A 115,343-nucleotide genomic window follows, 5' to 3' on the forward strand; every position below is an offset into this window, starting at 1 on the left:
CTCAGGATCTTCTTATCGAGGTAGACGGGCAGGAAGCTGGCGATGTCGTCGCGGCTATAGCCGAAGGTCATCTGCGTGAGGTCATTCGTCCCGAAGCTGAAGTACTCGGCGTGGCGAGCGATCTGGTCTGCCGTGAGCGCTGCACGAGGGATCTCGATCATCGTACCGACGCGGAAGTGGAGTTCGACTCCTTCTTCGGCGAAGAGCTGAAGAGCCGTATCGCGGATGACCTTCTCCTGCTCATCGAATTCATTGACGATCCCGATCAGAGGGATCATAATCTCGGGCTGTGGGTCATAGCCTTCCTTCTTGAGCTGAATAGCGGCCGAGAGGATGGCACGAGTCTGCATCACCGTGATCTCAGGGTAGGTGTTGCCGAGACGACAGCCACGATGGCCGAGCATAGGGTTGTGTTCGCTCAGCGAATTGACGCGGCGCTGGATCTCTTGTACCGAGATGCCCATCTCATCGGCCATGATCTGCTGACCAGCCAAATCGTGGGGGACGAACTCGTGAAGTGGTGGGTCGAGGAGACGCACGTTCACAGGGCAACCGTCCATTGACTTGAGGATGCCGTAGAAGTCTTGCTTCTGGTAGGGGAGGAGCTTAGCCAAGGCCTTTTCACGGCCTTCCTTCGTGTCAGCCAGGATCATTTCGCGCATGGCCTTGATCTTCTCATTCTCGAAGAACATGTGCTCTGTGCGGCAAAGGCCAATACCCACGGCACCGAAGCTACGGGCAATAGCGGCATCGTGTGGAGTATCTGCGTTCGTGCGGACGACGAGCTTTGTGTACTTTTCACAGAGGGTCATCAGCTCAGCAAAGTCACCTGTGAGCTCTGCGGGCTGTGTCTTGACCAGACCCTGATAGACTTCACCGGTGCTACCATTGAGCGAGAGGTAGTCGCCTTCCTTGAGTACGACGCCGTCGATCTCTACCGTGCGGTGCTTGTAGTCAATGTTGATAGCGCCTGCACCAGATACACAGCACTTACCCATACCACGGGCTACGACGGCAGCATGCGAGGTCATCCCGCCACGTGCGGTGAGAATCCCTTCTGCAGCTGACATCCCTGCGAGGTCTTCGGGGGAAGTCTCGATGCGAACCATGATCACACGGCGGCCATCGTCATGCCAGCGAGTAGCATCATCAGCGAAGAATACGATCTGACCCGAAGCTGCACCGGGCGAAGCGGGAAGTCCGTGCGTGAGGACCTTAGCTTGGCTCTTGGCGATGGGATCAAATACGGGGTGGAGGAGCTCATCGAGCTTGTGGGGCTCACAGCGCAGGAGGGCGGTCTTCTCATCAATGACTCCGTCGCGAAGGAGGTCCATAGCGATCTTGACCATCGCAGTACCGGTGCGCTTCCCATTACGAGTCTGCAGGAACCACAGCTTGCCGTCCTGTACGGTGAACTCCATATCCTGCATGTCCTTGTAGTGGGCTTCGAGGCGCTGCTGAAGCATATCGAGCTCGGCATAGATCTCGGGCATGGCTTCTTCCATCGAGGGATAGAGGCTGACACGTACCTCTTCGCTGATGCCCTGCTGGTGTGCCCAGTCGAGAGAGCCAGCCTTCGTGATCTGCTGAGGAGTACGGATACCGGCTACTACGTCTTCGCCCTGAGCGTTGACGAGGTATTCGCCGTTGAAGACATTTTCACCCGTACCAGCATTTCGACTAAAGCAAACACCCGTAGCAGAGGTGTCGCCCATGTTGCCGAATACCATAGCTTGGACGTTGACAGCTGTCCCCCATTCTGCAGGGATACCTTCCATCTTGCGATAGAGGATAGCGCGCTCGTTCATCCAGCTATCGAAGACGGCGCAGATAGCACCCCAGAGCTGCTCCATAGGATCAGTGGGGAAGTCCTTGCCTGTGCGGCGCTTGATCTCTTGCTTGAAGAGTACGACCAGGCTCTTGAGTTCGTCGACATTCAGCTCGTTATCCAGGCGGACGCCACGCTGAGCTTTGACGCGATCAATGATTTCTTCGAAGGGTGCGATATCTTCCTTTGTCTCGGGCTTCATACCGAGGACGACGTCACCATACATCTGCACGAAGCGGCGGTAGCTATCGTAGGCGAAGCGGGGATTGCCTGTCTTCTTCGCAAGGCCTTCGACGACGGTGTCATTGAGCCCAAGGTTGAGGATGGTGTCCATCATACCAGGCATAGAGGCGCGAGCACCAGAGCGGACAGATACAAGGAGTGGGTTGGTGGGATCGCCAAAGGTAGCTCCCATGAGGCCTTCGATATGATGCACTGCGCGCATCACTTCGTCTGAGAGAAGGGAGATAAGTGTGTCCTTTCCACGGGCGAAATACTCATTACAGGTCTCGGTCGTGATCGTGAAGCCAGGAGGTACTGGTACCCCGATACGATTCATTTCGGCGAGGTTGGCGCCTTTGCCTCCGAGGAGGTTTCTCATGTCTGCAGCACCTTCGGCGAGGCCGTTCCCGAAGGTATAGACTCTTTTGTTGTCTCTCATTGTTAGCAAGTGTTATGCGTTGGTTATGCTAATCCATAGGCAAATGTATCGATTATTATGGATAATCCCAGCGGTATAACCGAATTTCTTAAATGTAGGTGCCGCGTTGATTGCTCTTTTATTAAATGCGGGCTTGTGGTAGATGCTGTGATTGCTGGGTTTTGGTCGGATATATGCTGTCTTTCATAAATAATATGATGTGATGTAAAAGGAAGCGCCCTCATCTTCTACCCAAAGAGGATAGAGGATGAGGGTGCTTATGGGATATCTTATAGCTCGCGCGGGGGAGCTATTGAGTGCTTATAGAGCGTATTCGTTCATCTTGCAGAGGTACTTCCCGACGATGTCGAACTCTAAGTTCACCACCGTGCCGACTTGTATGTGCTTGAAGTTCGTGTGCTCGTGGGTGTAGGGGATGATAGCGACGCCGAAGGAGGTCTTCTCTGAGTTGCACACGGTGAGGCTCACGCCATTGACCGTTATTGAACCCTTCTCGACCGTGATATAGCCCTTGCGAGCAAGCTCTGCATCCGTCTGGTGCTCGAAGCGATAGAGCCAGCTGCCATCAGCTTCTTCGACTGAGGTGCAGATGGCGGTCATATCGACGTGGCCCTGGACGATGTGCCCATCTAGGCGACCTCCGAGGAGCATACTTCGCTCAAGGTTCACAAGGTCTCCGACAGAGAGCTTACCGAGGTTAGAGCGGTCCAGTGTCTCTTGGATGGCGGTCACGGTGTAGGTGTGCTCGTCATGAGCCACGACTGTGAGGCATACCCCGTTGTGAGCGACGCTTTGGTCGATCTTAAGTTCGCTGGCGAAAGGGCAGGAGAGTGTGAGATGAAGGTTTTCGCCTTCGCGTCGGAGGGCGACGACCTCGCCGCAAGCTTCTACGATACCTGAAAACATAGTCTGTATATGATGAGTGTTAGCTGTCGTGAGAATTGACGCTACAAAGATAAGACAACTCCCTTAGCCAGCCTCTCTATTGAGGTGATGATCTCTATATGTATATGTATAGGGGAGTGGTGTGAACCTATATTGGTCGTTAGGTGAACCTATAGTGGTCGCCATGACGACCTATATTGGTCACGACGCTGACCAATATAGATTCACCTCGCGACCAATACTGCTTTTACGGGGCATCCTACGAAAGCACTTGAATCCTTACCGTCAAGAGGCTGAGGAAGCCAATAGAGAGGAAACAATAAAGGCAGTAGTCACTACTGACCACTGCCTTTATCTTGATCTTCTTGGTCGGGATGAGAAGACTCGAACTTCCGACCTCCACGTCCCGAACGTGGCGCGCTACCAACTGTGCTACATCCCGAATGCACTCAGCGACTTCTCGCTGAGGCGCTGCAAAGTTAGATAAATAATCAGTACGATGAATCGTGGAAAGACTCTATACAAGCGCTCCCTCCTCGATACGACCAGAGAGCTTCTGGTGCATTGCCGTAGCTGCTCGACGACCGTCTCCCATCGCGAGGATGACAGTGGCGGCACCGCGGACGATATCACCACCTGCATAGACATCGGGCATAGAGGTCTTCTTACTCTCGTCTACGACGATATTGCCCCACTTGTTGACTTCCAGCTCAGGCATGGACTTCGTGACTAAAGTACTTGCGGAGTAGCCGATAGAGATGATGACCTCATCGACGGGGACTGTGATGATCTCCCCAGTGGCGACAGGGCGACGTCGGCCACTCTCGTCCGGTGCTCCCAGTTCCATGCGCTCCAGGCGCATCGCAGTGACGTGACCTGACTCATCTCCAAGATACTCTACGGGATTATGCAGGTTGAAGAACTCTGTACCTTCCTCACGTGCATGCTTGATCTCTTCTGCACGGGCGGGCATCTCTTCTTCGCTACGACGATAGACGATGGTAGCCTGCTTGGCATCGAGACGAATGGCAGTACGTACGGCATCAATAGCGGTATTCCCACCGCCGATGACAGCCACACGCTTCCCACGTAGGGAGGGGAGTGCTTCGGCAAGCTCCTCGGGGGACATGAGATTGTACTTAGCCAGATACTCGCTGGCGGTATAGACCCCCTTGAGGTCTTCACCTGGGATACCCATGTAGTTGGCGACACCGACGCCAGTTGCGATGAAGATACCATCCATGCCTTGGGCCTTGAGGTCCTCATAGGTAATAGTCTTCCCTACGATCGTATCCGTCTGGAAGGTGACACCGAGGTCGCGCATCTTGTCCAGCTCATCCTCGATGATGCTATTGGGCAAGCAGAACTCTGGGATCCCGTAGCGTAGGACGCCCCCGAGCTGGCTCTCGGCCTCGTAGACGGTCACATCATAGCCCCACTTAGCCATGTCGGTAGCGAAAGATAGACCAGCTGGGCCGCTACCAACGACAGCGATACGTCCCAGCTTGAGCTTATCTGAGTGCTTGGGCTTGATAGAGTGATCTCGATGGATGCGCTCGTAGTCGGCGACATAGCGCTCCAGGTTGCCGATGGAGACAGCTTCTTTCTTGAGGCTGAGGGTGTAGATACACTGGCTCTCGCACTGCTTCTCCTGCGGACAGACGCGACCACAGACAGCAGGGAGTGAGCTGGTCTCACGGATGATACCAACGGCCTCAAGCATCTCACCTTTCTCGATGAGCTTGATGAAGGAGGGGATATGAATACCGACAGGGCAACCCTCGACACAGCCAGGATTGGGGCAGTCTAAGCAACGGCGAGCCTCAGCCATCGCTTCTTCGCGTGTGTAGCCGAGGCTTACTTCTTCATGGAATGAGGTGATACGCTCCGCTATAGGGAGCTCGGACATCTTCGTACGTTCGTAGGCGATACGCTCTTTATTGGGATGGGCTTTGCGTAGCTCTGTGCGCCAGTCCTGACTACGCCGCTCCTTGATTAGCTCTTGCTTGGTCATTGTATCGGGTGATCTTGTACAGTGTTACCTCGCTATAAGTGATAAAATGTTGGAGCAAAGATAAGCAAAGATGAAGAGGAGGGAAAGAGCCTATCTATACAGAACAAGTGAGGCCAAGATCTCAGTCAGAGCATAGCTCCTCGAGATCTTGGCCTCATGATGTATGCGATCGGGTGGGGTAAAGCACCCGATGAAGGGTGTACTCTACTTATTGAGGATATCGTAGGTATCGCGAGCGATCATGTACTCTTCGTCGGTAGCGACGACGACGACCTTGACACGGCTGTCTGCAGCACTGATGACCTGGCTCTTGCCACCATAGGTGACTTCGTTGATAGACTCATCAAGCTTGATGCCGAGGAATTCCAGTCCTTGGCAGACCTCGGTACGCATAGCAGCGCGGTTCTCACCGACACCAGCGGTGAAGACGAGGAGGTCGATGCCACCCAGAGCAGCAGCATAAGCCCCTACATACTTCTTGATGCGATAGGCATGCATAGAGAGAGCCAGGCGGTCACGCTCAGAGCCTTCTTCTGCAGCCTTGGCGACGTCACGCATGTCTGAGCCCTGCGTGCTGATACCAGCGACACCGCTCTTCTTCGTCAGCAGGAAGGTCAGGTCTTCCAGATCAAGGTGGGTCTTACCTGGGGTAGCCTTCTTGAGGAAGGGTGCGAGGAACTCAGGATCGTAGTCCTTCTTATTCATCAAGTACTCGATGACACCGCTGTCGATGTCACCAGCACGAGTACCCATCATAAGGCCTTCGCTGGGGGTCAAGCCCATCGAGGTATCTATACTCTTCCCGTTGAGTACAGCTGCCATAGAAGCCCCACTGCCGATGTGAGCCGTGACGATCTTGCATGAAGCACGATCCAGCCCTGCGATCTCAGCACCCTTGGCGCTGACATAGTCGTGGCTCGTACCATGGAAGCCATAGCGACGGATGCGGTACTTGTCATAGAACTCGTAGGGGAGCCCATACATATAGGCATGCTCGGGCATCGTCTGGTGGAAGGCTGTGTCAAATACCCCTACCTGAGGCGTATTGGGGAGTACCTTCGTCACAGCTTCGATACCGAGGATGTTGGCTGGGTTGTGAAGCGGAGCAAGCTGTGCGCACTCATGGAGCATATCTACTACCTCTGGGGTGATACGTACGCTCTGAGCAAAGCGCTCTGCACCGTGTACGAGGCGGTGACCGATGGCGTCGATCTCATCGAAGGACTCTACGAAGTGCTCTTCTTTGAGAATGTCGAGGATAATCTCTACGCCGCGTGTGTGGTTAGGAATGTCAAGGTGGCGCTCAATCTTCTTTCCTTCGGGGTTACGGAAGGTGATGAAGGAGTCGTTGATCCCTACGCGCTCTTCGTTCCCCGAGGTCAAGACCTTGTAGTTGGGGAGCTCAATGAGGGCGAACTTCAGGGAGGAGCTGCCACAGTTGAGGACCAGGATTTTCATAAGGTGTTGTATTATATGGTAAGGTGTGAGCTTATCCTTTCTTCGCCTTGAGGGCGATTGACTGGTTGGCTGTGATAGCTGCCATCTTATAGATATCATCTACCGAAGCTCCACGACTGAGGTCGTTGACTGGGGCAGCCATCCCCTGAAGGACAGGACCGACAGCTTCGGCACCAGCGAGGCGCTGGACGAGTTTGTAGCCAATGTTCCCAGCTTCGAGGGTGGGGAAGATGAGTACGTTAGCCTTACCTGCAACGGGGCTGTCTGGAGCCTTGAGCGAAGCCACCTTCGAGACGAGAGCAGCGTCAAGCTGGAGCTCACCATCAAGCTGGAGCTCAGGGGCCATCTCCTTGGCGATGCGCGTAGCTTCGACGACCTTGTCTACCAGCTCGTGCTTAGCGCTCCCCTTCGTCGAGAAGCTGAGCATAGCGATGCGAGGCTCTACGTTAGCGATAGCGCGAGCAGACTCAGCTGAGGATACAGCGATCTGAGCCAGCTCCTCAGCCGTAGGATTGGGCATGACGGCGCAGTCAGCAAAGAGCAGAAGGCCGTTTTCGCCATAGGTGTTGTTGGGGAGGAACATCATGAAGATACCGCTGACACAGCTGATGCCTGGGGTCGTCTTGACGATCTGCAGTGCTGGACGAAGCACGTCGCCAGTCGCATTGATAGCCCCTGCGAGTTCACCATCAGCATCCCCAGCCTTGATCATCAGACAGCCGAGGTAGAGAGGATCTTCGACGAGGACGGCAGCCTGCTCTTCGGTAAGGCCCTTCTTGCGGCGGAGGTCCAGCAGAAGGTCGATGTAGGCCTGCTTCTTTTCGTGGTTCTTAGGATCGAGGAGGTTTGCCTTATCGATGTTGTGCAGACCCAATTCCTGGGCGTGCGAACGGATGGCGCTGGGATCCCCGATGAGGGTTAGGCGGACAACACCTTCTGCGAGGAGGCGGTCAGCAGCCTTGAGTGTTCTTTCTTCAGTTCCTTCAGGGAAGACAATGTGTTGAGGATTAGCCTTAGCCCTGCTGATAATGTCTTGGATCAAGTCCATAGTGGTGGTAGATTTGATATTTGAGTATTCTGTATATCCCCAAAGTTACGGATTATCTCGCTTTATTGTGCAAGGCGCTCGGAGTCACGGCTCCACGCTTTGCTTTACCAACTCTCAAGACACTCTTTTCCGCAGGATAGGTTGCTCTATCCTGAATGCTAATACCGTCACCGCAATGTGTTGTGTCTTAGTTTGAAAAGTAGGTTTTAGAGCCTCTCGCTGGGGAGCCTGCTTTTGTGACCAGTACTGGTCCACATTCCGAGCAGTACTGGTACACGCCTTCTGCTTGTACTGGTTCGCGTTCTGACCAGTACTGCTTCGCTTGGTGACCAGTACTGGTTCTTTTTATGCTTCTCAAAGCTTTCGTACGACTACCATCTAAAGAAAAAGAACTCCCCCGATAGATCGCTGGACCTATCGGGGGAGTTCCTTGTGGTAATGAGAGTGGGGCCGGATTTTACTCGCGCTCCTTGATCAGGCCATGACGATAGGCGTGGAGGAGCTTCTTGAGCTCTTCGATCTGATCTTCAAGGATGAGCCCCTGGTCAGTGTCTCGGACAAGGATGCGGTCTGTGGAGTAGGCCTTGACGACAGAGGTGCTGGAGATATCCTCCATGTGCTCAATGGCTTCGCGGGTTGAGCTGAAGGGCTCGTGCTTGACCAGATGAAGGCCCTGTGAATTGAAGATCAAGGTATAGCCTGCGATACCCGTGCTGGACTGGTAAGCTCGGCTGAAGCCGCCATCGATGAGCATAATCTTGCCACCAGCCTGTACAGGATGCTCGCCCTTGACCTCACGGACGGGGACATGACCATTGATGATGTGAGACTCGGTACTCTTTAGGTCGAACTCTTCGAGGATCATATCACAGACCTGCTCCTCAGTGCGGTAGACATAGTAGTAGCCCTTCTCTTCGTGGTGTGTAGCCTTGTCGGCGATGAAGTAGCGCTCAAAAGTCGTCATCGCAGACTTGTCAAAGAGAGGTGAGTCGGGACCGCACCATAGGTACCACATATAGTCGACTGCCTCCTTGTGCTCGGGGTGATCGGCCGATGACCAGTGTGACTGGCGTACGAACTCATCAATGCGGTCGAGGAGGGCACGACCAGAGAAGGCCCGACCACGAATCTTGACCTTACGGAAGGTACGGTCCTCATTGAGGGGGACGGAGGCATGGAAGAGGAGGTTATGGTTGCACGTGAGGTACATGCTCCCCTTCTTGAAGAGGAAGTTGATGTGGCGGAGAAGCTTCTCGCTGTGACGGAAGGAGTGCAGGAGCTTGGCTACGACATCAGCCTCAGCCTCGGTGAGCTTGTAGGGGTCGTTGGGGTCAATGGTGGGGAAGAAGGTATCCTTGAGGGGATAGGTCTCTCCATTGGGGAGGGTAATCGTTCCTTCTGCCTGGTTGATGCGGTGCAGAAGGTCACGATCCTCCATCCCATACTCGGGGTGACGCGCAATGATCTGATGCTCGAGCTTGAACTGTATGATGGCGATCGCCTTGTGCATCTGACCCATGAGGAGGATGCTCTTCTCATCATAGGTCTCATCAGCATCGCCAAGCTTAGGAGTGAAGGGCGTACAGGGATCCTTGCCATAGACCTCCATAGCGAAGCGCGCCAGAGGGAGCATGTTGATCCCGTAGCCATTTTCCAGAGTGGAGAGGTTGGCATAGCGCAGGGCGATACGTATAGCGTTGGCCATGCTGGCGGTGTTCCCGACAGCAGCACCCATCCAGAGCATATCGTGGTTACCCCACTGGATGTCTACATTGTGGTAGGTCAGGAGCTTGTCCATGATGAACTGGGCGCCTGGGCCTCGGTCGAAGACGTCACCGACGATGTGTAGGCGGTCGATGGCCAGACGCTGGATCGTCTCGCAGATCGCGATGATGAAGTCGTCAGCCTGCCCCGTGTCGATGATCGTGTCAAGGATAGCTCCCACATAAGCCGACTTCTTGGGATTCATACTATCCTCGTGGGTGAGCTCCTGAGTGATGTAGCTGTACTGTGCGGGAAGAGCCTTACGGACCTTGGAGCGCGTGTACTTCTCGCTGACGCACTGCAGGACCTTGATGAGCTGATTGAGCGTGACCTTGTACCAATCCTTGCGGAGATAATGCTGCTGGCTGAGTCGCTCAAGACTTTCCTTGGGGTAGTAGATGAGCGTACAGAGCTGACGGAGCTCCTGTTCGCGGATTTGTCCGAGGAAGAGGTTCTCTACCTTGATGCGAATCGTACCCGAAGCGTTCTTCAGTACGTGGATGAAGGCTTCATATTCGCCGTGGATGTCGGCGAGGAAGTGCTCGGTACCCTTAGGTAGGTTGAGGATAGCACTTAGGTTGATGATCTCAGCGGCGGCAGAGGCTGCACTGGGGTATTGCTTGGAGAGCAACCCGAGGTACTTGAGTTCACGTTCTGTGATATTCATAGTGATGATAAGTGTTGGGGGTGATTATTATAGGCGGAAGGCGAGCTCGGCATGCTTGACACCGGAGGCACTGCGTACCTTCTTAATGAGTCCGGTCAGGGCTTCGCGACGCTCGACATAGAGTACAAAGGAGCCGTGGAAGAGGCCGTCCTTCGACTGGATCGAGTAGCTGCGGAGCTTGACTCCCGATTCTTTACGAATGAGAGATGTGATGTTGGTGGCGATGGAGAGCTCGTCTCGCCCGACGACTTCGATGGAGGCGACCTGCGAGCTACCGCTTTCACCATTCCACTTAGCGCAGATGATCTTGTGTGGAGAGTGGGCGAACATATCTGGTGCATTGGGGCAGTTCATGCGGTGTACCTTGATGCCGCGGGTCGTCACAAGCCCGAAGATCTCGTCTCCATAGAGGGGACGGCAGCACTGGGCTAGACTATAAGCAACACCTGTGAGCCCTCTGTCGAGGATCAGCACCTCGGAGGTATTGATCTGATTGGATTCGCTCTCGCTCTCCTGATAGGTGAAGTCCTCGGCAGAGCGAGCGGAGCCAATGGAGGGCTGCGCCTCAATGAGCGAAACAGCAGCCAGCTCCTGCTCATAGAGGTTGAGGAACTCCTGCACATCGACCTTGCTGTGCGTCAGGTCGCGGTAGAAGTCGGAGAGCGTCTTGTAGCCCTTGCGTAGGGTGATGCGTATGAAGGCGGCTTCGTCGAAGGGGAGCTTGCGGTTCTTGATGCGACGCTGGATCATCTCCTTGGCGACACCGATACCAGCCTCTTCCTCTGCGCGGAGCAGCTGACGAATCTTAGCTTTTGCCTTGGGGCTTACGACGATGGAGAGCCACCCGGGCTTTGGGGACTGCTGCGGAGAGGTGAGGATCTCTACATTATCTCCATTCTTGAGCTGATAGCGCAGGGGGACGTTCTTCCCGTTGACCTTTCCCGATATCGCACGAGCTCCTACTCGGCTATGGATGGTGAAGGCGAAGTCAAGTAGGGTAGCACCTTGGGGGAGCTTCATGATCTCACCCTTGGGGGTGAAGACATAGATCTCCTGTGCTTTGAGTGTAAGGAGGGAAGACTCCAGAGTTTGGCGCTTCTCCTCTTCACCCGTAGCATCGTCACGTACGGTCTCCAGTGCTTCGCGTACGGAGGCGAGGAAGTCATCCAGACCACCTTCACTGCGGATGCCCTTGTAGCGCCAGTGGGCAGCGACGCCTTGCTCGGCGATGGCATCCATGCGCTTGGAGCGTATCTGTACCTCTACCCAGCGGTTCTCCGGTCCGAGTACGGTCGTATGCAGGCTCTCGTACCCATTGCTCTTGGGGATGGAGATCCAGTCCTTGAGTCGCTCGGGGTTCGGGCGATACATGTCGGTGACGATCGAGTAGATCTGCCAGCATACCTGACGCTCGCGCTCGGGTGGGACGTCCACGATGATGCGGATAGCAAAGACATCATAGATATCCTCGAAGGGGAGCTTCTTCAGCTTGTTGCTGATTGAGCTGACACTCTTCACGCGTCCCTTCATCTCAAATGAGACATCCTGGAGGTCTCTTAGCAAGGTCTCCCGTACGATGCGGATGAATTCGGCGATATAGGCATCACGTGCATCCTTCGTCTCACGTAGCTTGCGGGTGATGAAGCCGTAGATCTTCGGCTGCAGGTACATGAGGCAGAGGTCCTCCATCTCGCCCTTGATCTTATACAGCCCGAGGCGGTGGGCGATAGGGGCATAGAGGAAGGACACTTCGGATGCCAGCTCCTTACGATCCTCAGCGCGACGGATCATCGAGGCATGACGTAGGAGGTAGAGGCGGTAGGCGATGATGATGAGCACCACGCGCATATCCTCTGCCATCGAGATCAGCAGGTTGTGGAAGTTCTCCGAGCTGATGGTCTCCTTGCGCATATAGAGCTCGGAGGTGCGGACGAGTAGCTGCAATAAGCGCAGTACCTCTTCGCCGCAGACGCTCTTGATCTCATTGGGTGAGATGCGCCCAGCGGAGAAGGGTATATATAGGAGTACAGCGAGGATCGAATGGACATTGAGCCCGAGCTCTCTGTGGATGAGGCAGGCGACCTCCAGCTGTACGATGAAGTTGGGGATGGTGTGTATCTCCTCAGCCTCTGAGACAAAGGCTCCCTGCTCGAGGGCCTCGGCCAGCCACGTCCGTACCTGCAGGCGGCATGCTCTGTCCAGACGAGGCTGGAGGAGGCCGAGAAGGTAGCGGCTGGTACGGTAAATCTGTTGCTCTTGGGCGGGACTAAACATACGTTACTCTGCTGCGGAGTGTGATAAAACTTCGTTTGGCGAAAGGTACGAAATAAACCTATACGAGTGGAGGCTACCCTGCTATGGCAAGATAGCCTCCATCAATGGTGAGACCCTTAGACGTGGATATGAGGCTACATGCGCTCGGGCATCTCGATACCCAGGAGAGAGAAGCCAGCAGCGATCGTACGAGCGACGACCTCGGAGAGTGCGAGGCGGAAGGCACGCAGCTCTTCATTCTCCTCCTTGAGGATGGAGAATTCGTGGTAGAACTGATTGTACTCCTTCACAAGGTCATAGACATAGTTCGCGATGACAGCAGGGCTATACGTGCGAGCTGCTTCCTCTACGACATCTGCATATTCGGCGACCTTAGCGATGAGCTCCTGCTCCTTGGTGGAGATGGTAAACCCAGCGAAGGTAGCGGGGAGAGTGATACCCAGCTCCTCTGCTTTACGAAGGAGGCTGCGAATACGAGCGTAGGTGTACTGGATAAAGGAGCCTGTGTTCCCGTTGAAGTCAATACTCTCCTTGGGGTTGAAGGTCATGTTCTTGCGAGGGTCAACCTTGAGGATGAAGTACTTCAGTGAGCCTAGGCCTACGCGGCGAGCGACTTCGGCAGCTTCTTCAGCGGGCATATCCTTGCCCTTACCTTGCTCTTCTGCGATGGCACGGGCCGTAGCGACCATCTCGTCCATGAGGTCATCGGCATCGACGACCGTACCTTCACGGCTCTTCATCTTGCCGTCGGGGAGCTCGACCATACCATAGCTGAAGTGCACGAGCCCCTTACCGAAGGCATAGCCCAGGCGATCTAGTAGGAGAGAGAGCACCTTGAAGTGATACTCCTGTTCATTGCCTACGACATAGACCATCTTATCAATGGGGTGCTTGTCGAAGCGCATCTTCGCCGTACCGATATCCTGCGTGATGTATACCGAAGTACCGTCAGAGCGGAGGAGGATCTTGCGGTCAAGGCCTTCGTCTGTGAAGTCAGCCCAAACGGAGCCGTCAGGGTCCTGGACGAACTTGCCTTCCTTCAGCCCACGCAAGACTTCTTCCTTACCGAGGAGGTAAGTCTCCGACTCGTAGTAGATCTCGTCGAAGCTAACGCCCATGCGCTTGTAGGTCTCGTCGAAGCCAGCATAGACCCAGGAGTTCATCGTGCTCCATAGGCTGCGGATCTCTTCATCGCCATCCTCCCAGCGGCGGAGCATAGCGCGAGCGTCAGCCATCAGAGGAGAAGCTGCTTCAGCTTCTTCTTTGGTCTTGCCTTCGTTCATGAGAGCCGTAAGCTCGGCCTTGTAGTGCTTGTCAAAGAGGACGTAGAAGTCGCCGATCAGGTGGTCGCCCTTCTTCCCCGTGCTCTCGGGCGTCGCACCATTACCCCAGCGCTGCCAAGCGAGCATCGACTTACAGATGTGGATCCCGCGGTCGTTGACGATATTGGTCTTGAAGACGCGGTTGCCTGAAGCTTCGAGGATACGTGCGATGCTATACCCGAGGAGGTTGTTGCGCACGTGCCCGAGGTGTAGAGGCTTATTCGTGTTGGGCGAGGAATACTCGACCATGACGAAGGGGGCATCTGCCGTAGCTTGCTTATGCCCAAAGGTCTTATCACTGCGGATCGCATTGAAGTCCTCGACCCAGGCTGTAGGTGCGATGCTTAGATTGAGGAAGCCCTTGACGATCTGAATGCCCTCAACGAGGCTGCAATGCTCCTGGAGATAGGCACCGATCTCTTGTGCCGTAGCTTCGGGGTTCTTGCGGGAAATCTTGAGGAGAGGGAAGGCTACTAAAGTCCACTGACCCTCAAATTCACTGCGGGTCTTTTGGAATTGGAGTTGCTCGGGCGTAGGCATCTGCCCGTATAGAGCCTGCACAGCTCCAGCCGTCGCCTGCTGCAGGGACTGTATGATCGACATAAGCGGTAGATATATTTGTAATAAGTGGTGGGGATAGTCGCGAGAGGTGCGCCGGTAGATCCCCGCTTTATAGAGGTACAAAGGTAGTATTAATTAAGTGTTTGCTGATGAATAAAGCTTCTCCTTATTCAAAATCGAAGTAGCAGCTAAGGCTGGTGTGTATAGAGGAAGATATCTCCATTGCACTCCCCTCAGTGGGATCTTATCCTCGATTGATGGGGGTGGGGAGGTCATAGACATCCAGTCTACATTCTCTCTTTGTGCGTGCTAAAAGAATGCTAACGGAGGCTCAGGTAGGCTTGATAAACGAAGATCTTAGAGGGATGGGGTAATCGTGTGAAAAACGAATGCTTTATAATGAAGTGTGTTCAGAAGCCTTGCCATCTTTCTTAAGAGGATAGTATGAGCCTATATAGGTCCGCTCTGTGACCTATATGGGTGCGTGGGTAGAGCTATATAGTATGGTGAGGAAAGCTATATAGCTTTGTGAAGTGACCTATATTGGGTTGTTGCTCTGCGTAGGGATAAAAGTTGCGGACGAGTGGCAGATAAGTTTGGACTACGTACGTGGCTCTAATATCTACGTACGTGGATATTTGGACTGACGTACCTGGTCTTTAAGACTACGTACGTAGATAGAGAAAAACCACTACGTGAAGGCGCTTTTTTCTTCACGGAAACAGCACTTTTCCCTCCGCTGGATAAGAAGAATACGCGCGATAAAGCGAAGGGCTTGTGTATCTCTTCGGAGAGGTATATCGGGGAGCTGGGCGTGCGATACCTTATTGGTTTGTGCACGGAATAACTACTACTCTGATGGCAAACGAATACGACTGTATATCTGACCTCTATAGCATCACTCCGCGACTATTAGAGAAGGAGGTTATGTGCTGTGGTTTTTCTTTACCTTTGGATATGTGATGAACCCTCTATCATTTTGATTTTATGAGGGCTGACTTATCCTTAAAGCATCCTCTATGAACCGAACTTATATCGCGCTGCTCTTTATAATCTTCTTCTCGGTCACGGCACTCTGCGCTCAGTCCCATCGCTTGACGCTCGATGTCGTGGGTATGAAGGAGAAGAAAGGTAACCTCCTTATCTCCGTATATGACTCTGCGGAGGACTACCTCAAGAAGCCTGTCAAGACGCTGACCACTCCTGCCGATGCCTTGACGAAGCGTGTTGTCCTTGAGCTGGAGTCTGGTACCTATGCTGTCGTCATCTATCAGGATCTGAATAGCAATGGGAAGGTGGATCGCAACTTCTTCCGCCTGCCCACCGAGCCCTGTGGCTTCAGTCGTGATGCTCGTCCCAAGATGGGACCTCCCCGCTACAAGCCTGCTTCCTTCAGCCTCAATGAGGATACCGAGATACGGATCAAGATCAAGTAACACCAGCGGGCAGAAGCTCGTAACACCTTCGCAGACATGCCTCGTTCCCTTATTCTAAGTATCTTGTTCCTCCTCTTGGGGAGTACCTCGGCCCTACAAGCTCAGGATGCACGTGAGCTCCGAGGGCGAATAACCAACAGCTCCGATGATCCACTCTCGAAGGTGCAGATCCTCGACCAAGCTACAAGACGACAGCTTACTGAGACGGGGAAGGGTGGGGAATTTCATCTCAGCTTCCCCGATAGTGTAGAGCGTGTCTCGCTGCTCTTCCTCGCCGAAGGCTATCAGTCGAAGGTGATGCTCCTTCGCCCTTCATCCCAGATCTATCGGATCATCCTCTTTGAGGCGCAGCGGTCGATCGAGGGAGTTACCGTCTCTCGCCGAAGGCTTCTGCCGATCTCGGGCTATGCTCCACTTACCTCCCGCTTCACGACCTTGGATATACTCATGACGCCACGAGCCCTCGGTGATATCCTCGGTGGGCTGATGGAGGATCCCGATGCTCAGAGCTCCGATACTGATGGGCGACTCAGTCTGCAGGGCGGTGCTCCCCATGAGAGCCAGGTCTATATCGATGGCTTGCGTCTACCTAACCCCTATAGCCTTAGCTCCAAGAATTCATCGGTGCGAAGCCTCCTCTCACCAAGCGAATGCAAGGAGATAAACCTACTCTCGGGTGGCTACTCTGCTTCGATGGGACAGGCGCTCTCAGGGGTGATCCAGATCCTCTCTCGAGATACGAAGGATGTCAAGCCTGGGAGCCTCATAAGTCTTAGTAATATAGGACCCAGCTTCACATGGGCTCTGGGAGCACCTTCCTCCTCTACGAAGGTGGAGCTCTCAGCCAGCTATACCGACCTCTCCCTCTATGATCGGATCATGCCGAGCGCCTATCCTTATACTCGGAGCTTCTATAGTCCTTCCCTCACCGCTTCCCTCTGGCATGATCTTCCTCAAGCGATGCTCAAGGCCCAGCTGAGCTATACAGGGATGGGCATCGACTATAGGCCTAATGCCTCTATGCCTACATTCAATAGCCGCCTTCGCGAAGATCGCTACTATGGGCGTCTGACCTATGTGCGAAGCCTAAGCACAGCGTGCCAGCTGGAGGTAGGTGCCCATACTCAGTACTCCGACTTCTCGGGCTCATCCCTGGTATCGCCACAGGACCAAGTCCTTGATCATGATCTCTATGCCGAAGCCCGCCTTGCTCTGAAGTACAGCGGTGAACCCTTCTCCATCCTCGGCGGACTTGACTACAGCTGGAGAGATTTCCGTGAGACCTACGAACTCACAGGAGATCGCCACCAGCTGAACTTCACCAATCATCTACCCGTGTCCTTCCTTGAGGTTAGCTACCTCCACCGTGGCCTAAGCGTCAGCGCAGGGCTTCGCGGTGAGTATGCGAGCGTCCTCAATGTATGGAGTCTCTCCCCTCGCCTCTATGCAGGCTACAGACTTGGCAAACACGTCTTCTCCGCTTCGTGGGGGCGCTACACCCAGCTTCCCGAGAAGGAGATCCTCCGCTTTATGCCAGCGCTCAAGAGTAGCCGATCGGAGGTCTCCCAGCTCTCTTATAGCTATGGTGATAAGACGCCCCTTCTACAGTTCTCCCTCTTCTATAAGAGCTACCAACACCTCACCCGCACTCTGTCAGTGGGCTATCCCAAGCACTTCGATGACCAAGGGGGAGGGGAGAGCTATGGGCTTACCCTCTTTCATAAGGGGAGCCTTGGAGCTATCGCTTATTCGACCTCCTACTCCTATACCCAGGCTCGGATTAGCTATGATCGCTACCTCCATCCACTGGCCCCCAGCTACGTAAGTCCTCATACCTTCCGCCTCACGACTAAGTACTGGTCGGGGGCGCTGAGGAGTCTCTTTGGTTGTAGCTACTATATAGATGCGGGGACGAAGGGATATAGCTATGATCTCACACCTATTCAGCTCCCGAGGCGCTCTCGACTCGACCTCTCTTGGAGCTACCTCCCCTCCCAGAAAGTGCTTCTTCACATGGGCTGTACTAATGTCCTTGGGACGACAAACTACTGGGGTATCGAGCCTGATCCACTTACCCCTACAGAGGGGACACGTATCTCGACACCCTCCTCACGCTTCTTCTACATCGGTTGCTTCATCACCCTCTCGGGGAAGCAGAAGAAAACCCCTTAATGATCACCCTATCCACCTCACTTTAATTCTCTTATGATCATGCGACACCTTAGACACCTCCTGCCCCTCCTAACTCTTGCTCTGGGGCTCCTCTCTCCTTCGCTCAAGGCTCAAGACACAGCAGAGAAGAAGACTCCACCTACTCACCCTCTGACACTCACTGTCGACGGGATCACCGAGCCCAAGGGAGAGCTCCTCATCGCTATCTATAGTTCTGCGGAGAGCTATCCCCAGAATCCCTACAAGACGGCTATGGCAAAGGTCGACTCTCTCACTAAGACGGTCCTCATTGACCTCCCCGAGGGCTCCTATGGTATCAGTCTTTTCCAAGACGTCAATGGGAATAAGACCCTTGACTTCAATGGCTATATCCCCTCTGAGAAGTATGGCTTCAGCAATAATGCACCTGCTGACTATGGTCTCCCGAGCTTCAAGGATATTCTCTTCACCTTCAAGGTTGGAGATATCCAGTATATAACTCTGAGATAGCTTGAGCCTACACAAAAGAGCCCCCTTTGCCCGTGTGGTGAAGGGGGCTCTTTTCGTTTCAGCATACCAAGAGGGGTGTGCTTTATCGTGAATCCTTTGAGCTTGTAGAATAGATGCTCCATATTTGTCTGGATATAAGGCCTATATAGGGAGGGAAAACGAACCAGTACTGGTCACCAAAGCGAGCAGTACTGGTTGGCGCGCTGACCAGTACTCATTACATTGTGCGACCAGTACTGGTCCGATCGGTGACCAGTACTGGTTGATTTGAGGTGTCGCTATAAGTCCCAGCTATCCTCTATGGTAACTTCCTTGTGTGTAGTGCGATAAGTGATGAGCATCTCCTGCTGCGCTATCCGTGATATTTGCGAGAGAGCGATGGATGGATGCTTATGTATGGTGAAGGTGCTGGCTGGGCGGTCGGGAAACGCCTCGGAATACGTATATTTGTTCCTCAAAGGACTGGCCGCTCAGAGGCTGGTCACAGTATCTTGCTTCGCTTAGTACTACCATATCATATATGCAGTATCCTCTTCCTCGCTTCGAGCATCTTGCAGCCCTGCGTCATGCTTGGCAGCTCCTCAAGCAGCATAAGGCTCTCTATCGCTATCCCCTTATCATCACCATTCTCACGCTGGGATCGCTGGGATATATGTTCTTCTCGGGTCGCGCTTCATCCTCTTCTCTGGCGTCCTATCTTCCGCTGGTCGTTGGGACACTGAATGGGATCTTGACTTACCTCTTCCTTATGCAGGTGGTGAAGTTCTTCGCTGGCGAAGCTTATCCTGCGCGTACTCGTGTAGCCCGTCTCAAGCACTTTGCAGGCTTTGTCCTTCTGGCAGTACTCTTTGGCTTGGGGGCTGGTATGGGCTTAGTGCTCTTCTTCGTGCCAGGCTTTTACTTCCTGAACCGCTGCTTCTTAGCACCTATGCTTTACCTCGATGGTAAGGCGGGCGTCTTTGCTTCCTTCCGAGAGTCATGGACGCGCACGAAGGGACACTTCTACACACTCCTCGGTGCACTTGGTATCGTGCTTCTGTTCGCGATAGTGAATGCCCTGACACTGCAGCTGGCCTCGGTCATCATCCTGCCCATCGCGACTCTCTACCTCTTCATCCTCTACCGCTACCTGCAGGAGATCCCTCAGGATCAGATACCTGCTCTCTAAGCTGAGATGAAGTCTCCTATCACGCTTCGTGGGGTCGTCCGACGCCTACAATACTCCAAGCGTCTACTCATCAACCGCCGTGGGGATGGCGTTCATTCCCCTTTTGCCTTCCACTTCATCACTCGGGTCGTACGAAATCGTCGTCCGTACTACTGCTTCGAAGAGCTTCATGGCGAGGTGAAGCGCCGGAGAAAGGATGCGAAGACTTGCCCTCCTATCCATCGCGTGCGTACACTGGAGCTACTCTTCCGTACGGCTCACGAGCTGGAGGTAAAGAACATCCTCGTCGTGACTTCTCAGCCTACGACGAGCCTATTACCCGATTATCTCCGCCATACGGGCTATACCGAAGCCGTACACGTACTCTCTGTGGGCGAACTGCAAGGCGTGAGCCTTCCCTACTGTGATCTTCTGATCTGCGAATACCTTCCCGAGCGGGAAGTATTGGAGCAGCTTCTCAGCCAATGTATCTCCACTTCCCCGACACTTGCAGTTGCTCTCTATACGCCCAGCCCTCGCTGGCGTCGCTTTGTCAGTGGCCTCGATAAGCAAGTCGCTCCACGCCTCGCGCTCGACCTGATGGATCTCTGCCTATACTTCTATGACAAGCGCCTGACGCCATCTCGATACAAGGGGGTGTACTAAGCGCCTCTCTACTCACTCAACTATTACCTATCCTATTCATTTCGATGAAACGACTGACTTACTTCCTTTGCTTCGCTCTGGGGACGCTCTCCAGCTGTGGCGCTTCTGTAGCTCGTATGATCCCCGAGCCCGAGAAGGCTCAATCCTCCGATACTCCACGTACTCCCACTGTACGCGCCAGCGATGAGGCTGTGCAGAAGTACTTCGCCTCGACGCTCTCTGGTCGGGAGGAAGCTTTGCCCGCATCTTCCCTCTCACTTGAGGATATCAAGAAGGCGCGTACTCAGGTATGGCGCCTCTGGGCTGAAGCGAATAAGTCTCTATCTGAGGATAAGCTACCAGCACTCACGCCCCTCTCTAAGCAGAGTGTAGCTCATAGCTGGTTACTAACTCCAGAGATGTATAATGGGGAAAGCTTTAAGGCCGTGATGCCTTTCTACTACGGCTCGAAGGGAGATAAGCCCGAAGCTGGCTATCCGCTCTATCTCTATCTACACGGATCGGGGGAGAAGAAGGGGGAATGGTCTACGGGTTTGGCGTTGGCTCTTTCTTTTCAGGACAGCCCCTCCGCCTACTTCATCCCACAGATACCTAATGGCGAAGGCGTAGCAGATGGTCAACTCTATCGCTGGTGGCAGAAGTCGAAGCTCGAAGCATGGGAGAAACTCCTGCGTCAAGCCTTCCTTTCTGATCAGATTGATCCGAAGCGCGTCTACTTCTTTGGGATATCTGAGGGGGGATATGGCTCACAGCGCTTAGCTTCATATTATCCCGATTACCTCGCTGCTGCTGGACCTATGGCCGGTGGTGAACCTCTTATCAATGCGCCGGTAGAGAACCTCCAGCACGTAGCTTTCTCACTTCGCACGGGATACAATGATACTCAGTTCCACCGCAGCGAATTGACGGGCTACACGCGTGATGCACTTCAAAGCTTAGCTGCACAATATCCTGGCTACTACAAGCACTTCATCGACATCATCCCGAAGTATGGTCACGCTATACCTTATCAGTATACGACGCCCTACCTCTCGCAGCACGTGCGCACTCCTCAGCCAAAGCAAGTGAACTGGGAAGACTATCCCATCGACGGGCTCTACCGTAAGGGATGCTATAATCTTGCACCACTCAAGCGCCCTAAAGATAAGGAGCGCATTTACTATCAGGAGACTATCATGGGGAATACCGTAGATCTGAAGATCAACACGGTGAAGTACGTAGAGAAGAAGGTCAGTGACTGGTATACAAGCTTCCATCTCGTCCTGCTTTATGATAAGGTCTATGAGCCAGCTAAGGGAGGGAAGCTTCGCATCTACCTCAGCCCCGAGCTTCTTGATCTTAGCAAGCCTGTCCGAGTCTTAGTCAATGGGCAGCAGGTCTATTCGGGGATGGTGAAGGCAGACTGGTCACATCTCGTGGAGAGCTGCTCACGCTTCTTCGATCCCGAGCGTCTCTTCCCTGCAGCTATCGACATAGCTTACTAAGGCGCACGCCGTAGCGCGCTACGTATATATACAGTGATCCCCCTTGGCTTATCTGCGGATGGCCAAGGGGGATCAGTTTATTTCTCCAGCTCGATATAGGCGGAGAAGTGGGCTTCACTACTTGTCAGTAGGAGCGGTATAATGCTTTGGCTCGGCTGCTGGCGTGGTCCTCGCTCGAGACGGAAGACACCTTTGCGACCATCTGGTACGTATTGCTCGTAGGCGAAGTGCGCGAGTACGCCCATAGTTGTTCGGAGGTTGATCTCCACACAAGGATGAAGGCGCAGGCTCTCCCCATCGCGGTAGAAGAAGAGGTCAATACCGATATAGCCTGTGTACTGAGAGTCGGAGAGCTCTTCCTCGAGCCACGTGCACTGGGCATTGATGAGGGCGAGCAGAGCTTCTTCACTCATGAGCGAAGTTAGTCGCTCCCAGAGGTCTTCTGGCGATGTGAGTATGTTGCCAAGATAGGCACGTCCCGAGGGAAGTGTATCGAAGTGGGATAGGGCGAAGAAGCTTACCTCGCCGCTTTCACTTCGTATGTACTCAAGCGCCCAATTATCTATGACCTCAAGGTAGGGCTCGATGCTGACACTTCCACTTCGCGTACAGCTCCCGACAAGCGCTTCAAGGTGCTTCTCCTGCAGAGGAAGAGGGAGCGGAAATACTCCACGACCCGAGGAACTGTAAGGACGCTTGATGAGGACTCGAGTAGGATCGCCCAAGGGACGGGATTTGACGCCCTCGATAGCGGCACGCAGTCGCAGCTCAGTATCTGATTTGTCTACTCCCGCTTCGATCCAACGGGGTAGGAGGTCACTGGGATAGCCGAGCTGATCCGTCAGATATGCCAGCAGATCATAGCTGGCACGTCGGTGACTTAGCCGTAGATAGCTCGGTGTGATGGGCGGAAAGAGTAGGGTAGTAGAGAGGAAGAGTGGGCATTCTCTCAGCTCTCTCACGATATGATCATCCAGTCCCCAGAGGACGACACTCAGCTCGGCGGGGAGATCGCATCCAGCTGGTAGGTCATCGCCCTCAGCATTCAGCAGGCGTGCTGGTATTCCTTCGGGCGAAGCAGGTGCATAGATGAGGTCTTCTCCAGAAGCTAAGAGGCGCAAGAGCGGTGAGAGCTCGTGGCGCATCCATCGGATTTCCTTGGAGAGTGTGTAGCGCTTCTCCCGAGAGAAGCTTAGGGCTTCTTCGTGACCAGGGTTAAAGACCCACAGATGTGGGGTAGATGCGGTAGGATAAGCGTTCATATCAGGAGCAAAGATATGCAAAGTGCTCCGTCTTCCTGCACTTACATCCCTCAGAGGTTATAGGTGAGCGAGGAGAAGAATGTGCGACCTGGTGAGAGACTCCCGGTGATATTGACCTGCGTCGGGTGGTAGTCGAAGAGATTATCTGCTCCGACAGTGATCGTGAGTCGATGCTTATAGCGTGCCGAGACACTCATGCGGGAGAGGAGATAGCCTTCGTGCTCGAAGTAGGAATACTTACCCGTCGTCTCGTCCAGCTCGCTGAGCGTCACACTTCCTGCTCCACGCAGGGCGTAGGTCGCAGTGAGATCACAGTCGCTCCCCGTCTTGGTCTCGTAGGAAAGGGCTGCAGTGTAGTTGTGCGGACGAAGAGGAGCGAAGGGCTGACCATTGGCGCGGCTCTCAGCTCTGGAGAAGTCGTAGATGTAGCTGTAGTCACCATTGAACGTCAGTCCAAGAGGAAGGCGCAGGCGAAGGCTTGTCTGCAGGTTCAGCAGTCGGCTACGTTCACTCACATTCGTATAATGATAGGTGTTCGTACTCTTGGTCATCAGCGTGCCTATCTGGTTGGAGATGACATTGTACGAAGCGATACCCGTCAGACTCAAGTGCGAGGTCTGCCACTCGGGGGAGAAACTCAGCATCCGACTTACCTCGGGACGCAGGTGATCAGAGCCCTTGATGAAGAACATACCGAAGTGATCCCAGTCCATGAACTGCTCCTTGATCGACGGTGCACGGAAGCCTTCTGCATAGGAAGTGCGGAGCCTTACGCGACCAAGCTGATAGAGTACCGATGCACGTGGCGAGAAGTGTGCGCCGAAGCTGGAGTGTCTATCGAGGCGAAATCCCGTGACAAACGAGAGCTTCGGCACCAGATGCCATTCGGCCTGCCCGTAGAGTGTGCCGGCTGTAGCTTGGTGCCGTGTGGCGGCTGTAGTGAATCGCTCGCTTCTCAGACGCTCGTGGTAGAGCTCGATACCTGCATTGACGAGGACGGGAGTCTTCTCTTCGGCGCCGAAGTTGTACTGCAGGCGCACGGTATTGCCCGTGAAGTGGAAGATAGGTGTTCGCTCCTTGCTTACGGAGAGGAAATTATCACGATTGTAGAGCTCGTGATTGTAGTCGAGGCGCAAGTTGTGCAGCTCGCCAAATGCCTGATAAGCCTGCCCGCCCAGCGAATTACTGAGGTACTTATTACGTCTAAGTCCGTCGCCATCTTGGTCACGATAGCCGTAGCGAATATAGCCCGTCAGCTCGCGTCGTAAGTCTGATGTGCGGTAGCGTAGACGCTGAGAGAGATTGAGGCTCTTGCTGCCCATGACGGGAGTGGTCTCAGGTTGTGTGCCTTGTGTGGCTACGCTGTAGGCCGCTTGGTCGATGTAGCTAATGGAGGTCATCGAGCTGAAGGCGCCACGTACGATTTGTCCCGATGCGCTGTATCTCGTGACGCCCTCGCTACTGTGGTCGAAGGTCGCCGAGAGCTCCTCCTTGTGGCGAGCACGACGCGTGATGAAGTTGATGACGCCACCTATAGCATTCGACCCATACAGAGCCGAAGCCGCGCCACTAATCAGCTCAATACGCTCGACATTAGCCATGTCGATGCGGTTAAGATCCACCACTCCGTTGCCCTCCGAGGTCAGTCGCTCGCCGTCGACAAGGAAGAGGACGTGATCTCCTGAGAAGCCTTGGACCGAGACACGATACTGAGCGCCGTGTGCCGTGACGTTGATCCCAGGCAAACTCATTTGCAGGGCGTCGGCAGCAGAGCGTGGTGCGAGACGATCCAGCTCAGTACGTGAGATGATACGGGTGATGATGGGGAGCTTCTTCAGTGTGCGGGGCGTCTGAGTACCTGTGACGACGACGTCTTCGACCCGATGATCTTGGGTAAGGCTATCGCTCACGCTTTGGGCAAAGCCTTGAGTGAAGCTACCCGCTAACAGCGAAGGGAGGAGGAAGATATAGGTGTGCTTACAGCGCATACGTGGATCTATAACTGAATGGGCTACAAAGATAGACCGATTGCGAAGGCCTATCCATCCCCCTAAGTAGTGATATTTCCCGCCATCTATACCCGAAAGTGATTAGGAAATAAGGGGCTTCGGGAGGGCTTCTCTTTCCCTTTCGTAGTGCGGTATCTGGAGGGGCTGGCAAATGTTATATAACATTCGGTCAAATGTTATATTACTTTCAGTCAAATGTTATATTACTTTCGGTCAGAAGTTATATTACTTCCTAAAGCAGGGTATATTCCTCACGGCAGAAAGGTATATACCCTTCGCTCAAATAGTATATACCCTTCGGTCGAATAGTATATACCCTTCTACCCGGAGTAAAGGTAGGAGCGCACGCAAAAGCCTTGCAGTGGGTGCGCCTAAACCTTCACTCTCGGGCCGTTGTTTTAGAGATACATCCATCGCCCCAAGTAAGACCTGCGCGAGGCAGGCTCATGGGGCCTTCCCAACACAAAGCAAATGAAACAGAAATCAGATATCGGCCTCATCGGCCTTGCAGTCATGGGCGAGAACCTCGCTCTCAACATGGAGCGCAATGGCTCTCAAGTCTCCGTCTACAACCGTGCAGAAGGCGCCGAAGCCACCGTCGTGGAGCGCTTCCTTCAAGGTCGAGGCGCGGGGAAGAACTTCCTTGGCTTCACCGAGATCAAGCCCTTCGTCGAGAGCATTGAGCGTCCACGTAAGATCATGATGATGATCAGAGCTGGCAAGCCCGTCGACTACGTCATCGAGTCACTCCTGCCACATCTCGAGCCAGGTGATATCGTCATCGACGGAGGAAACTCAAATTGGGAGGACTCTGAGCGTCGAGAAGCTGAGCTACGTAATCACGGGATCTACTTCGTCGGCTGTGGTATCTCGGGCGGTGAAGAGGGTGCTCTGAACGGTCCTGCTATCATGCCTGGCGGCGCAGAAGAAGCTTGGTCCAGCATCGAGCCGATCTTCTCCCGCATTGCAGCTAAGGCCGAGGACGGTACTCCTTGCTGCGCCTGGGTAGGTAAAGGTGGTGCCGGTCACTTCGTCAAGATGGTGCACAACGGTATCGAGTATGGCGACATGCAGCTCATAGCTGATGCCTACGCTTATCTCCGCCACATCGGAAGCAAGACCAACGATGAGATGAGCGAAATCTTCGCTCGCTGGAACGAAGGGAAGCTCCGTAGCTACCTCGTAGAGATCACAGCCGAGATCCTTCGTCATCGTGATGCCTCGGGCGAATATCTTATCGACAAGATCCTCGATGCTGCAGGGCAGAAGGGGACTGGCAAGTGGTCGGTCATCAACTCCCTCGAGTACGGCCAGCCTCTCGGGCTTATCGCGACGGCAGTCTATGAGAGAAGCCTCTCCTCCACAGTAGACCTGCGTCACGAAGCTGCTGCACTCTACGCCCCCTCGCAAGCAACGAGCCGCCCCGCCTTCGGTGAGAGCGATGTCGATGCTCTTGAGCAAAGCCTCTACGCATCCAAGATCGTCTCCTACGCACAAGGCTTCTCCCTCCTCTCCGAAGCATCAAAGGCACGCGGATGGGAGCTGAATCTGGCATCCATCGCACGTATTTGGCGCAACGGCTGTATCATCCGTTCGGCCTTCCTCAATGATATTGCCTCGGCATACCAAGCTGATCCCAGCCTGAAGAACCTGCTCTTAGCTCCGTACTTCCAGCAGGAGATTACGGCCGCTCGCCCTTCTTGGCGCGAGACCATCGCTAAGGCGCTACTCTCGGACTGCCCAGTTCCTGCCTTCTCTTCAGCTCTTAGCTACTTCACATCACTGACGACACGTCGCCTTCCTGCTTCGCTTGTGCAGGCACAGCGAGACTATTTCGGCGCACATACCTTTGAGCGCACCGACCGTCCACGTGGAGAATTCTTCCACGAAAATTGGACGGGCCACGGAAGTGATACCTCTTCGACCACGTATAATGTATAGTCCCCCCGAGAATATGCCACAGACCATGCAGCATCATCTGCCCGAGAGCCTCGTCCTTGTGATATTCGGCGGGTCAGGTGACTTGACAAAGCGTAAGCTCATCCCCTCGCTCTATCAGCTTTTCAAGCAAGATAAGCTCCCCATTCGCTTCAGTGTCCTCGGACTTGGGCGCACGGAGTACTCGGATGTAGCTTATCGCGAGCACCTCGATGAAGCTCTTCAGCGCTACCTCAGCGATGGAGAGTACGACGCTTCTCTTGCCGAGCAGTTCCTCTCTGGAGTGTATTACCTCCCGATGGACCCTGCTTCTGCCGAGGACTATCCTAAGCTCCGTGAGCAACTGAAGACACTTGACGAGCGAATCAATAATCCTGGGCACTACATCTATTATCTCTCTACGCCACCTTCTCTCTATGGCGTGGTCCCACAGCACTTGGCTTCTGTCGGGCTCAACGAAGAGGGCGAAGAGGATGCTAATGGTGAGCCTTCGGCGATCCGACGTATCGTCATCGAGAAGCCCTTCGGCTATGACCTCCAGTCAGCGAGAGAGCTGAACGAGATCTACCGCAAGTCCTTCCACGAACATCAGCTCTATCGTATCGATCACTTCCTCGGAAAGGAGACGGTACAGGATATCATGGCGCTGCGTTTTGCGAATGGTATCTTCGAGCCTCTCTGGAATCGCAACTACATCGAGCGCGTGGAGATCACGGCAGTAGAGAATATGGGCATCGAGAGTCGAGGTGGATTCTACGACCAGACTGGTGCTCTGCGCGACATGGTGCAGAATCATCTGGCACAGCTCGTAGCTCTTACCGCTATGGAACCGCCTGTGCAGTTCAACGCTGATCTATTTCGCAACGAGGTCGTGAAGGTATATCAGTCCTTCCGCCCAATGACTCCTGAGGAGATTCGTCGCCGTGTCGTCCGCGGACAATATACAGAGAGCGAGTGGAAAGGAGAGCATCAGCGTGCCTATCGTGAGGAAGATAAGATCGCTTCTGATAGCCGAACGGAGACCTTCGTCGCCATGAAGCTCTACATCGACAATTGGCGCTGGCAGGGAGTACCTTTTTATATCCGCACAGGTAAGATGATGCCGACCAAGGTCACCGAGATCGTCATACACTTTAAGCCTACACCTCACCGCGTATTTGCTACGGCTGATGGTAGCACCGTCCCCAATCAGCTGGTGATTCGCATTCAGCCGAACGAAGGGATCTCCTTGAAGTTTGCTGCAAAAGTCCCAGGCTCTGGCTTCGAAGTCAAGAAGGTCTCCATGGACTTTACCTATGACCAGCAGATGGGTGGCTTAGCTTCGGGCGATGCTTACTCACGTTTGCTCGAGGACTGTATGCTGGGTGACCCGACTCTCTTCACACGTAGTGACGCTGTTGAGATGAGTTGGCGCTTCTTTGATCCGATCCTCGACCTCTGGAAGGAGGAAGACTTTCCGCTTTATGGTTATCCTGCTGGCACGTGGGGACCAAAGCAGAGCGACTTAATCATCGAGCGTGAGCACAGCTGGACGAATCCCTGCCGCAATCTTACTCACTCGGAGCTCTACTGCGAACTATGATCTACCATCATTATCCTTCCCCCGAGGCTGTCGCACGAGCTGTCGCTGAGACGGCCTTCGTGAAGCCTTCGCAGGCTGGCTGGGTACATATCGCGCTCTCTGGAGGCTCTACGCCCCGATTACTCTTTGAGTTGCTCGCCGAAGAGCCTTTACGTAGCGCCGTAGATTGGTCACGTGTCCATCTCTACTGGGTAGATGAGCGCTGCGTACCACCTACAGATCCCGATAGCAACTATGGTATGACCGAGGCGACACTCCTACGCCATGTACCCATTCCACAGGATCAGGTACATCGCATCGCAGGAGAGAAGCTCCCAGAACGCGAAGCAAAGGATTACTGCTGGCTTGTGGGCTCGGAGCTTCCATTTGATGGTGCTTTCCCCGTCTTTGATATTGTGCTCTTAGGCTTGGGAGAAGACGGTCATACGTCCTCTATCTTCCCGCACCAGATGGAGCTCCTCACGGAGGAAGCACCTTATGCTGTCGGGATAAGCCCAAAGGGACAGCCACGCATCGCAATGACTGGACCGACGATTCTTGCTGCAAAGCGCATCCTCTTCCATACGACTGGCGAGAAGAAAGCTCCTATCTTGCAGCATATCGTAGAGCAAGCTCCCGAGGCAGAAGCTTATCCTGCCGCCTACATCTTCCGTCAGCGAGCCGACGTCGAGCTCTATACCGACGTAGCTCTTCCTATTAAGTAGTAGCGATCCAGCCTTACTAAGGCTGACAAGACAAAGTAAATCGCCCCGTCTGTAGCATCATACTTGCTACGGACGGGGCGATTACTTTGAGGCATCCTCAAGGAGCTAATCCATGCGCATACTCTCTGCGGGATGGATTCGACTGACCAAGCTTGCAGGAACTAATACCATCAGGAGAATCACGATGAGTGTCCCGACATTGATAGCGACCCAGAGTGGGAGGTCAAAGTGGATGGGTACGGAGTCGGTGAAGTAGTTCGCTGGGTTAAGCTTGATGATCTTGAAGTGACGCTGTGCGAGACTCAGCACGAGAGCAATTGCATTCCCCCAGAAGATCCCACGTAGGATGAGACGAGCTGCTATCTGAAGGAAAGTCTGTCTGAGCTGTCTATTCGTCGCTCCAAGGGCCTTTAGGATACCGATCTGTTTACTCTTATCGAGCACGATGATGATGAGCCCCGTAATCATGGCAAAGCCTCCGACGAGGACCATCAGCGAGAGGAGCGCATAGACATTCGTGTCGAGGAAGGCAAGCCAATTGAAGAGCTCAGGCTGTAGCTCTTGACCGAGGTTGAGACCATAGTTCTCTTCGCCGATAAGATCTGGACGTGCCTGAAGAGTGGAGATGAGATGATCTAGCGTCGGATAGGCATCATCGGGATCCTGCAGCATGATGATCAGGCGACTGTAGGTATTCTCATCCCAGTGATTGAGACGCTGCAGCGAGGAAATTGGGCAAAGGGCGGGGGAAAGCTCTAAGCCCGTCGACTCATATATTGCCTGAAGCTCAAAGACGCGTACTCGCATCTTTTCTCCGAAGAAGTAGATACGCACGGCATCACCTACCTTATAGTTCATGCGTCGTGCCACATGTGAGGGTAGGACGATGGGTGGGCGGCTGTATTCGCTCTCAGAGAAAGAGGGGAGTGTCCCGGACTTTACTTGCTCAGTGAAGTAGCGACTACGGAAGGTAGAGTCAATCCCATAAAGAAGAATGCCCGAGAAGTCTCCCTCTGTCTTGAGAAGCCCTGCCTGCTGGATGAGAGGCGAGACGGAAGATACCCCCTTCTCTTCCCTTAGGAAGGAGAGTAGCTCTGGAGATACATAGACAGGAGTCGTGGAGGTCTTCCAGTTGCTCCCATAGCCATTGAGGCTGATATGCCCTGTCTGACTAAAGGCGAACTCATGGATCTGTCGATGGAAGCCTAAGATGATGGTGACTGATAGGAGCATCACTGAGAGGCTTAGTGCCACTCCAATCGTCGTCAAACGGAGTAGGGCAGAGACACGTCGTGTCCCTGCCTTATCACCTCGAGAGAGTCCACGAGAGAGGAAGGTAGTAGCTGAAGAGAAGAGAGCCATCTACTTGTCTGACGTAGTTGATTCGCTTTCTATCGCTCCACGCTTTTTGCGGCGGCTTTGTTTAGCCTTACGCTTTTCTTCCTGGAGGCGCATTTGCTCGATGTACTCCTCATCTTGGAGGACGTAGCGCATGTACAGCGAGTAGATGAACATAGTAATGGGCAGCGCAATGAGCATCCCGAAGAACCCCAGGAGGTAGCCCCAGATAGACAGGACCAAGAGAATGAGTGAGGGGCGCATACCCATCGTCTGCCCCATGATGCGTGGGACGATGATCATATCCTGGATGATCTGTACGACCATCAGGACTCCATAGGCAAGGAGCATACAGACGAAGGCATTCTCACCCGTCTGTGCAGCCATCAGCAGGCTAGCCAATCCGAGTGGGATGATACCCAGTGCCTGCATATAGGGGATGAAGTTGAGGATCCCAATGAAGATCCCCATAGCTGTGGCTAAAGGAAGGCCAATGATGTTGAACCCTATCGAGAGGAGAATACCTACACTCATGGCGACGAGAGCCTGACCACGGAAGTAGTTATTCATGTAGCGATCCAGATCCATGCTGATCGTACGAATCGTAGGGCGGAGTGTCTTTGGGAAGAGGCTGATGAAGCCACGACCAAGATTCTCGAAGTCCAGTAGGATGAATACGAAGTAGACAAAGCCGATGAGGAAGACAAGCCCCCAAGAGAATATGGAGAGGGTGCTATTGATGATCCCACCGACCTGATCGAGGAGAAGCTTAACGTTCTCCAAGATCTTCTCGAGAGACAGCTGCTGTGGGAAGTTCCCCCAGCGGAGTCCCCCATTGAGGTAGTTGCGGATATTGCGTGGTAGGATCATCGTCAGGATATCCTGTCCACTGCTATAGCCAGAGATCACTTGGAGGGTCTTCTCTATCTCCGCATTGATTGACGGTATGATAAAGATTATGGCAAGGTAAACGACTGCGCCCAAGAGGAGCAATGTCAGGATGACTGACAGCCCTCTTGAGCGCAGGCGCAGTGTATACTGGAAGAATCGTACCAGCGGCATCATCACATAGGCGAAGATACCAGCCAGTAGGAAGGGCAGGATAACACTCCAGATCGCTTGCACCGCCACATAAATCAAGAGTATAAGGATAGAGAGCACGAGCATTCGTGCTATACGGTCGAATGTGAACTCTCTACGGAAGAAATGTGACATAGGTAGTGGGAGCGATATACTGGAGAGATATACTGAAAAGGGATAAGATGACTAATGCTTGATGGGGATCTTGGCTACACGTGCTTCGTGGCGACCGCCCTCAAAGGGCGTATCAAGGAAAGCTGCGAGGATAGCCTTGACCTGCTCTTCGGTGACGAAGCGCGCGGGGATGGAGAGGACGTTCGCATCGTTATGCTCACGTGCGAGCTTTGCCAGCTCGACATCCCAGCAGAGGGCAGCACGTACCTTAGAGTACTTGTTCATGACCATTGAGATGCCATTGCCTGATCCGCAAACGGATATGCCACGGGGAAGCTCTCCTGACTCAATAGCCTGCCCCATGGGGTGGGCATAGTCAGGATAGTCGCAGCGCTCGGGTGAAGGACATCCAAAGTCCTTCACCTCGAGGCCACGTGCGATGAGCAATGACTTGACCAGCTCCTTGACCTCATAGCCTGCGTGGTCGGAGCAGATACCGATCTTATTCATTGTCGTTGTACTGTAGTCGTTGGATAGTGATTACTTGCTAAGTAGTGTCTTGACCTCCTTGTAGACATGGTCTGGAGTAAAGCCGAGCTTTTCGTCCAGCACCTTGTAGGGAGCCGAGAATCCGAATGAGTTGAGCCCCCAGATGGCACCATTGTCTCCGACGAGCCCCTGAAGGGTTACGGGGAGACCTGCAGTGAGACCGAAGCGACGAATACCGCGAGGAAGGACTTCATCCTGATACTCTTGGCTCTGGCGACGGAAGAGACCTTCGCTGGGTACAGCTACGATCTGCAGACGAATACCATCCTTGCGAAGGAGGGCGGCACCCTCGACGAGCGTAGATACTTCACTACCGTTCGCGATGAGTACGACTTCAGGGTTCTCGTCACGAAGTACGATGTAGCCGCCGCGTGTAGCTGCTTCGGCAGCCTCCTTACGGCTTTTCCCTTCGGGAGCGGGCAGGTCATTGATGTTCTGGCGAGAGAGGATGAGTGCTGTGGGAGTGTGCGTGTTCTCCATAGCCATACGCCATGCGATGGTCGTTTCCTCGACGTCGCTGGGGCGGAGTACACGTACGCTATCGGCACCGCTGTGGTTCTGGAGCTTCTCCATCAGGCGGATCTGTGCTTCTTGTTCTACGGGTTCGTGCGTAGGACCGTCTTCGCCGACGCGGAAGGCATCATGCGACCAGACGAATTTCACGGGGAGCTCCATAAGGGCTGCCATACGGATAGCGGGCTTCATATAGTCGGAGAAGACAAAGAAGGTACCGCAGGCAGCGATGACACCACCATGAAGAGCCATACCGATACAGAGGCAAGCCATCGTCAGCTCGGCTACACCTGGCTGAAGGAAGGCACCTCCGAAATCACCACGGGTCAGTGCTCGGGTCTTCTTGAGGAAGCCATCAGTCTTGTCGGAGTTCGACAGGTCTGCTGAAGCTACGATCATATTCTCTACCTGCTCAGCCAGTGCACTGAGGACGGTGGCAGAGGCAGCACGTGTGGCCTGATTAGGCTTCTGCTCGATGCTCTTCCAGTCTACTTCAGGGGCTTCGCCTGCAAACCAGCGGTCAAGCTTGCTCGCACGAACGGGGTTCTCTTCCCGCCAAGTCTTCTCTTCCTGCTTGCGAGCCTTGGCCAGCTCACGAAGCTCCTGAAGACGTGCTGCGTAGAGCTCCTGTACGTCGGGGAAGATCTGGAAGGGAGCTTCGGGATCGCCACCGAGATTCTTGATCGTGGCTTCGATAGAGGCACCTGCAGCCGAGAGGGGCTGACCGTGCGTATTCACACGATTTTCATAGTTCTCCCCATTAGGGCCTACAGCACCACGACCCATGATGGTCTTGCCGATGATGAGGGTAGGCTGGCCTACCGTAGCCTTGGCTTCGCGAAGAGCCTTACGGATCGATTCGGGACAGCAACCATCGATCTCGATGACGTGCCAGCCCCAAGCCTTGTACTTAGCAGCTACATCTTCGCTGTCGACCTCCTCGACGGTGGTAGAGAGCTGGATATTATTGGCGTCATAGTACATGATGAGGTTGTCAAGCCCGAGGTGTCCAGCGATACGACCAGCCCCCTGAGAGATCTCTTCCTGTATCCCCCCGTCGGAGATATAGGCGTAGATCGTCTGACTCATGACCCAGCCAAGACGGTGGGCGAGGAACTTAGCTGCAATGGCTGCCCCTACGGCGAAGGTATGACCTTGGCCGAGAGGACCCGAGGTATTCTCTACACCACGAAGGACATCGACCTCAGGGTGCCCAGGCGTAGGGCTACCCCACTGGCGGAACTGCTGCAGCTCCTCCATCGAATAGCGACCGAGGAGGGCCAGCTGGGCGTAGAGCATGGGAGACATGTGCCCAGGGTCCATGAAGAAACGGTCACGGCCAGACCACGTAGGTGCATCGGGATCGAAGATGAGGAACTCCGAGAAGAGGACGTTGACGAAGTCTGCGCCGCCCATGGCTCCACCTGGGTGACCGCTCTTAGCTCGCTCGACCATGCTGGCTGCCAAGATGCGGATGTTGTCAGCAGCACGGGTCATTAGTTGGTTGTTGTTCATTGGGGATGATGTGATTTGTAGCTTACAGCTTAGTTGTATGTTGTGTAGATGTATCTGCTTTTAGACAGCTCAAAGATACAACAAATTAAGGGGGAGATAGCAGTGTCATGCACCTAATTTTAGACTTGTATGCTCTACTCATCGGAGCAGTCCCTCAAGTAGGAGTATAGACGCATTGTTAGTACTCTGATAGTGTGGACTAAAGAGGGTATAGTGGATGGCCTTGCGGACCTTACTAAAGAGAGCAGTGCTGGTCACGAGCCGAAGTCGTTATAGGTGTATGGGTGCGTAGGTAGAGCTATATAGGATGGCGAAGAAAGCTACATAGCTTTGTGAAGCGACCTATATTAGGATGTTACTCCGTGTAGGGATAAAAGTTGCGGACGAGTGGCAGATAAGTTTGGGCTACGTACGTGGCTCTAATATCTACGTACGTGGATATTAGGATTTACGTGCCTGGTCTTTAAGACTATGTACATAGATACGGAAAAACCACTACGTGAAGGTGCTTTTCCCTTCACGAGAAGGACACTTTTCCCTCCGCTGGATAAGAGGAATACTCGCGATAAGGCGAAGGGTTTGCTTGGCCACTTTGGAGAGGCATATCGGGGAGCTGGGCGCGCGATGCCTTATACTCTAACTAATAGAGGGCAGGACTCGCGGCAATAGTCTCCTATTAGAGATAATGACACGAAAGCTTCCTCCCTTTCATATAAGTATAAATAAGTATAAAGCCCCACTTAGTACGAGACTGAGTGGGGCTACTATGTGGAAGGTGAGGCTTCACTTTAGTTGAAGAAGTTGGCAACCATTGGCTCCGTGAGGCGCGTGATGATGGGTTTGCCAGAGGGCGTGAAGTAGGGGTCACTACTCTGGAAGAGGTCACGGATCAGCTGCTCGAGCCCTTCGTCATCCTGTGGTAGGGGACGTTGGAGAGCTTCAGATTCGGCCGCAGCTTCGGCTAAGAACGTCTGCACGTAGTCAGCCCCTTCACGATGCGTATCTAAGCTATCAGCTACGATCAGGCGGACGAAGCCTGTGGCATCGCGTGAGATGAAGGAGGGGGCTTCTACTATGGAGAAGTGTCCATCGCCTAAGTCCCCGAAGTCAAAGCCCGCATGACGTAGCTCCTCCATCAGAGTAAGTGCCGTCGGGAGCTCCTGGGGAGCGAACTCCAGCACCTCGGGGAAGAGGGGCTGCTCGACATGGTAGCTGTGCGCACGGAGGTCTGCTCGATACTGCTCGAACGTGACACGAAGTAGAGCACGTGTCAGGTCAATGAAAGCGAGTGCATCGCCCAGCGTCGTGATGACATAGCGACTTTGATAGAGCAGCAGTGAAGAGGGTAGCGTGGGGCGCGTACGCAGTGATCCAGCCTGTGAGAGTCGTATGCCATGGCTCTGTGGCTCCTCGGGCTCTTCCTCAAAGAGAGGTGTCTGCATCGTCGAGGGTGTCATACTGTCGAAGTGCTCTCCGAGGTCATCCCAACTAATCTCGGGTTCCTTGGGGAGTGCACTTGTACGAGTGGCACCGAGTCGTATCCCTCCAAGTCGTGTCCCGCCCGAGGGTAGGGAGGCTCCACCTTCGGCTTGAAGGACGGCATCTGCTCCCAGTGCCGTATCGAGGTCGGGGAGAATATCCTTGCGGCCAGAGTAGGCGGGGATCTCGATAGGCGAGGCGTTCTCAAAGTCAATGATGGGCGTCAGAGCGTGGGAGCTGAAGGCATCACGGATGAGACTCTGCAAGACTTGGAAGATCGTTGATTCATCGAGGAAGCGAACATCCGTCTTCTGTGGATGGATGTTAACGTCGATATTCTCGGCTGGGATGGTGAAGTAGAGGAAGTACTGTGGCTGATTGCCTGCAGGGATGAAGTTCTCGTAAGCCAGACTAATCGCCTTATGGAAGTAAGGGTGGCGGATGAAGCGGTCATTGACGAAGAGATACTGCTGCGCTCCCTGCTTGAGTGAGGTCGTGGGGGTACCGATGAAGCCACGTATCGTGCAGAAAGCGCTCTCGTAGCTCACAGGAATGAGGGCACGGGAAAGCTTCGCTCCACCGATGTCGATGATGCGCTCCTTGAGAGAGCTTGCTGGGAGTATCTTGTCGTACTTCCCTGCGCCTCGCAGCGTGAATGAGATCTGCGGGTTGGCTAAAGCAACCTTAGCGAACTCGCGCCAGATCTCCATGAGCTCAGTGGACTCCTTACGAGCCTCGAGGTGCTTGCGACGCCCAGGGGTGTTGTAGAAGATATTCATTGCCTTGATGCTCGTGCCTGGAGAACAAGCCACCGGCATCTGCGAGCGCACCTTTGCCCCTTCGATGATGAGCTCAGTACCGACCTCTTGGTCAGCCGTACGTGTGCGAAGCTCTACCTGACAGACTGCGGCAATAGCAGCGAGAGCCTCGCCACGAAATCCCATCGTAGAGAGGCGCTGTAGGTCATCAATCGTCTGAAGCTTAGAGGTGGCATGACGCTCAAAAGCCATACGCGCATCGGTGGGAGACATCCCCTTGCCATCATCTGTAACGGAGATGGACTGGCGCCCTGCACCGACGACCTCAATCTGTATCTGCTTGGCTCCAGCGTCGATCGAGTTCTCGACGAGTTCCTTGACGAGATAGGCAGGTGCAGGTACGACCTCACCAGCAGCTATCTGATTCGCAATGGACTCGGGGAGTAGGCGAATGATATCGCTCATCGCAGGAAGAAGAACCAGAAGACTAACCCCAAGACCATGAGTGCCAGCATGAGCTTGATGATACGCTGGTCTCTATCAGAAGACGTGATACCACGCTTGTGCTGTCGGCTCAGATGGCGAGCCGAGTGAATGAAGGCACCACGGATCTGCTCGCTATTGTCATAGCTCGAACTACTACCAGCCCCCTCTTCCTTTGTCAAGGCTTCGGGAAGCTCTGCATCGGGATCGAGTTCACCGGCCTCGATCATCTCCTGACGGATACGTGCGACGCGCTTAGCTAGTTCTTCCTTTCGGGGATCCCAGTAGATGAGCTTGTGCTCGAATTGTCGAGGTCTTCTTTGCTTGAAAAAGGTTTGTATACCCATGAGTAGTCTAAATACGATTGAGGTGTGGAGGTAGCCCCGCTATCACTGGAGGGGCGAAGGACGCACTGGTATACCTGGCGGTACTCCTCGGGGCGAAGAGCACGATACTGGGTCAGCAGTGAGTCGGTGCGAAGTGCTTCTTCGCGAGCTACTCGCTCGAATGGCTCATAAGCAGCCAGTGCAGCCTTGGCTCCGCTGAAGCGCTTGAGGTCTGAGAGGGGACGTGAGCGCTGCTCGCTGGGGGGGAGGGAGTCTCCGACAGTCGTGATATCCTCCTTGCGCATGGGGCGACGATCCGCAGCCCACTGGAAGAGGGGGAGTCGATTGACTTCGGGACCCGAAGCCATCTCCAGAGGGTAAGCCTTTCCCTCAACGGGGCCTCGCCAAATAGACTTCTTGACCTTACCAGAGTCCAGGAGGACGTGCATCGTGGAGCTCGTCATGCGGTTCAGCCCATTGTAGTCATTGGTGCCCTCCTCCTTCATGTAGTAGATCGATTCGACCTTGCCGCTGACCAAGATCTCGCGCACCGTACTATCCTGGACGTAGGCACGTAAGCTGTCGCCACTCATCTGGTTGTAGTAGTCAACGCTGTCAATATGCTCGACGACCAGAGCCTTACCGAGGACGTCTACGTAGTCAAGCTTCTTGCTTCGGAAGTAGAAGTGAGTAGTATCACCTGAGAGCTGGCGCTCCTCACTCCAAAGGATCGGTTTCCCATAGAGCGATAGGGTAGAGTCCATGGAGACGTAGCTGAGCGAGTCGGCTACAGCTTGAGCATCTCGGCGGAAGACTCGTACGTTTCGATAACCACGTAGGTAACGCTGCATCGTATCGGGCTTAGCCTTACCTTCTTGAGCTGCCACGGCACGAAGGCTATCAAGGCGGAGGCGATCAGGGATAGGGAGGCTGATGAGCTCCAGTGTATCAGCCGACACATAGAGCGTATCCTTCTGCGAGTACTCTTCGGCGTGAGCACGCGAAGTCGCGAAGGCATAGTTGCGCTTGTCATCGAAGTACCCGTAGTCCCCGTAGAGAATAGCCTTCTGTGCGGTGTCGGAGAGTTCCATGCGCCCGAAGGCTTCACCGAACTTACTCATGCCATCGTAATAGATGGAGTCTCCGATGAGAGTCTTGGCGCCCGAGGTTACTTCGGAGCGATCAAGGAGAATCCCCACATCTCGACCGACATCATAGATGCCGCGCTGCGAGACGATCTGCCCAGAGTCAGACTGGATAAGAGTCTGCCCCTCGTAGCTACTGATACGTGTATGCGTATTGTAGAAGAGATGCTCCGTCGTCATCGTCGTCTTGTCGTTGACGAGCTTGACATTGTAGCGGAACTCCGCATCATTCGTAGCTGGGATGAACTGCCCGTAGTCTGAGGTCAGTGTATTCTGCGCATCGGTGATCGTACCTCCCTCGAAATAGTAGGCTATATCCGCGATACGGTCATAGTCTAAGCTATCGGTATAGAGGTCTGTCGTCTTATTTGCCAGGTGTACATTATGGCGGAGACGCGCGAGCTTCGAGACGCCATCATAGTACAGATAGCGCGAATACATGTGTACGGTGTCTCCCTGTACCATGTGCACCTCACCAAAGGCCTCGAAGATCTGGTCATCCTCATTGAGATAGGCGCTATCACAAGTCATGGTCGCATTGCCATGACGCAGGATGACACCTCCCTTGAGGCGCTGTACCCCTGGCTGTAGAGCCGCATCGTACGTCAGCAGATCAGCATGCTCAAGGATAATCCTCGTACCGGCCTTTGCTGGACGAGGTGACTGCATCGTCGGTGACACTCCTCGGTAGGAGGCACGAGAAGTTAGGTAGCTCCCACCCATCACAATGAGGGCAAGAGCTACACATAGACTTAGACGTTGATTCTTCTCCTGAGGCATTTACTTCTTGTCCTCGTGGATCCAGTCTGGGTATTGGAAGTGGCAGTTGCGATAGCGCTCGTTGATCTCGATGTGGGTCTGCTTCTGACGAGCACGGATCCACTCATCGATGACTCGGGCACGCTTCTTCCCCAGTGCCATCTCCTTGATACGACGGAAGTCGCTGTTCATATTGGCGATATGCTCTGGATGAATCTCCTTGATGCGTATGATCGCTACCTGCTCCAGTCCCTTATCGGTGTGCATGACGAAGGGCTTAGAGATTTCCCCAGGCTTGAGCTCATAGGCGATCTTCGCAATATCCTGTGGGAGATCCTCATAGCGGAAGTTTGGAGATCCAGAGAACTCGCTCTCGTTAGAGGTATTGGTCATCAGACCACCATTGTTGAGCGTATTCTTATCATCCGAATAGAGCTGAGCGGCTACATCGAAGGTGATCTTCTCATCGCGGATAGCTGTAGCGATTGAGTCGATACGAGCAGTGGCTGCCTTGATAGCACTCTCCTCGACCGTTGGACGGAGGAGGATGTGGCGGAAGTTCACGAGTTCACCGCGCTTCTCGATCAGCTGAGCGATATGATACCCTTCGTCCGTCTTGATGATAGGGGATACACGGGTCTTATCCATTAGATTGAATACCGCCGTAGCGAAGGCTGGATCGAGATAAGCACGTCCCACGAAGCCATATTCACCACCTCGTGAAGCCGTACGCTTGTCCTCAGAGTACAGACGCGCGATCGTAGAGAACTCGCGCTTACCTGAGTTCACGTCTTCGGCATATCCACGCAGGATACCCTTGACACGGTCCAGCTCAGAGAGGGGAACTTGAGGCTCCAGAGCGATGATCTGCAGCTCTACAGTCTTGGGGATGAAGGGAAGGCTATCCTTAGGAAGTTGCTTGTAGAAGGTGCTGATCTCGGAAGGGGTGACCTGCACGCCCTGAGAGATCTTAGACTTCATCATCTCTACGATAGCTTCATTGCGAGCCTGAACAGTGCGCTCCTCGCGGATCTGAGAGAGCTTCTTATTGAAGTATTCCTCAAGCTTCTCCTTAGAGCCCAGTTCTGAGATCACATTCTGTACCCACATGTCCACCATACGAGTGACCTGCGTGTCGTTGGCCTGGATGCTATCGATCTTCGCTTGGTTGAGGAAGAGCTTCTGTACAGCTATCTGCTCGGGTATGATGCAGTCAGGATCTCCCTCGAAGGTGAGTCCCTGACTCCGTGCAAAGAGCTTTTGATACTCAATATCAGAGAGGAGGATCGGTTCATCACCAACCATCCATACGACCTCATCCACGATGGTCTTCTTCTGAGGTTCGTCTCGCTTGGTCTGTGCAAGACTCAGAGAGCCAAGGGCAAGGAGGCTCAGGAGTACTATGGTTGTCTTTCTTTTCATCAAGGGAAAGGATCTGTTTAATACGTAGGGGAAGGCTTAGTTAGCAAGCTCCGAGAGGAACTTGATGCGTACTAAGCGGACTTCATCTTCGGAGTAATCGCTACCGAGCTCGGTGAGCGCTTCATTGATATCATCAGTTGTCGACTCCTTGAAGTATTCGTAGATATCTTCAATACGATCTTCGTCGATGACCTCTTCGATGAAGTAGTTGATATTAATACGGGTACCCGAGTAGACAATAGCTTCGACCTCACTGATGAGTACATCGAAGTCAAGACCAAGAGCAATCGCGATATCGTCCAGAGCCACCTTGCGGTCGATCTGCTGGATGATATTGATCTTGAGCTTGGACTTGTCGGGGCGAGTACGTACACGGATGTCAGCGGGGCGCTCAATGTCATTCTCCTCAACATGGCGGCGAATGACCTCTAGGAATTTCTGACCATAGCGCGCAGCCTTGCCGGCACCGACACCAGGGATGTTCTGAAGCTCATCCATAGTGATGGGGTAGAAGGTTGCCATCGCTTCGAGTGAGGTGTCCTGGAAGATGACGTAGGGAGGGACATTATTCTGCTGCCCCATCTTCTTCCGAAGATCCTTCATTATAGCGAAGAGAACGGGGTCCGTTGACTCTCCAGAACCACCAGTCCCTCCACTAGCTGGCTGATCCTCAGTCTCCTCATCGGAGTCAGTGATCTTGAAGCTCGTTGGCTTCTTGAGGAACTTTTTCCCTGCGGGAGTGAGCTTCAGGAGTCCGTAGTTCTCTACATCCTTCTTCAGGTAGCCTGCGATGAGTGCCTGACGAATGACTGTCGTCCACGTGGATTCCTCATGATCTTGACCTGATCCGAAGCACTCGAGTTCCTCATGATGGAAGGACTCAATGTCGGAGTTGGTATCTCCACGGAGTACTGCGATGACGTAGTCAGCATTGAACTTCTCCTTGAGGCTGCTGACGACCTCAAGAAGGTTTACAAGCAATTCTTTAGCTTCCACTTTAGTTTTAGGTACTAAACAATTATCACAGCTACCGCAGTTCTCTGCCTCATAGCGCTCGCCGAAGTAGTTGAGGAGGAAGGACCGACGACAGATGCTGGTCTCAGCATAGTCGGCAGTCTCGCGGAGAAGAGCTCGGGCGATCTCCTGATCAGCGACGGACTTGCCTTTGGTGAAGCGCTCAAGCTTCTCCAAATCATCGTGATCATAATAGGCGATACATACACCCTCACCTCCATCACGTCCGGCGCGCCCTGTCTCTTGGTAGTATCCCTCAAGACTCTTGGGCATGTCGAAGTGTATGACGTAGCGTACGTCTGGCTTATCTATCCCCATACCAAAAGCGATCGTGGCTACTATGACCTCTGCTCGCTCTTCGATAAAGGCATCTTGATTCTCTGCTCGCTCCTTGGCATCCAATCCTGCATGATAGGGAAGTGCCTTGATCCCATTGGCCTGAAGGACCTCAGTGAGATTCATCACCTGGGTACGGCGCATGCAATAAACGATCCCGCTTTTCTTCGGATTGGACAATATGTAGCGTACGATATCCCGCTCTGATTCCGCCGTCTTCGGGTGGATACGATAGAGTAGGTTAGGGCGATTGAAGGAGCTTTGGAAGACCGCTGCTGACTCCATCCCCAAGTTCTTCATGATGTCATGCTGTACCTTGGGGGTAGCTGTGGCTGTGAGGGCCATAATGGGGCGGTCAGCGATCTCGGTGACGATGGCGCGTATCCGACGATATTCGGGTCGGAAGTCATGTCCCCACTCAGATATACAGTGGGCTTCGTCTACGGCGTAGAACGAGATCGGGATCTCCTGCAGAAGCTTGATGTTCTCCTTCTTATGTAGAGACTCGGGAGCTACATAGAGTAGCTTGGTCCGGCCCTGACGTACATCCTCCTTCACCTCCTCCAGTCGAGTACGAGAGAGAGAAGAGTTGAGGAAGTGAGCGACGGTATCCTCTTCACAGAAGCCTCGCACGGCATCGACCTGATTCTTCATCAAGGCGATCAGTGGGGAGATAATCACTGCTGTCCCAGGCATGAGAAGGGCTGGGAGTTGATAACAGAGGCTCTTCCCGCCACCTGTAGGCATCAGGACAAAGGTATCTTGACCAGCAAGAATACTCTCGATGATCTCCTGCTGATTCCCTTTAAACTGGTCGAAGCCAAAGTGCTTCTTTAGTCCTTCCTTGAGGTTGATCCCGTCCATGGCCATACGCTTCGTGATTACTTGGAGTCTACTTGAGGGTAGAGATTAAGCTGCGACTGCGATATTCTATAACACGGAATGATATATCTTCTTAGTGTGCTCTCACGCTTTGGGGTCAGTATACCTCCTTAGTGGGAGAGCCATCCTTGGCGAGCTGTTGCTCGACGAAGGTAGCATCGACGACGAACTCTGTCACACCCTGTGAGGGGAGCTCATACATCGGCTCGACCATTACCTGCTCCATGATGGCACGAAGCCCACGGGCGCCGAGCTTCTGCTCCATGGTCTTTGATACCACCAGGTCAAGAGCTTCGTCGGTGAAGGTAAGGCGAATCCCATCAAGCTCGAAGATCTTGGTGTACTGGCGTACCAGTGCATTCTTCGGCTCGGTGAGGATCATACGTAGTGTGTCACGATGCAGAGGGTGCAGATAGGTGATGATCGGCAGTCGTCCGATGATCTCTGGGATGAGACCGAAGCTCTTGAGGTCACGAGCGTCTACATAGCGCAGAAGCTCCTCTTCTTCACGCTTAGAGAGCTTAGCACCAGGGCTGTTATACCCGACGACGCGTGTATTGAGACGATGAGCGATCTTACGCTCAATACCGTCAAAGGCTCCGGCACAGATGAAGAGAATCTGCTTGGTATCTACCTGAATCATCTTCTGGTCTGGATGCTTACGACCACCTTGAGGGGGGACGTTCACGATAGATCCCTCGAGAAGCTTCAGAAGCCCCTGCTGGACTCCTTCGCCACTGACATCACGAGTGATGGAGGGATTGTCTCCCTTACGAGCGATCTTATCGATCTCATCGATGAAGACGATCCCACGCTCTGCGGCTGTGACATCATAGTCGGCGACCTGGAGGAGGCGAGTGAGAAGGCTCTCAATATCCTCACCTACGTAACCAGCCTGTGTCAATACCGTAGCATCAACGATAGTGAAAGGTACGTGAAGGAGGCGAGCTATGGTCTTTGCCAAAAGTGTCTTACCCGTCCCTGTGGGGCCGAGCATGAGGATGTTGCTCTTCTCGATCTCTACGCCATCCGTCTCGGCACTTGGCTGAGCGAGGCGCTTGTAGTGGTTGTATACGGCGACCGAGAGATAGCGCTTGGCCTCATCTTGGCCGACGACATAGCCGTCAAGGAACTCTTTTATCTCACGTGGTTTGGGGAGATCCTTGAGCTCCTTCTGAGCAGCTTCTTCATATGCCTTTGCTTCGGCACCAGAGAGCTCTTCGAGGAGCTGGTGTCCTCGGTAGATGCACTCTGGACAGATATGAGAGTTGATCCCCTCAAGGAGGCCTCCAGTCTCTTCTTCTGTCCTACCGCAGAAGCTGCATTGTTTCTGTTGCTTCTTTGCCATCTACTTCTCTGTACGGGTGAGAACACGGTCGACCATCCCATAAGCCTGAGCTTCAGTGGCGGTCATCCAATAGTCGCGGTCGCTATCGCGCTGTATCGTTTCGAAGGGCTGTCCCGAGTGCTCAGAGAGGATCGTGTAGAGTTCCTCCTTGACCTTGAGGATCTCACGAGCTGCGATCTCAAGGTCGCTGGCCTGCCCTTGCATGCCTCCGAGGGGCTGATGGATCATCACGCGAGAGTGGGGAAGGGCAAAGCGCTTCCCCTTGGTCCCTGCGACGAGTAGCACAGAGGCCATTGAGGCAGCCATACCAGTGCAAATCGTAGAGACGTCACAGCCGATGTACTGCATCGTGTCGTATATCCCGTAGCCCGCATATACTGAGCCACCAGGGGAGTTGATATAGATGGATATATCCTTGCCTGGCTCGCTGCTATCGAGGAAGAGGAGCTGGGCTTGTATGACATTAGCCGTATAGTCGTTGATCTGCGTCCCGAGGAAGATGATGCGGTCCATCATCAGTCGAGAGAAGACGTCCATCTGTGCGACGTTCATAGGGCGTTCCTCAATGATCGTCGGAGAGATGTAGCTACTCTGCACTTGCATATAGCTATCAAGTGCAAGGGAATTCATCCCCAAGTGACCTACGGCAAACTTCTTGAATTCGTTCATTTCTATTCTAGTAGTAATAGGGCCTTCTATCCATATTACGGCTCTATATAACAAAGGTATAAATAATTCTGAAATAGCCTAAGGAAATATAAAGCTCTACTTAGCGATAGAATAGGCTGATCTTGCAGCTGAAAGTACACTCTACTGATAGCTCCAAGAAAGTCGATACCTAATAGGAGAGTGCCATCGCTATATAGCGGATATCCTGATAGAAGAGGGAGCGATGTGCAGACTCACTTTCATCAAGACCTATTTCAATAGTGGTTGGTGCTATGAACCACTATTGGTCCTTATGCTGACCTCTATTGGTTGCTACTCCTCTCCTCTATAAGAGACCATATATAGGTACATGAGTGCGTGGGGTAGAGCTATATAGGATGGCGAAGAAAGCTATATAGCTTTGTGAAGTGACCTATATTAGGCTATTGCTCCGCGTAGGGATAAAAAGCTGTGGACGAGTGGCAGATAAGTTTGGACTACGTACGTAGCTCTAATATCTACGTACGTGGATATTTGGATTGACCTGCCTGGTCTTTAAGACTACGTACATAGACAGAGGAAACCCACTACATGAAGGCGCTTTTTTCTTCACGAGAAGGGTACTTTTTCCTCCACTGGACAAGAGGAATACTCGCGATGGGGCGAAGGGCTTGCGTACCACTTCGGAGAGGCATGTCGGGGAGCTGGGCGTGCGATGCCTTAGCTCAATGAATAGAGACTCCTATAAGTCTACTTATGACTCGACGTAAGTACTATTATTTCAGTGATTTATTATACAGGGAGAATGGACACGTTTGTTGCGGCCTGTACACTAATAGTCCCTCTCAAAACGACACCGTCCCGAGAGCAATGACTCTCGGGACGGTGATATAGGTAGCTGAAGAAGCGGGTTCTTCTAAGTGCTATCGCTTCCAGAAGTGTGGGGTAAGGATGCCTATTACGGTAAAGACTTCAAGACGACCCGCCAGCATAAGGAAGCATAATACCCCTTTAGAAAAAGCCCCTGCGCCTGCGACACTATTAGCATATTCACCAATCCCTGGACCAGAGTTACTCACAGCTGAGCAGGCAATACTGATGCTCGAGACGAAGCCATTATTATCAAGCATCAGAAGCATGGATCCGACAAAGATTAAGCCTACATAGAGGACACAGAAGGCGAGAATCTGGTGTACCACGCTTACGCTAAGCTGACGACCATTCATCAAGACAGGGGTGAGCAGGTGGGGGTGTATTTGCTTCTTGAACTCATTATAGAGGTTCTTGATCAATACCAAGAAGCGTGAGGCCTTCAACCCACCCGAAGTAGATCCTGCACAGCCGTTGACGAACATCAAGAGTAGGGCAATCATCCAGAAGAAGGGCCCCCACAGTGTAATCTCCGCTGTGGAATATCCTGTACTTGATCCCAAGGTAAGTACCTCAAAGAGCGCATGACGGATATTTCCCTCCATGGTAGGATACTCTCCTTGTAGACTAATCCAAATGGTGGTAATGACTGTAGCGCCAAGAATGAAAATCGTGAAGAAGCGCATCTCCTCATCCTTGAATAAGCGCATTGGTTTGCCTGTCACAGCGAAGTAGACCAGAGTAAGATTGAGGCTACCTATGTACATGAAGAGGGAGAGGACATACTCCGTATAGGAGGAGTCAAAGGCTGCGACACTTTCATCGCGGGTCGAATAGCCCCCTGTCGAAATGCAAGTGAGCGCATGACAAACAGCATCAAAGAGATTCATCGGACCCACCCAAAGTAGGAGGATTAGCACAACGGTCTCTGCCAGATAGATAGCCCAAAGACGCTTAGCGACATCCGAGATACGTGGTAGGAAGCGGTCGTGTGTGATCCCTGTAGTCTCGGCATTGTAAATCTGACTTGCCCCACCGCCGAAGATGGGTAAGAGTGCGACTGTGAAGACCACAATACCGACACCTCCCTGCCACTGTGTGAGGCTACGCCAGAGGTGGACTGAGTGCGGTAATCCTTCCACCTTCGCAAAGACCGTGGCTCCCGTAGTTGTAAAGCCCGAGATCGTTTCAAAGAAGGCGTCCAAAGGAGAGGCCAATGCTCCCGTCAGCAAGAAGGGAAGCATCCCAATAGCAGAGAGGAGAAGCCACACCGATGTCACGGCAAGCATACCTTCACGGCGTGAGGCTCGCTTCTTATGTAACTTACGGCCTTGGTGCAGAAGGAGTGCACCGACGAAGAAGAATACTCCGATAGCGATGATCCATGGGGTGGGAGACTCTTGATAGAGCAGTGCTGCCATGAGGACAATGAGCATCACTGCCCCTTCGACGAAGCACATCATCCCGAGGATACGGCTAATGAATCGGAAGTTTATCGAGTGCATGGGATGGTCGGCTGGGGGCTACTAAAAGAGCTCCTTGAGCGTATTGATCGTGAGGTCGTGATAGAAGATCACGACATGGTCATAGGGCTCGAAGACGGTATTCCCATCGATCATACAGGGACGGCCATTGCGCATCATCCCCCCGAAGGTCATGTTTGTGGGGAGCTTCAGGTCGCTAATGCGGCGCCCCACGATATGGGAGTCACGACGAGCGACGAGCTCAATAACTTCTGCATTATTGACCAAGGAGAGACAGGTCACTTGTCCCGTATCCTGCCCAAGGAGTGTACGGTAGATATAGCCTGCAGCAAGGAGCTTCTTGTTGATCAGTGTACCGACATCGAGACGATAGGCAAGCGGGATATAATCAATATTCTCCTCCTTTGCCACCGTCTTATAGACGTTGTAGCGCTTGGCTGCGAGACAAGCCAAGACGTTCGTCTCGGAGTTTTCTGTCAGAGCAATGAAGACTTGGGATTCTTCCAGATTTACTTCATCGACAATCTCTGGGTCACGACCATCGCCGTGGTAGATCTCGACGTTGTGAGGAAGCTCCTGCGAGAGACGTAGGCACTTATCCTTATCAATATCGATGAGTGCCACCTGAATGTCTTCCGAAATTTTCGAGATGGTACGTAGTGCTACGGGGCTGGCTCCCATGATGACAACACGCTCGATCTTCGGCGCTTTCTTACCCGAGAGCTTGCGAACGAGATCAATATGATCTACGTCACAGGTGAAGAAGACGAGGTCATTGTGCTCAATGCGGGTATTCCCGCGTGGGATAAGCGTATCAAAATCGCGCTTTATAGCTACGACGTGGAAGTACTTCCCATCGTCACCCGGGAGAAGCGTCTTTAAGTCTTTCAGATAGTGCCCTACGATGGGGGCACCATTGCGAACCTTCACACCGACGAGCGCCAGTGCACCATTGAAGAGCGTGACGTACTGACGTGCCCAGGGGTACTCGATGATCGAACCAATCTCGCGAGCAGCGAGCTCCTCGGGATAGATCATAGAGTCTACACCAAGCTCCTCCATGAGGATGTTGTATTCACTCTCGAGGTACTCTGGGTTGTTGATGCGAGCAATGGTATGACGAGCTCCTACTCGCTTAGCAAGCATACATGCCATGACGTTGGTCGCTTCGTCGGGAGTAACCCCGACGAAGAGGTCTGCTCCAGCTACATGAGCACGCTCGAGATCAGAGAGTAGGGTAGGACTCCCCTCGATAGGTAGGACCTCTAGATGGTGACTGGCTCGCTCAAGCTTCTTGCCATCTTGATCCATCAAGACGATGTTTTGCTCCTCGTTGGAGAGCATCTTGGCCAAGTGCGTGCCGACTTCTCCGGCTCCTGCGATGACTATTCTCATGGTGTCGTTATCCTTCTACCTTAGTGCCAAGGAGTGCCTTTGCGGCATCATAAATAGAGTCTTCATCTAAGCCACAATAGCGCTTCTGCTCGGCTGGTGTACCATGAGAGATGAACTCATCGGGCAAACCAAGCGTCTTGATACGCCCCTTGTAGCCCGCTTCCATAGCCAGCTGCAGTATAGCTGAGCCGACGCCACCACTGAGGCAGCCTTCTTCTATGACAAGGAGGTCAGGTACGGAGGCAAAGAGCTTACGCAGACACTCTTCGTCGAGAGGCTTGGCAAAGACCAAGTCAACATGTGCTACACTGTGACCCTCTGCTTGTAGGCGCTCTACAACTCTCGCTACTGAGACACCTATGGGCCCCAGTGATAGGACGGCCAATGATGAGCCTTCTCGTAGTATGCGAGCCTTTGCAAAAGGATAGTGCTCCATAGGCTGCTTCCAGTCTACGACAGAGCCGGCACCACGAGGATAACGGATAGCAATAGGCCCCGACCAGTCGAAGCAAGCCGAGTACATCAGGTGACGGAGCTGTATCTCATCATATGGGGAGCAGACAGCCATTCCTGGGATTGTACGTAGGTATGCTATGTCGAATGCTCCCTGATGCGTAGCGCCATCTTCTCCCACCAAGCCAGCACGATCCAAGCAGAAGACCACATGGCTCTCCGTCAAAGCAACGTCATGAATGAGCTGGTCATAAGCTCGCTGCATGAAGGTCGAGTAGATGTTACACACGGGGATGAAGCCCTCAGCAGCCATACCCGAGGAGAAGGTCACGGCGTGCTCCTCGGCAATCCCTACGTCAAAGGAGCGCTTGGGATACTTCTCCATCATGTAGGTCATGGAGCAGCCCGTAGGCATAGCAGGCGTTACTGATACGATACGCTCATCCATATCTGCCAGCTCAACTAAGGTCTCACCAAAGACATCTTGGAACTTTGGTGGCTGAGGCGTCGCTGAAGTCGAGCTGATGCGTTCGCCCGTCTTCGGGTCAAACTTCCCAGGAGCGTGCCAGATCGTGGGTTCTTTCTCTGCTGGAGCATAGCCCTTGCCTTTCATCGTGCTGATATGCAGTAGGCGAGGCCCCTTCATATCACGGATATCCTGGAGGATCTGTACAAGATGGACGACATCGTGCCCATCCGTTGGCCCCAGATAGCGAATACTGAAGCTATCAAAGAAGTTCGTCTGCCCTGAGAGTAGCGCCTTGATGCGGTTGTTAAAGCGCTGCAGGTCCTTATACTGATCCTCATGAACGATATTGAGCTTGCGCAGCATGCGGTACATATCATAGCGCATGCTATTGTACGTGGGATTGGTCAGCAAGTTGACCATATGACGATTGAGCCCACCGACATTCTTGTCGATAGACATGTTGTTATCGTTCAGTATGATCAGCAGGTTGTTTGGGAAGGAAGAGGCATTGTTCAGCCCTTCGAATGCCATGCCACCGCTCATAGCGCCGTCTCCAATGAAGGCGACGACACGTCGACTCTCATCCTTGAGAGCTGCTGCTACAGCCATACCCAGAGCTGCTGATATGGAGTTGGACGCATGCCCTGCAGCAAAGGTGTCGTACTCGCTCTCCGAGGGGATGGGGAAGCCAGCTAGACCTCCCCAAGTACGGAGCGTGTGGAAGTCACGACGACGTCCTGTGAGGATCTTGTGTACGTAGGCTTGGTGCCCGACGTCCCAGACGATGCGGTCTTCGGGAGTATCAAAGACGTAATGCATCGCCACGGTGATCTCTACGGCACCGAGGTTGGCGCCGAGATGCCCTGGTATCACGGAGAGAGTAGAGAGCATGAAGCGACGGATCTCCGCACAGAGCTCTGGGAGCTGATCGGGTCGGAGCCGTCTTAGATCATGCGGAGTCTCTATCCCATCCAGAAGGGGGTAGATCTGCTCTTGCGTAGTGCTATCTGGCATGATGATCGATGGGTTAGTGCTGAGCTGAGAGGTGGCTGATCAGCGCATTGAGCGTAAGCTTCTCTTGCTGTCCGCTCTGCATATCCTTGAGGGTAAAGGTACTCGTAGTACGTTCTTCCTCACCCACCAGTACGACGAAGGGGATCTTGAGGCTATCAGCATAGCTCATCTGCTTCTTCATCTTCACGGGCTCTGGATAGATCTCAGAGCGGATCCCTTCTCGGCGTAGGCGTGCTACGATAGGCATCAGGTAGGCAGCATCCTCTTCGCTGAAGTTCGCAAAGAGGACTTGGGTACCGACCTCTGCTTCGCTTGGGAAGAGTCCCAGTTCCAAGAGGACATCATAGATACGGTCGGCGCCGAAGGAGATACCGACACCACTAAGGCCGTCAAGCCCGAAGATACCGGTAAGGTTGTCGTAGCGACCACCTCCCGAGATACTGCCCATGGCAGCATCGAGTGCCTTTACTTCAAGGATGGCTCCTGTATAGTAGGACAGGCCGCGGGCTAAGCTCAAGTCCACCACAAGCTCAGCCTTGAGGTCAAGACGATCGATATGGTCAAGGATGTACTCCAGCTCTTCGATACCCTTCTGCCCCTCTTCGGAGGTGGCTAAGAGTTCCTTAAGCTGTGTGAGCTTCTCACGATTGCTCCCTGAGAGAGCCAGGAAGGGGCGAAGCTTGGATAGCTCATCCTCCGTGAAGCCCTTACTACACAGCTCATCAAAGACCTTTTTTTCGCCGATCTTCTCAAGCTTATCGATAGCCGTCGTGATGTCAATTAGGCGATCACCTCGGCCCGTAGCCTCTGCGATCCCTGCGAGGATCTTACGATTATTAAGTAGGATGCGTACACGCAAGCCGAAGCGACGGAAGACCTCGTCGATGATCTCCAGGAGCTCGACTTCGTTAATCAGTGAGGTTGATCCGATGACGTCAGCATCACACTGATAGAACTCTCTATAGCGACCCTTCTGCGGGCGATCAGCACGCCATACCGGCTGTATCTGGTAGCGACGGAAGGGGAGTGTAAGCTCGGAGCGGTGCATGACGACATAGCGTGCGAAGGGTACGGTAAGATCATAGCGAAGGCCCTTCTCACAAGCCTTATTGGCAAAGTGAATAGCATTGCGCTCCAAGAGTTCCTCATCAGAGAGATCACGGAGAGCATCACCCGAATTGAGCACCTTGAAGAGGAGACGGTCACCCTCTTCTCCATACTTACCGAGGAGGGTAGAGAGCTGCTCCATCGTAGGAGTCTCTATTTGGCGGTAGCCGTAGAGCGCATACACCTGGCGGATGGTGTCAAAGATATAATTGCGACGAGCCATCTCTACGGGGCCAAAGTCTCGCATGCCCTTCGGTATCGTTGGTTTCTGCATCTTCTTATGTAGATATTCTGTGATATTTCTTTACTGTGGCCTCACCCTCTGCGCTGTAGGAGGTGAAGCGTTGTGTCATATTCATTCTTCTCATCCCGTGGGAAAGTCTCGCTTGCTGTCTCGCTCCATTCTGAAGGATCAAGCTCGGGGAAGAAGACCTCGGCATCGGGGAAGGTAGCTTGGACACGAGTCAGGTAGATCCGATCGGTATGAGGTAGGAGCTGGCGGTAGATCTCTCCGCCTCCGATGATGAAGACCTCTTCATCTGATTCACAAGCCTTCAATGCCTCCTTTATCGTAGGATAAACCTCTACCCCCTCGCGAGCGGTTAGACTACGACTGACGACGATGTTACGTCGGTTGGGTAGGGGACCACGAGGCAGTGAGTCGAAGGTCTTACGCCCCATGAGAATAGTGTGCCCAGTCGTGAGCTCTTTGAAGCGCTTGAGGTCGGCAGGTAGATGCCAAAGGAGGTCATTCCCACGGCCGATAGCTCCGTCTAATGCAATGGCGACGACGATAGAGAGTATCATACTACGATGAATTATACCGAGACCTTACCTGCGATGTGGGGATGAGGATCGTAGTCAAGGAGCTCGAAGTCCTCGTAGCGGAAGTCCTCCAGTCGTGTGATCTCAGGATTGAGACGAAGTCGGGGAAGAGGGCGTGGCTCACGAGTGAGCTGAAGCTCCACCTGCTCCATGTGATCTCGGTAGATATGGACGTCACCGAAGCTATGGACGAAATCACCCACCTCAAGCCCTGTAACCTGAGCGATCATGTGGAGGAGGAGAGCATACGAAGCAATGTTGAATGGGACCCCGAGGAAGACGTCAGCACTACGCTGATAGAGCTGGAGGCTCAGGCGTCCATCAGCCACATAGAACTGCATCAAGCAGTGGCAAGGCGCCAACGCCATCTCATCAATCTGCGCCACATTCCACGCAGAGACGATCATGCGACGGCTTGTCGGATCACGGCGGAGCTGGTCGATGATCTGCTGGATCTGGTCAATATGCCCTCCTTGATAGTCTGGCCAGGAGCGCCACTGATAGCCGTAGATCGGCCCAAGAGAGCCATCTTCACGTGCCCACTCATTCCATATACGCACGCCATGCTCCTGCAGGTACTGAACATTAGTATCCCCACGTAGGAACCATAAGAGCTCGTATATGATGCTCTTCAGGTGTAGCTTTTTCGTCGTCAAAAGCGGGAAGCCCTGACTTAGATCAAAGCGCATCTGATAGCCGAAGGTGCTGAGCGTCCCCGTACCTGTACGGTCGCCCTTGAGATGTCCCTCGGAGAGGATATGACGGAGCAGATCCTGATATTGCTTCATATTCTATAATGATATAGGTGCACAAAGATACACAATAGACCTCAGTTAGCCTGCTTTCGAGCTGAGGGTTATAGAGCTTCCTTATCAAAATCACCTCCTATTTACGACCATTGCGCGAGGCCATCTCTTCACAGCTTACACTTTCCTCCTTCGAACTTCTCAGCCTACGACTCCGATTGTCGAGGAAAGAAGGTACGAGCAACGAAGAGGTGGCTTGCGCAATGGTCTCTATAGGTATATGAGTGCGTGGGTAGAGCTATATAGCTTTGTGAAGTGACCGCTATTAGGTTGTTACTCCGCGTAGGGATAAAAGTTATGGACGAGTGATAGGAAAGTTTGGGCTACGTATGTAGCTCTAATATCCACATACGTGGATATTTGGATTTACGTGCTTGGTCTTTAAGACTACGTGCATAGACTGAGGAAAACCACTACGTGAAGGCGCTTTTTTCTTCCCGAGAAGGACACTTTTCCCTCCGCTGGATAAGAGGAATACGCGCGATAAGGCGAAGGGCTTGCCTGACCACTTCGGAGAGGCATATCGGGGAGCTGGGCGTGCGATGCCTTAACGCTTTAAATAGAGGACTGGACTCGCGGCAACAGTCTCTATTTGCAAGTCGTATTGAAGTAGAGTCGACCAGCAAACGGCTATTGCTCTGTCGTTGAACAGCTATTGCTTTTCGGGTAAGCGACCATTGTTGCAGCTTTGTACTCACGACTGTTTCGCATACACGCACGCTCTGGTGGCAATGCTGTACTCAGTAGGGGAGAGTGCGATCAAGATACGTACACTTTGATGCGGTTGCCCTGGAAGAGTTTCCTCATCGATCAGTACTGGTAGCTTTTAGGAGCAATAGCTGGGAGATAAAAATCAGCATACAAGTGCGTAACGAGCTCTCCGCCAAATATTATACGTTTTTCAGGTAATACTTTTTGCCTACCTTTGCCGACACCCCCTCGATATCACACTTGTGGGGGAATGCATAAATACTATTGAAAATGAAGAAGATTCTGATGACTGTAGCTCTCGCAGCTACCGCGCTTGTCTCCGCACAGGCTCAGTCGGAGTTCAAGCCCCTCGCAGGGAGCGTGACGACCGACTTCTCTCTCTTTGCTAATGGGATTTTCAACCAGACTGAATCACCCGTAGCTCTCGGCTCACACGCTGGTATCAACGCTGGTCTCATCAAGGGCCGCTACTTCCTCCAGGACAACATCGCTCTGCGCCTTTCTCTGGGTCTGAACAACAGCTCCAGCACGCAGAAGACGACTGACCCCGTGACCGAAGCTACCACGAAGAGCAACGTCTTCACCTTCGGCCTTGGTCTCGAACACCACTTCGGTGGCACGGATCGCCTCTCTCCCTATATCGGTGCTGAGCTCTTCCTCGGTTCTGCTACGGGCTCTATGAAGAGCGTCAACAGCGCAGCAACTACCATCTCAAAGAATGCTCCTCGCTTCGTCTTCGGTGGTGACCTCCTCCTCGGTGCAGACTACTACGTCGCTCCTCACGTCTACCTCGGTGTAGAAGCTGGTCTGGAACTTCTCCATGCTTCTACCGGTAAGACCTCTACGACGGTAACGCCTGCAGGTGGTACAGCTACGACGAACGAATCTAAGTCAACGGCCTCTACTGGTGGCTTCGCTACCGATGTCAAGGCTGGCTTCAAGGTAGGTTTCGTCTTCTAAGCGAACTCCCATACAAGCTCTTAGGGTAACTCTTAAGAGTAAAAGAAAATCCCCCTAAGGTCTCACCGACCTTAGGGGGATTTCTATTTAGCGCTCTTCTTTAGAGAGGGAGCGTCTTGGAGCGAAGCCAAGCTGCTTCGTCGCTGCTAAGTAGGGGAGCGATCGTCTGATAGACTCGTTCCTGATAAGCATCGTACCAAGCGATTTCCTCTGCTGTGAGGAGATCCTTACGGACAAGCTGATTGTCAAGGTAGCACAGAGTCACCGTCTCGAAGCCGAAGAAGCGACCAAACTCAGTCTCTTCACGTAGCTCCGTGATGACGAGGTTCTCAATACGAATACCATACTTACCCGAGCGGTAGAGCCCTGGCTCATTGCTGGTGATCATACCGAGTTCGAGAGGTGTGGGATTGACTTCCATGCGGATGTTCTGCGGCCCTTCGTGGACGTTGAGGAAGAAGCCTACACCGTGCCCCGTACCGTGTCCATAGTTCAGGCCCTGCTGCCAGAGTGCATGGCGAGCAAGGATATCAAGCTGGCTACCACGCGTCCCTTCGAGGTACTGCACCAGAGCGAGCTGAATGTGGCCCTTCAAGACGAGCGTGTAGTCCGTACGGAGCTCTTCCGAAGGAGCGCTGAGCGCTACCGTGCGCGTGATATCCGTAGTCCCATCGATATACTGGCCGCCACTATCAAGAAGGAGCACACCCTCTGGACGTACTGTAGCAGCCGTGTCTTTCTGCGCGCTGTAGTGGACGATAGCCCCATTGCCGAGGTAGCCACAGATCGTGCCGAAGCTGTCACCGTAGAACTTATCATCCTTAGCGCGGAACTCATTGAGACGGATACCCAGCTCGTACTCTGTATAAGTTTCACCACGTCCCAGAGCTTCCTCCAGCCACTTGAAGAAGCGGGTCAGAGAAGCGCCATCGCGTGCCATGACCTTACGGAGGCAAGCGATCTCAGTCCCGTTCTTGATAGCCTTGAGCTGAGTCAGAGCTGAGACTCCCTCGATCTTACGGCAGTGCGCTGGGATCAGAGAATAGATGTGATAGGTGATACGCTTGGTATCGACCAAGAGGCGGACTTCAGCAGGGAGTGCTGCGATGAAGCTATCCAGCTCCGTGTAGCCCTTAAGGGTGACACCATTGGCCGTGAGGTAAGAGCGAACTTCCTCTGGCACCTTAGCAGGGTCTACGAAGATGACAGCTTCCTTCTCGCCGATGTAGCCAAAGCCTACGGCTACGGGATTGAAGGAAACATCATTGCCTCGTACATTGAAGACCCACGCTAGCTCATCGATCATCGTGATGATCGTAGCATTGGCGCCCTGAGCACGGAGTTTAGCACGAACTGCCTCGATGCGTTCCTTGGCACTAGCGCCTGAGTATTCCTCGGGGTGAAGGAAGAGCGGCTGGTCGGGGAGAGCGGGACGGTCTGCCCAAACATGCTCGATAAGATCTTGCGTGAGACGATACTCGATACCGTAGACAGCAAGCTTACGCTCAGTATCATCAGCTTCAGCGAAGGAGAGGCAAGCGCCATCAGCTCCGACGACTGCCCCAGCAGGGAGCTCAGAGGCGAGGAAGCCTTCTATAGTGGGGACGCCAGGGACGCCCATCTTGAAGAGCTCGATAGAAGAGTCCTTCAGCTGCTCGCCTGCCTGCAGGAAGTAGCGGGAGTCGGTCCATAGACCGGCCTTATCTAAGGTCACAACGACGGTGCCAGCAGAGCCATTGAAGCCGCTGATCCATGCACGACTCTTGAAGCGATCAGGCGTGTATTCGCTGAGATGTGCGTCTGAAGAAGGGATGATGTAGGCCGAGAGACCTGCTGCCTTCATCTCCTTGCGGAGTAGCGCTAAGCGCTCGATGATTGTAGACATACGCTTATAGGTTTATGTGAGAAACAGGGTAGGGTTAGGCGGGATTCTGATGCTCCGTACGGAGGAGGTCATTGACTTCCTTCACGGGATTGAAGGTATCGAGAGGTACTTCGACAAAGGCGGTATTCCAGTCATGCATAGCTCCATTCCATAGTCCAGGGAGCTCAAGAGCCAGGAGCTCACGACCGCTGAGGCTCTTATGTGAGATGAAGGCGGTCTTGGGATTGACAAACTTCGTCAAGTCAAAGGGCTGGCCCTTATAGTCACGTATGGAGCAGACAAGGTCTACGGGATTGAAGTATCCTCCAGCCTCGAAGAAGGCACGTTGTCCAGCATCCTCCATATCGATCTGCGAGCTCTCAAGGATCTGCAGAGAACTGCTGCCGTCATGCTCACGGACGATGAAGGGGCCACCACCGGGCTCACCTTGGTTGCGCACCATACCGCAGACGCGTATGGGGCGATTGAGGCGACCTTGGATCCATTTGATGGTACTACTATCCTCCTTATCCAAATCTTCAGGCACCGTAATGGATAATTGCCCCTCGAGGAAGCCGAGGATTTCCTCGATCTGTGCGTGTGAAGGCTTACCTTTTTCTAAGAGGGTGAGGTAGCTGAAGATCTGCCGTCTCAGTGCGATGAGTACGCCTCCGAGGAACTTCTTATACATGATCGTCGTGCCCTTATAGGGATCGGGAACCACGTTGTCAATGTTCTTGATGAAGACCACATCGGTAGGGAGCTTCCCAAGGTTATGGATCAAGGCACCATGCCCACCTGGGCGGAAGAGTAGGTGACCTGTATCCGTACGGAAGAGCTCTCCATCAGGTGTCAATGCCAACGTGTCTGTAGAAGGGAGCTGTTCGCTGAAGCTGATGTCATAGCGCACGCCATAGAGGTCCTCATAGATAGGCTGGAGCGAATGAATAAGAGCTTCAAAGTCTTTGCGGTGTTCGGGAGAAACAGTGAAGTGCAGGCGTACCATCCCCTCACGATCACGGGCATAGAGTGCCCCCTCGACAAGGTGTTCCTCTGCCGAAGTACGCGGGGCTTCCTTATAGTTATGGAAGAGAAGTAGTGCCTTAGGTTTGCTACCATAACCCAGCCCCTTAGGAAGTAGAAGGTTCTCTACAATAGCCTTATACTCCCCAGCTGCGATGAGCTTAGGGATGCTCTTCCAGTTATTACGGAGACAAGCTTCGTTGAGGCGCTCATAGAAAGCAAACTGATTGATGTGGCTAAAGAAGCGCTCTTCCTCAGGCTTCTCAGGAGCTGTATAAGGAGCTTCGAGAAAGTTGTAGAGCATCTTGAACATGCGTGAAGCAGCTCCTGATGCTGGCACCATCTTGTAGACCGAAGCCTTACCTGAGAGAAGATACTCTTCCCAGAGGTCCATATAGCGTGCTTCTTCACTGGCCTCTACGCGCAGGATACCCTGCTCAAGGGAAGCTGATGCCAAGATCTCCAAATAAGGGAATCCCTTGCGGATCTCCTCTACTTGATGAGCTGCCGCCTCAGGAGTAATGCCACGAGCTGAGAGTTCTTCGAGGTCTTGTGGGGTGAATAGTCCGTTGTCCATAGGTAGTAGTATGTGTAGTGTGTTAGTTACTTCGTCTTTGTATAGCCCAGAGAAGGGAGGATCGTGAGGAGCTTCTGGCGCTGATCTCCCTGTATGATGATCTCACCATCCTTGGCCGATCCACCGACACCACAACGCTGACGTAGTGTCTTGCCCAAGGCCTCAAGATCAACTGAGCTACCGATAAAGCCTGTAATGAGCGTCACCTCCTTACCTCCACGCTGCTTCTTTGAGAGCGAGAGACGGAGGCGCTGCTCAGCGGCTGGTAGCGTCTCTGGTTCAGCTACCTCGGCTGTTGTGTATTCAAAGTCTGGGTTGGTGCTGTAGAGCACCCCCAAGCGATTCTTCCAGTCCGACATAGTTGCTATACCATGGGTGAGACATCAAGTGAGAAGCCTACGGGCAGGAAGGCTGACACATCCCCTCCATAGTGTAGGAGCTCACGTACAACTGTTGAGCTGATGTGTGTGAAGCGCTGGGAGGCTGGGAGAAGTACCGTCTCCATATCGGCGATGTGACGATTGAGGTCTGCCAGCGTACGCTCGTATTCCATATCCGTACTACTACGGACACCTCTAAGTAGGGCTCCGACCTGAAGCTCCTGAGCCAGAGATACAGTTAGTCCTGTGTAAGTCAAGACGCGCACACGAGGCTCATCTGCATAGTAACGAGAGATCTGCTGCAGGCGCTCCTCTGCAGAGAAGAGGTTGCGCTTCGCATCGTTAGTCCCGATCCCCACGATGACTTCATCAAAGAGACATAGGCCACGTGCCACGATGTCGGCGTGACCACGGGTAAAGGGATCAAAGGATCCTGCGTAGAGGGCAGTGCGTTTCATGTGCGTCATCGGGGAGGTCTATCGCTGTGTCAAATCAATGATTTCCTCAGGAGCAGGTGTGAGGTTCTCTATACCCGTCTCTGTAACAAGATAGGTATTCTCTATGCCAACAGCTCCAATATGGGGGAGGACAAACTTGGGCTCAAAGGCGATGATCATACCTGGCTGCAAGGTATCCTTACTGCGCCCCATCAGTACGGGGAGCTCATTGATCTGTAGGCCCAAGCCATGACCAACGAACTGCGCTTGTAGCTCTGTCCCCATAAAGTAGGGCCCCGCACCAGCTTCCTCTACTATGCGCAGACTCTCATTGTAGAGATCGGCACACGACGTCCCAGGGGCTGCTTTCTGCATCACCTGACGATGAATTTCAAGGCTGAGTTCGTGCAGGCGATAGGCCTCATCTGATAGGCGGCCAATAGAATAGGTACGCGTCATATCGGTGCAGTAGACCCCATAGTTCCCCGCCATGTCGATCATCACAGCTTGTCCCTCACGAAGAGGAGTCCCATTAGATCCTAAGGGGAGTGCCTGACTACCTGCTCCACCGAGAGCGAAGTCATAGGGGGAAGGAGCGCCTGCATTATCACCTGTAAGCAGGCTCCCCATATAGATCTCCATCGCTGAGCCGAAGCAGCGAAAGATACCAATAGATCCTCTACGACGCATCTCCCGCTCGATCTCGATCTGTAGATCTCGATCGGTCATCCCATCTCGGTAGAGAGAAGGGATCGTAGCATAGGTAGCGATATGATGACGCGCTCCCTCACGGATCTGCTCCAGCTCCAGAGGTGTCTTTACCATACGTGCTTCACGTAGGAGAGCTGTCGCATTATGTAGATCCGCCTTAGGGAAAAGCTTACGCTGTCGCTGGATATCAGAGTAGCTCTGCTCATCGAGTTCTAAAGCCACCGAACGGAGGGCAGCAGTGTCTATATGCTCTGCGATCTGTTCGATCTTTCGCACATAGTGTACCGTGGCACTCTCGGGATGAAGCTGTGGACGGCGGATAAAGAACTGTGCTTCTCCCTCACGAGGGATGAAAGCAAGACCAGCGAATACCTCTCCGCAGACGTAGAGGAGGTTGACATTAGAGACCACAACGAGAGCCTCAATACCCTGACGCTGAAGAAGCGACTGGAGCTTAGCTACACGAAGACGATAGTCTGGCTGGAGAAATTCCATTGTGTATCGGAGAATAGAGGGCTAATTAAAATGGGGTTTCATTGGATGGGAGTGGTCCGCTCATAGGGTCAAAGCCTGCATCAAATCCAGAGCCTGAGGGTGCAAGGGGATCAGCTGAAGCATCGGCTCCACGGGTACCTCTACCGAGGCGTCCACCACGAGCACGCTTCTCATCAGCACCCAGCTGGGAGAGTTCGCCCTTCGGAGCAAAGCGAGCATAGTCCGCCTTGAAGGCTAGACGCACATCACCGACAGGACCATTACGGTGCTTGGCGATGATAAACTCACCTACCCCACGCAGGTCCTCCCCTGTCTCTGGATCGCTGTAGATCTTGTAGTACTCAGGGCGATGAATGAAGCATACGATGTCGGCATCCTGCTCGATAGCACCTGACTCACGAAGGTCTGAGAGCTGTGGACGCTTGCTATTGGCATCACCTCCCTGCAGACGATTCTCTACGCCACGGTTGAGCTGCGAAAGGGCGATGATGGGGATGTTCAGTTCCTTGGCCAGCATCTTCAGCGAACGTGAGATGGTACTGACCTCCTGCTCACGGTTGCCGAAGCTCATACCACTGGCATTCATCAGCTGGAGGTAGTCAATGATGATGATCTTGACCTGATGCTCACGGACAAGGCGACGCGCCTTGGTACGTAGCTCAAAGACCGAGAGTGATGGGGTATCATTGATGTAGAGTGGGGCGCCCTCAAGCGTACCGATACGGTTGTTGAGGCGTGTCCACTCTTCTTCATTGAGGCGACCACTCTTGATCTTCTGCCCATCGATCTCACAGACGTTGGAGAGGAAACGCTTGACGAGCTGTACGGCACTCATTTCGAGGTTGAAGAGCGCGACAGGTATCTTGTTATCAACTGCCATATACTTTGCCATAGATACGACGAAGGCCGTCTTACCCATAGCTGGACGGGCAGCGATAATGATAAGGTCAGAGTTCTGCCAGCCTGAAGTCATCTGGTCAATGTCTCCAAAACCAGTCGTCAACCCGCTGATCCCTTCCTCTCGGTTTGCCGCTATCTGCATTTCGTTGATAGCACCCTTGACGAGGGGATTGATAGGTACGAAGTCGCGAGTCGAATTCTGCTGAGCGATCTCGAAGAGCGAGCCTTCCGCCTGCTGGATCTGCTCCTGCACATCGATAACATCCTCATAGGCACCTTTAAGCGTAGAGGTTGCCATACCGATGAGGCGGCGACTGAGCGCCTTGTTGTAGAGCACCTCAGCGTGAGCCTCCAGGCTACCTGTAGACATCACCTTGGTTGTCAGACCTGCGATGTAGGCTGCATCACCGATCTCCTCGAGGACGCCCATACGACGTAGTTCCTCGGTTACGGTGAGCATATCGATGGGCTGCTGAGCCATAGCCAGCGTCACCATCGCAGTATAGATCAGCTCGTGAGCCTTGACGTAGAAGGTCTCAGGGCGGAGCTTCTCACTGACACGCGCATAGGCATCCTTCTCAAGGAGGATTGCTCCGAGGACAGCCTCTTCGAAGTCTGGAGCCTGAGGTGGGATGCGCCCATCCAGCTCCATCGGTACGACGAGGCTGGGCTTCTTGCTGCTACGCTTCTTTGCCGTTTCTGTGGCCATGGTTGTCTGTGATTGGCTTAGTCAAGCTTGAGGACTGCGAGGAAGGCCTTCTGAGGCACCTCGACCGTACCGATCTGCTTCATGCGCTTCTTACCCTCCTTCTGCTTCTCTAGGAGCTTACGCTTACGAGAGACGTCACCACCATAGCACTTAGCAGTCACGTCCTTACGCACAGCCTTGATGGTCTCACGAGCGATGACCTTAGCGCCGATAGCAGCCTGGATAGCGATGTCGAACTGCTGACGTGGGATGAGCTCCTTGAGCTTCTCACACATGCGGCGTCCGAAAGCTACGCTGTTATCGACGTGAGTCAGTGTCGAGAGAGCGTCCACAGGGTCTCCATTGAGTAGGATATCAAGCTTGGCGAGCTTCGAGGGACGGAAGTCGCTGATGTGGTAGTCGAAGGAAGCATAGCCCTTCGATACGCTCTTCAGCTTGTCGTAGAAGTCGATGACGATCTCACCCAAGGGCAGGTCAAAGAAGATCTCGATACGGTCGCCCGAGATGTACTCCTGCTTGATGAGCTGCCCACGCTTACCGAGGCAGAGCGTCATGATAGGCCCGATGTAGGCGGTATTTGTGATGACCGATGCACGGATATAGGGCTCCTCGATGTGGTCAATCGTCGTGATGTCTGGAAGCCCCGAGGGGTTATGTACCTCCTTGCAGACTCCCTTCTTGTCGTAGACCTTGTAGGATACGTTGGGGACGGTCGTGATGACGTTCATACCGAACTCTCGGTCGAGTCGCTCCTGAATGATCTCCATATGCAGGAGCCCAAGGAAGCCGCAACGGAAGCCGAAGCCAAGAGCGATGGAGCTCTCTGGCTGGAAGGTCAGCGAAGCATCATTCAGCTGGAGCTTCTCCAGCGAAGCACGGAGGTTCTCAAAGTCTTCGCTCTCGATAGGGTAGAGCCCTGCGAAGACCATGGGCTTCACTTCCTCAAAGCCAGCGATAGCTTCCGAAGCGCCGCCATTGACATGCGTGATGGTATCCCCGACCTTAACCTCACGGCTCGTCTTGATACCCGAGATGATATAGCCGACGTCCCCCGTAGAGACCTCCTTGCGTGGCTCCATGTCGAGGCGCAGTACGCCGACTTCATCAGCGTCATACTCCTTGCCCGTAGCGATGAACTTCACGTGGTCTCCCTTACGGATCTTACCATTCACCACCTTGAAGTAAGCGATGATACCGCGGAAGGGGTTGAAGACCGAGTCAAAGATCAAGCACTGCAGCGGTCCTTCGGGATCGCCCTTAGGAGCAGGGATACGCTCGACGATCGCACGGAGGATGTCATCGACCCCCAAGCCCGTCTTACCGCTGGCCCGGATGATCTCCTCACGCTTGCAGCCAAGGAGCTCGATGATCTGATCCTCGACCTCTTCGGGCATAGCGCTTGGCAGGTCGACCTTATTGATGATAGGTATGATCTCGAGGTCATGCTCGAGAGCCATATAGAGATTGGAAATCGTCTGTGCCTGAATACCCTGAGCTGCGTCGACGATAAGCAGTGCGCCTTCGCAGGCAGCGATGGAGCGGGAGACTTCGTAGGAGAAGTCCACGTGTCCTGGGGTATCAATCAGATTGAGTACGTAGTCCTCGCCATCGAGCTCGTAGTTCATCTGGATGGCGTGGCTCTTAATGGTGATCCCGCGCTCGCGCTCGAGATCCATATTATCGAGTACCTGCTCCTGAAGATCCTTCCCAGAGACGGTCTGTGTCGTCTCCAGCAGGCGGTCAGCCAGGGTACTCTTCCCATGGTCAATATGGGCTATAATGCAAAAGTTACGTATATGCTTCATCTTGATTACAAAGATACTACTAAGACGGGGAAATAGCCCTATACTTAGGCACATCCACAGAGCTTTCACGGCAAAATACCCAAGTGACCTCCTACGGGCCTCCTGAGAACTCTTACCGAAAGGGGAATTTTTCCACAAATCGCAGCTCACAGCACAAGGCTCAGAGGAGCTAACTCTCAAACGAGACTGTTGCCGCGAGTCCTGCCCGCTATTTAGAGTGCTAAGGCATCGCACGCCCAGTCCCCCGATATGCCTCTCCGAAGAGGTACGCAAGCCCTTCGCCTTATCGCGAGTATTCCTCTTATCCAGCGGAGGGAAAAGTGTCCATCTCGTGAAGAAAAAAGCGCCTTCACGTAGTGGTTTTCCTCTGTCTACGCACGTAGTCTTAAAGACTAGGTATGCAAATCCAAATATCCACGTACGTAGATATTAGAGCCACGTACGTAGTCCAAACTTATCTGCCACTCGTCGCAGCTTTTATCCCTACGCGGAGCAACAACCTAATCGTTCCGAGCAGCAAACGTATACGTATTATGACAAGACCGAATACCAGCCATTTCAGCCAGCATTCGGTCTTGCACAAAAGGGGAAGGGTAGGTGGCCGAACTATTCCATTTCTACGACCGTGATCCCTGCTCCTCCGAAGCGAACATCCTCATCGTGGAAGTGCTGGACGCCTCGTACACCGCTCAGATACGTGCGAATAGACTCACGAAGAGCACCCGTACCCGTCCCGTGTAGGATGCGTACACTGCTCACACCGAGCTGGAGTGCTTCGTCGACGAAGTAAGCCACAGCATCGACAGCCTCATTGGCACGGAACCCTCTGACGTCGATCTCTTGGCGGAAGGTGAGGCGCTTCTGATGGATCTGATCAATGATCCCCGAGGAGCGAACGGCCTGAGTGGGCGAAATCTTCTTGCGATGGCGCTCCGCTTCGGCAGGGGAGACCGCATGAAGGCGCTTAACGGGAATGGTGGTCTTCAGCTCTCCAAGAGCCACCGTTGCCTCACGTCCCGAGAGGGAGATGATCGTACCAAGAGCTTTCTGTCCCTCGATACGCACGACACTGCCTTCGGTGAGTGGTGCGGTGGGTAGGGGAGTGGCGGAAGAAGGAGCTTCCTCAGAGGGCTGATGGGGCTTAGGTAGGGGTTCCTTCCCCTTGGCCTTGCGATCGGCATGACGCTGACGGCGTGCAAGGAGACGCTCTACCTCACGCTGCGTCTTCTTAGCCCGTGCCAGAGCCTCGGCTTCCTCTTCTGCCGAGAGTCCTTCCTTATAGTCAGCAAGGCGCTGACGGATAATACGCGTCTCATCCTTAGCAGCTTCGGCCTCACGGATCTCACGGATCGTGCGCTCGATCTGTCCGCCCGCCTCTTGTATAAGGCGCTGGGCTTCCTTCTTCGCTTCGGCGATGATACGCTTACGCTCCTCAGCGATGCGCGTCATCTCCTCGGTGTACTTGCTCGAAGCCTCTTGGAGGAGCTTCTCTTCCTGGCGGATGCTCTGGCGCTTGCTTTCCCAGTAGCGCTTGTCACGTATGACGTCTTGCAGGTATTTGTCCATGTCGATGTAGTCAGCACCGACCGTCTCGCGGACTTCACTGATGACCTCCTCGGGCAGACCGATCTTGCGGGCGATCTCAATGGCGAAGGAGCTACCAGGACGACCAATAGAGAGGCGGAAGAGTGGGCGCATCTCGTGACGGTCATAGAGCATCGCCCCGTTGATAAGGCCAGCATGCTCCTCGGCGTAAGTCTTGAGGTTCTGATAGTGCGTGGTGATGACACCGAAGGCACCAGCATCATTGAAGCGATGCAGGAGAGCTTGTGCAATAGCCCCACCGATCGTGGGCTCCGTACCGCCACCAAATTCGTCGATGAGCAGCAGGCTTCGTGCTCCGCCCTCACGGACGAAGTGCTTCATGTTGCGCAGGTGCGAACTGTAGGTGCTCAAGTCATCTTCTATGGACTGCTCATCCCCAATGTCGATGTAGAGACGGTCGAAGATACCGACCGAAGAGTGATCAGCCATGGGGACAGGTACGCCGCATTGTATGAGGTACTGCAGAAGACCTACCGTCTTGAGGCAAACGGACTTCCCCCCAGCATTAGGCCCTGATATCAGGAGGATACGAGCTTCGGGTGCTACCAATCGGATATCCAAGGGCACGACACTGCGCCCTTGAGCACGTAGCGAACGTAGGAGAAGCGGGTGCTTTGCTCCCCACCATTCGACGATAGGGCTATCCGAGATGCGGGGACAGATACCGCCTATATCAGCCGCCCAACGAGCCTTAGCACGGACAAAGTCGTAGTGCGCGAGGAGGCTATAGGCGGTGAGTAGGTGAGGGATGTTGGGACGAAGACGGCTGGCCACTTCGGTGAGGATACGGATAACCTCACGGCGCTCCTCACTCTCTAGCTCACGGATATGGTTGTTAGCCTCTACCAACTCGACGGGCTCGACATAGACCGTCTTCCCCGTCGCTGACTCGTCGTGGATGATACCACGGAGCTTGCGCTTGTGCATGGGGCTCATAGGGATGACCAAGCGACCATCGCGCAGGGCGGGCTGTACATCTTGCTCCACCCAGCCCTCACGACGTGCCGTCGAGAGGATGCGCTGTAGCATACCCGAGAGGCTACGCTCCGTCTCACGAATAGTCTGACGGATGCGCAGAAGATCACGCGAAGCATTGTCTCGAAGCTTACCTTCCTCGGTGAGCAGGGAGCGAAGGTGAGTCTCAATCTTAGGGAAGGAAGGCGTATCCTCAAGCAGCGAGGCAAGGCGGGGATAGGTATAGGTGAAGGTCTCCGCCACACGCTCGCCCGTCGTATGCTCCTCGAGGAAGAAGCGCTGGAGGCTATGTAGCGTCTCCAGCATGCGCAGTAGGTCAAGGAGTTCCTCCTCTTCGATGAATGTACCCTGAGGACGGATGCGACGCAGTACGTCACGGCAGTCCACAAGTGCCAAGGAGGGTAGAGGGGATTCACCCGCCATGATGGTGATCATCTCACGAGTCTCATCCAGCGCCCTTACTATATCTTCTTTATCTGCAGAGGCTTCAAGTGCCTGCATCTCTTCTCTTCCCAGAGAGGATGCACAGTATTCCTCCAGCAGGTGTCTGACCTCACTATAGCCGATCTTCTCAGAGAAGTTATGCGGGTAGACGTCTAATCTATTTATCTCCATGTAGTGTCCCAAAGATAGGGGACAGGTCGGCAGTGCGATCTACCCCCATAGTTGGTTGTATTGCTCTATTATTTAGTGGGGAGGCCTTAGCGGCGCTTGGTCTTCTTCTTACGTACGGACCAGCCGAAGTGGCCTATATACTCGCCCAAGCCAAAGTACTCGCCGTGGGCATAGACCAAGAGACCTGCGCGCTTCATATCAAAGGCTCCCGTCTCAGGATCAATGTACTGCTCGTCAGCTCGTACCCCGACGATATCGGCGAGGAAGAGATCATGACTCCCGAGAGAGGTAATCTCACGCACACGGCACTCTAGGCTAATGGGTGACTCTTCGATAAGTGGCACTCCCAGCACTGTGCCTGCTTCCTTCGTGAAGCCACAGGCAGCGAACTTATCCTCGCGCCTTCCTGATACGACACCACACCAGTCCGTCTCTCGGGCCATCGACACCGTAGAGAGGTTGATACCAAAGGCACCTTGCTCCTTGATGATGCTGTGTGAGTGACGCTCTGGGCGTATCCCGACGACACACATCGGGGGATTAGTACATGCCGTACTCACCCATGAGGCGGTCAGGATATTAGCTCCGCCATCCTCCATCGTGCCACAGCTGATGAGGACAGCGGGTAGGGGATAGATAAGTGTTCCGGGCTTCCAGTCTACTCTCATAGTAGCTCGACCTCCTCTGCACGCGTCTTTCGTCCACAGTAGTGACACTCTAAGAGGCACTTCTGATCTGAGTCCTCCTCGGTAGACACATGGAAGCGCGTCTGCATGGGCTCAGCGTTGGTGATACACTTGGGGTTGGGGCAACGCACTAAACCCTTGACTTCGCTGGGAAGAGCTACCTGACGCTTCTCCGTAACCTTGTAGTCACGGATGACATTCAGATGAACCTCGGGGGCGAGTAGGGCGATCTTGTCGATCTCTTGGGAGGAGACGAAGTGGTCAGCCATCTTGATGATCCCCTTACGCTTGTGACGAGCACTCATGAGGTTGTTACCAATCGTCACAGGAGTCGTCAGCGTGTCAAGACGGAGAAGTGCCACGATCTTGAAGAGTTTCTCTGCGGGTATATGGTCTAAGACAATCCCATCACGGATCGCCTCGACGAGCATCTTGTCTTTGTTCATAGCTTATCTAATAGGAGGCGTGGGAAGGTTAGTCATTGACCTCAAGGCCGAGGACTTCGCAGAGGATGGACTGACGAACATATAGCCCGCCTTGAGCTTGCTCTACATAATAAGCGTATGGCGTGTCGTCCACATCTTGAGCGATCTCGCCGACACGAGGTAGGGGATGGAGGATGCGCAGGTGTTCTCGACAACCCTCCAGCATAGAGGCGGTAAGGACATACACGTTCTTCACGCGCTCATATTCCTCAAGGTCGATGAAGCGCTCTCGCTGTACACGCGTCATATAGAGGACGTCAATGCTACGGATAACCTCAGGCGTGAAGTCCGTCGTCTCCGTAAACGGAATACCTGCACGGCGACAGAAGTCCTTGCACTCCTCGGGCATCATAAGCTCAGGAGGAGAGACAAAGATGAAGTGAGGGCGGAAGGGAGCCATACCTACAATGAGAGAATGCACGGTACGGCCATACTTCAGGTCACCAACCAATGCAATGGTCTTATCGTAGAGAGTGCCCTGCGTCTTGCGTATCGCATAGAGGTCCAGCAGAGTCTGTGAGGGATGCTGGTTGGCTCCATCTCCAGCATTGACGATGGGTGCACGTCCAAGCTCTGAGGCATAGAGTGCAGCTCCTTCAAGGTAGTGACGCATCACGATGGCATCAGCATAGTTGCCGACCATAGAGATGGTATCCTTGAGGGATTCGCCCTTAGCGGAGCTGGAAGTCGCTGCATCAGAGAAGCCGATGACACGGCCTCCAAGGCGATTTACAGCGGTCTCGAAGCTTAGTCTGGTACGGGTAGAGGGCTCAAAAAAAAGGGTTGCGATGACACGCCCCTCAAGAAGCTTGCGATTGGGATTCTGCTCAAAGAGAGCTGCTCGATCAAGGAGCCGAAGGATATCCTCTGTGGAGAGTTGGTTGATCGATACTAAGTGCTTCATAACTCTGTCGTATAGTCCATGGTGCTAATCCTGATATGTCTTAGCACCATACAAAGATACTCAGATTATGAAGAAGCCTGCTCATGCTATGCTTGGAAGAGAGTAGAGACCTCCTTCATGGAGCTTTCCTCACAGAATAACCTCCCGTCCCAAACAAACTAAACATAACACATGGACTGGTGGTCGCGAGGAAATTCTACGGAGTAGCTTGAAACTTGGCCCGGGCTTAACTGATATACTATACCTTATATATAGAGGGAAATCCCTCTAAGTTGGCCGTATCCAAAAAGCGAGCTTATGACTTCTTGGGGATCTGCAAGGCACCGATAAGATCCTGAATATCCGTGAAGCCATGACGGTGCATGTAGTCCTCGATGCCATCGACGATCTGAGTGGTCACGGAAGGATCCACAAAGTTGTACGTACCGACTTCAACAGCTGAGGCCCCTGCAAGTAGGAATTCAATCGCATCCGTAGCCGAGGCAATGCCCCCCATACCGATGATGGGAACCTTCACCACCTGAGCCGTCTGCCAGACCATGCGCAGGGCTATGGGCTTCACCGCGGGGCCAGAGAGTCCGCCCGTAATAGTCGAAAGTACAGGACGACGCTTCTCTGCGTTGATGGCCATCCCCAGGAGCGTGTTGATCATTGAGATCGAGTCAGCCCCTTCGGCTTCGACTGCTCGTGCGATCTCCGTGATGTCGGTGACATTGGGCGACAGCTTCACGATGAGCGTCTTGTCATAAACCGCACGCACCGCACGGACGACAGAGGCGGCTCCGGCACACGTCACACCAAAGGCCATCCCCCCCTCCTTCACATTGGGGCACGATATATTGAGCTCGATAGCAGGGATCCCCTCCAAGGCGTTGATCTTCTCAGCTGTCTCGATATAATCCTCGACCTGCGAACCACTGACATTGACGATCATCACTGTGTCATAGCCAAATATCGTGGGATAGATATGCTCGCAGAAGTAGTCTACCCCCTTATTCTGCAGTCCGACGGCATTGAGCATCCCCGAAGGGGTCTCTGCCATGCGAGGGTAAGGGTTCCCCTGACGAGGATGTAGCGTCGTTCCCTTGACGAGTACCCCACCAAGACGGTTGAGGTCGATGAAGTCACCGTATTCAAGCCCATAACCAAAGGTCCCAGAGGCGGTCATCACGGGGTTCTTAATCGTGAGCCCACGGCCGATATGTACTTGAGTCTTGAGCATGATTAGTCTTTCTTGACAAGCTTAGAATTAAAGACGGGACCTTCGGTGCACACACAAGTATTCCCCTTCCCTTCGAGATCTTCGACACAGCAGAGGCAAGCTCCGATACCGCATGCCATACTATTCTCCAGTGAGACTTCGCAGTCAATACCGCGCGCCTCAGCCACCTTTGCCACGGCTATCATCATGACCTTAGGGCCACAAGTAAAGACGCGGTCGAACGAGCCATCATGAAGGATCGGATGATCCGTCACGCGACCCTCGACTCCCAGCTTGCCGTTGTCTGTCGTATAGTAGACATCGCCAAGAGCCGCAAACTCCTCACGGAGTACAATGTGTCCTGCGGTACGTCCTCCAAGAAGAATCGTAGGACGGACACCTCGCTCAGCGAAGGTACGAGCCAAGAAGAGCATAGGAGCTATACCGACACCGCCACCGACCAGCAGTGGACGCTCGACGCCCTCTACACTAAAAGTATTGCCCAGCGGAATAAGCAGATCCAGCTCTGTGCCGTCTGCAAGCCCTGTAAGGATTGATGTCCCTTGCCCAACTCGCCCGATAAGTAGCCAAAGCTCGCGGTACTCAGGATACACATTACATATAGATATAGGACGACGCAAAAGGACGAAGCCCCCAGGGGCCGCAACTTGGACGAACTGCCCAGCAGCCATAGCGGGGAAGGTGCCTGCGGCCTCGGGAAGTTGCAGCTTCAGCAGGTAATTACCCGCACCCAGAGCCTGAGTGGAGAGAAGCGTAAACCGAAGAGAATACTTTTTCATAGAGTGAGATACCGTGACTTAGATACACAAAGATACGCAGAATCCTGTGCCCTACAGCTACTCCTCAGTGTCTTTGAAAGTCGCGAAACTATTGTCGTCGTAGAAGACGGTGATATGGGCAATTCCCTTCTCTCTACGCTCTTGCACCTCTGCCTTTAGGCGTGCTATCTCCTCTGCTTGAGCTTGAAGTATCGCGCGAAGGGTCTCTTTTTCCTCCCCCTTCACTCCTGTAGAAGCGAAGAGGTCCCGTCCCGAATCATTTGACACACCAGACACCCCAAAGACAAACTCCTCGGGACTCATAATGTCGGAGAAGTGCTCAACGATCTTGTTTATTGTCGCCACATTGATCTGTTGCTTCTCATTGAGATTGAGGGATAGCGTCGCAGGAGCAATTCCAGCCTTCATCGCAAAGTCTCTTGAAGTAAGCCCACTCCTATCGACGACCTCTTTAAGGCGTTTTGTTATGGCTGATAGGTCTATATACTCTGACATAATGACCGCTTGAATTATAATTTTAAATTGCAAAACAAAGATAGTGATTTAAATTCAACCGTATGAATATTACACGTTTTGGATTCAAAACCTTTCAGGTAAACCCAGCTTCATATCCTCAAAATCATGACCAGCCTGCACCCAAAACAGCTATAAGCTTTGCTTTACAGAATAATATCAATCAGCTCTTTTACAGGTAGATATAATTACTAAAACAAAGCGTAATGGAGACAAAACATGGGCTATCCTCTCTATACCTACACCTACAACTTCACACATCAATACATAATCATTTGATTATTAGCACATAGGTACACACAGCACAAAGAGCAGCAGCAATCCGCTTTGCTTTCATGAAATACTAATTTGAATATCTGTAGCACTCCCCTACTCATCCCGCGGATTCGTATTTACAAACTAAAATCGAGGAAGGGGTTCAACGTGTAGGCTTATCCGTACGAAGTGAATTTATACGAGCAAACACAGTGACATATTGACACCACTAAAATTCGCACGCAGAGGCATGATCAAGGGGATGGTAAAGGCTGGGTATCATGGGAAGGAAGATCGCGGCTTAGAGGGCTTTTATGGAATTGGCGATTCATATCCAAAGAAACTTTGCTGAGGTAAAGCATCCAAATGAGACTGTTCCTGAGAGTCCGGCCCTCTATTTCGAGTGCTAAGGCATCACACGCCCAGCTCACACCGATATGCCTCTCCGAAGGGATACGCAAGCCCTTCGCATTATCGCGCGCATTCTTCTTATCCAGCGGAGGGAAAAGTGTCCTTCTCGTGAAGGGAAAAGCGCCTTCTCGTAGTGGTTTTCCTCTGTCTACGTACATAGTCTTAAAGACCAGGCACGTCAGTCCAAATATCCACGTACGTAGATATTAGGACCACATACGTAGCCCAAACTTATCTGCTACTCGTCCATAATTTCTATCCCGACGCAGAGAAACAACCTAATAGAGGTCACGTCACAAAGCTATACGGAATCAGTCCAAAGCTATATAGCTTTCTTCGCCATCCTATATAGCTCTACCCACGCACCCATATACCTATATATGGACCATTGCGCAAGACCACCTCTTCATTACTCGCACCTCCGTCCCTCGAAAATCGGAGGCGTTAGGCTGAGAAGTTCGAAGGGGGAATACGTGAAAAAGCAGCATTCACATCACCATAGACTTAACTTTTTAACATAGAACCATCCAAAGTATAGGATATTTGGTAAAGATGATTTAACTTTAGCGACAGATAGAGCACCCTTCGACAGAGGGATCTGCTCATATTTGATGTTTCACCTATATATATATTGTATAGCGTATGAAGAAGATCATTGCATTGCTCGGCGCAGCATCACTTCTCACCCTCAGTTCATGTGACTTGGCTATGCTGGGTGAAGGAACTATGGGACGCCGTGATACACAGCGCATCGAGCGTGGCATGAGCCAAGAGCAAGTATATTCGCTCATGGGACGCCCCACCTACCGCCGATTTGGAGACAACGGCATCGAAGAATGGGAATATCATAAGTCAGGCCTCTTCGAAAAGCGAATCACTGTCATCAGCTTTTCCTCTGGGCGTGTCGTACGTATGAATACGTACAATGGAGACTACAATGACTCCGATCGTGGACGCTATCCAAGTCAACGGGGGAACTATCCCTACGGCAATGGTGACTATGGCGGTTACGGGGGCAATGGCGGCTATGGTGGATACGGAGACTATGATGACTATGGAGACTATCGCAGTGACCGCCAGAATGATCAGTGGTTTAGTCAGGTCTATCGCGAGGTTCAGCGGCAGACATTCACAGATGACAAGATCCGCTATATCCGTGATGTAGCCCGTAGGAACCGATTCACGACGCAGCAGACGATCAAGCTACTCCGTCTTTTCAGCTTCGATGAAGAGAAGCTCAAGGTCTTGGCTTGTGTAGCCTCTGGACTACGTGACCCGCGGAACTCCTATCGTATCGTTGATCAGTTCTCCTTCTCCAGTTCTCAGCAGGAGGCGCGTCGCCTCTTAGGGATTATTTGATGAGCCTATCTTGAGAGCTTCGCCTCTCTTACCCACGAGGAGCCTCCTCTTCAAGGACTACCCCCATAGAGGAGGCTCCTCGCATATATACCGACACATCCACACATCATACACTATGAAGACCATTACAAGCCTCGCCGCGACTGTCGGCATCGTCATCACCATCAGCTCTTGTGGCCTCGGCAAAATACGCCAAGGAGTCAATAAGATCGAGCGTGGGATGACTAAGGAGCAAGTGACCTCACTCTTAGGTGCACCTCTCAATCGCAGTATCCAAGCCGATCAATCTGAGCTTTGGGAATACAACTTCTCAGACTTCCCCGGTAATTCAATCTCGGTGCATGTGACCTTCGTCAATGATCGCGTGAGTCAGTTTGATAGCAAGGAAAATGCCCCCTCCCCAGCCCGGACTACCACCTATCCTGAGACAGCGCCCGTCATCATTGCGTCCCCCCATCCTCAGCCAACCTATCCGTATCCCAGCGATAGGCAGTATCCCGACCCTGGGTACTATCCAGGGCGTGGCTATGGCGATTCCTATGGAGAAGAGGCTCGGGCATTCGAGCTCTTCTATCGCGATGTACAAGAGCTGATCTTCACGGGGGATCAGATTCGCTTCATCGAAGAGGTAGCTCGACGGAGCTACTTCACTACAGAGCAAGCAGCACGCCTTATCAATCTATTCTCTGACACACAGCAGCGACTCAATGTCCTACGCGCCTTAGCTCCTCGCTTACGAGACGTGTACAATTCACCCTACCTACTTGACCTCTTCCGCTACGGAGATCGAGAGAGAGCGGAGCGTATCCTCCGACAATTCGGACCGACTATTCCTCGCCAGTATGACCCGCGCTATGGGGGGCAGGTACCTCGAGAAGAGGACTTCGAAGAGTTCCTACGAGGGATCAATCGACTATCATTCCCGAAGGATCAGATCCGCTATGTACAAGATGCTGCGCGCTTCAATACCTTTACGGTACGCCAGACAGAGCGTATTCTTAAGCAGTTTAACTGGGATGAAGAGCGCTTACAGGTCCTCGAGGGCATAGCTCCACACCTACGTGACGGGTACAACGCCTACCGACTCATCGAATGCTTTGACTTCCTGGATGCGCAAGAGAAGGCACGACGTCTTCTCGGTCTCTCACAGAGTGGACGCTACCGAGGTTACCTCAGCTCATCTCGCAGTACAAGCAATGAGGATTATGGTGCAGGTATCCTCGAGCGCATGCAGCAGAATCAGGATGCCATCATGGATAAGATGACGTGGTATCAGCCTCTACTCACAAAGCTGAGCTTGACTCACGAGCAGGGAGAGCGAATCCGTGTCCTTCGCTCGGAGCTTATGGGCCACAAGATTAGTATAGAGCAAGGCATTGAGCTTCTCTCGCGCTACTTCTCTGGGGATGCACTACGACTACAGGCGCTGGAGCTTATCGCCCCCCAACTCAATGAGAGCGAAGCCTCCCGAGCCCGCTTCTTGGACCTCTTCACTTATGCTGAAGCTAAGTCGCGTGCCAGCTATCTTCTAGGGCTATAAAGGAGCGACCCCATTCCCTAAAGTAAAGAAGCCTACCTCACGATAGAATTCGTGAGGTAGGCTTCTTTATTTCAAAACCATCTAACGTAGAAGATGCGACCTATCCTTTAAGCGACTTCTGATAAGCTATACGCGGGCTACCGTCAGCTACATATATCGTTCCACAAGGGACGAAGCTCTCTGCCACGAGAAGCTGATGCATAGGAGCATTGTCTTCATGGGTATCAACTCTGAGCTCAGAGCAATGCTTAGAAGCAAATGCAAGGCATTCACGAAAGAGGCCTCGCACACGTCCATCGGAGGCTAAGCGATGGATGACGCCATAGGGGTTATCATTGAGCCATCGTCCTTCGATATGCTGATAGCTTGGCTCCTCTTCGACAGCAAAGTAAAAGGTGCCGACGAGCCCCGCATACTCGGGAGCTACACAGACATAGCTATGGCCACGAGCGATATCCGAGCTAAGCTGTTCAGCCGATGGGTAGCCCTCAGGCCACTGCGAGGGATTGCCGTGCTCAACCATGAAGGCTCGCGCCGCTGCGATAAGACGCAGGATCTCGGGCAGGTCCTCTGGAGTACTCTGACGTATCACCATAGTATAGCGGTAAAAAGACCTCAGGGCTACCCCACAGCGAAGTCGGGTAGCCCTGAGGCAGATATTTATAGTGCGATTTCGCTCCCTTAGAAGGAGCCTACGATGAGGATCGTCACCAGGAGGGCAAGGATCGCGTAAAGCTCAGGGAAGACGGCCATGACCATCGTAGCGCTGAAGACGTTCTCACCATTCCCGATAGCCTGGATCCCGTTAGCACAGACCTGAGCCTGACGGATCGCAGAGTAAGCACCTACGATACCGAGGATGATCCCAGCAGCTAGGATAGCCCAAGCGGCATAGATCGATACAGGGCCAGCAGCGACGAGCTTGTCGAGAGCAGCCTTAGCCATGAAGAAGCCTACGAATCCGTACAGCCCCTGAGAGCTAGGGAGTGCGGAGAGCCCGATATACTGCCCGAGGGCATCAGGGTTCTTCTTCATCGCGCCGACAGCAGCGTTACCGCAGATCGTCACACCGATGCTACTACCGATACCCGTCAGACCAACCATCAGCACAATGCCGAGGAAAGATAACATCTCATTCATAATCGTTACTTGTGTTTAAGAGAATATTTAGTTTGTTTTTACTTACGTGTGAAAGGGGTGTAGGGCTTACCGCCACCTTCGAACTCACTGTTCTTGTAGTACTCTACGAAGGTCAGACGTAGTGGGTGTACAAAGGCACCGATCATAGCGATACCGAAGTTGATCCCATGCCCGAAGAGTAGGACGAGGAGTGCCATGACCCAGCCGATGATGTAGCTGAATACACTTGCACCACTTCCAGCCTCAGGGACGCATGACATGGCGAGCTGATTGAAGACACTCCCGAGGATACCACCCGTCAGACCGATAGCGAAGAGACGGATATATGAGAGTGAGTCCCCGAGAAGCCCTGAGGCTGTCTCATAGGTGCTCCAAAGCCCTGATCCGAAGTTGATGAAGGGGTTCTTCCCAGGGCTATTGTAGAAGAAGGCAACGAGTACCGAAAGGCCAGCTATACCATAGAGAATATAGGTCACAGGCTGTGGAAGTGTGATCGACGCCTTTGGCAAGGCGTAGATCAAGCCTACAGCTACGAGCAGGAGTACCCAAGCGTAGCCAGCCAAGGAGTGACGCCAGCCCTTCTGAAGACCTTTTTTATAGGCCCCAATAGCCTTACCAAGGAGGATCTGCACCAAGCCGATGATGACAGAGATCATCATCATATTATCCTGGTTGAAGATGTACGCCTTGTTGTGAGCCCAGGGAAGCTCGATACCGAAGATTCCCCCCATAAGCATGCCAACAACGAAGGCACCACCACCCAGCCATTGGCCAAGGCCCAGGAGGCTTGTATCTCCTCCTTTGCTACGCAGGCGGAAGTAGGTACATACGGTGAAGAGGAGAAGACCATACCCAGCATCCCCGAAGCACATGCCAAAGAAGAGCATGAAGAAGGGAGCGATGAGATACGTCTGGTCAATCTCTTGGTAGTTCGGCAGTGAGAAGAGTCCTGTGATGAACTCGAAGCAGCGTGCGAATGCATTATTCTTCAGCTGGATGGGCACACGCTCCGTCTCGGGATCAAAGTCGACTTGACGGAAATAGTAGCCAGCTTCTTCCAGTGCAGCTTCAAAGGCTGGAGCATCGTCCGTAGGTACAAAGCCCTCCAGCAGAAGGAGCTTCTCATCAGCAAGGCGCTCCCCTTGGAGTCGCGTACGGCCGAAAGTAAAGCGGTTCTCCAGCAGCAGATCATAGCTGGCGAGCTGATCCTGCCAAAGCTTAGTCTGCTCGGTGAGCTTCTCCAGCTGCTGAGCTCGTGCAGCCTCAGCTTCAGCTACAAGCCCTTCGAGTTCTGTAATGCTACGTTTGGGAGTGGCAACATGCTCAGCCTCTGGTAGAGTCTGTGAAGCTCCAGCAGCATGTAGATGAACGAAATAGACTCGACCTGAGAGCCTGGCAACTGGCACAACATCATACTCCGCTTGGAATGCCTCGGTAAAGCGTGCTTGAGGAATCGTGAAGAAGCTAAGGCCATAGCCAGCTTCTGATAGCTGACTAACCGCAGCTGGATCAAAAGCCCCCCAAGGACGGACTTCTGTTGCTTCGAGACGAAGAGCTGCCAGCTCCTCATCTTGGACAGACAAGCGCTTCAGTTCACCCTCGATCTCAGATATCAGAGCCTCACCCTCCGCCTCATTTTTGATGGGCTGAGAAAGCTCGGTAACCCCGTCTGTGATATAGGGACGCAGGGCACGCAAGGTATCCTTGATATGGGTACGCTCGGAGAGAATGCCACGTAACTCCTCGACCTCACGACTATCCTTCTGTTCATTGACATGTAGGACACCCAGGCTGCGTAGCTTGTGAAGGAAGCCTTCATAGTCCGAATGAAAGACCAGAAAGGCATATTTATTCATTGACCTAATCATTGTGCAGCCTCCTCCTCTTCTTCTTTCTGTTTACGCAGCTCGATGTTAGTGCGCATAATCTTCTGCGAGGCCTTAGATAAGCTCTCCTCATCTTCGAGGAAGCGCTTGATCTTACGGATCGCATCCTGATAACCAGGGATCTGAACCTTCTCGAAGAGATTTACCTTCTGTGTGGTCTTCTTTCGAGCATGCTCTAGGAACTCCATCTTCAGACGAAGGAACTCCGCCTCGATCCCTGTAGTGGCAAGCGTCTTCAAGAGCTCAATCCCCTCGGCATACCAAGAGGGAGCATTGAAGATACTGAAGGGGCGTACCTCGTAGTGGATACCATCCAGCACGGGGAGCAGGACACCAGCAACCTTCTTCATCGAGAGGTCTACTCGATCCACTGTGATGAGCGAAGCATCAAATTCGTCCCACAGGCTGACCATTCCCTGGTATCCCCGCAGTTCTTGCTCGAGCTTCTCCTCGAGGAGATCCACCTCACGCTTGGTCTGCTTGACCTGCTGACGTAGGGCGCTCTCCTTACTCTTGATAGTGGGTAAGGTACGCAGGCGCATCTTCAGCGCCTTCTCCTGTTGCTGCAGTGAGGTCTTATTGTATTGGAATCGTATCGCCATAAGACGTTTGATGGCTACCTAGTTATTCCTTAGTCACGATGGTGAGCTCTCGACCCCGGACGATTATAGCCTGGTGGTTCGTGATCGGTACGAGAGAGAGTCGGCCACCATACGTAGCGAGCACAGTCTCCGCCATCTCGACGAAGGGGAAGCACCGGTAGTGCGGCAAAGGATACTTCTCGATCAAGCCTAGTGCAGCGAAGGATGCCAGCTCGGGCGCCTTATGAGGCTCATCCATGAGCCGGATATACTCGATACTCGGAGCAAATATCACCGCCCCTGCTGACTCCCCGATGCAAGGCTTACCACCCTCGATCTCTGCCTGGATAAGCTTATCAGCGCCTTTGCGCTTCAGCTCCTGAAGGAGATAGAAGGTATTCCCCCCTGAGATATAGATCAGATCACCCTCTGAGAGTGTACTTCTGATCTCTTCAGATGAAGCCGTAGCGACATCAAGAGGTGTGACCTTTAGACCTAGTTCCTCCAGACTCTCTTGCCCCAGCTTTACGTACTCCTTGTAGGACTCTGGAGTACTAGCCGTAGGGATGAAGGTGACGACCTTCCCCTGTAGTTCCATTGGGCATGCTTGCTCAAATAGAGGAGCTACATCTGCAAATGAGGAGCAGAGGAAAAGAAATATACTTGTGTTCATTCTCTATACTATTACTATTACTATTACTATTGGGTTCTCCTAGCCTTGCCACACCTCAGGACTAATTCTCACTGAGGAGTAGTGGCGTCGTGCTAGGCTTTTAGGCCTCGGGCCAATACTTATCGACGAGTTGCTGCTTGATGTTGACTTCAGCGGGTCGGAAGTACTTACCGAAGAGTCCCCATGCGGTGTCGAGCATCCCTTCGATATCGACATTAACGTCGATGGCTAGGAGCTCACGCGAATAGTCCGCAGCGAAGCGAAGTGTACGCTCGTCGTAGTCGGTTAGGTCGAAACCATTCTCCATCTTCGTCTGAGCACCTGCGGCATCGGAGAAAAGACGGACAGCGGCATTCATCACCTGAGGATGGTCTTCACGGGTCTTCTTACCGATGACAAGCTGCTTGAGTCGAGAGAGCGAGCGGAAGGGGTCAATGATGACCTTACCCACATTGGAGTCACGACGCAGGTAGAGCTGACCTTCGGTAATGTACCCCGTATTGTCAGGTACAGCATGTGTGATATCACCACCAGAGAGCGTCGTCACAGCAATGATTGTGATCGAACCTCCATCGGGGAACTGCACAGCCTTCTCATAAATCTTAGCAAGGTCTGAGTACAGCGAACCTGGCATTGAGTCCTTAGAGGGGATCTGGTCCATACGGTTGGAGACGATAGCCAAGGCGTCGGCATAGTTTGTCATGTCCGTCAGAAGTACCAGGACCTTTTCCTTCTTTTCAACCGAGAAGTACTCAGCAGCCGTCAGAGCCATATCTGGAATGAGGAGGCGCTCAACGGAGGGGTCTTCAGTCGTATTGATAAAGCTGATAATACGGTCCAAAGCACCTGCATTGCTGAAGGTATTCTTGAAGAAGAGGTAGTCGTCATTCGTCATACCCATCCCCCCGAGAATAATCTTATCGCTCTTAGCTCGGAGTGCCACCATCGCCATGACCTCATTAAAGGGCTGGTCAGGGTCAGCAAAGAAGGGGATCTTCTGACCGGTGACGAGAGTATTATTGAGGTCAATACCAGCGATACCCGTAGCGATCAGCTCAGAGGGTTGCTCACGACGCACGGGGTTCACTGATGGGCCACCGATTTCGACCTCACGTCCTGTGACGGCTGGACCTCCATCAATAGGCTCACCATAGGCATTGAAGAAGCGTCCTACGAGCTGGTCTCCGACCTGGAGCGAAGGTGCCTTCCCGAGGAAGATCACTTCAGCATTGGTAGGGATCCCTTCTGTACCACCGAAGACCTGCAGTGTCACCTCATCTCCCATGATGCGGACGACCTGTGCCAGACGGCCACCAATGGTAGCCAGCTCTTCATTACCTACTCCCGTAGCACGAAGCATACAGGTAGCCTTGGTGATGTTTTCTATCTTGGTATAAATCTTTTGAAATGCTTTTGCTGCCATAGCGCTGTTAGTTTTTAGCACGTTGGGATACCAGTTCATCGGCCTTAGCCTGCTGCTTGCGGAATTCGTCACTATCGAACTCAGCATAGTTCATCTGTCGGAAGGCATTGATCAGCTCCTTGAAGAAGTCACCAACCTCGACGAAGCCCTCGAATGAGAATTCTGTATGGCAGACCTGCATGACACGACGTACCATGAATTCCTGACGCTCAAGAGAGCAGTTGCAGTCGATGCTATCGAAGGCATCCTGTTGGCAGATGATGAAGTCGATAAGTTCAGACTTCCAGAAGGTCACGTGATAATCAAGAGGCACACCGTCGTCCCCAAGAATATTGATCTGCTCTGAGATCTCCTTACCGCGGATGAGCCACTGCTTGAGTTCGCTCACTTGATCAATCCATCCAGCCCCTACTCGCTCAGCAACATAGTCTGCGAACTCAGGGTATTCGAGATACTTTGAATAGCTATCAATAGGGTTGATCGCGGGATAACGCTTGCGGTCGGCACGTTCCTGCTCTAGTGCATAGAAGCAGCGTGCTACCTTCTTCGTGTTTTCCGTCACAGGTTCCTTGAGGTTACCCCCTGCAGGAGAAACCGTACCGATGAAGGTTACGGAACCCGTCTGCCCATTCTTCAGATGAACGAAGCCGGCACGTGCATAGAAGTTTGCGACGATTGCCGAAAGGTCCATTGGGAAAGCGTCAGGACCAGGAAGTTCCTCGAGACGGTTGGACATCTCACGAAGAGCCTGTGCCCAGCGGGAAGTTGAGTCAGCCATCAGAAGAACCTTAAGCCCCATGCTACGATAATACTCTGCGATAGTCATCGCCGTGTATACCGAAGCTTCACGGGCTGCCACAGGCATGTTAGAGGTATTAGCGATGATGATCGTACGCTCCATCAAAGGACGCCCTGTGTTGGGGTCAAGAAGCTCAGGGAACTCCTTGAAGACTTCTACAACCTCGTTAGCACGTTCACCACAAGCTGCGATGATCACGATGTCAGCTTCAGCCTGCTTACTGATGGCATGCTGTAGGACGGTCTTACCCGTACCGAAAGGACCAGGGATAAAGCCCGTACCACCTTCGACGATGGGGTTCATCGTATCGATCATACGAACTCCAGTTTCAAGGAGCTTGTGAGGACGTGGCTTGTCTGCGTAGCAGGTGATAGGACGCTTGACGGGCCACTTCTGCTTCATCGTGATGGGGTGCTCTACACCAGACTCATCGATGAGGACTGCGATATTGTCTTCGACAGTATACTTACCCGCAGGTTGTAGACTCTTAAGCGTGTAGATACCCTCAAAGGTAAAGGGTACCATGACCTTGATTGACTGGAAGTTCTCTTCGACTTCACCAAGCCAAGCTCCCGCAGTGACGCGATCACCAACCGTAGCTAAAGGCTTGAAGTCCCAGAGCTTCTCCTCATCCAAGGCATAAGTATAGGAGCCTCGCTTGAGGAATACCCCATCCATCTTGTCGAGGTCATTCTGCAGACCATCATAGTTCTTTGAGAGCATCCCTGGGCCGAGTGTAACCTCAAGCATGTGCCCCTCGAAGGTGACGGGGTCTCCGATGCGCATACCACGGGTCGACTCGAAGACCTGAGCATAAGCGTTCTTGCCATTGACACGGATGACTTCGCTCATCAGTGGCACACCACCGACGGTGATGTAGCATATTTCGTTCTGGGCGACAGGACCGTCAGCCTCGATGGTCACGAGGTTCGAGACGATACCTTTTACACTACCTTTTGTTGCCATGTATCCCTTATTATTTTGCATGCGTCCCCTCACTGGTGAGGCAAGGCGCTTCATGTGATTATTCTGTTTTCTGAGTATGTAGCTTAGCGTCTCTGAGCCTTCTTGAAGTCCTGGAGTACCTGGGCACTTTCACCCTTAAGCGAATGGACGATATTACGGAAAGTTGCTTCTCCCTTCGTCTCATTGAGGTTAGCCCAGCGCTCGAGGATTCCAAGGCGGAGATAGTAGCAGAGTACATTGTCGATATCAAAGACTCGGACAAAGGTCCACTCATCCATCCACTGCCACTTCAGTAGGTCGATCAAGCGTTCTCGGCGTGCGATATCTCGCTCTTCTGCGATCTGAAGGACCTTAGGCAGGTAGGGAAGTTTCTCCCCAAGATCAAAGTCCTTAGCCTTCGACTGCAGGAGCTGTGTTTCCACCTCACCCTTCCCGACAAGATAGCGCTGGGGATCCCAGCCTAAGCGGCGACAGGTGAAGACAGCTAAGATATTGCGGATATTCTTATTCAAGGCAAACCATTCTGTGAGGAAGGCGCTACTTGAATCAGCGACCGAATCATAGTAGTAGCTGGCGATCAAGTCTTCCAATGCTAAGCGATCACTACCGATCTCATCGAAGAGGCGTGGTGCTACAGCTTCAGAGCTATCTTGTTCATCGCTCTTCACCTCACGGTGATAGAGATCATAGACGAAGCGAGAGATATAGTCTGGGACCACCTTGGGGCGCGGATTACGCTTTCCTTGGTTAGCCGCTGCAGACACAGACTGTAGAGCTTGCAGGCGAATTATCTCTGGGCTCAATGCCTCCGCGGCCTCCCCTGAGTAGTCCACCTCATAGCTTTGCTCAGGCTCTTGCTCTGGTGGAGTAAGCTCTCCTGCGACGATCCAATTAAGAAGCTCTTTATTCAGTGCTTCTTGACGCAGGACTTCCAGCAACTGGAGATCTTGCTTCGTGAGGATAGGGAGGAGTTCTTCGTAGAAGCTTGCAGTAGTGAACGGAGGCTTGGGGCTATCTACCGTGATATTGGGTAGTCCAGCGATTAGTGCATAATACTTAGCCATGAATGCTCTCCTTAATTTATAGCGTAGGTTAGAAGAGCATCTGGTTCATCTCGGGGCGGAGGAAGCTCTTGAAAAGCTCAATAAATTCAGCCTCGCCAAACTGTACCTTGAAGCTACCATCCTTGGGAGCGATGGAGAAGTCTGTAGGCTTACCAGCTACAGAGCGAATCGAAACGCCCGACTCAAGCAGGGACTTAGCGTGGGAGGTGAAGTAGGAGCGGAGGCCTTCTGCATCAGCGGTGGAGATCTCTACGCCACGAGTGAGATCAAAGCGTTCTGCGATCTTAAGGATGAAGCTTCGGATGAAGGCGGGGTCAGATGACAGTGCCTGTACGCTACTCTTAGCGACCTCGCCTTGGATCTGATCGGAGATACTACTCTTGAGGGAATCGACGAGCTGTGCCGTATAGAGGCGAAGCTCTGACTCTGTGTTTTTCTTTAGCTCGCTGGCTCGACGCTCAGCAGACTTGATGATTTCTTCGGCGCGGGCTGTGGCATCTGCCTCTATCTTTCCAGCGCGTGTCTCAGCCTCAGCGATAAGGCGATCTGCTTCGGCTTGGCCTTGCTTGACGCCTTCGTTGTAGATCTTCTCGGTCAGTTCTTGAATCTTAGCATCCATATCTGATTGTGTTTACTTTGTCTACTGGTGCTATGGGTGAAGGGCTCTTCACTCGTGCATAGCAAAGTTAAGGAATTTATTTAGATAACAAAGGCCTTTTAAAGCCCGTGCAAAACAAAGATCAAACGCCCTAAATATACGGGATCTCAACTCCATTTCTATACCTCTCTAATTACCACATTTTAGCCAATTAACCAGACATATTGCAAGGCTGGGAGATTAAAATGAGTTAAGTTCGCTAACACAGCAAAGAGGCGCCCCTACCAAGTGGTAAGAGGCGCCTCTTTTATAGTTGTAGTACCCGTGGGGCTACTTGATCGTCATCTCATCGATCAGGCGGGAGCACTTGCCCCACTTATCGATGGTGAAGAGGACGTAGCGGATATCGACTACGATCGTACGCTGGAGGTTGGGCTCGAACTCGATATCACCGCTCATAGCTTCCCAGTTACCGTCGAAGGCCAGACCGAATACGCGACCATTCTTATCGAAGACAGGGCTACCGGAGTTACCGCCTGTGATGTCGTTCGTCGAGATAAAGGCTACGTGAAGCTTACCATCCTTCTTATCTGCCCAACGACCCCAATCACCCTTCTTGATCAGCTCAAGGAAGGAGGGGAAGACATTGAACTCCGTAGACTCGGGGTTATTCTTCTCGAGGATACCACGGCTGGTGGTAAAGTAGTCATACTCTACAGCGTCAGCGGGACTATAACCCTTGATCGTACCATAGCTCATACGCATCGTTGAGTTGGCGTCACTGGGCATAGGCTTGGAGGGGTTCTGCTCACGACGGCCAGCGAAGTAAAGACGGTTGCCACGATCAATAGGTTCGTAGAGAGGCTTCAGCTCGTTAGAGAAGGCCGTATAGATCTCCCACACCTTATTCGAAAGCAGGACAGCGGGATCCTTGCTTAGGATTTCGGCAGCATTGGGCTGCTGAAGGGTCGCAAGAAGCTTATCCTTGTAGGGGACGACGCTATTAGCGAAGAGCGCATCAGCATAGGCCTTCGTATCGCCACCATACTCCTTATTAATAAGGTCAAAGATCGGAGCTACGCGATTAGCATCGACGCGCTGACGTACGATATCAAGCATAGCAGGCAGGACCTTCTGGTCAAGTGCAGGCACATAGTCCTTGTAGAGATCATTGATCATCTGAGCGAGCTGCTCCTTAGGCTGAGAAGCGAGCTTCTTGATCTTTGCGGGATCACCCAGACCACGTGCAGCGGAGACGATCTCTGTACCACCGATCAGGGCTTCGCGCAGGTACATAGACTGGCGCTCGATGTTACCAAGCTTCTTGTAGGCACCTTCCATTTCGGCGAGAATACCCTTGTAAGCCTGAGCCTTCTTGCCCGAAGCAGCTACCCACTCTTCGAAGGAGGCTTCTTCTGCGCGCTTCTGATCGAGGACGCCGAGCTTGACGAGCGCCTTATTCATCCCGATAGAGTTCTTCCAATAGTTGGAGCTACGGGCGTACTTAGAGGCATACTTGATGCGGGTAGCCTGATCAGCATTCATCGCTGCACGCCAGATATCCTGCTTGATGCCACGCACCTCGATACGAGGATCGTTCTGATCCTTCATGCGGTTCTCTACAGCGAAGGAAGGGATGTAGCGCGAGGTCGATCCAGGGAAGCCGATAGTCATCGCGTAGTCATTCTTCTCGTAGCCTTCGGTAGATACGGTAGCGTGGTACTTGGGCTTGTAGGGGACGTTGTCCTTGCTGTAGTTGGCTGGAGCATTGTCCTTGTTAGCGTAGACGCGGAAGACAGAGAAGTCACCCGTGTGGCGGGGCCACATCCAGTTGTCCGTATCGCCGCCGAACTTACCTACAGATCCTGGAGGAGCGAATACGAGACGTACGTCGCTGAAGACATCGTAGGTAATGAGATAGTACTTGTTGTTGGCATAGTAGGGGCGTACCTGTACACGCTTGTGCTCGCTCTTGAGGCGCTTGCTCTCAGCAGCCTCAAGGCTCTGACAGATCTTCTGGATCTGCGAGAGGCGCTCGATTTCATTCTTGGGCTTCTTGAGCTGAGCCAGGATCTCCTTCGTGACGTCACGGATAGAGGAGAGGTAGCTCACGGTGAGCCCTTCGATGGGGAGCTCTGCAGAGAAGCTCTGCGAGACAAAGCCGTCACGGAGATAGTCGTGGTCGACGGTGCTCTGCGACTGGATAGCGTCGAAGCCGCAGTGATGGTTGGTGAAGATAAGACCTTGGCTGGAGACAGTGACCCCGGTACAGCCACGACCGAAGATTACAACGGAGTTGGCCACGCTGGGCTTGTCCAGGTTGTAAAGGGAGTCAATGGGGAGACGGAAGCCCAGTTCCTTCATCTGAGCGACGTTCTCTCGCGTGAGCTCGTTGAGCAGCCACATCCCCTTATCAGCCTTTGCTTGGTAGCCGATAGAGAGGGCGGCGGTCGCCAGCACGAGCCCCTTCTTTAGAAATTGATTCATAGACTTACGATCTGTAATATCTGTAGGACTTTAATACTGCACGCTACAGGTGTGCGGTGTAAAGATACGAATTATAATGGGCGACCCTTATAGAAAGGCGCTCTCCCACCATGATGTACGGCCCTCACAAGCTCTAAGGGGAAGCCCCTCCTTCCACCATAGGCAGAGGACCAAGCGACCCACACGGAGGGCGGAAGCGAAGTAGCTCCTTCACCTCATCTATTCCTCTAAAATAAAGCAGCTAAGCTCCGTGGCTGGAGGAGGCAAATTCGGTACTGCCCAAGACGTATACGTTTCGTGCCTGAAACGTATACGTTTTACGCTCGAAACGTATACGTTTTGACTGCGAAACGTATACGTTTTCATCACAAAACGTATACCCTTTGCTCGCCAAACGTATACGGTCTGCTCCGAGAGGCCATATCTTGCCCCTCCCTACCCTTGCCCAAGCCCCTCCTTTGAGATGCCGTGCAATGTTCTCATATAGCTTTCTCTTGATTCCCATATAGCTTTGTGAAGCGACCTCTATTTAGGTAATTGCCCCGTGTAGGGATAAAAGTTGCAGACGAGTGGCAGATAAGTTTGGGCTACGTACGTGGATCTAATATCTACGTACGTGGATATTTGGATTTGCGTGCCTGGTCTTTAAGACTACGTGCATAGACAGAGCAAAACCACTACGTGAAGGCGCTTTTTTCTTCATAAGGACAGCACTTTTCCCTCCGCTAGACAAGAGGAATACGCGCAATAAGTAGAAGGGCTTTCCTGATCACTTCGGAGAGGAGTATCGGGGAGCTGGGCGTGCGATGCCTTAGCAGAATAAATAGAGAACAAGACTCTGCATACGAATACAGCAACAATCCCCGTATAACACGTAGTGAAAAGGTGTACCTTTGCAGAGGCACACAGCGGTGCTGCCCCTTCCCCACGGGGCTTCTCTCGCACGACCACTACAATTAATATCCATTATGCAGATCAAAAAGCAACTCATCACGCTTGGTCTCAGCGCGCTCTTGGCACAGGGAGTTCTTCCCGCCAGCCTCAGTGCTCAGCAGACCAAGACCGAGAAGGTCCCAGGCATCAGCCTCTCCGACATGGACCGAAAGGTACGCCCTCAGGACAACTTCTACCGCTACAGCAACGGAGGCTGGATACGCAAGAATCCCCTCAAGCCTGCCTACAGCCGCTTCGGCACCTTCGACATCCTTCAGGATACAGCTACTTCGCAGATCCGCCACATCGTAGAGAAGCTTATCGCTAAGCCTCAGACTAAGGGCACGAACGACTATCGTGTCGCCGTCCTCTACAAGCAGTCTCTGGATAGCGCTGAGCGCAATCGCCAGGGCTACAAGCCCCTTATCCCCGAGCTCCAAGCCCTTCAGGGAATCCAAACCAAGGAGGATCTCCTCAAGCACATCGCTCAGCAGGACCAGGTCTATGGTCAGGGTTGCCTCTTCGGCACGGGCGTCGCAGCTGACGAGAAGAATAGTACCATGAACATCTTCCTCTTCACGCAGACGTCTCTTGGCCTCGGTTCGCGCGACTACTACGTCGAGTCTACCCCCGAAGTCAAGCAGATCCTCGCCGGCTACGAAGCCTACCTCGTCCGCATCCTCAAGCTCTCGGGCTACTCCGATGCCGAAGCCAGCCGCATCGCCAAGGCTACCATTCGTATCGAGACGGAGCTGGCCCAGTTCTCTTACTCCAACACGGAGCTGCGCGACTCACAGAAGAACTACAACATCGTGACGATCGCTGACTTCGCTCGTGATAATAAGGGCTTCGACTGGAGCGGCTACCTTCGTCTGCGTGGCCTTGACGTCGCCACGGCGAACTTCATGCAGCTGAACTTCTTCAAGGCCTTCGACAAGTGGTACTCCTCAGCTAAGGTCGAGGACCTACGTGACTTCCTCACGGGACGTACCATCAGCGGTGCTGCCAACTCACTGAGTGATGACTTCGTCCAAGCTCACTTCGACTTCTTCGGCAAGCAGCTCAGCGGTCGCAAGGAGATGCACCCACGCTGGAGACGCAGCATAGGTGTCGTACAGAGCGTCCTCGGCGAAGCTCTCGGTGAAGTATACGTCAAGCGCTACTTCTCTCCTGAAGCTAAGGAGCGAATGATCGAGCTTGTGCACAACCTGCAGAAGGCACTCGGTCAGCGCGTCGAAGCCCTCAGCTGGATGAGCCCTGAGACGAAGAAGCGTGCACAGGAGAAGCTGAGCAGCTTCGTCATCAAGATCGGCTATCCCGACAAGTGGATGGACTACAGCGCCCTCGACATCGATGAGAGCAAGACGTACTACCAGAATCTCGAGGCTGCTACACGCTTCATGCAGGCAGACAACCTCAAGGATCTCGGCAAGCCCGTTGACCGTACGAAGTGGCTCATGAGCCCTCAGGAGGTCAATGCCTACTATATGCCCACGACTAACGAGATCTGCTTCCCCGCAGGTATCCTGCAGCCTCCCTTCTTCAATATGGATGCAGATGACGCCGTGAACTATGGCGCGATCGGTGTCGTCATCGGTCACGAGATGACTCACGGCTTCGACGACGAAGGATCTAACTTCGATAAGGATGGGAACATGAACAACTGGTGGACCCCCGAAGACCGTAAGAAGTTCGAAGCCACCACGCAGCGCCTCGCTAAGCAGTTCTCTGCTGTCACCGTCGCTCCAGGTCTCAAGGCCAATGGGGAGCTCACGCTCGGAGAGAACATCGCTGACCAGGGCGGTCTCACCATCGCTTACCTCGCTCTGCAGATGGCCAACGAAGGCAAGCAGGTCGCTAAGATCGATGGCTTCACGCCTGCTCAGCGCTTCTACATCGCCTATGCTCGCCTTTGGGGGCAGAATATCACGGAGGCCGAAATCCGTCGCCTCACGAAGCTTGACCCTCACAGCCTCGGTCTGCTTCGCGTGAACCAGGCGCTGAAGAATATCGATCCTTTCTACAAGGCATTCAATATCCGCCCAACTGACAAGATGTACATCGCTCCTAAGGATCGTGTCGTCGTCTGGTAGTAAGGCTTAGGGGAGCTCGCTTCCCCACCCTACCTTATATATAATGTAGTGCCCCCGCACGAGAGTGAATCTCTCCTGCGGGGGCACTTGTCTTAATATCCTCTTCCATCATAAGGTCGTATCTTTGTGCCGCAAAATGAGTACAACAAAGAATCTAACTCGCCAAGAGCTATCGCAGCTCTTCAGCATCTTCTTCAAGATAGGCATCACGACTATCGGAGGAGGGTACGCTATGATCCCGATGATGGAGCACGAGATCGTCAAGCGTACAGGGTGGCTCACGCAAGAGGAGTTCCTCGACATCCTGGCTGTAGCACAAGCTACCCCAGGGATCTTCGCTGTCGACATGGCTGGACATATCGGGCATAAGCTCGGTGGGCTACGTGGCGCCATCATCGCTTCGGTAGCTAACGTCCTCCCCTCATTCATCATCATCCTTATCCTCGCGACAGTCTTTCAGCAGTTCAAGGAGCTTCCACTCGTACAATATGCCTTCCGTGCGATACGTCCTGTAGTGGTAGCACTCATCGCGGCTCCCGTCTTCTCGATGGCACACTCCGCATCACTCTCCCGCTATACGATATGGATCCCTCTCGTAGCGGCCGTCCTCATCTATTTCTTCGACGTCTCTCCAGTCTACATCATCCTCATCGCGGGGATCGCAGGGTGGATCTATGGTTATCTGCAGAGACGACGCTCTAACACAGATGCCCAATGATCTTCCTCGAGCTCTTCCTCATCTTCTCTAAGATCGGTATCGTCGGCTTCGGTGGCGGGTATGCTATGCTCTCCCTCATACAGGACGACGTCGTCACGAAAGAGGGTTGGCTAAACGCAGCTGAGTTCACCGACATCGTCGCCGTGAGCCAGATGACCCCTGGGCCTCTGGGTATCAATATGGCCACCTACGTAGGCTATACCTCGGTACTCAACGCGGGGTACCCACCCGCCATGGCTTTCTTAGGCTCGCTCCTCGCGACCTTCTCCATCCTCTGGCTACCCTTCATCCTGATGATGCTCGTCAGCCGCTTCCTTCTGAAGCATAAGGATAGTCCCCTGCTGAAGAGCGTCTTCGGTGCACTTCGTCCTACAGTCGTTGGGCTCGTCGCAGCAGCGGCTATGGTGCTGATGACAGCAGAGAACTTTGGTACGCCCGACACATCGCTTACGCAGTTCATCGTCAGTCTCTCGCTCTTCGTTATAGCCTTCATCGCCGTCTTCCGCTTCCGTGTCAGCCCCTTGCTCATCTTGGCATTGGCTGGATGCTTCGGTATGGTCTTCTATAGCTTCGTCCCAGCTTAACACCCGATACCTCACTATATGTCTCATCCTACGACGCCCGCTCCTATCGGAGTCTTTGACTCGGGCTACGGCGGGCTCACCATACTCTCTGAGATCTGCCGACAGCTCCCTCAGTACGACTACATCTACCTCGGGGACAATGCTCGCTCGCCCTACGGCACACGCTCCTTCGACGTCATCAATGACTTCACACTCCAGGCCGTGAAGTATCTCTTTGACGCAGGTTGTCCACTGGTCATCTTAGCTTGCAACACGGCTTCGGCCAAGGCACTTCGTGAGATCCAGCAGCACTACCTGCCCTACTCCGACGACCCTACCCGTCGTGTCCTCGGCGTCATCCGCCCCACCGTAGAGGCGATCTCTCGCTTCACGAAGAGTCGCCATGTCGGTGTCGTCGCCACACCAGGCACGGTCTCCTCACACTCTTATGCGACCGAGATCGGGAAGCTCTTCCCCGAAGTCACCATAGAGGAGCAAGCTTGCCCCATGTGGGTACCCCTCGTCGAGTACGGAGAGAGCAATGCGCCTGGTGCAGACTACTTCGTCGAGAAGTACACCAGCGAACTCATGCAGCGTGACCCGAAGATCGATACCATCATCTTAGGCTGCACGCACTACCCGCTCCTTCGTCCGAAGATCAGAGAAGCCCTCCCTGAGTCCATCAAGCTCATCTCGCAGGGCGAACTCGTAGCCTCTTCGCTGGCAGACTACCTCCTCCGACATCCCGAGATGGAGCATCGTCTGAGTCAAGGTGGTGAGATATCCTACCGCACGACCGAGTGCCCCGAGAAGTTCGAAGAATTAGCCTCCATCTTCACGGGAACAGAGGTCCGTGCCACCCGCGTCAAGATCACTGGATAGATGATGACGAAGAAGACCTTTGCTCTCCTCCTCGCAGGTGCCCTCTCTTGGGCTGCCTCTGCTCGTGCACAAAAGCTTCCCACTCCCGTCACCGTAGGTGCTGAGCGCATGGAGCTCCTCCTCCCCACCCTCCAGGGTAAGCGCGTCGCGCTGATGGTCAATCAGAGTTCGCTCGTCGGCAGTACGGGTACGCATCTTGTAGATACCCTTCTCTCCCAAGGCGTCAATATCGTACGTCTCTTCGTCCCCGAGCATGGTCTTCGTGGTAAGGTCGATGCAGGGAAGAATGTACGTAGCGGCGTGGATGAAAAGACGGGGCTTCCCGTGGTGAGCCTCTACGGGCAGCGCAAGCGCCCTACCCCCGAGATGCTCGCCGATATCGACCTCCTCGTCTTCGACCTGCAGGATGTCGGTACGCGCTTCTATACCTATATCTCCTCGATGCACTACCTCATGGAGGCTTGCGCCGAAAAGGGGAAGACCTTCGTCGTCTGTGATCGTCCCAACCCCAATGACTTCATTGATGGCCCGATACTGGAGCCCGACTGTCGCTCCTTCATTGGCGTAGATCCACTGCCTGTAGCCCATGGGATGACCGTCGGAGAGCTGGCTCTGATGATCGATGGGGAGCGCTGGCTAAGAGGAGGGAATACCTGCCACGTGAAGGTCATCCCTATGGATGGCTGGTCTCATGGCGATCCTTACGAACTGCCCGTACGCCCAAGCCCCAACCTCCCCAATAGTCGCTCCATCGAGCTCTATCCCTCGCTCTGCTTCTTCGAGGCAACTATCATGAGTGTGGGTCGTGGCACATCGAAGCCCTTCCAAGCTATCGGCTACCCCGACAAGCGCTTCGGTAGCATCGTCTATACCCCTCAGATCAAGCTCGGCGAGGACAGCAACCCTCGGCACAAGGGCAAGCTCTGCTACGGTACTGACTACACTTCGGTCAGCCTACCCAAGCGACAGATCGCACTCGCCCCGCTCCTTGACTACTATCGCAAGGCAGATAGTCTGGGGCTTCAGTTGATCAATCAGCGCCAACTCTTCGACCTCTTAGCTGGGACAAAGAAGCTCCGACAGCAGCTAAGCTCTGGTCTTAGCGAAGACGAAATACGTGCCTCATGGCAAGCAGGCCTCAAGGCTTTCCAAGCCAAGCGAGCTCGCTACCTTCTCTACACCGATTACCGCTAAGGCATTTCCTCCTGAATTAATAGCCCCGACATACAGCACGTATGTCGGGGCTTTCTCATGAAGTAAAACGCCATCTACGAGCGATTTAGAGTAAGACGTATACCCTCCACGAGTGAAACGTATACGTTTCGCGGACAAAACGTATATGTCTTACGGTGAAAACGTATACGTTTCGAGCTTAAAACGTATACGTCTTGGGCATGAAACGTATACGTTTTGCCCAGACAAGGTATACGTATCACTCATCCCTATAGCCTCACGCATGCTCAAAGCCATACTGCTTCCCCGTAGAAACCCAAGGGCATCATTATGCAGAGAAGAGCTACGTCACCATGCCACCGGGTGGGTTTTCAGCCGTGAAAGCTGTATTTTTGTCTTAGCATAATTATTCATTCATATACGACCAAGTTACCCATACACCCTATGGAACGATATAATATCGCCGTTATCGCTGGTGGCTTCTCTGGCGAATACGCCGTATCTCTGCGCAGCGCAGCAGGCCTTCTCTCGTGGATTGATCGTAGCCGATTTACCCCCTACCTCATCGTCATTGAGCGCGATGGATGGTATGTACGCCCCGATGGAGAAGAGACGAAAGAACCTATCCTAGTTGATAAGTGCGACTTCAGCTTTACCCTCCGAGGTGAGCATATCAAGCTCGACTATGCCCTAATCACCGTGCACGGCACGCCCGGAGAAAACGGTCTCCTGCAGGGTTACCTTGACCTCGTCGGCGTCCCCTACAATACGGGTGGCACGCTCACCGAAGCACTGACCTTCAATAAATACTACTGCAACCGCTACCTCTCCACCTACCCGAACCTGCGTGTAGCTGACTCCGTACGCTTGCTGCGCAATGGCTTCCGCCCCTCCTCTGAAGAGCTTATCAAGCGCCTCGGCCTTCCTCTCTTTGCGAAGCCTAATGCTGGAGGCTCCAGTGTAGCGACCTCAAAAGTTGAGAGCCTTGAGGCACTGGACAAGGCTGTTGCCCTTGCCTTTGACGAATGCGATGAGGTCCTCCTCGAGCGCTTCATTGCAGGCACAGAGGTGACCTGTGGGTGCTATCGTATTGGCGACACCATCACGGCTCTCCCCGTGACAGAAGTCGTGCCCAAGAATAGCTTCTTTGACTTCGAGGCTAAGTACAACGGCGCAGTCGAGGAGATTACCCCCGCACGCATTAGCCCCGAGCTCACGGCGCTGATACAAGAGCTCACCCGTGAGATCTATCAGCACATCGATGCCCGCGGTATCATCCGTGTCGACTACATCATCGAAGCCGATGGACGCCCAACCCTCCTCGAGGTCAATACCACCCCAGGCATGACCCCCACGAGCTTCATCCCCCAGCAGGTCAAGGCTGCAGGACTGACGATGCAGGACCTGCTGACGGACCTTATCCAGGATCATCTCTCCTAACCTTTCACCAAGCACACCTTCCACTATGGATCTCAAGAAATACGAAAGCATCCGCCCGCTGGCACCCGAAGAGGTGCAGACGGCTATCCAGCACCTGACGAGTCTCGAGCCCCTTCGTGCCGTCTACGAGAGCCTACAGCTCGAGCAGTCGTGGGATGAATTAGTCGAGGTGCTTAGTACCTGCCACAGCGTCGAGGACTTCAAGCGTACTGTGAGCTACCACTGGGTCAAGCACATCATGCGCAAGTGCTGTAGCTCCGTCGAGCTCACGGGTACCGACCACATCACGAAGGATGGCGCCTACACCTATATCTCCAATCACCGAGATATCATCCTCGACTCAGCTTTCCTCAACGTACTCGTAGCAGACATCGATGCGAAGTTCCCCGAGATCGCGATCGGCGACAACCTCATGCTCTATCCTTGGATCGAGACCTTGGTTAAGCTCAATGGGAGCTTCCTCGTGCGACGCAACCTCCAGGGGCGCGAAGTCCTGCTGGCTGCTCGCCTACTCTCCGAGTACATGCACGACGCCATCGCCGAAGGGAAGAGCCTTTGGATCGCACAGCGTGAAGGGCGCTCAAAGGACTCCACCGACAAGACGCAGCCCGCACTGCTGAAGATGCTTGCCCTCGGTGCAAAGAGCCGCCAGCCTCTTGAAGCCCTTGCGCCACTGAACATTGTCCCCGTGACCTGCAGCTATGAGTATGACCCTTGCGACTACCTCAAGGCGCAGGAGATGCAGCTCAAGCGAGACGTCGAGGGCTTCAAGAAGAGTCCAGCTGACGACGGCATCAATATGCGTACAGGGATCTTCGGCTGGAAGGGTGAGGTATCCTTCCACATCGGCCGTCCTCTCAATGAACTGATCGCCTCACGAGGCGAGACGGCAGAGAAGTACAGCACCCCCGAAGCCATCGCTCTGCTCATCGACTCAGAGATCCACAGCTACTACAAGCTCTACCCCATCAACTACATCGCCCTCGATACCCTCGAGGGAGGTAAGCGTAGCCTCTATGACTATAGTGCTGAGGACGAAGCTAAGGCTCTCAAGTATATCGAGAGCCGCATCGATCTGGTCAAGCTCCCTGATGGACTTGCTCCCGACCGCACCTTCCTACGCCACTGCCTACTCACCATGTACGCTAACCCCGTGCGAAGCATGCTTCAGGCACGACAGGGTAGCATAGCAAACTCAGGAGCATAGGATGAAGGCAAAGAAGATACACAAATATCTGGGGATCCCACTCTGCTTTCTTCTCTTCTTGGCAGCCCTCTCTGGGATCATCCTCAACCACCGAGACCTACTACAGAGCATAGACATTCCCCGTGCAGTCCTCCCCAGCGACTATAAGTTCGAGAAGTGGAATAATGGGGCTGTACGAGGTGTACTCCGCGCCGACAGCTTGGCTTATATTTATGGGGGCGTAGGCGTGTGGGTGACCGACAGTAGCCTACGACGTGAGGCACGACCACTGCATGCGGGCTTTGTTCGTGGCGGCGACGAAGCTAAGATCATGTCTATGGCGCGAGATACAACGGGCGGGATATGGGTCGCTTCGCAGTATCGCCTCTATCGCCTCGCCCCTCAGCGTGACCGATGGATCGAGCAACCCTTACCGAGCTCTGTACGTGGGCGCTTGGCTGATCTACAGATCACGGGCGACTCCGTACTACTCCTGAGCCGCTCCCTACTCTACCGCCGTTCGCTTAGCGATCCCAGCTGGACGACCTACGAGCTGAAGAAGCCTGATGGATATACGGGGAAGATCCTACTCTTCCAGATCCTGTGGATGCTCCACAGCGGAGAGTACTTCGGCCTCACCGGACGAATCATCGTCGACATCATCGGGCTCTTCGTCATACTCCTCTCCATCACGGGGATCTTCTACACTATCTTCAGCCACCGTCTGATGGCGAAGAAGAACAAGCACGGGACGAAGGAAGCCACCGAGAAGAAGCGACAACTCTCGCGCAAGCTCTCCATGCACTTCAAGTGGCATAAGGTCATCGGCCTTCACCTCTACTATATCCTCCTCTTCGTCTTCATCACGGGATGGGTACTCCGTCCTCCGCTGATGATTCCCTTCATCCTCACGAAGGCGCGTCCGAATACTTTTAGTACACTCTATAGCGAGAACCCTTGGTTCGACCGTCTGCGTGGTATTCGTGAGGATCACCAGAATGGAGGGTGGCTGCTCTCGACGAGCGAGGGATTCTTCAAGCTCCATGACTTCGCGGCTAAGCCGGAAAAGTGGGAGCTCCAGCCCGAGGTCAGCCCGATGGGAGTCAATGGCTTTGCCCAGCGCCCTGATGGAAGCTGGCTCATCGGCTCCTTTACTGGGCTCTTTGAGGTCTACCCTGATCAGAAGGATCCTATACGCAACTACTTCACGGGTGAGGTCGTCCGTGAGGTGAAGATGGGGCCTCCGATAAGCGACTATATGGTCACTGGACTTCTCGCAGGAGATACACCCAGCGAGGACTACGTCTTTCTCCACTACCGAGGTGCCGTACGTAGAGCCTCTGACCACAAGACGGGAGCACAAGACCTCCCCTTCGTCCACCAGCCTGAGGCGCTCAATGAGATGCCTTATTCCCTCTGGCAGGCAGCTCTCGAGCTCCATGCTGGACGCCTCTATCGTCCTTTCCTCGGCAAGTGGGGGACGGATCTATTCATCTTCTTCCTCGGCCTCGCCTCTGTCATCGTCCTCATCACAGGACAGAGGAACCGACGTAAGAAAAAGAAACAAGCTAAGCACGACTGATGACACCTATCTATAAGGTATGGGAAGCCCTCACAGAGAAGCTCCCTACAGCACTACAAGAGAGCTACGACAACTGTGGCTTACAAGTCGGCGATCCTTCACAGATAGCTACGGGCGTACTCTGCTGCGTTGACATCACCGAGGCGGTCCTCCAAGAGGCTATCGCCAAGGGGTGCAACATGATCATCGCCCACCACCCCCTCCTCTTCAAGGGGCTAAAGCAGATCGGCACCTCCAGCTATATCGAGCGCTGCGTATGCCTGGCGATACGCCACGACCTCACGATCTATGCTGCTCACACCAATGCCGACAATGCGGACGGTGGGCTTAACTATCTCTTAGCCGAGGAGCTGGGACTGCAGGCTGTCACAGCCCTAGCCCCCATGTCCGACACACTCATGGAGCTAGTGACCTTTGTCCCAGCGAAGAAGCTGAACCAAGTGGCCGAAGCACTTTGGACTGCTGGTGCAGGCACGATCGGAGCATACGACAGCTGTAGCTATCGCAGCTCTGGGCAAGGGACGTTCCGTGCTCTTGACGGAGCTCATCCCTTCGTAGGCGAGATCGGGCAGCTGCATGTAGAGCCTGAAGAGCGACTAAGCCTCACCTTCCCTGCCTACCGACAACGTCAGGTGGAGCAAGCCTTGCTAGCCAGCCATCCTTATGAGACACCCGCCTACAGCATCACCCGACTGCAGAACGTCCATCCACGTATCGGTGCGGGCGTCATCGGGGAGCTCCCCGAAGCAGAGCCCGTAGATAGCTTCTTACGCAGAGTAGCAGTCTACTTCAAGACCGAGCAGCTTCGTTACAGCGTGACGGAGAAGACAGCCATCAAGCGTGTCGCTATCTGTGGCGGAGCTGGTGCCTTTCTCTGGAAGCAGGCCAAGCGAGCAGGTGCCGATATCCTCATTACAGGCGAAGCCAAGTACAACGATTACTTCGACTGCGAAGGGGCTCCCATCCTCTGTACGGTGGGGCACTACGAGAGCGAATGCATTGCGGCACAGCTCTTCGCACAGATCATCTCAGATAAAATGCCTAACTTTGCGGTCTATCAAAGCGAGTTAGACTCCAATCCTATAAAAGCGTTACAGCATCCATAATGGCGAAAGAAACAACGACAAAGAAGACGACCACCAAGAAGTCAACCAAGGCTAAAGAAGTAGCTACCCCAGAGGTGGCCACGACAGTAGCAAGCCCTGAAGCTAACGTTAGCTCTGCCGACCGGACGGTAGCAGACAAGCTCATCGCCCTGAGTCGCCTACAGGAGACCTTCACCAAGATCGACCATATCAAGACCCTCCGTGGTGAACTCCCCCTTGAAGTACAGGACCTCGAAGATGAGATCGAAGGTATGGAGACGCGTCTCAAGCACCTCGAAGAGGACAACAAGCGCCAGGTGCAGGCTGTAGCTACAGAGAAGGCTAAGATCCAGAAGGCTGAAGAGCGCATCGAGGAATATAAGGAGCAGCTCAACAACGTCAAGAACAACCGCGAGTACGACAACCTCTCCAAGGAAATCGAATTCCAAGGCCTCGAGATCGAACTCTCTCAGAAGCGCATCGCCGAAGGGACGACCGAGATCCAGCACCGCAAGGAGCGTATCGCTACTCTCAAGGAAACTATCGGTGAGCACCGTGTAGACCTGGAGGCTAAGCAGGAGGAGCTGGCACGTATCAAGGGAGAAACAAAGCAGGAAGAAGAATCTCTCCGTGCTGAAGCTATCCGCCTGGAAGAAGGTATCGAGGAGCGTCTTCTCCACGCCTTCACTCGTATCCGTGAAGGAGCCCGCAATGGTCTTGCTGTCGTACCCATTGATCGTGATGCTTGCGGTGGTTGCTTCAACAAGATCCCACCCCAGCGCCAAGTAGATCTGAAGCTTCATAAGAAGATCATCGTCTGCGAATACTGCGGTCGTATCCTCGTCGATCCCGAACTCGTAGAGGAAGCTCACCAGCACAACTAAGAAGGGAGATGCGCTCTCTTCTCGAAGCTCAGGTCGCCACGACCATCCAAGAGCATCGACTCATAGATAGCGCCACCCAGCGTATATACATAGCCATCAGCGGAGGGGCCGACTCGGTCGCTCTGCTGATGGTTATGCTTGCTTTAGGCTATGGCGAAAGACTCGAAGCACTCCACTGCAACTTCACACTACGTGGCGAAGAGAGCGACTGCGATGAAGCCTTCGTGCGGGAGCTATGCACGAAGCTCAGCGTTCCCTTGCAAATCAAGCGCTTCGATACTCGAAACTCTGCCGAGGAGAAGGGCATATCTATCGAGATGGCAGCACGTGAGCTACGCTACCAGTGGTTTTGCTCCTTTACTGAAGGTAGTGAAGGCAGGAAGGTCGTAGCCGTTGCCCACAATGCAGATGACCAAGTAGAGACCCTACTACTCAACCTCTCTATGGGTACAGGCATCCGTGGGCTCAGCGGTATGCCGTTCATCAAGCAGACGGAAGGCATCATCCGCCCCCTACAAGCGACTCCCCGTGCACTCATACTTGACTATCTGAGCGCTCTTGGACAAAGCTATCGTGAGGATAGCTCAAATAGCGATACCCGCTATAAGCGCAATCTGATTCGCCATCAGCTCATCCCTCTCTTTGAGGAGTTGAATCCCTCCTTCCGAGAGACGACCTACCGCACGATAGAGCACCTACGCTCGACGGAGGCACTCTATATGGAGATGATCGAGCGCTACCGATCTGAGCTACTATCACCCGACGGATTAGACTATAAGCCCCTTGTCACTCATCCTGAGCGAACGACCATCCTCTTCGAGCTCTTACGACCCCATGGCTTCCAGCGCCCTGTCGTCGAGGAACTCAGTAAGCATCTCGCAGAGGGGACGGCTGGAGCAAAGTTCTACTCCCCCACCCACCTACTCATCCATGGTGTACAGCTGCTGGAGTTACTTCCACGTGAGGAGGGAGCAGCAGTATCCCTATCCATTGACATCAGCCAAGACGGACAGTGCGCACTCCCCTTCGGAGGAGAACTACACTGGGAGCACCTTCCCCTTAACGCCCTAAAGGGAGACTACCGCACACCTCGAGAGGTCGCAGTCTTTGACTACGATAGATTGGAGTCTCAAAGGCTTACCATTCGCTCACGGCGTGAGGGCGACACCCTCCGCCCCTTCGGTCTGTCGGGGAAGAAGCTCCTCAGACGCATACTCATTGACGGGAAGTTCTCTCACCGCGCACGCCGTGAAGCCCTTTTGTTATGTCGAGAGGAAGCCCCTATCTGGCTCATCGGTCATGTGGCTGACCGCACCTTCGCACTCTCAGATACGACGCAGACTGTACTACGCTTCACCTACCACAAGTAGCTTCCATACAAATGAAGTCGCCCGCTTGGCATAAGGACCAAGCGGGCGACTTCTTTATTTGCGAACGATTATGAGCAACTAATTAAGACCGACCTCACGAGCATAGATCTCCAGATCATCACGCTCCTGCAGGAGGAGTTCGACTGAGCAGCGGACAGGTGCTCCGAGACTCTTGAGCCTGACGAGGCGATCAAGAGAGCGTAGTGCCAAAGCATAGAGTACCTTGGAGAGGCTACCCGTGATCTTCACCTGCGCAAGAGCCAGCGCCACGATGACACGATCCGTACGGCGGAGCTGCTCCAGCAGTGGGCGTCCCTCCAGAGTGAGGTTGCGCTGGGCTTCCAGTTCCTCATAGGTCTCTCCCTTAGGCGGGCAAAAGGGTAGATGATAGAGCTTGGATATCAATGAGGCTGGGTAATGTGTAAGGTCTGCCTTTGGTCGACGACGCAGGAGGTCACTGAGCTCCCATAGGGCATCACTCCCCTCATCATTTCCGAAGGGTGCTGCATCTTGGATACTGGAGTAATAGACCTCCGAGCCGAAGTACTTGCGGAAGGCCGGGTGGCTGGTCAGGGGATGTAGCCCCATCTCATCATCGTCATAGTAGAAGGACTGCATCGGATCAAAGCCAGGGAAGTCCTGGAAGCCTGCCTTTAGCTTTGCGTCGACCAACTGCTGGGCGCGCTCTTCGCACTCCGCGGCGTCGGCAAACGACTTGACCTCATAGCGCCCTGATGTAGATACCTTACCCCAGTTCGTCATAAGGTCCCCCCCCAGCGTCTCTACACGCCAGTAGCGGTCGGCCTGATGATCTGACAAACGCATTACTCTATTCATACTCATGCGATCAATTGATTGGTAGGAGCGCGCTGTATTGTAGGGTTATGATGGTAAGGCTTCCGGCGACGATGCTCCCTCATGTGGTAGACAAATGTAGTCATTTATAATATGAAAACCTATTTTACCACAAATTTGATCTCTTCCCTTTAAAAACATGGGTAGCAATACCCTACACTTCCTAAAGCGGGCGAGAGCAAGGAGGCCCTTCGTAGGGCGGTTCCTTGCTCTCTTCTATATTATTCAGAGGCATTCTTCAGCCTACTTTATCAAGCTGCTACTCGCCGAAGCGCTCACGGATGACCTCCATGAGCCCAGGGCGGAAGTCGGGGTGAGCGATGCTTGTCAAGGCCAGGGCACGCTCACGAAGCGTCAGACCCCGGAGACGAACCACGCCGTATTCGGTAGCGATGTAGTCTACCTCATTGCGCCCTGAGGTCACGGTGGCTCCCGACGGCAAGACTGGGACAATGCGCGAGCAAGTGCCATCCTTTGCCGTAGAGGTGAAGGCTAAGATGGAGCGACCGCCACGCGAGCGCTTTGCCCCACGCAGGTAGTCGACCTGCCCACCCGTGCCACTATATTGGTTGAGTCCGATAGCTTCGGATGCTACCTGCCCATAGAGGTCGATCTCCAGGCAGGAGTTGATAGAGACCATGTTGTCATTCTGCCCGACCATATAGGGATCATTCGTATGATCGACGGGGTACATCTCGATCATATCATTCTTATTGACGAAGTCATAAAGTGCCTTCGTACCCATGATGATGGAGCTGACGACCTTACGTGGATGCAGGGTCTTCTTCTCACCCGTCACATTGCCAGAGTTGATCATGTGCATGACGCCGTCGGTGAACATCTCCGTGTGCAAGCCCAGATCTTTCCGCTCTCGTAGGCTCTGAAGTACGGCATCGGGGATCGCCCCGATACCGATCTGAAGCGTATCTCCGTCGTGGATGAGTTCGGCACACAGCTCACCGATACGCTGCTCGACAGGCCCGATAGGAGCAAGAGGGAGCTCCACCAATGGGCGGTCAACGGGGACGATATAGTCCAGCTTCGTCACATGGATGAGGTTGTCCCCTCCGATAAAGGGCATCTGCTTATTGATCTCTGCGATGACGATCCGCGCAGCCTCTGCGGCGGGCTTGGTATAGTCACACGATACCCCGAAGGAGCAATAGCCCTCTTCATTGGGCTCGCTCACCGAGATCAATGCGACATCGACAGGATAGATACCATTCCTAAAGAAGTCTGGGAGTTCATGGAAGTGACAAGGGAGATAGTCGACACGCTTATCCAGGTAAGCGGGGCGGCTATTCTTGTCAAGGAAGTTAAGGACGGGATGTACATGCCCCACCATCTCTGGGCGGAGGTGCCAAGGCTCGGCAAAGTACAGCATGTGGAAGGCTTTCACGTCCGTGAGGCGCTCGCGATCATCGTAGAGGGCTTTGGAGAGGCTGCTGGGGGCTGCCACAGCATGGCCAAAGACCAAGAAGTCCCCGCTCTTTACTGCCGATCGCACGGCTTCGAGGGCGGTCGTAGTATGGCGAGCAATGTGCTCTTGCCAGGTAGTGCTCATTGATTTAGCTCTTATATGAAAAAGGGCTCCTGTGTAGTATTAGGAGGGCCATCTTCCCAAGAGACGTAGGCTAACGACCCCAACATCCTGGGGTACAAAGCTGCGACTCCGATGAAGAAGCCTACCAAAGGTAAGTATTCTACTTTTTCCCAACAATACCCCCCTCCACTCCTCACCCAAGCTCGCACACAACCGCATACCTTAGTTGGAGTCGAGCATGCTTCATCCGTCGCATTTTGACCATAAGTTGAATACATCTAACTTTATCGCAGAAATAAGCATAGCGCATTCCATCCGTAAGCGCTATAAGGAGCTTAACATCTTCAAGAGAAAACGCATCACCATCCACCCAACGCAGGGAAGCTACCCAAGGATCGCTTCAAAGAACGAACAGAGATACCCCGCCTATCTTAATTCAAATCAATATGAAATCACTAACGACCCTACTTATTGCCGTGAGCATGCTACTCTCGAGCTTTGCTCTGCATGCTCAGCGAACCACAGAGTTCTTTTACCTCGGCAACGTGTACTGCAAGACTAAGGCCGGAGTTGAGCAGCGCTTCCCTTATCTACCGGTCTACCTTTCCCTCCAAGATAAGCCCAATGACATCATCGCAGTCACGATGACTAATGCTAACGGAGAGGCTTCATTCAAGGGCGTACCTATAGACCCCTACAAGTACCATATCCTCTCGGTACATCTACCGAGTGGTACGTACCGCTTTCTCCGAACCCCTATTGAAAAGAACCCAGGCTTCAAAGACTACATCAGCACGCATATCCAGCTTGATGCCATGGAGAAGTACCTCACAGTCTCTACGATTGCTCCCAAGAAGGAGGATAGTGATAAGCTGGCACTTGACCTGGCGACGAGCGCCATCAAGGGAGCCCATCGGAAGGGGGTGACGATCTCTGATCCAGAAGGGCTTAACTACAAGCTCTTCGTCTCAGGGCGCATGGTGCAGGACAAGAAGCTGGCTGATGTGCTCCTCAAGATAACGGGAGAGATGCTCGATAAGATCGTCATCACACACCCGACACAGGCTAATGACTACTATGCGGGGTCTATAGACTTCATGATTCGAGACATACCTATTCAGAAGGTTGGTCCCACGACCTTTACCTTAGAGCGCCTATGAGCAGATCATTCCTAATCGCTCTCCTCTTATTGATTGCCCCCCTTAACCTCCTCGCCCAGATCGAGGTGCGGGGGCAAGTGGAGGATGCAAAGACTAAGGAACCGATTGCCCTTGCCTCCGTCACGCTCGTGAGTGAGCGAGACTCGACACTCATCCTCAGAGGGGCTACAGACCTTCAAGGGGGCTACCTCTTTAGTGAGGTCAAGGTCGGGCGCTATCTTCTACGTATTAGCTTCCTCGGCTACAAGCCTCTGGAGCGACGGCTTCGTATCGTGATGCCCAGCCAAGGCTTCACGGTGGAGCTTCTCGATCAGCTACAGCAAGATAGTCAGGTGCTGGAGGATGTGGTCGTGGAGGCTAAGGCTACGCATCAGCGAGCCGACCGTAGGGTGATCACCTTTGCACGTAAAGATGTCCAAGAGGCCCTACACAGCTATGATCTGCTCAAGACCCTACCCTCAGTCAGCTTAGATGTGATGAACGACCGCCTCAAGGGAGCTATGGGCGGAGAGGTGCAGCTCCTGATCAATGGGATACGCTCCACCAAGACGGATGTACTTATGCTGCCCAAAGAGAAGATCAAGCGAGTAGAGGTGTACGACATTCCCCCAGCTCGCTATCGAGCTGTTGAGTGTGTGATCAATATCATCGTCTCTGGACTGGATGACGGCTACATCGCAGGTGGCTCACTCAATCATGCCTTCACTACAGGCTTCGGAAATGATGAGGCCTACACCTCTCTGATCAGTGGGCGACATAAGCTGAGCCTTGAGTACACGCTGAACTATCGCGACTATCGTGACCGAGAGTCACTTGCGCAGTATAGCTATAGCCTCAATCAGCAGGCACTACAGCTCACCTACTCAGACCATGATGCTTTTGGCTATACGACACACAGCCCCGCCCTCAAGTACGCCTACGTAGTGGATGAACGCTACCTATGGGAGGCTCGCCTACAGCCGAGAGCTGAGCGACGCTTCTCTGACAATATCGGCGCGGGTCTCTACACTGTAGACGGCGTCGCTGGAGAGAAGCTGACTACCACGGGTAGGGACAGGACCCAGCAGTTCAATCCCTCGCTTGACCTCTACCATTGGCACAAGCTTGGAGAGAAAGATGAGCTGAGCCTTAACCTTGTAGGGACGCTCTTCTCCACCAAGAGAGAGACCAAGACCCGAGAGCAAGGTGTCGCTACAGGACTCACAAGCTACGAGGACTTTATGAAGCTGGACAATAGTAAGCGCTCTCTCATCCTGGAGGCTACTCACACCCGAGAGACGGGGCGTTTACGGATCAGTTCGGGCTACAGGGGAGAGGTCTCCTTCTTACATTCACAGGTAGACAATCACTTCGGCGTCCTCGACTATACCAGCCGTACATGGCAGCACTATGTCTACAGTGAGATCTCGGGGCTGCGGGGGAGGTTTTTGTATCGACTGAGCCTCGGCTTGACCCACACCCATAGTCGCTCCAGCTATCGCACCTATAGCACTCTCGCCTTCACTCCGAAGGTCGTACTTGGCTATACCCTCGGTGGAGGTAGTGACCTACGCTTGATGTACGACGACAAGCCCATCCTACCGTCTCTGGAGCAACTCAGTAGCAACCGCAGACGAACTACTCGTGATATCACAGAGGTAGGTAATCCCCAGCTAGAGAATGCACATATGCGTCAGCTGACTGCTATGTATTCGCATGCCAAGGGGATCTTTGATATTAAACTATTAGGTCTCTATATCCACACACATCGCCCGCATATCCAGGCTATGAAGCATGAGGGGGCAGGGATCACGTTCGCTCCGATCAATGGAGTATGGGATGACGAACTTGCTGCGGCTGCGAAGGTAGCCGTCAAGCCCTTTGGGGACAATACCCTGCTTATAGATACGTACCTTATAGCTACGCATAGTAGACTTCGCTCATCGGAGATTAGTTATGATCGAGGCTCGCTCTATGGTCAGTTTTCGCTGACGGGCCAGTATAAGGGGCTACAGCTCTACTACAAGTACGCCCTCCCGGCCTATGGCTATGATTTGGGCTATGCCTCTCGTATGGAGCCAGAGCATACGGCTTCGTTCTCCTATCGATTAGGGAATTGGAAGTTCTCTGCCTCCATGCTATTCATCGGGACGCCGGCCTATTATCATGACTATACGCTCGGAGAACGCCTCGTCCAGTGGAGTAGTGAGACGTGGATACACGATAATAAGAATATGATCCTGCTTGGGGTGGCCTATCACTTCTCGCGAGGCAAGGACAAGACCTACTCAAAGAACCTTCAGAACGAAGATACTTCATCTCCCACGCTATAGGTAGCCGAGACACCCTCCCCCCCTGCGGGCCCATCTCGATAGAGCCCCCCCTGTATGCTCCTTTTAAGGCACATGCAGGGGGGCTTTCTTTTCAGCAAATGCTACGAAGCATAGCGAAAGCACTCCCGATCCTATGCACACCATAAGATCAAAGAGCTATTGTAAGCAGCTGTATATGCATACAGATAGAGTCGCAGATCTGCAGAAAAGAAGACCTGCACCAGTAGCTGTAATCCGCTATCTACGTGGGTAGTCCTAAAGTCTACGTGCATAGATGATAAGTTCTCTGTACATAGGTTTTAAATCCACGTACGTAGATATAACTTTTCTCGTAAAGCTATGACGGAAAAGCAGCTTGAGTATGGAGGAAATGCACCTCGACGTGATATGATTAATCAATGCTCCAGCACCCATTATACTAGGTATATAATAGAGGCACTTACCTCTACCCTATACCTACATCTATGTATTTTGCAGAGGCGTAAGAGAGGGGGGCTATGAATGGCGTATTTTTGCCCATGCGACATAGCAACTTTACTCACTATAAATCATAGTAATAACCATGCGTAAGCTTTACGCCCTCATGCTCTCACTGCAGATCCTTCTGGTCTCGGCCATCGGTCTCAGCAGTGAGCTGGTAGCACAAGAGCGGCCAACTGATGCCAACATTATTGGGCACGTCACAGATGCGAAGACTGGCGAACATCTCTCAGGTGTCACCATCGCTATCAAGGGTACGACCTTCGGTACGGCTACCGATGCCACAGGGCACTACTTCCTTAAGAACCTCAAGCAGAAGAGCGTGACACTCGTCATGCGCGGTCTCGGTTATCTCAGCCAAGAGCGCACCGTGGAGATCATCCCTGGTAAGGTCGTTGAAGTCAACTTCGATGCAGAGCCAGACAACATCCGTATCGATGAGGTCGTCGTCTCCTCCAACCGTCAGGCTACCCTACGCCGTCTCGCTCCGACGCTCGTCACCGTGCTTGACACCAAGCTCTTCGAGAGCACCAATGCCACTAACCTCGCCCAAGGGCTGATCTTCCAGCCAGGTGTGCGTGTCGAGAATAACTGCCAGAACTGCGGCTTCAATCAAGTACGTATCAATGGCCTCGACGGGCGCTACTCACAGATCCTCATCGACAGCCATCCCATCATGAGTGCACTGGCAGGGGTCTATGGTCTGGAGCAGATCCCCACGAACATGATCGAGCGTGTCGAGGTCGTACGTGGCGGTGGCTCTGCCCTCTTCGGCTCGTCTGCTATCGCAGGGGTGATCAACATCATCACCAAGGAGCCTCAGCGCAATAGCTTCTCCTTCAATGAGAGCCTTGGCTTCTCGGGCTTCAAGGATCTGGACAATAACCTGAGCTTCAACGGCTCACTCGTCAGCGACGACAACCGTGCTGGAGCCATGGTCTTCGCACAGGCTCGCTACCGCAAGGAGCACGACGTCAATGGCGATGGCTACAGCGAGCTTGGTCGTCTTGACTCCCGATCGCTCGGCTTCCGTGGCTACCTCCGCCCCACAGACTACACGCGTCTGACCGGCGAAGTCCATACCTTCAGCGAAGCCCGTCGCGGTGGTGACCACATCGACTGGCCCGAGCAGGTAGCCGGTGTAGCTGAGTCCATTCGCCACTCCGTATATAGCGGGAACCTGAAGTTTGACGGCTACAGCGAAGACTACAAGCACCACTTCCAGCTCTACGGCTCCGCTCAGCACATCACCCGTAACAGCTACTACGGTGGTATCGGTGAGACGAAGCTCCGCAACAAAGCAGGCGACAAGTACATCGATAAGGATGGCAACGAGACTACCGACGAGGGCAAGGCTGTGAATGCAGGCTCTATCGGTCGCCCCATCCACACCTCTAACTACGGGAAGAACTTCGGTATCACCCGTGGGATGACGTGGGTCGGTGGTGCACAGTACACCTATGACTTCGACCACTTCATCTTCATGCCTGCTCAGCTCCTCGCTGGTGCTGAATATAGCTATGACCGCCTCGAGGACAAGATGCCTCTGAGAGAATGGGAGACAGAGAAGACCGTCAGCGATGGCTTCGACCTCAGCGCTAACCCTATCTCCCTCTCCCCTGCCCTGCGTCAGGTCATCCGCAACGCCAGCCAGTTCGCCCAGATCGAATGGAAGAACGACCGCTGGAGCGTCCTGCTCGGCACGCGTCTCGATGAGAACTCCGCCGTCAAGAAGGCCATCTTCAGCCCCCGTGCTACACTGCGCTACAACCCCACGAAGAATATCAACATCCGCGCTACCTATGCCAAGGGCTTCCGTGCTCCTCAGGTCTTTGACGAAGACCTTCATGTCGGGGTCGTCGGTGGTGAGGCACAGCGTGTGACCAATGCTGAGGACCTTCGTCCTGAGATCTCCCACTCCTTCAGCCTCAGCAACGACATGTACTTCACCCTCGGTGGTGCACAGGTCAACGTCCTCGTCGAAGGCTTCTACACCCGTCTGCTCGACGTCTTCACGAACTACAAGGACAAGTCTGAGAACGGTATCTCCTACTACACGCGTCACAACTACGGGATCGATGACAATGGTAAGCAGGTCTCCTCGGGCGCCAAGGTCCTCGGGCTGAACCTCGAGGGTAAGATCGCCTATCGCTGGCTCTCCCTCCAGGCCGGCCTCACGCTCACCAGCAACAAGTACGACGTCAACCAGGAATGGGGCGTACGTCAAAAGGTCCAGGGTGACCACGATGCTGCCTACTACAAGTCCTTCGTGCCTAAGGCTGACGGCTCTGACTTCGACAACGTCGCTGTAGACAATGAGCCTCAGACCATCTCGATGACCTCTAAGGAGATCACTCGCACGCCCTCTACCTACGGCTACTTCACGATCGGCATCAACCCCATCCGCCCACTGAACATTGCTCTCACAGGTACCTTCACGGGCTCAATGTACGTGCCTCACGTAGTCAAGTGGGGGCAGAACTCCGCTGTCACCGACCGCACGGCTATTGCTGCTGGTCTTCGCAAGGAAGGTTATAAGCTTCCTCTCGTAGATGCTACAGGTGCTGCTATCCTCGAAGATGGCGCACAGAAGGAGGTCGATGTCGAGTGGAACGAGCTGGTCAAGACCAAGAGCTTCTTTGATCTCGGCGCTAAGATCACCTATGATCTGCGTCTCTTCTCTAAGAGCAATGTCCAGCTCTACTGCGGTATCAATAACCTCTTCAACGCCTTCCAGAGCGACTACGACTTCGGTCCAGACCGTGACAGCGGCTATATCTACGGCCCCACGATCCCTCGCTCAGGCTACTTCGGGATGAAGTTTACCTTCTAATCCCCCCTATTGCCCGAGGACAAGACGTCCAAGTGCGACACGATTTAGAGGCTGCCCCTACCTTCTCCACAGAAGTGTAGGGGCAGCCTCTATATATAGGTATACAGACTATGCACCGAATATCTTAAATTTGCGGGTGAGTATATGCTGGGGCACGTACGCTCTGGCACAATCAAGACAAGCGAATGGACACTGAGACCACCTACCTCTTAGCCTCCCCAGACACGCTGGAGCCCGTAGCGCGCCAGTTCATCGAGGAGGTCCTCCCCTGGGGGGATATCTTTGCCTTCTATGCCCCGATGGGGACCGGCAAGACGACCTTCATCAAGACACTCTGCGAAGCCCTCGGCGTGCAGGATGTCATCAATAGCCCGACCTTCTCTATTATCAATGAATATCGCGCTGAGCCCTCGGGAGAACTCATCTACCACTTTGACTGCTACCGCCTGGAGAAGCTCAATGATGCGCTGAATCTCGGAGCCGAAGACTACCTCCAGAGTGGCGCACTCTGCTTCATCGAGTGGCCAGAGGTTATGGAGGACATCCTACCAGCCGACACGGTACGCGTTACTATAGAGGAGATCGAAGGCGGGGCACGACGCCTCACCGCACGCTATAATAAGACGGAGGACAAGTAATGCTTAATCCATTTGAGACGGGTCAGGCCCGTGTACGCGGTAGCATCGAGGTGATCTGCGGCTCGATGTTCAGCGGTAAGACAGAGGAGCTCCTTCGTCGCCTGCGCCGTGCCAAGATCGCAGGGCTACGCGTAGAGATCTTCAAGCCCTCAGTAGACACCCGCTATGATGAGACCGAGGTCGTCTCCCACGACCGCAATGCTATCGCCTCTACGCCGATAGATAATTCGTCGAACCTTCTACTCTTAGCTTCGGACGTCGATGTCATCGGCATCGACGAGGCACAGTTTTTCGATGAGCACCTCCCCGAGGTCGTCGAGCAGCTGGCTGACCAAGGTATCCGTATCATCCTCGCTGGACTGGATATGGACTTCCGTCGTCAGCCCTTCGGCCCTATGGCGCAGCTCTGCGCTATAGCAGACTCGGTAGACAAGATCCACGCGATCTGCGTAGGCTGCGGGAGCTGGGCGAACTATTCCTACCGCCTTGTCTCTGGTGAGCAGCAGGTCATGCTCGGCGAAGCTAAGGAGTACAGCCCGCTATGCCGTACCTGCTACCTCAAGTACACGCATAACAATAAGCAAGACTAACCCTACTATAGCAATGAATTCCAACAAACTACTCGCACTCGCTGGCTCTACCCTACTCTCGATGACACTCTTCTCAAGCTGTGTCATCGCCATCGGATCAAATAAGGAGCACAATACGACCTACGCTCCCAATGGCAGGGTAGCCTATGCAATGAGCCCAACGCTCGGGGGGAAACTCTTCACGGCAGCCTGGATACAGCGATCCGCTGAATATAAGGCTCTCTGCCAACAAGCCTACAATGTCGCTACGGAGCGCCTTCTTGCAGCCACTCAAAAGCCGTTGGCTGCAGGTGAAAAGCGCTGGGCTATCGTCACCGACATCGATGAGACCATCGTTGACAACTCAGCGAACTCCGTCTACCAGGCACTCAAGGGCGAGGACTACTCCCAGCCTTCGTGGGACCGCTGGTGCGATCAAGCTGATGCCGTAGCCCTGCAGGGTGCTGTCGAGTTCTTCCGCAAGGCCGATGCACTCGGTGTAGACATCTACTACATCTCCAACCGTGATGAGATCAATCGTGCTGGTACGAAGAAGAACCTCCGTGATCTGGGCTTCCCTCAGGTAGAGGATAGCCACTTCATGTTCAAGGACAAGTCCTCCGACAAGACCTCCCGTCGCGATGAGGTGCTCAAGACGCACAACATCCTGATGCTCCTCGGTGATAACCTCGGTGACTTCGACCACTTCTTCGATGTACGTGACGAGGCCGTACGTGACCAAGGCGTCTCACGCTTCGCCGCTGAGTTCGGCAAGCGCTTCATCGTCCTACCCAACCCCAACTACGGTGCTTGGGAGCCTGCGATGAACGGAGGCTATCCCGACCTCAAGACCAAGGACGGCAAGCTCACTACGATCCTTCGCACTCAGCGTAAATAACACACTCCCCTACTACACTACTTACCTTAGACCATCAGAACCCCATGCTTACACCCACACAGATACGGCAGATCACTGCTCTCATGCACCGTGAAGTCGTACCCGCTACAGGCTGTACCGAACCTGCAGCCGTAGCCCTCGCCGTAGCCTATGCTGCGGCACAGACGACCGCAGAGCCCCGCTCGATAGAAGTCCTGCTCAGCGGCAATATGCTCAAGAACGCTATGGGCGTCGGTATCCCCGGCACGGGGACCTTCGGTATCCCCATCGCGATCGCTCTCGGTGCTATCTTAGCAGCACCCGAGAAGCAACTGGAGCTCCTCGACACCTTCACTGATGAGGAGCTTCATCAGGCCCAGAAGCTTGTAGCAAGCGGCTGCATCCAGATCGGGCTGAAGGAAGGTGACAACGTCGACCGCCTCTACGTCGAAGTCCTACTGACCGATACGGAGGGGCGTCTATCGACTGCCATCATCCAGGCTACTCATACAGGCCTCACAGCACTCACCTATGATGGTGAAGACCGCTTCGTGCCACGCACCGCCGATACGCCCTGCACGAAGTGTCCGGAGACTAAGGACGAAGAGGAGACGATCACCTTGAACTTCGACCTCGTCTATGAGTACGCTCTGTATGGCCCGCTGGAGGAGCTGGACTTCATCTACGAGGCTGCACTGCAGAACAAGCGTGCCAGCGAGTACTCCTTCACTCACAGCTATGGGCATAGCCTCGGTAAGCTCATCAATAGCGATATGGGACGTCGCTATCTCGGCAATACGCCCCTTACGCAGATGCTGGCCTATACCAGCTCTGCCTGCGACGCCCGTATGGACGGTGCTCCCATCACGGTGATGAGCAACTCGGGTAGCGGCAATCAGGGGATCTCCTCGATGCTCCCCGTCCTGACCTTCGCCGAAGAGCAGGGCGCAAGTCGTGAGGTCACCACTCGGGCGATCATGCTCAGTAGCCTCCTCGTCGTCTACATCAAGCAGCTCTTGGGGCGCCTCTCCTGCCTCTGCGGGATGGTCGTCTCAGGGATTGGCTCCGCCTGTGCTATCACCTACCTCATGGGTGGTACGAAGGAGCAGTCTATCGGAGCTGTGAAGAATATGATCGGCAACGTCTCGGGGATGATCTGTGACGGTGCTAAGCCTAGCTGTAGCCTCAAGGCTTCGACGGGCGTGAGCTCTGCACTCATCTCCGCTATGCTCTCTATGCAGGGACACGTCGTCACCGCTACCGAAGGTATCGTAGACGATGATATCGACGTCTGCATCCGCAACCTCGCAGACCTTGGTCGTGATGGCATGGCCCAGACCGACCTCAAGGTCCTCAAGATCATGACGAGCAAGGGCAAGCGTAATGCTTAGCCCCCGCTATTGGGGTTCACCGATAGTGTCCCGCTCGTCTCACATATGTAATCAGCTACTATTGGATGAATCCAAATAGAACGATGCACTTTGCGCTCAGCTTCCTGGCAGGATCCCTCCTGCTATGGGGCTGTGCGAACCAAGGTACACCCGAAGGTGGCCCCTTTGACACGGAGCCACCTCGCCTCCTACAGGCCTCACCTGCGGTGAAGGCTACGGGGGTCAATACGCGCCACTTTACCCTGACCTTCGATGAGAACGTCAAGCTCTCCAGCCAGACGGACAAGATCATCGTATCCCCTCCCCAGCGTGAGGCAGCACGTATCACAGCCAACGGGCGCCACGTCTCCATCGTACTCTCCGACACCCTGCGCCCCAATACGACCTACAGCTTCTACTTCGATGATGTCATCGTAGACAACAACGAGGACAACCCGCTCGAAGGCTTCAGCTACCTCATCTCCACAGGTGGGCAGATCGACTCGATGCAGCTGGCAGGTCGGGTCATCGATGCCTTGACCTTTGAGCCTGTCGAAGGGCTCATCGTAGGGGCTTATCCCGCCACAGACATCAACGATAGTACGCTACGTAAGCGTCCCTTCCCCTATGTCAGTAAGACCAATAAGCTGGGATTCTTCACCATGCGTGGGCTCCCCAACAGCACCTACAAGGTCTTTGCGACGAAGGACAACGATGCGAACTATCAGTACAGCGACCGCAGTGAAGGTCTTGCCTTCTCTCGCGAGAGCTTCCAGACGACACTACGCGATAGCATGCGTACCGACACGATACGCATCGACTCCATCGTGCGCCGTGACACGCTTCACCGCGACTCACTCGTCACCTATCCCTTCACCTACTACTTCCCTCGCGACATCGCCCTACGCTATTCGGTAGCGAAGGTGCAGCAGTACGGGCTCGAGCGACACAGCCGTCCCGATAGCTTGATCTGCCGACTGGAGTTCCTCGCTGAGCCTAAGAAGCTCCCTCGCCTTCGCTCGCTGGACAAGCCAACCACACCAGCCGAATCCCTCTACTGGGCTACGGCTAAGGGCAAGGTCGTCGATCTATGGCTACGTGACAAGGAGCTCCTTGCACGCGACTCGGTGCGCTTCGCTCTCACCTACGAGAAGACCGACTCACTGCTTCGCCTGCAAGAGAAGACCGATACGCTCGTCTTCATCAAGCCACAGGCACGAGCTAAGAAGCACGACAAGACGCACGAAGCAGAGAAGTCTCCTCTACAGATCACCCTTACCGGGGCTTCGGGCGCTTTTGGAGGCACTCCAAGTGATAGCCTCTATGTGACGGCCTCACGTCCCCTTGCAGCCCTCCCCTCCTCTGCGATTCACCTGGAGATACAGGAGGACTCACTCTACAAGCCTCAGGATTTCACCATCGTACAGGACTCGCTGGATCACCTGCGCTATACGCTCCGCTTCCCACGGGCCTATGGCAAGAGCTATCGGGCACGCATTGATTCGGCTGCCGTACGCGATATCTATGGCGCTGCCTGCGACTCTGTCGCCTTCACGCAGCAGATACAGAAGGAGGACGAGTTCGGTCAGCTCACCATCACCCTGCAGGGGATCCGCTCTCACGCCCTCGTCCAACTCATAGACAAGAGCGATGCCGTCCTCCAGCAGTTCTATGGGCATGAGGTCAAGGTAGATACGACGCAGAAAGCACAGCCCACAGCAGCATCTACCGAAGGCGATAAGATACTCGCCGAGCT

Annotated in this window: 84 protein-coding genes and 1 tRNA gene (2 of these 85 running past the window's edge); 31 read left to right on the forward strand and 54 right to left on the reverse strand. The window is 53.6% G+C overall.

Going from position 1 to position 115,343, the window contains the following annotated elements; translation table 11 throughout:
- The 9 genes from ppdK to argS form a co-directional block, all read right to left on the reverse strand.
- A protein-coding gene (gene ppdK / locus HMPREF1121_RS01605; RefSeq protein WP_044114368.1) for a pyruvate, phosphate dikinase crosses the window boundary here: on the reverse strand, window positions 1-2,489 show its 5' portion. 232 nt of this gene lie to the left of the window's left edge; 2,489 of the gene's 2,721 nt are visible here — the first part of the coding sequence; it begins with the start codon at window positions 2,487-2,489; its stop codon lies beyond the left edge, outside the window.
- Window positions 2,490-2,789: 300 nt separating this feature from the next.
- Window positions 2,790-3,395, reverse strand: coding sequence for a riboflavin synthase (locus HMPREF1121_RS01610; RefSeq protein WP_009433081.1), 606 nt, complete (start codon window positions 3,393-3,395; stop codon window positions 2,790-2,792).
- A gap of 345 nt (window positions 3,396-3,740) precedes the next feature.
- Window positions 3,741-3,816 (reverse strand) — tRNA-Pro (locus tag HMPREF1121_RS01615).
- A gap of 75 nt (window positions 3,817-3,891) precedes the next feature.
- Entirely contained in the window at window positions 3,892-5,388 is a 1,497-nt protein-coding gene (gene gltA, locus HMPREF1121_RS01620) for an NADPH-dependent glutamate synthase (protein WP_044114369.1), read from the reverse strand.
- Window positions 5,389-5,592: 204 nt separating this feature from the next.
- On the reverse strand, window positions 5,593-6,846 hold the full coding sequence (locus HMPREF1121_RS01625; RefSeq protein ID WP_009751910.1) for an acetate/propionate family kinase: 1,254 nt from the start codon (window positions 6,844-6,846) through the stop codon (window positions 5,593-5,595).
- Between the two features lie 31 nt (window positions 6,847-6,877).
- Window positions 6,878-7,894 (reverse strand): phosphate acetyltransferase, encoded by a 1,017-nt coding sequence (pta, locus tag HMPREF1121_RS01630; protein ID WP_009433101.1) that lies wholly within the window; start codon window positions 7,892-7,894, stop codon window positions 6,878-6,880.
- Window positions 7,895-8,351: 457 nt separating this feature from the next.
- Window positions 8,352-10,325 (reverse strand): fructose-bisphosphatase class III, encoded by a 1,974-nt coding sequence (locus tag HMPREF1121_RS01635; protein WP_044114370.1) that lies wholly within the window; start codon window positions 10,323-10,325, stop codon window positions 8,352-8,354.
- Between the two features lie 27 nt (window positions 10,326-10,352).
- Complete coding sequence (locus HMPREF1121_RS01640; RefSeq protein ID WP_044114371.1) at window positions 10,353-12,599, reverse strand: RelA/SpoT family protein; 2,247 nt, start codon at window positions 12,597-12,599, stop codon at window positions 10,353-10,355.
- A gap of 134 nt (window positions 12,600-12,733) precedes the next feature.
- A complete protein-coding gene (gene argS, locus HMPREF1121_RS01645) occupies window positions 12,734-14,524 on the reverse strand; it encodes an arginine--tRNA ligase (RefSeq protein ID WP_044114372.1) in 1,791 nt (596 codons plus the stop codon).
- 977 nt (window positions 14,525-15,501) lie between these two features.
- Here argS and HMPREF1121_RS01650 point away from each other — a divergent pair.
- The 6 genes from HMPREF1121_RS01650 to HMPREF1121_RS01675 all read left to right on the forward strand — a co-directional run bounded on the left by HMPREF1121_RS01650 (window position 15,502) and on the right by HMPREF1121_RS01675 (window position 21,876).
- Window positions 15,502-15,918, forward strand: a complete 417-nt coding sequence (locus HMPREF1121_RS01650) for a DUF2141 domain-containing protein (protein WP_044114373.1) — start codon at window positions 15,502-15,504, stop codon at window positions 15,916-15,918.
- Window positions 15,919-15,981: 63 nt separating this feature from the next.
- Complete coding sequence (locus tag HMPREF1121_RS01655; RefSeq protein WP_044114374.1) at window positions 15,982-18,090, forward strand: TonB-dependent receptor plug domain-containing protein; 2,109 nt, start codon at window positions 15,982-15,984, stop codon at window positions 18,088-18,090.
- Between the two features lie 39 nt (window positions 18,091-18,129).
- Window positions 18,130-18,579, forward strand: coding sequence for a DUF2141 domain-containing protein (locus HMPREF1121_RS01660; RefSeq protein WP_198004370.1), 450 nt, complete (start codon window positions 18,130-18,132; stop codon window positions 18,577-18,579).
- Window positions 18,580-19,099: 520 nt separating this feature from the next.
- Window positions 19,100-19,747 (forward strand): hypothetical protein, encoded by a 648-nt coding sequence (locus HMPREF1121_RS01665; RefSeq protein ID WP_044114375.1) that lies wholly within the window; start codon window positions 19,100-19,102, stop codon window positions 19,745-19,747.
- A gap of 6 nt (window positions 19,748-19,753) precedes the next feature.
- On the forward strand, window positions 19,754-20,392 hold the full coding sequence (locus tag HMPREF1121_RS01670; RefSeq protein WP_044114376.1) for a hypothetical protein: 639 nt from the start codon (window positions 19,754-19,756) through the stop codon (window positions 20,390-20,392).
- A gap of 44 nt (window positions 20,393-20,436) precedes the next feature.
- Window positions 20,437-21,876, forward strand: a complete 1,440-nt coding sequence (locus HMPREF1121_RS01675) for a hypothetical protein (RefSeq protein ID WP_052353547.1) — start codon at window positions 20,437-20,439, stop codon at window positions 21,874-21,876.
- Between the two features lie 77 nt (window positions 21,877-21,953).
- Here HMPREF1121_RS01675 and HMPREF1121_RS01680 read toward each other — a convergent pair whose 3' ends face one another.
- Window positions 21,954-23,138: a hypothetical protein gene (locus tag HMPREF1121_RS01680; RefSeq protein WP_044114377.1), complete on the reverse strand. Its 1,185-nt coding sequence runs from the start codon at window positions 23,136-23,138 to the stop codon at window positions 21,954-21,956.
- 50 nt (window positions 23,139-23,188) lie between these two features.
- Complete coding sequence (locus tag HMPREF1121_RS01685; protein ID WP_044114378.1) at window positions 23,189-25,126, reverse strand: TonB-dependent receptor plug domain-containing protein; 1,938 nt, start codon at window positions 25,124-25,126, stop codon at window positions 23,189-23,191.
- Window positions 25,127-25,618: 492 nt separating this feature from the next.
- Between HMPREF1121_RS01685 and gnd the strand changes: the two genes are divergently transcribed.
- Genes gnd through pgl form a run of 3 tightly spaced genes read left to right on the forward strand, consistent with a single transcriptional unit; the run spans window position 25,619 to window position 29,371 of the window.
- Window positions 25,619-27,088 (forward strand): decarboxylating NADP(+)-dependent phosphogluconate dehydrogenase, encoded by a 1,470-nt coding sequence (gene gnd, locus HMPREF1121_RS01690; RefSeq protein ID WP_044114379.1) that lies wholly within the window; start codon window positions 25,619-25,621, stop codon window positions 27,086-27,088.
- Between the two features lie 13 nt (window positions 27,089-27,101).
- Window positions 27,102-28,667 (forward strand): glucose-6-phosphate dehydrogenase, encoded by a 1,566-nt coding sequence (gene zwf, locus HMPREF1121_RS01695; protein WP_232223713.1) that lies wholly within the window; start codon window positions 27,102-27,104, stop codon window positions 28,665-28,667.
- On the forward strand, window positions 28,664-29,371 hold the full coding sequence (gene pgl, locus HMPREF1121_RS01700) for a 6-phosphogluconolactonase (RefSeq protein ID WP_044114380.1): 708 nt from the start codon (window positions 28,664-28,666) through the stop codon (window positions 29,369-29,371). Before zwf ends, pgl begins: the two co-directional genes overlap by 4 nt.
- A 105-nt stretch (window positions 29,372-29,476) precedes the next feature.
- Here pgl and HMPREF1121_RS01705 read toward each other — a convergent pair whose 3' ends face one another.
- From HMPREF1121_RS01705 to HMPREF1121_RS01785, 17 genes are all read right to left on the reverse strand, one after another.
- A complete protein-coding gene (locus HMPREF1121_RS01705; protein ID WP_044114381.1) occupies window positions 29,477-30,733 on the reverse strand; it encodes an ABC transporter permease in 1,257 nt (418 codons plus the stop codon).
- Window positions 30,734-31,924 (reverse strand): AI-2E family transporter, encoded by a 1,191-nt coding sequence (locus tag HMPREF1121_RS01710; RefSeq protein ID WP_044114382.1) that lies wholly within the window; start codon window positions 31,922-31,924, stop codon window positions 30,734-30,736.
- Window positions 31,925-31,975: 51 nt separating this feature from the next.
- A complete protein-coding gene (gene rpiB, locus HMPREF1121_RS01715; protein WP_044114383.1) occupies window positions 31,976-32,413 on the reverse strand; it encodes a ribose 5-phosphate isomerase B in 438 nt (145 codons plus the stop codon).
- A 30-nt stretch (window positions 32,414-32,443) separates the two neighbouring features.
- Window positions 32,444-34,480, reverse strand: coding sequence for a transketolase family protein (locus HMPREF1121_RS01720; protein ID WP_044114384.1), 2,037 nt, complete (start codon window positions 34,478-34,480; stop codon window positions 32,444-32,446).
- A 788-nt stretch (window positions 34,481-35,268) separates the two neighbouring features.
- Window positions 35,269-37,182, reverse strand: a complete 1,914-nt coding sequence (mutL, locus tag HMPREF1121_RS01725) for a DNA mismatch repair endonuclease MutL (protein WP_044114385.1) — start codon at window positions 37,180-37,182, stop codon at window positions 35,269-35,271.
- On the reverse strand, window positions 37,179-37,430 hold the full coding sequence (locus HMPREF1121_RS01730; protein WP_044114386.1) for a hypothetical protein: 252 nt from the start codon (window positions 37,428-37,430) through the stop codon (window positions 37,179-37,181). Before HMPREF1121_RS01730 ends, mutL begins: the two co-directional genes overlap by 4 nt.
- A 29-nt stretch (window positions 37,431-37,459) precedes the next feature.
- Window positions 37,460-39,451, reverse strand: a complete 1,992-nt coding sequence (locus HMPREF1121_RS01735; RefSeq protein ID WP_044114387.1) for an OstA-like protein — start codon at window positions 39,449-39,451, stop codon at window positions 37,460-37,462.
- Window positions 39,452-40,852 (reverse strand): peptidylprolyl isomerase, encoded by a 1,401-nt coding sequence (locus HMPREF1121_RS01740; protein ID WP_009433200.1) that lies wholly within the window; start codon window positions 40,850-40,852, stop codon window positions 39,452-39,454.
- A gap of 36 nt (window positions 40,853-40,888) precedes the next feature.
- Complete coding sequence (recQ, locus tag HMPREF1121_RS01745) at window positions 40,889-43,072, reverse strand: DNA helicase RecQ (protein ID WP_044114388.1); 2,184 nt, start codon at window positions 43,070-43,072, stop codon at window positions 40,889-40,891.
- A 109-nt stretch (window positions 43,073-43,181) separates the two neighbouring features.
- Complete coding sequence (gene clpX, locus HMPREF1121_RS01750; RefSeq protein ID WP_044114389.1) at window positions 43,182-44,432, reverse strand: ATP-dependent Clp protease ATP-binding subunit ClpX; 1,251 nt, start codon at window positions 44,430-44,432, stop codon at window positions 43,182-43,184.
- Complete coding sequence (gene clpP, locus HMPREF1121_RS01755) at window positions 44,433-45,101, reverse strand: ATP-dependent Clp endopeptidase proteolytic subunit ClpP (RefSeq protein WP_009433051.1); 669 nt, start codon at window positions 45,099-45,101, stop codon at window positions 44,433-44,435.
- A gap of 902 nt (window positions 45,102-46,003) precedes the next feature.
- Window positions 46,004-47,455, reverse strand: coding sequence for a TrkH family potassium uptake protein (locus HMPREF1121_RS01760; RefSeq protein WP_084151897.1), 1,452 nt, complete (start codon window positions 47,453-47,455; stop codon window positions 46,004-46,006).
- 21 nt (window positions 47,456-47,476) lie between these two features.
- Window positions 47,477-48,829 (reverse strand): Trk system potassium transporter TrkA, encoded by a 1,353-nt coding sequence (gene trkA, locus HMPREF1121_RS01765; protein WP_044114391.1) that lies wholly within the window; start codon window positions 48,827-48,829, stop codon window positions 47,477-47,479.
- 7 nt (window positions 48,830-48,836) lie between these two features.
- Entirely contained in the window at window positions 48,837-50,765 is a 1,929-nt protein-coding gene (gene dxs / locus HMPREF1121_RS01770) for a 1-deoxy-D-xylulose-5-phosphate synthase (protein ID WP_044114392.1), read from the reverse strand.
- 13 nt (window positions 50,766-50,778) lie between these two features.
- Entirely contained in the window at window positions 50,779-52,146 is a 1,368-nt protein-coding gene (hisS, locus tag HMPREF1121_RS01775) for a histidine--tRNA ligase (protein ID WP_044114393.1), read from the reverse strand.
- Between the two features lie 41 nt (window positions 52,147-52,187).
- A complete protein-coding gene (locus tag HMPREF1121_RS01780) occupies window positions 52,188-52,676 on the reverse strand; it encodes a dihydrofolate reductase (RefSeq protein WP_044114727.1) in 489 nt (162 codons plus the stop codon).
- A gap of 14 nt (window positions 52,677-52,690) precedes the next feature.
- On the reverse strand, window positions 52,691-53,485 hold the full coding sequence (locus HMPREF1121_RS01785) for a thymidylate synthase (protein ID WP_044114394.1): 795 nt from the start codon (window positions 53,483-53,485) through the stop codon (window positions 52,691-52,693).
- A gap of 999 nt (window positions 53,486-54,484) precedes the next feature.
- Between HMPREF1121_RS01785 and HMPREF1121_RS01790 the strand changes: the two genes are divergently transcribed.
- Window positions 54,485-55,174 (forward strand): outer membrane beta-barrel protein, encoded by a 690-nt coding sequence (locus tag HMPREF1121_RS01790; protein WP_044114395.1) that lies wholly within the window; start codon window positions 54,485-54,487, stop codon window positions 55,172-55,174.
- A gap of 100 nt (window positions 55,175-55,274) precedes the next feature.
- Here the strand turns inward: HMPREF1121_RS01790 and HMPREF1121_RS01795 are convergent, their stop codons facing one another.
- The 14 genes from HMPREF1121_RS01795 to HMPREF1121_RS01860 form a co-directional block, all read right to left on the reverse strand.
- Window positions 55,275-57,059, reverse strand: coding sequence for an aminopeptidase P family protein (locus HMPREF1121_RS01795; RefSeq protein WP_044114396.1), 1,785 nt, complete (start codon window positions 57,057-57,059; stop codon window positions 55,275-55,277).
- Between the two features lie 34 nt (window positions 57,060-57,093).
- Window positions 57,094-58,638 carry a DUF4301 family protein gene (locus HMPREF1121_RS01800; protein ID WP_044114397.1) on the reverse strand — a complete coding sequence of 515 codons (1,545 nt, stop codon included), beginning with the start codon at window positions 58,636-58,638 and terminating at the stop codon, window positions 57,094-57,096.
- 26 nt (window positions 58,639-58,664) lie between these two features.
- Window positions 58,665-58,997: a translation initiation factor gene (locus HMPREF1121_RS01805; RefSeq protein ID WP_044114398.1), complete on the reverse strand. Its 333-nt coding sequence runs from the start codon at window positions 58,995-58,997 to the stop codon at window positions 58,665-58,667.
- Between the two features lie 5 nt (window positions 58,998-59,002).
- Complete coding sequence (gene coaD, locus HMPREF1121_RS01810; protein ID WP_198019151.1) at window positions 59,003-59,476, reverse strand: pantetheine-phosphate adenylyltransferase; 474 nt, start codon at window positions 59,474-59,476, stop codon at window positions 59,003-59,005.
- 18 nt (window positions 59,477-59,494) lie between these two features.
- Window positions 59,495-60,661, reverse strand: a complete 1,167-nt coding sequence (locus HMPREF1121_RS01815; protein ID WP_044114400.1) for a M24 family metallopeptidase — start codon at window positions 60,659-60,661, stop codon at window positions 59,495-59,497.
- Window positions 60,662-60,686: 25 nt separating this feature from the next.
- Window positions 60,687-62,270 carry a replicative DNA helicase gene (dnaB, locus tag HMPREF1121_RS01820; protein ID WP_044114401.1) on the reverse strand — a complete coding sequence of 528 codons (1,584 nt, stop codon included), beginning with the start codon at window positions 62,268-62,270 and terminating at the stop codon, window positions 60,687-60,689.
- A gap of 17 nt (window positions 62,271-62,287) precedes the next feature.
- Window positions 62,288-64,075, reverse strand: coding sequence for a translation elongation factor 4 (gene lepA, locus HMPREF1121_RS01825; RefSeq protein ID WP_044114402.1), 1,788 nt, complete (start codon window positions 64,073-64,075; stop codon window positions 62,288-62,290).
- Between the two features lie 606 nt (window positions 64,076-64,681).
- Window positions 64,682-67,270, reverse strand: a complete 2,589-nt coding sequence (locus HMPREF1121_RS01830; protein ID WP_084151899.1) for an endonuclease MutS2 — start codon at window positions 67,268-67,270, stop codon at window positions 64,682-64,684.
- Between the two features lie 86 nt (window positions 67,271-67,356).
- A complete protein-coding gene (locus tag HMPREF1121_RS01835) occupies window positions 67,357-67,938 on the reverse strand; it encodes a flavin reductase family protein (protein ID WP_044114403.1) in 582 nt (193 codons plus the stop codon).
- A complete protein-coding gene (gene pyrI, locus HMPREF1121_RS01840) occupies window positions 67,935-68,402 on the reverse strand; it encodes an aspartate carbamoyltransferase regulatory subunit (RefSeq protein ID WP_044114404.1) in 468 nt (155 codons plus the stop codon). Before pyrI ends, HMPREF1121_RS01835 begins: the two co-directional genes overlap by 4 nt.
- Before the next feature lie 28 nt (window positions 68,403-68,430).
- Complete coding sequence (gene pyrB, locus HMPREF1121_RS01845; protein ID WP_044114405.1) at window positions 68,431-69,345, reverse strand: aspartate carbamoyltransferase; 915 nt, start codon at window positions 69,343-69,345, stop codon at window positions 68,431-68,433.
- Between the two features lie 295 nt (window positions 69,346-69,640).
- The gene (locus tag HMPREF1121_RS01850; protein ID WP_044114406.1) at window positions 69,641-70,567 is read right to left on the reverse strand and encodes a dihydroorotate dehydrogenase; all 927 of its coding nucleotides are present in this window, start codon (window positions 70,565-70,567) and stop codon (window positions 69,641-69,643) included.
- A gap of 2 nt (window positions 70,568-70,569) precedes the next feature.
- Window positions 70,570-71,346, reverse strand: a complete 777-nt coding sequence (locus HMPREF1121_RS01855; protein ID WP_044114407.1) for a dihydroorotate dehydrogenase electron transfer subunit — start codon at window positions 71,344-71,346, stop codon at window positions 70,570-70,572.
- Window positions 71,347-71,403: 57 nt separating this feature from the next.
- The gene (locus HMPREF1121_RS01860; RefSeq protein WP_232223714.1) at window positions 71,404-71,841 is read right to left on the reverse strand and encodes a helix-turn-helix domain-containing protein; all 438 of its coding nucleotides are present in this window, start codon (window positions 71,839-71,841) and stop codon (window positions 71,404-71,406) included.
- Window positions 71,842-73,167: 1,326 nt separating this feature from the next.
- Between HMPREF1121_RS01860 and HMPREF1121_RS01865 the strand changes: the two genes are divergently transcribed.
- Entirely contained in the window at window positions 73,168-73,884 is a 717-nt protein-coding gene (locus tag HMPREF1121_RS01865; protein ID WP_044114408.1) for a DUF4476 domain-containing protein, read from the forward strand.
- Between the two features lie 115 nt (window positions 73,885-73,999).
- The gene (locus HMPREF1121_RS01870; protein WP_044114409.1) at window positions 74,000-75,424 is read left to right on the forward strand and encodes a DUF4476 domain-containing protein; all 1,425 of its coding nucleotides are present in this window, start codon (window positions 74,000-74,002) and stop codon (window positions 75,422-75,424) included.
- Window positions 75,425-75,524: 100 nt separating this feature from the next.
- Here HMPREF1121_RS01870 and HMPREF1121_RS01875 read toward each other — a convergent pair whose 3' ends face one another.
- From HMPREF1121_RS01875 to HMPREF1121_RS01920, 10 genes are all read right to left on the reverse strand, one after another.
- The gene (locus HMPREF1121_RS01875) at window positions 75,525-76,019 is read right to left on the reverse strand and encodes a GNAT family N-acetyltransferase (RefSeq protein ID WP_044114410.1); all 495 of its coding nucleotides are present in this window, start codon (window positions 76,017-76,019) and stop codon (window positions 75,525-75,527) included.
- 86 nt (window positions 76,020-76,105) lie between these two features.
- Window positions 76,106-76,564, reverse strand: a complete 459-nt coding sequence (locus HMPREF1121_RS01880; protein WP_009432996.1) for an ATP synthase subunit C — start codon at window positions 76,562-76,564, stop codon at window positions 76,106-76,108.
- 38 nt (window positions 76,565-76,602) lie between these two features.
- The gene (locus HMPREF1121_RS01885) at window positions 76,603-78,420 is read right to left on the reverse strand and encodes a V-type ATP synthase subunit I (protein ID WP_052353549.1); all 1,818 of its coding nucleotides are present in this window, start codon (window positions 78,418-78,420) and stop codon (window positions 76,603-76,605) included.
- Window positions 78,421-78,428: 8 nt separating this feature from the next.
- Window positions 78,429-79,052: a V-type ATP synthase subunit D gene (locus HMPREF1121_RS01890; protein WP_044114412.1), complete on the reverse strand. Its 624-nt coding sequence runs from the start codon at window positions 79,050-79,052 to the stop codon at window positions 78,429-78,431.
- A 22-nt stretch (window positions 79,053-79,074) separates the two neighbouring features.
- Entirely contained in the window at window positions 79,075-79,704 is a 630-nt protein-coding gene (locus HMPREF1121_RS01895) for a Type 1 glutamine amidotransferase-like domain-containing protein (protein WP_044114413.1), read from the reverse strand.
- Window positions 79,705-79,804: 100 nt separating this feature from the next.
- Entirely contained in the window at window positions 79,805-81,127 is a 1,323-nt protein-coding gene (locus HMPREF1121_RS01900) for a V-type ATP synthase subunit B (RefSeq protein WP_044114414.1), read from the reverse strand.
- 7 nt (window positions 81,128-81,134) lie between these two features.
- Window positions 81,135-82,892 (reverse strand): V-type ATP synthase subunit A, encoded by a 1,758-nt coding sequence (locus HMPREF1121_RS01905; protein WP_044114415.1) that lies wholly within the window; start codon window positions 82,890-82,892, stop codon window positions 81,135-81,137.
- Window positions 82,893-82,975: 83 nt separating this feature from the next.
- Entirely contained in the window at window positions 82,976-83,956 is a 981-nt protein-coding gene (locus HMPREF1121_RS01910) for a DUF2764 family protein (RefSeq protein ID WP_044114416.1), read from the reverse strand.
- Between the two features lie 28 nt (window positions 83,957-83,984).
- The gene (locus tag HMPREF1121_RS01915; RefSeq protein WP_009433042.1) at window positions 83,985-84,575 is read right to left on the reverse strand and encodes a hypothetical protein; all 591 of its coding nucleotides are present in this window, start codon (window positions 84,573-84,575) and stop codon (window positions 83,985-83,987) included.
- Window positions 84,576-84,884: 309 nt separating this feature from the next.
- Window positions 84,885-87,041, reverse strand: a complete 2,157-nt coding sequence (locus HMPREF1121_RS01920) for a S46 family peptidase (RefSeq protein ID WP_044114417.1) — start codon at window positions 87,039-87,041, stop codon at window positions 84,885-84,887.
- A 968-nt stretch (window positions 87,042-88,009) separates the two neighbouring features.
- Between HMPREF1121_RS01920 and HMPREF1121_RS01925 the strand changes: the two genes are divergently transcribed.
- The 11 genes from HMPREF1121_RS01925 to tilS all read left to right on the forward strand — a co-directional run bounded on the left by HMPREF1121_RS01925 (window position 88,010) and on the right by tilS (window position 100,950).
- Entirely contained in the window at window positions 88,010-90,067 is a 2,058-nt protein-coding gene (locus HMPREF1121_RS01925; protein ID WP_084151901.1) for a M13 family metallopeptidase, read from the forward strand.
- Window positions 90,068-90,203: 136 nt separating this feature from the next.
- Window positions 90,204-90,785, forward strand: coding sequence for a chromate transporter (locus HMPREF1121_RS01930; protein ID WP_044114418.1), 582 nt, complete (start codon window positions 90,204-90,206; stop codon window positions 90,783-90,785).
- Window positions 90,782-91,369 (forward strand): chromate transporter, encoded by a 588-nt coding sequence (locus HMPREF1121_RS01935; RefSeq protein WP_044114419.1) that lies wholly within the window; start codon window positions 90,782-90,784, stop codon window positions 91,367-91,369. Before HMPREF1121_RS01930 ends, HMPREF1121_RS01935 begins: the two co-directional genes overlap by 4 nt.
- An 18-nt stretch (window positions 91,370-91,387) precedes the next feature.
- Window positions 91,388-92,230, forward strand: coding sequence for a glutamate racemase (gene murI, locus HMPREF1121_RS01940; RefSeq protein ID WP_044114420.1), 843 nt, complete (start codon window positions 91,388-91,390; stop codon window positions 92,228-92,230).
- A complete protein-coding gene (locus HMPREF1121_RS01945; protein WP_044114421.1) occupies window positions 92,231-93,424 on the forward strand; it encodes an exo-beta-N-acetylmuramidase NamZ family protein in 1,194 nt (397 codons plus the stop codon).
- 423 nt (window positions 93,425-93,847) lie between these two features.
- Window positions 93,848-94,843, forward strand: coding sequence for a D-alanine--D-alanine ligase (locus HMPREF1121_RS01950; protein WP_044114422.1), 996 nt, complete (start codon window positions 93,848-93,850; stop codon window positions 94,841-94,843).
- A 25-nt stretch (window positions 94,844-94,868) separates the two neighbouring features.
- Window positions 94,869-96,050: a 1-acyl-sn-glycerol-3-phosphate acyltransferase gene (locus HMPREF1121_RS01955; RefSeq protein WP_044114423.1), complete on the forward strand. Its 1,182-nt coding sequence runs from the start codon at window positions 94,869-94,871 to the stop codon at window positions 96,048-96,050.
- A 1-nt stretch (window position 96,051) separates the two neighbouring features.
- Entirely contained in the window at window positions 96,052-97,611 is a 1,560-nt protein-coding gene (locus HMPREF1121_RS01960; RefSeq protein ID WP_044114424.1) for a PepSY-associated TM helix domain-containing protein, read from the forward strand.
- Window positions 97,611-98,717 (forward strand): Nif3-like dinuclear metal center hexameric protein, encoded by a 1,107-nt coding sequence (locus HMPREF1121_RS01965; protein ID WP_044114425.1) that lies wholly within the window; start codon window positions 97,611-97,613, stop codon window positions 98,715-98,717. The genes HMPREF1121_RS01960 and HMPREF1121_RS01965 overlap by 1 nt, the downstream gene beginning before the upstream one ends.
- The gene (locus HMPREF1121_RS01970) at window positions 98,717-99,580 is read left to right on the forward strand and encodes a zinc ribbon domain-containing protein (RefSeq protein WP_232223715.1); all 864 of its coding nucleotides are present in this window, start codon (window positions 98,717-98,719) and stop codon (window positions 99,578-99,580) included. The genes HMPREF1121_RS01965 and HMPREF1121_RS01970 overlap by 1 nt, the downstream gene beginning before the upstream one ends.
- An 8-nt stretch (window positions 99,581-99,588) precedes the next feature.
- Entirely contained in the window at window positions 99,589-100,950 is a 1,362-nt protein-coding gene (gene tilS, locus HMPREF1121_RS01975; protein ID WP_044114426.1) for a tRNA lysidine(34) synthetase TilS, read from the forward strand.
- Window positions 100,951-101,028: 78 nt separating this feature from the next.
- On the opposite strand, the gene HMPREF1121_RS01980 is transcribed toward tilS, so the two are convergent.
- Together HMPREF1121_RS01980 and HMPREF1121_RS01985 are read right to left on the reverse strand one after the other, a co-directional pair.
- Window positions 101,029-101,775 carry a WGR domain-containing protein gene (locus HMPREF1121_RS01980; RefSeq protein ID WP_232223716.1) on the reverse strand — a complete coding sequence of 249 codons (747 nt, stop codon included), beginning with the start codon at window positions 101,773-101,775 and terminating at the stop codon, window positions 101,029-101,031.
- 289 nt (window positions 101,776-102,064) lie between these two features.
- Entirely contained in the window at window positions 102,065-103,369 is a 1,305-nt protein-coding gene (locus tag HMPREF1121_RS01985) for an acetyl-CoA hydrolase/transferase family protein (RefSeq protein ID WP_044114427.1), read from the reverse strand.
- A 425-nt stretch (window positions 103,370-103,794) separates the two neighbouring features.
- On the opposite strand from HMPREF1121_RS01985, the gene HMPREF1121_RS01990 reads away from it, so the two are divergent.
- The 8 genes from HMPREF1121_RS01990 to HMPREF1121_RS02025 all read left to right on the forward strand — a co-directional run.
- Window positions 103,795-104,508 (forward strand): hypothetical protein, encoded by a 714-nt coding sequence (locus HMPREF1121_RS01990; protein ID WP_156946029.1) that lies wholly within the window; start codon window positions 103,795-103,797, stop codon window positions 104,506-104,508.
- On the forward strand, window positions 104,505-106,820 hold the full coding sequence (locus tag HMPREF1121_RS01995; protein WP_084151905.1) for a TonB-dependent receptor: 2,316 nt from the start codon (window positions 104,505-104,507) through the stop codon (window positions 106,818-106,820). Before HMPREF1121_RS01990 ends, HMPREF1121_RS01995 begins: the two co-directional genes overlap by 4 nt.
- Before the next feature lie 562 nt (window positions 106,821-107,382).
- Window positions 107,383-110,133, forward strand: a complete 2,751-nt coding sequence (locus HMPREF1121_RS02000; protein ID WP_044114430.1) for a TonB-dependent receptor — start codon at window positions 107,383-107,385, stop codon at window positions 110,131-110,133.
- 185 nt (window positions 110,134-110,318) lie between these two features.
- Window positions 110,319-110,771 carry a tRNA (adenosine(37)-N6)-threonylcarbamoyltransferase complex ATPase subunit type 1 TsaE gene (gene tsaE / locus HMPREF1121_RS02005; RefSeq protein WP_009433075.1) on the forward strand — a complete coding sequence of 151 codons (453 nt, stop codon included), beginning with the start codon at window positions 110,319-110,321 and terminating at the stop codon, window positions 110,769-110,771.
- Window positions 110,771-111,361, forward strand: coding sequence for a thymidine kinase (locus HMPREF1121_RS02010; RefSeq protein ID WP_044114431.1), 591 nt, complete (start codon window positions 110,771-110,773; stop codon window positions 111,359-111,361). Before tsaE ends, HMPREF1121_RS02010 begins: the two co-directional genes overlap by 1 nt.
- A 13-nt stretch (window positions 111,362-111,374) precedes the next feature.
- The gene (locus HMPREF1121_RS02015; protein ID WP_044114432.1) at window positions 111,375-112,238 is read left to right on the forward strand and encodes a 5'-nucleotidase, lipoprotein e(P4) family; all 864 of its coding nucleotides are present in this window, start codon (window positions 111,375-111,377) and stop codon (window positions 112,236-112,238) included.
- Window positions 112,239-112,282: 44 nt separating this feature from the next.
- Window positions 112,283-113,608, forward strand: a complete 1,326-nt coding sequence (locus HMPREF1121_RS02020; RefSeq protein ID WP_044114433.1) for an L-cysteine desulfidase family protein — start codon at window positions 112,283-112,285, stop codon at window positions 113,606-113,608.
- A gap of 65 nt (window positions 113,609-113,673) precedes the next feature.
- Window positions 113,674-115,343, forward strand: the 5' portion of a protein-coding gene (locus tag HMPREF1121_RS02025) for an Ig-like domain-containing domain (RefSeq protein ID WP_232223717.1). It continues 379 nt past the right edge of the window; 1,670 of the gene's 2,049 nt are visible here — the first part of the coding sequence; it begins with the start codon at window positions 113,674-113,676; its stop codon lies off the right edge, out of view.

Source organism: Porphyromonas sp. KLE 1280, assembly GCF_000700805.1.
Lineage (GTDB): Bacteria > Bacteroidota > Bacteroidia > Bacteroidales > Porphyromonadaceae > Porphyromonas > Porphyromonas pasteri.

What these genes read in the sequence shown, in the direction of transcription:
- HMPREF1121_RS01980 (WP_232223716.1), bottom strand. Translation starts at nt 101,775, where the DNA reads ATGCGTTTGTCAGATCATCAGGCCGACCGCTACTGGCGTGTAGAGACG.
- HMPREF1121_RS01835 (WP_044114403.1), bottom strand. Translation starts at nt 67,938, where the DNA reads ATGAGAGTAGACTGGAAGCCCGGAACACTTATCTATCCCCTACCCGCT.
- HMPREF1121_RS02010 (WP_044114431.1), top strand. Translation starts at nt 110,771, where the DNA reads ATGCTTAATCCATTTGAGACGGGTCAGGCCCGTGTACGCGGTAGCATC.
- HMPREF1121_RS01965 (WP_044114425.1), top strand. Translation starts at nt 97,611, where the DNA reads ATGACACCTATCTATAAGGTATGGGAAGCCCTCACAGAGAAGCTCCCT.
- HMPREF1121_RS01865 (WP_044114408.1), top strand. Translation starts at nt 73,168, where the DNA reads ATGAAGAAGATCATTGCATTGCTCGGCGCAGCATCACTTCTCACCCTC.
- pta (WP_009433101.1), bottom strand. Translation starts at nt 7,894, where the DNA reads ATGGACTTGATCCAAGACATTATCAGCAGGGCTAAGGCTAATCCTCAA.
- HMPREF1121_RS01635 (WP_044114370.1), bottom strand. Translation starts at nt 10,325, where the DNA reads ATGAATATCACAGAACGTGAACTCAAGTACCTCGGGTTGCTCTCCAAG.
- HMPREF1121_RS01995 (WP_084151905.1), top strand. Translation starts at nt 104,505, where the DNA reads ATGAGCAGATCATTCCTAATCGCTCTCCTCTTATTGATTGCCCCCCTT.
- HMPREF1121_RS01795 (WP_044114396.1), bottom strand. Translation starts at nt 57,059, where the DNA reads ATGTCTACAATCATCGAGCGCTTAGCGCTACTCCGCAAGGAGATGAAG.
- dnaB (WP_044114401.1), bottom strand. Translation starts at nt 62,270, where the DNA reads ATGGCCACAGAAACGGCAAAGAAGCGTAGCAGCAAGAAGCCCAGCCTC.
- HMPREF1121_RS01895 (WP_044114413.1), bottom strand. Translation starts at nt 79,704, where the DNA reads ATGAACACAAGTATATTTCTTTTCCTCTGCTCCTCATTTGCAGATGTA.
- recQ (WP_044114388.1), bottom strand. Translation starts at nt 43,072, where the DNA reads ATGGCCATGGACGGGATCAACCTCAAGGAAGGACTAAAGAAGCACTTT.
- HMPREF1121_RS01730 (WP_044114386.1), bottom strand. Translation starts at nt 37,430, where the DNA reads ATGATCGAGGCCGGTGAACTCGATCCCGATGCAGAGCTTCCCGAAGCC.
- HMPREF1121_RS02000 (WP_044114430.1), top strand. Translation starts at nt 107,383, where the DNA reads ATGCGTAAGCTTTACGCCCTCATGCTCTCACTGCAGATCCTTCTGGTC.
- dxs (WP_044114392.1), bottom strand. Translation starts at nt 50,765, where the DNA reads ATGCCAGATAGCACTACGCAAGAGCAGATCTACCCCCTTCTGGATGGG.
- pyrB (WP_044114405.1), bottom strand. Translation starts at nt 69,345, where the DNA reads ATGAAGCACTTAGTATCGATCAACCAACTCTCCACAGAGGATATCCTT.
- HMPREF1121_RS01960 (WP_044114424.1), top strand. Translation starts at nt 96,052, where the DNA reads ATGAAGGCAAAGAAGATACACAAATATCTGGGGATCCCACTCTGCTTT.
- HMPREF1121_RS01990 (WP_156946029.1), top strand. Translation starts at nt 103,795, where the DNA reads ATGAAATCACTAACGACCCTACTTATTGCCGTGAGCATGCTACTCTCG.
- mutL (WP_044114385.1), bottom strand. Translation starts at nt 37,182, where the DNA reads ATGAGCGATATCATTCGCCTACTCCCCGAGTCCATTGCGAATCAGATA.
- HMPREF1121_RS01915 (WP_009433042.1), bottom strand. Translation starts at nt 84,575, where the DNA reads ATGGATGCTAAGATTCAAGAACTGACCGAGAAGATCTACAACGAAGGC.
- HMPREF1121_RS01970 (WP_232223715.1), top strand. Translation starts at nt 98,717, where the DNA reads ATGGCGAAAGAAACAACGACAAAGAAGACGACCACCAAGAAGTCAACC.
- HMPREF1121_RS01735 (WP_044114387.1), bottom strand. Translation starts at nt 39,451, where the DNA reads ATGCCTCAGGAGAAGAATCAACGTCTAAGTCTATGTGTAGCTCTTGCC.
- HMPREF1121_RS01625 (WP_009751910.1), bottom strand. Translation starts at nt 6,846, where the DNA reads ATGAAAATCCTGGTCCTCAACTGTGGCAGCTCCTCCCTGAAGTTCGCC.
- HMPREF1121_RS01790 (WP_044114395.1), top strand. Translation starts at nt 54,485, where the DNA reads ATGAAGAAGATTCTGATGACTGTAGCTCTCGCAGCTACCGCGCTTGTC.
- coaD (WP_198019151.1), bottom strand. Translation starts at nt 59,476, where the DNA reads ATGAAACGCACTGCCCTCTACGCAGGATCCTTTGATCCCTTTACCCGT.
- HMPREF1121_RS01855 (WP_044114407.1), bottom strand. Translation starts at nt 71,346, where the DNA reads ATGAAAAAGTATTCTCTTCGGTTTACGCTTCTCTCCACTCAGGCTCTG.
- HMPREF1121_RS01670 (WP_044114376.1), top strand. Translation starts at nt 19,754, where the DNA reads ATGAAGTCTCCTATCACGCTTCGTGGGGTCGTCCGACGCCTACAATAC.
- tsaE (WP_009433075.1), top strand. Translation starts at nt 110,319, where the DNA reads ATGGACACTGAGACCACCTACCTCTTAGCCTCCCCAGACACGCTGGAG.
- HMPREF1121_RS01870 (WP_044114409.1), top strand. Translation starts at nt 74,000, where the DNA reads ATGAAGACCATTACAAGCCTCGCCGCGACTGTCGGCATCGTCATCACC.
- trkA (WP_044114391.1), bottom strand. Translation starts at nt 48,829, where the DNA reads ATGAGAATAGTCATCGCAGGAGCCGGAGAAGTCGGCACGCACTTGGCC.
- tilS (WP_044114426.1), top strand. Translation starts at nt 99,589, where the DNA reads ATGCGCTCTCTTCTCGAAGCTCAGGTCGCCACGACCATCCAAGAGCAT.
- HMPREF1121_RS01760 (WP_084151897.1), bottom strand. Translation starts at nt 47,455, where the DNA reads ATGCACTCGATAAACTTCCGATTCATTAGCCGTATCCTCGGGATGATG.
- gltA (WP_044114369.1), bottom strand. Translation starts at nt 5,388, where the DNA reads ATGACCAAGCAAGAGCTAATCAAGGAGCGGCGTAGTCAGGACTGGCGC.
- HMPREF1121_RS01935 (WP_044114419.1), top strand. Translation starts at nt 90,782, where the DNA reads ATGATCTTCCTCGAGCTCTTCCTCATCTTCTCTAAGATCGGTATCGTC.
- HMPREF1121_RS01675 (WP_052353547.1), top strand. Translation starts at nt 20,437, where the DNA reads ATGAAACGACTGACTTACTTCCTTTGCTTCGCTCTGGGGACGCTCTCC.
- HMPREF1121_RS01905 (WP_044114415.1), bottom strand. Translation starts at nt 82,892, where the DNA reads ATGGCAACAAAAGGTAGTGTAAAAGGTATCGTCTCGAACCTCGTGACC.
- rpiB (WP_044114383.1), bottom strand. Translation starts at nt 32,413, where the DNA reads ATGAATAAGATCGGTATCTGCTCCGACCACGCAGGCTATGAGGTCAAG.
- HMPREF1121_RS01860 (WP_232223714.1), bottom strand. Translation starts at nt 71,841, where the DNA reads ATGTCAGAGTATATAGACCTATCAGCCATAACAAAACGCCTTAAAGAG.
- HMPREF1121_RS01925 (WP_084151901.1), top strand. Translation starts at nt 88,010, where the DNA reads ATGCAGATCAAAAAGCAACTCATCACGCTTGGTCTCAGCGCGCTCTTG.
- HMPREF1121_RS01885 (WP_052353549.1), bottom strand. Translation starts at nt 78,420, where the DNA reads ATGAATAAATATGCCTTTCTGGTCTTTCATTCGGACTATGAAGGCTTC.
- murI (WP_044114420.1), top strand. Translation starts at nt 91,388, where the DNA reads ATGTCTCATCCTACGACGCCCGCTCCTATCGGAGTCTTTGACTCGGGC.
- pgl (WP_044114380.1), top strand. Translation starts at nt 28,664, where the DNA reads ATGATCTACCATCATTATCCTTCCCCCGAGGCTGTCGCACGAGCTGTC.
- HMPREF1121_RS01830 (WP_084151899.1), bottom strand. Translation starts at nt 67,270, where the DNA reads ATGGAGATAAATAGATTAGACGTCTACCCGCATAACTTCTCTGAGAAG.
- clpP (WP_009433051.1), bottom strand. Translation starts at nt 45,101, where the DNA reads ATGAACGAATTCAAGAAGTTTGCCGTAGGTCACTTGGGGATGAATTCC.
- HMPREF1121_RS01710 (WP_044114382.1), bottom strand. Translation starts at nt 31,924, where the DNA reads ATGTCACATTTCTTCCGTAGAGAGTTCACATTCGACCGTATAGCACGA.
- HMPREF1121_RS01985 (WP_044114427.1), bottom strand. Translation starts at nt 103,369, where the DNA reads ATGAGCACTACCTGGCAAGAGCACATTGCTCGCCATACTACGACCGCC.
- HMPREF1121_RS01610 (WP_009433081.1), bottom strand. Translation starts at nt 3,395, where the DNA reads ATGTTTTCAGGTATCGTAGAAGCTTGCGGCGAGGTCGTCGCCCTCCGA.
- HMPREF1121_RS02015 (WP_044114432.1), top strand. Translation starts at nt 111,375, where the DNA reads ATGAATTCCAACAAACTACTCGCACTCGCTGGCTCTACCCTACTCTCG.
- pyrI (WP_044114404.1), bottom strand. Translation starts at nt 68,402, where the DNA reads ATGAACAAAGACAAGATGCTCGTCGAGGCGATCCGTGATGGGATTGTC.
- HMPREF1121_RS01785 (WP_044114394.1), bottom strand. Translation starts at nt 53,485, where the DNA reads ATGAAGCAATATCAGGATCTGCTCCGTCATATCCTCTCCGAGGGACAT.
- lepA (WP_044114402.1), bottom strand. Translation starts at nt 64,075, where the DNA reads ATGAAGCATATACGTAACTTTTGCATTATAGCCCATATTGACCATGGG.
- HMPREF1121_RS01650 (WP_044114373.1), top strand. Translation starts at nt 15,502, where the DNA reads ATGAACCGAACTTATATCGCGCTGCTCTTTATAATCTTCTTCTCGGTC.
- HMPREF1121_RS01945 (WP_044114421.1), top strand. Translation starts at nt 92,231, where the DNA reads ATGATGACGAAGAAGACCTTTGCTCTCCTCCTCGCAGGTGCCCTCTCT.
- HMPREF1121_RS01805 (WP_044114398.1), bottom strand. Translation starts at nt 58,997, where the DNA reads ATGTCGGACTGGAAGAATCGCTTGGGGGTGCTCTACAGCACCAACCCA.
- HMPREF1121_RS01875 (WP_044114410.1), bottom strand. Translation starts at nt 76,019, where the DNA reads ATGGTGATACGTCAGAGTACTCCAGAGGACCTGCCCGAGATCCTGCGT.
- HMPREF1121_RS01685 (WP_044114378.1), bottom strand. Translation starts at nt 25,126, where the DNA reads ATGCGCTGTAAGCACACCTATATCTTCCTCCTCCCTTCGCTGTTAGCG.
- hisS (WP_044114393.1), bottom strand. Translation starts at nt 52,146, where the DNA reads ATGCAGAAACCAACGATACCGAAGGGCATGCGAGACTTTGGCCCCGTA.
- HMPREF1121_RS01680 (WP_044114377.1), bottom strand. Translation starts at nt 23,138, where the DNA reads ATGAACGCTTATCCTACCGCATCTACCCCACATCTGTGGGTCTTTAAC.
- HMPREF1121_RS01660 (WP_198004370.1), top strand. Translation starts at nt 18,130, where the DNA reads ATGCGACACCTTAGACACCTCCTGCCCCTCCTAACTCTTGCTCTGGGG.
- HMPREF1121_RS01800 (WP_044114397.1), bottom strand. Translation starts at nt 58,638, where the DNA reads ATGGACAACGGACTATTCACCCCACAAGACCTCGAAGAACTCTCAGCT.
- HMPREF1121_RS01910 (WP_044114416.1), bottom strand. Translation starts at nt 83,956, where the DNA reads ATGGCTAAGTATTATGCACTAATCGCTGGACTACCCAATATCACGGTA.
- HMPREF1121_RS01955 (WP_044114423.1), top strand. Translation starts at nt 94,869, where the DNA reads ATGGATCTCAAGAAATACGAAAGCATCCGCCCGCTGGCACCCGAAGAG.
- zwf (WP_232223713.1), top strand. Translation starts at nt 27,102, where the DNA reads ATGCCACAGACCATGCAGCATCATCTGCCCGAGAGCCTCGTCCTTGTG.
- HMPREF1121_RS01665 (WP_044114375.1), top strand. Translation starts at nt 19,100, where the DNA reads ATGCAGTATCCTCTTCCTCGCTTCGAGCATCTTGCAGCCCTGCGTCAT.
- gnd (WP_044114379.1), top strand. Translation starts at nt 25,619, where the DNA reads ATGAAACAGAAATCAGATATCGGCCTCATCGGCCTTGCAGTCATGGGC.
- HMPREF1121_RS01640 (WP_044114371.1), bottom strand. Translation starts at nt 12,599, where the DNA reads ATGTTTAGTCCCGCCCAAGAGCAACAGATTTACCGTACCAGCCGCTAC.
- HMPREF1121_RS02020 (WP_044114433.1), top strand. Translation starts at nt 112,283, where the DNA reads ATGCTTACACCCACACAGATACGGCAGATCACTGCTCTCATGCACCGT.
- clpX (WP_044114389.1), bottom strand. Translation starts at nt 44,432, where the DNA reads ATGGCAAAGAAGCAACAGAAACAATGCAGCTTCTGCGGTAGGACAGAA.
- HMPREF1121_RS01930 (WP_044114418.1), top strand. Translation starts at nt 90,204, where the DNA reads ATGAGTACAACAAAGAATCTAACTCGCCAAGAGCTATCGCAGCTCTTC.
- HMPREF1121_RS01815 (WP_044114400.1), bottom strand. Translation starts at nt 60,661, where the DNA reads ATGGAATTTCTCCAGCCAGACTATCGTCTTCGTGTAGCTAAGCTCCAG.
- HMPREF1121_RS01900 (WP_044114414.1), bottom strand. Translation starts at nt 81,127, where the DNA reads ATGGCAGCAAAAGCATTTCAAAAGATTTATACCAAGATAGAAAACATC.
- HMPREF1121_RS01740 (WP_009433200.1), bottom strand. Translation starts at nt 40,852, where the DNA reads ATGAAAAGAAAGACAACCATAGTACTCCTGAGCCTCCTTGCCCTTGGC.
- HMPREF1121_RS01950 (WP_044114422.1), top strand. Translation starts at nt 93,848, where the DNA reads ATGGAACGATATAATATCGCCGTTATCGCTGGTGGCTTCTCTGGCGAA.
- HMPREF1121_RS01720 (WP_044114384.1), bottom strand. Translation starts at nt 34,480, where the DNA reads ATGAACAACAACCAACTAATGACCCGTGCTGCTGACAACATCCGCATC.
- argS (WP_044114372.1), bottom strand. Translation starts at nt 14,524, where the DNA reads ATGTCGATCATACAGTCCCTGCAGCAGGCGACGGCTGGAGCTGTGCAG.
- HMPREF1121_RS01850 (WP_044114406.1), bottom strand. Translation starts at nt 70,567, where the DNA reads ATGCTCAAGACTCAAGTACATATCGGCCGTGGGCTCACGATTAAGAAC.
- HMPREF1121_RS01890 (WP_044114412.1), bottom strand. Translation starts at nt 79,052, where the DNA reads ATGGCGATACGATTCCAATACAATAAGACCTCACTGCAGCAACAGGAG.
- HMPREF1121_RS01705 (WP_044114381.1), bottom strand. Translation starts at nt 30,733, where the DNA reads ATGGCTCTCTTCTCTTCAGCTACTACCTTCCTCTCTCGTGGACTCTCT.
- HMPREF1121_RS01880 (WP_009432996.1), bottom strand. Translation starts at nt 76,564, where the DNA reads ATGAATGAGATGTTATCTTTCCTCGGCATTGTGCTGATGGTTGGTCTG.
- HMPREF1121_RS01920 (WP_044114417.1), bottom strand. Translation starts at nt 87,041, where the DNA reads ATGAATCAATTTCTAAAGAAGGGGCTCGTGCTGGCGACCGCCGCCCTC.